Annotated in this window: 104 protein-coding genes, 1 tRNA gene and 2 riboswitches (1 of these 107 cut by a window edge); of the genes, 50 read left to right on the top strand and 55 right to left on the bottom strand. The window is 68.5% G+C overall.

Translation table 11 applies throughout. The annotated features are described in order from the left end of the window. Positions 1–208 carry the 5' portion of an STAS domain-containing protein gene (locus FA740_RS07580; protein ID WP_246053514.1) on the bottom strand. 152 nt of this gene lie to the left of the window's left edge, so the window shows 208 of its 360 coding nt (coding positions 1–208); it begins with the start codon at positions 206–208; the stop codon falls past the left edge of the window. 65 nt (positions 209–273) lie between these two features. On the opposite strand from FA740_RS07580, the gene FA740_RS07575 reads away from it, so the two are divergent. The 4 genes from FA740_RS07575 (at position 274) to FA740_RS07560 (ending at position 4,806) form a co-directional block, all read left to right on the top strand. Continuing rightward, the gene (locus tag FA740_RS07575; protein WP_136856164.1) at positions 274–1,434 is read left to right on the top strand and encodes an acetyl-CoA C-acyltransferase; all 1,161 of its coding nucleotides are present in this window, start codon (positions 274–276) and stop codon (positions 1,432–1,434) included. Positions 1,435–1,615: 181 nt separating this feature from the next. Next, a complete protein-coding gene (locus FA740_RS07570; protein ID WP_169306248.1) occupies positions 1,616–3,025 on the top strand; it encodes a circularly permuted type 2 ATP-grasp protein in 1,410 nt (469 codons plus the stop codon). Between the two features lie 14 nt (positions 3,026–3,039). Continuing rightward, complete coding sequence (locus FA740_RS07565) at positions 3,040–3,996, top strand: alpha-E domain-containing protein (RefSeq protein ID WP_136856163.1); 957 nt, start codon at positions 3,040–3,042, stop codon at positions 3,994–3,996. A gap of 3 nt (positions 3,997–3,999) precedes the next feature. Further along, positions 4,000–4,806 carry a transglutaminase family protein gene (locus FA740_RS07560; protein WP_136856162.1) on the top strand — a complete coding sequence of 269 codons (807 nt, stop codon included), beginning with the start codon at positions 4,000–4,002 and terminating at the stop codon, positions 4,804–4,806. Positions 4,807–4,851: 45 nt separating this feature from the next. Here the strand turns inward: FA740_RS07560 and FA740_RS07555 are convergent, their stop codons facing one another. Further along, the gene (locus FA740_RS07555) at positions 4,852–6,825 is read right to left on the bottom strand and encodes a bifunctional 2',3'-cyclic-nucleotide 2'-phosphodiesterase/3'-nucleotidase (RefSeq protein WP_136856161.1); all 1,974 of its coding nucleotides are present in this window, start codon (positions 6,823–6,825) and stop codon (positions 4,852–4,854) included. Between the two features lie 189 nt (positions 6,826–7,014). Here FA740_RS07555 and FA740_RS07550 point away from each other — a divergent pair, with 189 nt between their 5' ends. Together FA740_RS07550 and FA740_RS07545 are read left to right on the top strand one after the other, a co-directional pair. Then, positions 7,015–7,740: a proteasome-type protease gene (locus FA740_RS07550; RefSeq protein WP_136856160.1), complete on the top strand. Its 726-nt coding sequence runs from the start codon at positions 7,015–7,017 to the stop codon at positions 7,738–7,740. Between the two features lie 101 nt (positions 7,741–7,841). Further along, positions 7,842–10,118 carry an NADP-dependent malic enzyme gene (locus FA740_RS07545; RefSeq protein WP_136856159.1) on the top strand — a complete coding sequence of 759 codons (2,277 nt, stop codon included), beginning with the start codon at positions 7,842–7,844 and terminating at the stop codon, positions 10,116–10,118. Positions 10,119–10,130: 12 nt separating this feature from the next. Here FA740_RS07545 and trhO read toward each other — a convergent pair whose 3' ends face one another. Both trhO and FA740_RS07535 read right to left on the bottom strand, forming a co-directional pair. Continuing rightward, complete coding sequence (gene trhO / locus FA740_RS07540; protein WP_136856158.1) at positions 10,131–11,021, bottom strand: oxygen-dependent tRNA uridine(34) hydroxylase TrhO; 891 nt, start codon at positions 11,019–11,021, stop codon at positions 10,131–10,133. Between the two features lie 39 nt (positions 11,022–11,060). Then, positions 11,061–12,656: an SLC13 family permease gene (locus tag FA740_RS07535; protein ID WP_136856157.1), complete on the bottom strand. Its 1,596-nt coding sequence runs from the start codon at positions 12,654–12,656 to the stop codon at positions 11,061–11,063. A 128-nt stretch (positions 12,657–12,784) separates the two neighbouring features. Between FA740_RS07535 and pncA the strand changes: the two genes are divergently transcribed. From pncA to FA740_RS07520, 3 genes are all read left to right on the top strand, one after another. Then, positions 12,785–13,381, top strand: coding sequence for a bifunctional nicotinamidase/pyrazinamidase (gene pncA, locus FA740_RS07530; RefSeq protein ID WP_136856156.1), 597 nt, complete (start codon positions 12,785–12,787; stop codon positions 13,379–13,381). A 59-nt stretch (positions 13,382–13,440) separates the two neighbouring features. Further along, on the top strand, positions 13,441–14,733 hold the full coding sequence (pncB, locus tag FA740_RS07525; RefSeq protein ID WP_136856155.1) for a nicotinate phosphoribosyltransferase: 1,293 nt from the start codon (positions 13,441–13,443) through the stop codon (positions 14,731–14,733). A gap of 314 nt (positions 14,734–15,047) precedes the next feature. Then, positions 15,048–15,242, top strand: a complete 195-nt coding sequence (locus FA740_RS07520; protein WP_136856154.1) for a hypothetical protein — start codon at positions 15,048–15,050, stop codon at positions 15,240–15,242. Positions 15,243–15,500: 258 nt separating this feature from the next. Here FA740_RS07520 and FA740_RS07515 read toward each other — a convergent pair whose 3' ends face one another. The 6 genes from FA740_RS07515 to FA740_RS07490 form a co-directional block, all read right to left on the bottom strand. After that, positions 15,501–16,937, bottom strand: a complete 1,437-nt coding sequence (locus FA740_RS07515) for an inorganic phosphate transporter (RefSeq protein WP_136856153.1) — start codon at positions 16,935–16,937, stop codon at positions 15,501–15,503. Beyond that, a complete protein-coding gene (locus FA740_RS07510; RefSeq protein ID WP_136856152.1) occupies positions 16,934–17,407 on the bottom strand; it encodes an NUDIX hydrolase in 474 nt (157 codons plus the stop codon). The genes FA740_RS07515 and FA740_RS07510 overlap by 4 nt, the downstream gene beginning before the upstream one ends. After that, entirely contained in the window at positions 17,404–17,826 is a 423-nt protein-coding gene (gene arfB / locus FA740_RS07505) for an alternative ribosome rescue aminoacyl-tRNA hydrolase ArfB (protein ID WP_136856151.1), read from the bottom strand. The genes FA740_RS07510 and arfB overlap by 4 nt, the downstream gene beginning before the upstream one ends. A 72-nt stretch (positions 17,827–17,898) precedes the next feature. Continuing rightward, a complete protein-coding gene (locus tag FA740_RS07500; protein ID WP_136856150.1) occupies positions 17,899–18,753 on the bottom strand; it encodes a carbon-nitrogen hydrolase family protein in 855 nt (284 codons plus the stop codon). Then, positions 18,750–19,334: a GNAT family N-acetyltransferase gene (locus FA740_RS07495; protein WP_136856149.1), complete on the bottom strand. Its 585-nt coding sequence runs from the start codon at positions 19,332–19,334 to the stop codon at positions 18,750–18,752. Before FA740_RS07495 ends, FA740_RS07500 begins: the two co-directional genes overlap by 4 nt. Next, on the bottom strand, positions 19,331–19,732 hold the full coding sequence (locus FA740_RS07490) for a ketosteroid isomerase-related protein (RefSeq protein ID WP_136856148.1): 402 nt from the start codon (positions 19,730–19,732) through the stop codon (positions 19,331–19,333). The genes FA740_RS07495 and FA740_RS07490 overlap by 4 nt, the downstream gene beginning before the upstream one ends. Before the next feature lie 138 nt (positions 19,733–19,870). Here FA740_RS07490 and FA740_RS07485 point away from each other — a divergent pair, with 138 nt between their 5' ends. Further along, the gene (locus tag FA740_RS07485) at positions 19,871–21,253 is read left to right on the top strand and encodes a phosphohexomutase domain-containing protein (RefSeq protein ID WP_136856147.1); all 1,383 of its coding nucleotides are present in this window, start codon (positions 19,871–19,873) and stop codon (positions 21,251–21,253) included. A gap of 30 nt (positions 21,254–21,283) precedes the next feature. Here the strand turns inward: FA740_RS07485 and FA740_RS07480 are convergent, their stop codons facing one another. The 8 genes from FA740_RS07480 to cysQ form a co-directional block, all read right to left on the bottom strand. After that, on the bottom strand, positions 21,284–22,675 hold the full coding sequence (locus FA740_RS07480; RefSeq protein ID WP_136856146.1) for a hypothetical protein: 1,392 nt from the start codon (positions 22,673–22,675) through the stop codon (positions 21,284–21,286). After that, positions 22,672–24,408 (bottom strand): DUF5927 domain-containing protein, encoded by a 1,737-nt coding sequence (locus FA740_RS07475; RefSeq protein WP_136856218.1) that lies wholly within the window; start codon positions 24,406–24,408, stop codon positions 22,672–22,674. The genes FA740_RS07480 and FA740_RS07475 overlap by 4 nt, the downstream gene beginning before the upstream one ends. Positions 24,409–24,413: 5 nt before the next feature. Then, positions 24,414–25,439 carry a glycosyltransferase family 2 protein gene (locus FA740_RS07470; RefSeq protein ID WP_136856145.1) on the bottom strand — a complete coding sequence of 342 codons (1,026 nt, stop codon included), beginning with the start codon at positions 25,437–25,439 and terminating at the stop codon, positions 24,414–24,416. 109 nt (positions 25,440–25,548) lie between these two features. Beyond that, positions 25,549–26,592, bottom strand: coding sequence for a glycosyltransferase family 2 protein (locus tag FA740_RS07465; RefSeq protein WP_246053513.1), 1,044 nt, complete (start codon positions 26,590–26,592; stop codon positions 25,549–25,551). After that, positions 26,556–27,542, bottom strand: a complete 987-nt coding sequence (gene galE / locus FA740_RS07460; protein WP_136856144.1) for a UDP-glucose 4-epimerase GalE — start codon at positions 27,540–27,542, stop codon at positions 26,556–26,558. Before galE ends, FA740_RS07465 begins: the two co-directional genes overlap by 37 nt. 2 nt (positions 27,543–27,544) lie before the next feature. Further along, complete coding sequence (locus FA740_RS07455; RefSeq protein ID WP_136856143.1) at positions 27,545–28,441, bottom strand: UTP--glucose-1-phosphate uridylyltransferase; 897 nt, start codon at positions 28,439–28,441, stop codon at positions 27,545–27,547. A gap of 177 nt (positions 28,442–28,618) precedes the next feature. Beyond that, positions 28,619–29,419 (bottom strand): 3-deoxy-manno-octulosonate cytidylyltransferase, encoded by an 801-nt coding sequence (locus FA740_RS07450; RefSeq protein ID WP_136856142.1) that lies wholly within the window; start codon positions 29,417–29,419, stop codon positions 28,619–28,621. 1 nt (position 29,420) lies between these two features. Further along, entirely contained in the window at positions 29,421–30,218 is a 798-nt protein-coding gene (cysQ, locus tag FA740_RS07445; protein WP_169306247.1) for a 3'(2'),5'-bisphosphate nucleotidase CysQ, read from the bottom strand. Between the two features lie 151 nt (positions 30,219–30,369). Between cysQ and FA740_RS07440 the strand changes: the two genes are divergently transcribed. The 8 genes from FA740_RS07440 to FA740_RS07405 all read left to right on the top strand — a co-directional run bounded on the left by FA740_RS07440 (position 30,370) and on the right by FA740_RS07405 (position 39,285). Continuing rightward, positions 30,370–31,191, top strand: a complete 822-nt coding sequence (locus FA740_RS07440; protein WP_136856141.1) for an ABC transporter permease — start codon at positions 30,370–30,372, stop codon at positions 31,189–31,191. A gap of 190 nt (positions 31,192–31,381) precedes the next feature. Beyond that, positions 31,382–33,298, top strand: a complete 1,917-nt coding sequence (dnaK, locus tag FA740_RS07435) for a molecular chaperone DnaK (protein WP_136856140.1) — start codon at positions 31,382–31,384, stop codon at positions 33,296–33,298. An 84-nt stretch (positions 33,299–33,382) separates the two neighbouring features. Beyond that, complete coding sequence (gene dnaJ, locus FA740_RS07430; protein ID WP_136856139.1) at positions 33,383–34,546, top strand: molecular chaperone DnaJ; 1,164 nt, start codon at positions 33,383–33,385, stop codon at positions 34,544–34,546. Between the two features lie 42 nt (positions 34,547–34,588). Next, entirely contained in the window at positions 34,589–35,359 is a 771-nt protein-coding gene (gene radC / locus FA740_RS07425; protein ID WP_136856138.1) for a RadC family protein, read from the top strand. A 211-nt stretch (positions 35,360–35,570) separates the two neighbouring features. After that, positions 35,571–36,134 (top strand): ubiquinol-cytochrome c reductase iron-sulfur subunit, encoded by a 564-nt coding sequence (gene petA / locus FA740_RS07420; RefSeq protein ID WP_136856137.1) that lies wholly within the window; start codon positions 35,571–35,573, stop codon positions 36,132–36,134. Between the two features lie 11 nt (positions 36,135–36,145). Continuing rightward, complete coding sequence (gene petB, locus FA740_RS07415; RefSeq protein WP_136856136.1) at positions 36,146–37,486, top strand: cytochrome b; 1,341 nt, start codon at positions 36,146–36,148, stop codon at positions 37,484–37,486. Positions 37,487–37,500: 14 nt separating this feature from the next. After that, entirely contained in the window at positions 37,501–38,292 is a 792-nt protein-coding gene (locus FA740_RS07410; protein ID WP_136856135.1) for a cytochrome c1, read from the top strand. 114 nt (positions 38,293–38,406) lie between these two features. Beyond that, positions 38,407–39,285: a ribokinase gene (locus FA740_RS07405; RefSeq protein WP_136856134.1), complete on the top strand. Its 879-nt coding sequence runs from the start codon at positions 38,407–38,409 to the stop codon at positions 39,283–39,285. Here the strand turns inward: FA740_RS07405 and aroC are convergent. Together aroC and mutS are read right to left on the bottom strand one after the other, a co-directional pair. After that, a complete protein-coding gene (aroC, locus tag FA740_RS07400; protein WP_136856133.1) occupies positions 39,273–40,373 on the bottom strand; it encodes a chorismate synthase in 1,101 nt (366 codons plus the stop codon). The two genes, FA740_RS07405 and aroC, sit on opposite strands and share 13 nt — an antisense overlap. Beyond that, entirely contained in the window at positions 40,370–42,991 is a 2,622-nt protein-coding gene (gene mutS / locus FA740_RS07395; RefSeq protein WP_136856132.1) for a DNA mismatch repair protein MutS, read from the bottom strand. The genes aroC and mutS overlap by 4 nt, the downstream gene beginning before the upstream one ends. Positions 42,992–43,049: 58 nt before the next feature. Continuing rightward, a riboswitch (TPP riboswitch) is annotated at positions 43,050–43,148 on the top strand. A 30-nt stretch (positions 43,149–43,178) separates the two neighbouring features. Between mutS and FA740_RS07390 the strand changes: the two genes are divergently transcribed. From FA740_RS07390 to FA740_RS07380, 3 genes are read left to right on the top strand one after another with little or no spacing between them, the layout of a single operon-like run. Continuing rightward, a complete protein-coding gene (locus tag FA740_RS07390; protein ID WP_136856131.1) occupies positions 43,179–44,150 on the top strand; it encodes a thiamine ABC transporter substrate-binding protein in 972 nt (323 codons plus the stop codon). Next, positions 44,129–45,664 (top strand): ABC transporter permease subunit, encoded by a 1,536-nt coding sequence (locus FA740_RS07385; RefSeq protein WP_136856130.1) that lies wholly within the window; start codon positions 44,129–44,131, stop codon positions 45,662–45,664. The genes FA740_RS07390 and FA740_RS07385 overlap by 22 nt, the downstream gene beginning before the upstream one ends. After that, complete coding sequence (locus FA740_RS07380; RefSeq protein WP_136856129.1) at positions 45,654–46,340, top strand: thiamine ABC transporter ATP-binding protein; 687 nt, start codon at positions 45,654–45,656, stop codon at positions 46,338–46,340. Before FA740_RS07385 ends, FA740_RS07380 begins: the two co-directional genes overlap by 11 nt. Here FA740_RS07380 and FA740_RS07375 read toward each other — a convergent pair. The 6 genes from FA740_RS07375 to FA740_RS07350 form a co-directional block, all read right to left on the bottom strand. Further along, positions 46,328–47,089: an ABC transporter ATP-binding protein gene (locus tag FA740_RS07375; protein ID WP_420873137.1), complete on the bottom strand. Its 762-nt coding sequence runs from the start codon at positions 47,087–47,089 to the stop codon at positions 46,328–46,330. The two genes, FA740_RS07380 and FA740_RS07375, sit on opposite strands and share 13 nt — an antisense overlap. Next, entirely contained in the window at positions 47,086–48,150 is a 1,065-nt protein-coding gene (locus tag FA740_RS07370; RefSeq protein ID WP_136856127.1) for a FecCD family ABC transporter permease, read from the bottom strand. The genes FA740_RS07375 and FA740_RS07370 overlap by 4 nt, the downstream gene beginning before the upstream one ends. After that, positions 48,147–49,148 (bottom strand): ABC transporter substrate-binding protein, encoded by a 1,002-nt coding sequence (locus FA740_RS07365; RefSeq protein WP_136856126.1) that lies wholly within the window; start codon positions 49,146–49,148, stop codon positions 48,147–48,149. The genes FA740_RS07370 and FA740_RS07365 overlap by 4 nt, the downstream gene beginning before the upstream one ends. 97 nt (positions 49,149–49,245) lie before the next feature. Continuing rightward, positions 49,246–49,463: riboswitch (cobalamin riboswitch) on the bottom strand. A 27-nt stretch (positions 49,464–49,490) separates the two neighbouring features. Then, entirely contained in the window at positions 49,491–49,595 is a 105-nt protein-coding gene (locus tag FA740_RS07360) for a DUF2474 family protein (protein ID WP_136856125.1), read from the bottom strand. Further along, the gene (gene cydB, locus FA740_RS07355; protein WP_136856124.1) at positions 49,595–50,626 is read right to left on the bottom strand and encodes a cytochrome d ubiquinol oxidase subunit II; all 1,032 of its coding nucleotides are present in this window, start codon (positions 50,624–50,626) and stop codon (positions 49,595–49,597) included. Before cydB ends, FA740_RS07360 begins: the two co-directional genes overlap by 1 nt. Positions 50,627–50,628: 2 nt before the next feature. Further along, complete coding sequence (locus FA740_RS07350) at positions 50,629–52,068, bottom strand: cytochrome ubiquinol oxidase subunit I (RefSeq protein WP_136856123.1); 1,440 nt, start codon at positions 52,066–52,068, stop codon at positions 50,629–50,631. A 281-nt stretch (positions 52,069–52,349) separates the two neighbouring features. Between FA740_RS07350 and FA740_RS07345 the strand changes: the two genes are divergently transcribed. Together FA740_RS07345 and FA740_RS07340 are read left to right on the top strand one after the other, a co-directional pair. Continuing rightward, entirely contained in the window at positions 52,350–52,961 is a 612-nt protein-coding gene (locus FA740_RS07345; RefSeq protein ID WP_136856122.1) for a LysE/ArgO family amino acid transporter, read from the top strand. A 172-nt stretch (positions 52,962–53,133) separates the two neighbouring features. Further along, a complete protein-coding gene (locus tag FA740_RS07340; RefSeq protein WP_136856121.1) occupies positions 53,134–54,156 on the top strand; it encodes a fatty acid desaturase in 1,023 nt (340 codons plus the stop codon). A gap of 3 nt (positions 54,157–54,159) precedes the next feature. On the opposite strand, the gene FA740_RS07335 is transcribed toward FA740_RS07340, so the two are convergent. From FA740_RS07335 to FA740_RS07325, 3 genes are all read right to left on the bottom strand, one after another. Next, complete coding sequence (locus FA740_RS07335; RefSeq protein ID WP_246053512.1) at positions 54,160–54,954, bottom strand: 3'(2'),5'-bisphosphate nucleotidase CysQ; 795 nt, start codon at positions 54,952–54,954, stop codon at positions 54,160–54,162. Then, complete coding sequence (locus FA740_RS07330) at positions 54,941–56,305, bottom strand: TldD/PmbA family protein (RefSeq protein WP_136856120.1); 1,365 nt, start codon at positions 56,303–56,305, stop codon at positions 54,941–54,943. The genes FA740_RS07335 and FA740_RS07330 overlap by 14 nt, the downstream gene beginning before the upstream one ends. A gap of 66 nt (positions 56,306–56,371) precedes the next feature. After that, positions 56,372–57,898, bottom strand: coding sequence for a DUF2125 domain-containing protein (locus FA740_RS07325; protein ID WP_136856119.1), 1,527 nt, complete (start codon positions 57,896–57,898; stop codon positions 56,372–56,374). Positions 57,899–57,973: 75 nt separating this feature from the next. On the opposite strand from FA740_RS07325, the gene FA740_RS07320 reads away from it, so the two are divergent. The 4 genes from FA740_RS07320 (at position 57,974) to FA740_RS07305 (ending at position 60,911) form a co-directional block, all read left to right on the top strand. Beyond that, positions 57,974–58,588: an enoyl-CoA hydratase/isomerase family protein gene (locus FA740_RS07320; protein ID WP_136856118.1), complete on the top strand. Its 615-nt coding sequence runs from the start codon at positions 57,974–57,976 to the stop codon at positions 58,586–58,588. 155 nt (positions 58,589–58,743) lie between these two features. Continuing rightward, the gene (locus FA740_RS07315) at positions 58,744–59,499 is read left to right on the top strand and encodes an amino acid ABC transporter substrate-binding protein (RefSeq protein WP_136856117.1); all 756 of its coding nucleotides are present in this window, start codon (positions 58,744–58,746) and stop codon (positions 59,497–59,499) included. Beyond that, positions 59,500–60,174, top strand: a complete 675-nt coding sequence (locus FA740_RS07310) for an amino acid ABC transporter permease (RefSeq protein WP_136856116.1) — start codon at positions 59,500–59,502, stop codon at positions 60,172–60,174. After that, positions 60,171–60,911, top strand: coding sequence for an amino acid ABC transporter ATP-binding protein (locus FA740_RS07305; protein WP_136856115.1), 741 nt, complete (start codon positions 60,171–60,173; stop codon positions 60,909–60,911). Before FA740_RS07310 ends, FA740_RS07305 begins: the two co-directional genes overlap by 4 nt. On the opposite strand, the gene FA740_RS07300 is transcribed toward FA740_RS07305, so the two are convergent. The 3 genes from FA740_RS07300 to FA740_RS07290 all read right to left on the bottom strand — a co-directional run bounded on the left by FA740_RS07300 (position 60,912) and on the right by FA740_RS07290 (position 63,507). Then, on the bottom strand, positions 60,912–61,334 hold the full coding sequence (locus FA740_RS07300; RefSeq protein ID WP_136856114.1) for a hypothetical protein: 423 nt from the start codon (positions 61,332–61,334) through the stop codon (positions 60,912–60,914). Positions 61,335–61,403: 69 nt separating this feature from the next. Beyond that, positions 61,404–62,816, bottom strand: a complete 1,413-nt coding sequence (locus tag FA740_RS07295; protein ID WP_246053511.1) for an ATP-binding protein — start codon at positions 62,814–62,816, stop codon at positions 61,404–61,406. Further along, the gene (locus FA740_RS07290; RefSeq protein ID WP_136856112.1) at positions 62,803–63,507 is read right to left on the bottom strand and encodes a response regulator transcription factor; all 705 of its coding nucleotides are present in this window, start codon (positions 63,505–63,507) and stop codon (positions 62,803–62,805) included. The genes FA740_RS07295 and FA740_RS07290 overlap by 14 nt, the downstream gene beginning before the upstream one ends. Positions 63,508–63,689: 182 nt before the next feature. Here FA740_RS07290 and FA740_RS07285 point away from each other — a divergent pair, with 182 nt between their 5' ends. The 7 genes from FA740_RS07285 (at position 63,690) to FA740_RS07255 (ending at position 75,226) form a co-directional block, all read left to right on the top strand. Then, positions 63,690–64,931: an ABC transporter substrate-binding protein gene (locus FA740_RS07285; RefSeq protein WP_136856111.1), complete on the top strand. Its 1,242-nt coding sequence runs from the start codon at positions 63,690–63,692 to the stop codon at positions 64,929–64,931. A 65-nt stretch (positions 64,932–64,996) separates the two neighbouring features. Then, the gene (locus FA740_RS07280) at positions 64,997–65,869 is read left to right on the top strand and encodes a carbohydrate ABC transporter permease (protein ID WP_136856110.1); all 873 of its coding nucleotides are present in this window, start codon (positions 64,997–64,999) and stop codon (positions 65,867–65,869) included. After that, the gene (locus tag FA740_RS07275; protein ID WP_136856109.1) at positions 65,859–66,713 is read left to right on the top strand and encodes a carbohydrate ABC transporter permease; all 855 of its coding nucleotides are present in this window, start codon (positions 65,859–65,861) and stop codon (positions 66,711–66,713) included. The genes FA740_RS07280 and FA740_RS07275 overlap by 11 nt, the downstream gene beginning before the upstream one ends. A 3-nt stretch (positions 66,714–66,716) precedes the next feature. After that, on the top strand, positions 66,717–67,823 hold the full coding sequence (locus FA740_RS07270) for an ABC transporter ATP-binding protein (protein WP_136856108.1): 1,107 nt from the start codon (positions 66,717–66,719) through the stop codon (positions 67,821–67,823). A gap of 14 nt (positions 67,824–67,837) precedes the next feature. Continuing rightward, positions 67,838–68,764, top strand: coding sequence for a glucokinase (locus tag FA740_RS07265; RefSeq protein ID WP_136856107.1), 927 nt, complete (start codon positions 67,838–67,840; stop codon positions 68,762–68,764). Positions 68,765–68,870: 106 nt separating this feature from the next. After that, positions 68,871–70,745: an autotransporter assembly complex protein TamA gene (locus tag FA740_RS07260; RefSeq protein WP_136856106.1), complete on the top strand. Its 1,875-nt coding sequence runs from the start codon at positions 68,871–68,873 to the stop codon at positions 70,743–70,745. After that, positions 70,745–75,226 carry a translocation/assembly module TamB domain-containing protein gene (locus FA740_RS07255; protein WP_136856105.1) on the top strand — a complete coding sequence of 1,494 codons (4,482 nt, stop codon included), beginning with the start codon at positions 70,745–70,747 and terminating at the stop codon, positions 75,224–75,226. Before FA740_RS07260 ends, FA740_RS07255 begins: the two co-directional genes overlap by 1 nt. Positions 75,227–75,241: 15 nt before the next feature. Here the strand turns inward: FA740_RS07255 and FA740_RS07250 are convergent, their stop codons facing one another. After that, the gene (locus tag FA740_RS07250) at positions 75,242–76,849 is read right to left on the bottom strand and encodes a PAS-domain containing protein (protein ID WP_246053510.1); all 1,608 of its coding nucleotides are present in this window, start codon (positions 76,847–76,849) and stop codon (positions 75,242–75,244) included. Between the two features lie 57 nt (positions 76,850–76,906). Then, on the bottom strand, positions 76,907–78,244 hold the full coding sequence (locus FA740_RS07245) for an ActS/PrrB/RegB family redox-sensitive histidine kinase (protein WP_246053509.1): 1,338 nt from the start codon (positions 78,242–78,244) through the stop codon (positions 76,907–76,909). Between the two features lie 90 nt (positions 78,245–78,334). Here FA740_RS07245 and FA740_RS07240 point away from each other — a divergent pair, with 90 nt between their 5' ends. The 3 genes from FA740_RS07240 to FA740_RS07230 all read left to right on the top strand — a co-directional run bounded on the left by FA740_RS07240 (position 78,335) and on the right by FA740_RS07230 (position 79,987). After that, positions 78,335–78,964, top strand: coding sequence for an SCO family protein (locus FA740_RS07240; RefSeq protein WP_136856104.1), 630 nt, complete (start codon positions 78,335–78,337; stop codon positions 78,962–78,964). Between the two features lie 76 nt (positions 78,965–79,040). Further along, positions 79,041–79,592: an ActR/PrrA/RegA family redox response regulator transcription factor gene (locus FA740_RS07235; protein ID WP_136856103.1), complete on the top strand. Its 552-nt coding sequence runs from the start codon at positions 79,041–79,043 to the stop codon at positions 79,590–79,592. Between the two features lie 83 nt (positions 79,593–79,675). Beyond that, the gene (locus FA740_RS07230) at positions 79,676–79,987 is read left to right on the top strand and encodes an H-NS histone family protein (protein WP_136856102.1); all 312 of its coding nucleotides are present in this window, start codon (positions 79,676–79,678) and stop codon (positions 79,985–79,987) included. Between the two features lie 66 nt (positions 79,988–80,053). Here FA740_RS07230 and FA740_RS07225 read toward each other — a convergent pair whose 3' ends face one another. From FA740_RS07225 to FA740_RS07215, 3 genes are read right to left on the bottom strand one after another with little or no spacing between them, the layout of a single operon-like run. Further along, positions 80,054–80,662 (bottom strand): HD domain-containing protein, encoded by a 609-nt coding sequence (locus FA740_RS07225; RefSeq protein ID WP_136856101.1) that lies wholly within the window; start codon positions 80,660–80,662, stop codon positions 80,054–80,056. 6 nt (positions 80,663–80,668) lie between these two features. Then, complete coding sequence (secB, locus tag FA740_RS07220; protein WP_136856100.1) at positions 80,669–81,181, bottom strand: protein-export chaperone SecB; 513 nt, start codon at positions 81,179–81,181, stop codon at positions 80,669–80,671. Between the two features lie 57 nt (positions 81,182–81,238). Next, positions 81,239–81,772, bottom strand: coding sequence for an FxsA family protein (locus tag FA740_RS07215; protein WP_136856099.1), 534 nt, complete (start codon positions 81,770–81,772; stop codon positions 81,239–81,241). Between the two features lie 110 nt (positions 81,773–81,882). Between FA740_RS07215 and FA740_RS07210 the strand changes: the two genes are divergently transcribed. Both FA740_RS07210 and FA740_RS07205 read left to right on the top strand, forming a co-directional pair. Beyond that, positions 81,883–82,539 carry a Tim44/TimA family putative adaptor protein gene (locus tag FA740_RS07210; RefSeq protein ID WP_136856098.1) on the top strand — a complete coding sequence of 219 codons (657 nt, stop codon included), beginning with the start codon at positions 81,883–81,885 and terminating at the stop codon, positions 82,537–82,539. Beyond that, positions 82,539–83,147 (top strand): Smr/MutS family protein, encoded by a 609-nt coding sequence (locus FA740_RS07205; protein ID WP_136856097.1) that lies wholly within the window; start codon positions 82,539–82,541, stop codon positions 83,145–83,147. The genes FA740_RS07210 and FA740_RS07205 overlap by 1 nt, the downstream gene beginning before the upstream one ends. Positions 83,148–83,196: 49 nt before the next feature. On the opposite strand, the gene FA740_RS07200 is transcribed toward FA740_RS07205, so the two are convergent. From FA740_RS07200 to hslV, 3 genes are all read right to left on the bottom strand, one after another. Then, positions 83,197–83,376, bottom strand: coding sequence for a PLDc N-terminal domain-containing protein (locus tag FA740_RS07200; protein ID WP_136856096.1), 180 nt, complete (start codon positions 83,374–83,376; stop codon positions 83,197–83,199). 61 nt (positions 83,377–83,437) lie between these two features. After that, entirely contained in the window at positions 83,438–84,745 is a 1,308-nt protein-coding gene (gene hslU / locus FA740_RS07195) for an ATP-dependent protease ATPase subunit HslU (RefSeq protein ID WP_136856095.1), read from the bottom strand. Positions 84,746–84,884: 139 nt separating this feature from the next. After that, positions 84,885–85,439 (bottom strand): ATP-dependent protease subunit HslV, encoded by a 555-nt coding sequence (gene hslV / locus FA740_RS07190; protein ID WP_136856094.1) that lies wholly within the window; start codon positions 85,437–85,439, stop codon positions 84,885–84,887. A gap of 96 nt (positions 85,440–85,535) precedes the next feature. Here hslV and FA740_RS07185 point away from each other — a divergent pair, with 96 nt between their 5' ends. Next, positions 85,536–86,435 (top strand): hypothetical protein, encoded by a 900-nt coding sequence (locus FA740_RS07185; RefSeq protein WP_136856093.1) that lies wholly within the window; start codon positions 85,536–85,538, stop codon positions 86,433–86,435. Positions 86,436–86,468: 33 nt separating this feature from the next. On the opposite strand, the gene trxA is transcribed toward FA740_RS07185, so the two are convergent. The 5 genes from trxA to tsaE form a co-directional block, all read right to left on the bottom strand. Beyond that, positions 86,469–86,789, bottom strand: coding sequence for a thioredoxin (gene trxA / locus FA740_RS07180; protein WP_136856092.1), 321 nt, complete (start codon positions 86,787–86,789; stop codon positions 86,469–86,471). A gap of 82 nt (positions 86,790–86,871) precedes the next feature. Beyond that, complete coding sequence (gene addA, locus FA740_RS07175) at positions 86,872–90,243, bottom strand: double-strand break repair helicase AddA (protein ID WP_246053508.1); 3,372 nt, start codon at positions 90,241–90,243, stop codon at positions 86,872–86,874. Then, positions 90,236–93,178, bottom strand: a complete 2,943-nt coding sequence (gene addB, locus FA740_RS07170) for a double-strand break repair protein AddB (RefSeq protein WP_136856091.1) — start codon at positions 93,176–93,178, stop codon at positions 90,236–90,238. Before addB ends, addA begins: the two co-directional genes overlap by 8 nt. Next, the gene (locus FA740_RS07165) at positions 93,171–93,836 is read right to left on the bottom strand and encodes a nucleotidyltransferase family protein (RefSeq protein ID WP_136856090.1); all 666 of its coding nucleotides are present in this window, start codon (positions 93,834–93,836) and stop codon (positions 93,171–93,173) included. Before FA740_RS07165 ends, addB begins: the two co-directional genes overlap by 8 nt. After that, a complete protein-coding gene (tsaE, locus tag FA740_RS07160; RefSeq protein ID WP_136856089.1) occupies positions 93,824–95,200 on the bottom strand; it encodes a tRNA (adenosine(37)-N6)-threonylcarbamoyltransferase complex ATPase subunit type 1 TsaE in 1,377 nt (458 codons plus the stop codon). The genes FA740_RS07165 and tsaE overlap by 13 nt, the downstream gene beginning before the upstream one ends. A gap of 102 nt (positions 95,201–95,302) precedes the next feature. On the opposite strand from tsaE, the gene FA740_RS07155 reads away from it, so the two are divergent. Further along, positions 95,303–95,899 carry a COG3650 family protein gene (locus tag FA740_RS07155; protein WP_169306245.1) on the top strand — a complete coding sequence of 199 codons (597 nt, stop codon included), beginning with the start codon at positions 95,303–95,305 and terminating at the stop codon, positions 95,897–95,899. Here FA740_RS07155 and dapB read toward each other — a convergent pair. Next, complete coding sequence (gene dapB / locus FA740_RS07150; protein WP_136856087.1) at positions 95,890–96,729, bottom strand: 4-hydroxy-tetrahydrodipicolinate reductase; 840 nt, start codon at positions 96,727–96,729, stop codon at positions 95,890–95,892. The genes FA740_RS07155 and dapB overlap by 10 nt on opposite strands. 73 nt (positions 96,730–96,802) lie before the next feature. Between dapB and rbfA the strand changes: the two genes are divergently transcribed. Genes rbfA through truB form a run of 3 tightly spaced genes read left to right on the top strand, consistent with a single transcriptional unit; the run spans position 96,803 to position 98,918 of the window. After that, positions 96,803–97,225 (top strand): 30S ribosome-binding factor RbfA, encoded by a 423-nt coding sequence (rbfA, locus tag FA740_RS07145; RefSeq protein ID WP_136856086.1) that lies wholly within the window; start codon positions 96,803–96,805, stop codon positions 97,223–97,225. Next, a complete protein-coding gene (locus tag FA740_RS07140) occupies positions 97,215–97,973 on the top strand; it encodes a phosphodiester glycosidase family protein (RefSeq protein WP_136856085.1) in 759 nt (252 codons plus the stop codon). The genes rbfA and FA740_RS07140 overlap by 11 nt, the downstream gene beginning before the upstream one ends. A 51-nt stretch (positions 97,974–98,024) precedes the next feature. Then, positions 98,025–98,918, top strand: a complete 894-nt coding sequence (truB, locus tag FA740_RS07135; RefSeq protein ID WP_136856084.1) for a tRNA pseudouridine(55) synthase TruB — start codon at positions 98,025–98,027, stop codon at positions 98,916–98,918. Positions 98,919–98,970: 52 nt separating this feature from the next. Here the strand turns inward: truB and FA740_RS07130 are convergent, their stop codons facing one another. The 3 genes from FA740_RS07130 to FA740_RS07120 are packed head-to-tail and all read right to left on the bottom strand — an operon-like array spanning position 98,971 to position 101,555. Then, positions 98,971–99,792 carry a C40 family peptidase gene (locus FA740_RS07130; protein WP_136856083.1) on the bottom strand — a complete coding sequence of 274 codons (822 nt, stop codon included), beginning with the start codon at positions 99,790–99,792 and terminating at the stop codon, positions 98,971–98,973. Then, positions 99,792–101,162, bottom strand: a complete 1,371-nt coding sequence (locus FA740_RS07125; RefSeq protein WP_136856082.1) for a leucyl aminopeptidase family protein — start codon at positions 101,160–101,162, stop codon at positions 99,792–99,794. Before FA740_RS07125 ends, FA740_RS07130 begins: the two co-directional genes overlap by 1 nt. Before the next feature lie 57 nt (positions 101,163–101,219). Next, positions 101,220–101,555: a hypothetical protein gene (locus tag FA740_RS07120; protein ID WP_246053507.1), complete on the bottom strand. Its 336-nt coding sequence runs from the start codon at positions 101,553–101,555 to the stop codon at positions 101,220–101,222. A 181-nt stretch (positions 101,556–101,736) separates the two neighbouring features. On the opposite strand from FA740_RS07120, the gene FA740_RS07115 reads away from it, so the two are divergent. After that, positions 101,737–102,384, top strand: coding sequence for a carbonic anhydrase (locus FA740_RS07115; protein ID WP_136856080.1), 648 nt, complete (start codon positions 101,737–101,739; stop codon positions 102,382–102,384). Between the two features lie 186 nt (positions 102,385–102,570). Here the strand turns inward: FA740_RS07115 and FA740_RS07110 are convergent, their stop codons facing one another. The 6 genes from FA740_RS07110 to FA740_RS07085 all read right to left on the bottom strand — a co-directional run bounded on the left by FA740_RS07110 (position 102,571) and on the right by FA740_RS07085 (position 109,315). Further along, the gene (locus FA740_RS07110; RefSeq protein ID WP_136856079.1) at positions 102,571–103,593 is read right to left on the bottom strand and encodes an aspartate-semialdehyde dehydrogenase; all 1,023 of its coding nucleotides are present in this window, start codon (positions 103,591–103,593) and stop codon (positions 102,571–102,573) included. Positions 103,594–103,824: 231 nt separating this feature from the next. Next, entirely contained in the window at positions 103,825–105,786 is a 1,962-nt protein-coding gene (locus FA740_RS07105) for an autotransporter domain-containing protein (RefSeq protein WP_169306244.1), read from the bottom strand. A gap of 80 nt (positions 105,787–105,866) precedes the next feature. Next, positions 105,867–106,484, bottom strand: a complete 618-nt coding sequence (locus FA740_RS07100; RefSeq protein ID WP_136856077.1) for a glycosyltransferase family 29 protein — start codon at positions 106,482–106,484, stop codon at positions 105,867–105,869. Further along, entirely contained in the window at positions 106,481–107,521 is a 1,041-nt protein-coding gene (locus tag FA740_RS07095; protein ID WP_136856076.1) for a glycosyltransferase family 4 protein, read from the bottom strand. The genes FA740_RS07100 and FA740_RS07095 overlap by 4 nt, the downstream gene beginning before the upstream one ends. Further along, positions 107,502–108,701: an MFS transporter gene (locus FA740_RS07090; protein WP_420873138.1), complete on the bottom strand. Its 1,200-nt coding sequence runs from the start codon at positions 108,699–108,701 to the stop codon at positions 107,502–107,504. Before FA740_RS07090 ends, FA740_RS07095 begins: the two co-directional genes overlap by 20 nt. Positions 108,702–108,826: 125 nt before the next feature. Further along, positions 108,827–109,315, bottom strand: coding sequence for a hypothetical protein (locus tag FA740_RS07085; RefSeq protein WP_136856074.1), 489 nt, complete (start codon positions 109,313–109,315; stop codon positions 108,827–108,829). Positions 109,316–109,483: 168 nt separating this feature from the next. Between FA740_RS07085 and leuB the strand changes: the two genes are divergently transcribed. The 5 genes from leuB to FA740_RS07060 all read left to right on the top strand — a co-directional run bounded on the left by leuB (position 109,484) and on the right by FA740_RS07060 (position 113,209). Next, positions 109,484–110,605: a 3-isopropylmalate dehydrogenase gene (leuB, locus tag FA740_RS07080; RefSeq protein ID WP_136856073.1), complete on the top strand. Its 1,122-nt coding sequence runs from the start codon at positions 109,484–109,486 to the stop codon at positions 110,603–110,605. A 6-nt stretch (positions 110,606–110,611) separates the two neighbouring features. After that, complete coding sequence (locus FA740_RS07075; RefSeq protein WP_136856211.1) at positions 110,612–111,565, top strand: DMT family transporter; 954 nt, start codon at positions 110,612–110,614, stop codon at positions 111,563–111,565. Positions 111,566–111,611: 46 nt separating this feature from the next. Next, positions 111,612–111,688, top strand: a tRNA-Pro gene (locus tag FA740_RS07070). Positions 111,689–111,862: 174 nt separating this feature from the next. Beyond that, positions 111,863–112,108 carry a hypothetical protein gene (locus tag FA740_RS07065; RefSeq protein WP_136856072.1) on the top strand — a complete coding sequence of 82 codons (246 nt, stop codon included), beginning with the start codon at positions 111,863–111,865 and terminating at the stop codon, positions 112,106–112,108. Between the two features lie 168 nt (positions 112,109–112,276). Next, a complete protein-coding gene (locus FA740_RS07060; RefSeq protein ID WP_136856071.1) occupies positions 112,277–113,209 on the top strand; it encodes an IS5 family transposase in 933 nt (310 codons plus the stop codon). Positions 113,210–113,263: the final 54 nt, after the last annotated feature.

Genomic DNA, 113,263 nt, shown 5'->3' with positions numbered 1-113,263 from the left:
CCCCCAGCCCCGAACTGTCCATGAAATCCACCGACCCCATGTCCAGATGCACGGGCTTGCGGTTCTTGACCACGATCTCGCGCAGCTTGTCCTTGAACAGGGTCGCAATGGCCGCGTCGATCCGCGATTCCGTCACCTTGATGTTCAGATGGGATTCGGCATCCTCGACGATGAACTGCATGATCAGGCCTTCCTTGCGTTCCTGCACCCTTGACTAGACCCAAAAGGTTACGATCCGGTAAGCGCAGGGCAGGACCGTCAGGGGGGAAGATCATGACAAATCGAAATATCTACGTGCTGGGCGCCGCGCGCACGCCGATGGGCGGGCTGATGGGGGCACTGTCGAGCGTCGCGGCAGCCGATCTGGGCGGCGCGGCGATCGCCGCAGCCCTGGCGCGGGCCGGACAGCCCCAGCCGGACGCGCTGTTCATGGGCTGCGTGCTGCCCGCGGGTCAGGGTCAGGCGCCTGCCCGCCAGGCCGGTTTCGCGGGCGGGCTGGGCCAGGAGGTGCCCGCCACGACGCTGAACAAGATGTGCGGATCGGGGATGCAGGCCGCGATGATGGCTGCCGACATGATCCTGGCGGGCAGCGCCGATCTGGTGGTCGCGGGCGGCATGGAGAGCATGTCTAACGCCCCCTATCTGCTGCCCCGGATGCGGGCGGGCGCGCGGTTGGGCCATGCGCAGGCGCTGGACCACATGTTCCTGGACGGGCTGGAGGACGCCTATGACAAGGGCCGCCTGATGGGCACCCTTGCCGAGGATTGCGCGGCCGAATTCGCGTTCTCGCGTCAGGCGCAGGACGATTATGCCCTGACCAGCCTGACCCGCGCGCAGGAAGCCATCGCCAGCGGCGCCTTTGCCACCGAAATCGCGCCCGTCACCGTGCCCGCGCGCGGCAAGGTCACCATCGTCGAGACCGACGAACAGCCCGGCCTGGCCCGCCCCGACAAGATCCCCCTGCTGAAGCCGGCCTTTCGCCTGGATGGCACGGTGACGGCGGCCAACAGCTCCAGCATCTCGGACGGGGCGGCGGCGCTGGTGCTGGGAACGCGGGCCGAGGGCGCGCTGGCGCGCATCGTGGGCTATGCCAGCCACGCGCAGGCGCCGGGCCAGTTCCCGACCGCCCCCGTCCCGGCCGCCGAAAAGCTGCTGGCGCGGATCGGGTGGGACAAGGACAGCGTAGATCTGTGGGAGGTGAACGAGGCCTTTGCCGTCGTGCCGATGGCCTTCATGGCGCGGATGGGCCTGTCCCATGACCGCGTCAACGTGAATGGCGGCGCCTGCGCCCTGGGCCACCCGATCGGCGCATCGGGGGCGCGCATCATCGTGACGCTGATCCATGCGCTGCAGGCGCGCGGGCTGCGGCGCGGCGTCGCGGCCATCTGCATCGGCGGCGGCGAAGGCACGGCTTTGGCGGTCGAACTGACCTGATCTGCCCAGGAATCGCGCAACCGGCGTGCGGATTGCCCGGGTCGGCGCGGCCCCTGCGGGGCTGATGCGGAACTATTGGGCAACGGCCCCGGTTCTTCTGTGGACATCGTGGAACCGGGCGCGGATCATCAGGATCACAGAACAGCCCGGGCGAACGGTGCGTCAGTACATTGGGGGGATAATGAGTTATTACAACGAGATGTTCGAAGGCGACCGCGTTCGCGACCCCTATGCCCGGCTGCGGGACTGGGTCGAGACCATGCCCGACGATTTCCGCCAGATGAAGCAGGCCGAGGCCGAGGCGCTGTTCCGCCGCATCGGCATCACCTTTGCCGTCTATGGCGAGGGCGGCGATCCGGACCGGCTGATCCCCTTCGACATGATGCCCCGCGTCTTCGAGCAGGCCGAGTGGCGCAAGCTGGAGCGGGGCATCAAACAGCGCGCCCGGGCGCTGAACGCGTTCCTGCGCGACGTCTATGGCCGCGGAGAGATCATCCGCGCGGGCCGCATCCCCGCCCGCCTGGTCTATCAGAACGAGGCCTACGAAAAGTCCGTGGTCGGCGTCGTGCCGCCGCGCGGCATCTATTCCCACATCATCGGCATCGACCTGGTCCGCACCGCCAAGGACGAGTTCTATGTCCTTGAGGACAACTGCCGCACGCCGTCCGGGGTCAGCTATATGCTGGAAAACCGCGAGATCATGATGCGCATGTTCCCGCAGCTGTTCCGCGGCAACCGGATCGAGCCGGTGGACCAATATCCCGACCTTCTGCGCCGCACGCTGGAATCGGTGGCGCCCGCCAAATGCAACGACCGCCCGACCTGCGTGATCCTGACGCCTGGCCATTACAACAGCGCCTATTACGAGCACAGCTTTCTGGCCAACCTGATGGGGGTCGAGCTGGTCGAGGGGCAGGATCTGTTCGTGGATGGCGAATTCTGCTATATGCGGACCACCACGGGCCCCAAACGCGTCGACGTGATCTATCGCCGGATCGACGATCCCTATCTGGACCCGCTATGCTTCCGCCCCGATTCGATGCTGGGCATTCCGGGGCTGATGGACGTCTATCGCTCGGGCGGGGTGTCGATCTGTTCGGCGCCGGGCGCGGGCGTGGCCGATGACAAGGCGATCTATACCTTCGTCCCCGAGATGATCCGGTTCTATCTGGGAGAGGAGCCGATCCTGAACAACGTCCAGACCTGGACGCTGTGGAAGGACGACGATTACCGCTATGTGATGGAGAACCTGGGCGATCTGGTCGTCAAGGAGGTCCACGGATCGGGCGGATACGGCATGCTGGTCGGCCCGAAATCCACCAAGGAGGAGATCGAGGCGTTCCGCGCCAAGATCCAGGCCAATCCGTCGAACTACATCGCCCAGCCTACGCTGGCGCTGTCGACCTGCCCGACCTTCGTCGAGGAGGGCATCGCGCCGCGCCACGTGGACCTGCGCCCCTATTGCCTGTGCGGCGACAGGATCGAGCTGGTGCCGGGGGGCTTGACCCGCGTGGCGCTGCGCGAGGGGTCGCTGGTTGTGAACTCGTCACAGGGCGGGGGTGTCAAGGACACCTGGGTCCTGTCGGAATGAGAGGGGGAACGACCATGCTCAGCCGCACCGCGTCCAACCTGTTCTGGATGGGCCGCCATCTGGAACGCGCCGAAACCGCCGCCCGCCTGCTGGATGTGGGCCAGCGCATCACGCTGCTGCCCAATACCGAGCTGGGGTATCAGAACGAATGGAATTCGCTGCTGCAGGCCTCGGGCAGCTCGGACATGTTTGCCGAGAAATACGGCGCGATCACCCAGGAGAACATCGAGGAGTTCATCTTCTTCGATCGCGCCAACCCCTCATCCGTGGCCAGCTGCCTGGAGAAGGCGCGCGAGGCCGGGCGCATCGTCCGCACCGCACTGACCAGCCAGGTCTGGGACGCGCTGAACGTGTCGTACCAGGAGCTGCGCAAGATCGAGCGCTTGCCCCGCGCCAAGCTGGACACCGCATCCCTGACCGATTTCACCACCAGCCACACCTCGACCGTGCGCGGCGCGATCAACGCGACGCAGCTGCGCAACGACGGCTGGCATTTCATGAACCTGGGATACGGGCTGGAGCGCGCCGACGCGACCGCCCGCCTGCTGGACGTCAAGTATTTCGTCCTGCTGCCGCGCATCGAATTCGTGGGATCGGGGCTGGACACCTATCAGTGGCAGGTGATCCTGCGGGCGCTGTCGGCGCACAGGGCCTATCACTGGGCCTATGGCGGCGACATCACTGCGGGTCAGGTGGCCGATTTCCTGATCCTGAACGGGGAAAGCCCGCGCGCGCTGATCACCTCGCTGTATGAAACCGTGTGGCACCTGGAGGGACTGGCGCGCCGCTATGGTGACGGCGTGCCGACCAGCGCCCGCGACAAGGCGCGCGAGGTGCTGGCCGCCCTGCAGGCCCGCGACATCGAGATGATCTTTGACGAGGGGCTGCACGAATTCCTCAGCTGGTTCATCCAGGAACTGTCCACCATCTCGAACCTGGTCCATCAGGACTACCTGCTGGGAGGCGTCTAGATCATGAAGCTGAAGATCTCTCACGAGACGGTCTATCGTTACGACCAGCCGATCCGGAACCTGGTGCAGAGCCTGCGCCTGACCCCCTCGGTCTTCGAGGGGCAAAAGACCCATGACTGGCAGATCGACGTGTCGGGCGGCATCAAGGGGCCGGGCTTTCGTGACGGCGCGGGCGACTGGATCGAGGGCTGGACCGTGCGCGGCCCGGTCGATCACGTCACCGTCCGCATCAGCGGCCGCATCGACACCCGCGACATGGCGGGCGTGCTGCGCGGCCACCGCGAGATGATCAACCCGCTGACCTATCTGCGCGACAGCCCCGTCACCCAGCCCGACGCGGCGCTGCGCGAACTGGCGGGTTCGGTCACCGAGACCGATCCGCTGGCCTTGGCTCATGGCCTGTCGCTGGCCATTCACGAGCGGATCGCCTTTCGCAACGGCGTGACCCATAACGGCACCACTGCCGCCGAGGCCTTGGCCTTGGGCGAAGGGGTCTGCCAGGATCACACCCATGCCCTGACCGCGCTGGCCCGTCTGCGGGGGATACCTGCACGCTATGTTTCGGGCTATCTGCATTCGACCATCGACGGACAGGCCCATGACGCCGCCCATGCCTGGGCCGAGATCATGGTCGAGGGTCTGGGCTGGGTCGGGTTCGATGCCGCGAACAAATGCTGTCCCGACGACCGCTACGTCCGATTGGGGTCCGGCATCGACGCCAATGACGCCGCCCCGATCCGCGGCGTGGCTATGGGCACGGGCGCCGAGGACATGGACGTCATGGTCCGGGTCGAGGAAATCGCCCAATAGCAAACATCGACGGACCGGAGGGCGCACCCCCCGGTCCGCCGGTCGTTACAGCGTGATGCGATACCGGACAAAGCCGTCGCCCGTCTCTCCGGCGGGCTCCAGCGTCAGGGCGGTCACGGCATCGGCATAGGTCGCGGCACCCGGACCCGTCTCGAACAGCACCGTCGCGCCATCCTGCGGGACAAAGGACCAGTTGCCGTCCGCCGCGGGATCGATTGTGCCCTGTTCGACGATATAGCGCACGATCACGTCGCGGTTGGTGTCGGGCCCCTCAAAGACGATGGTGCTGCCATCCGCCCCCGGAAACGACCCCCCGCCCGAGGCGCGATAGTTGTTCGTGGCCACGATGAACTCGGCCTCCGGGTCGATGGGCTGGCCGTCGATCGCCAGATCCACGATCCGATGCGCATCCGCATCGGCCAGCGCCCCGTCGCCATCGAACCGCGACGGCTGCGACAGATCGATCCGATAGGTCACCCCGTCGATCACGTCGAAATTATAGCTGCGGAAATCCGGGTTCAGCAGCGGCTGATCCGCCTGCCCCGGTTCGATCCGGTTGAAGGCGCCGGCGCTGCGCTCCAGCCAATCCTTGACCTGCGCCCCGGTGATGCGCACGGCGCGGATGGTGTTGGGGTACAGATACAGGTCCGCCACGTTGCGGATCGCGATGTCGCCCGCGGGCACGTCGGTAAAGTAATCGGGGCCGCCCCGGCCGCCCGCCTTGAAGGGGGCTGCGGCAGACAGGATGGGCAGGCCCTCATGCTCGGTTCCCGCCAGCATCTGCGCGATGTACCAGCTTTGCGCGTTCGACACGATCTGGACCGACGGATCATCCGCCACCATCGCAAAATAGCTGTACAGCGGCGCGCTGGTCTGACCCACGGCGCGGCGGACATAGTCCAGCGTCTCCTGATGCGGGGTCGCGGTGGCCTGCTCGATGGCGGCGACGCTCTCGACCAGGGGGCTGACGGTGCCCTCGTCGTCGCGGGCATAGATGGGGCGCGCCTCGACCTGGTGGCTGGCCACGACCCAACCGTCGCCCTGCCGCTGCATCAGCAGATCGACCAGCCCCATATGCGACCCCCAGAACCCCGCCATCACGCCGGGCTTGCCGCCGATGGTGCCTGCGGCCACGTCCACGCCCTCGACCCCCTCGTAATCGGGGCCGGGAAAGACAGCGTGGGAATGGCCGGTCAGGACCACGTCGATGCCGTCGATGCCCGCCAGCGGGATGGCCGCGTTCTCCATCCCCGGCTCGGCGGTCATGCCGCCGATGCCGCTATGGGCCAGCGCGATGACCAGATCGCAGCCCTCAGCGCGCATGAGGGGCACCCAGGCCTGCGCGGCCTCGACGATGTCGCGGGTGGTCACGCGGCCCTCCAGATGGGCGCGGTCCCATTGCATGATGGTGGGCGGCACAAACCCGATGATGCCGATGCGGATCGGATGCGCCTCGCCCGCGCCGTCCACCAGATCGCGTTCCAGGATGGCATAGGGCGGGACCAGGGTGCGGTCCTGATCGGGGGTCGCGCCCGCCTCGGTCACGACATTGGCGCAGACCACCGGATAGCCCGTCCCGGCCAGGCTGGCGCCCAGAAATTCCAGCCCATAGTTGAATTCGTGATTGCCCAGACAGCCGCCGTCGAATCCCAGGGCGTTCATCGCGTCGATGACCGGATGGGTCGCGCCCTCGGGCATGCCGCGCTCATAGGCGATGTAATCGCCCATCGGGTTGCCCTGCAGGAAATCCCCATTGTCCAGCAGCAGGCTGTTGGTGGCCTCGGCGCGCACGCCCTCGACCAGGGCGGCGGTGCGCGACAGGCCGACCGTGTCCTGCGCGCGGTCGGCGTAATAGTCATAGGGCCAGACATGCACATGCAGGTCGGTCGTCTCCATGATACGCAGATGGGCCTGCCCCGCCTCGGCCCGCGCCGAATAGGGGTGCAGCACCGCCAGCGTCAGTCCGGCGGCACCCGAGGACAGGAATCCCCGGCGGGTCAGGGTAAAGGTCTTGGTCATGCGCGTTCATCCCTTGGTGGTGGAATTTGCACGATGTGCGATTTCACCCGCCTTGGCGACCCACAGTTTGATGACGGACCGTCCCCTGTCACCAAACCCGGCAACCGTGAAAACTGTCGGAAACGAGAGATTGCAGCCTCCGCGGCGCAGTCCTAGTCTGCCTGCCGGAACGGAACAGAAAGATTGCCGGTGACCTATTGCGTCGGACTGAAGCTGGATGCGGGCCTTGTGCTGCTGTCGGACACGCGCACCAATGCGGGGCTGGACAACATCTCGTGCTATCGCAAGATGTTCTTCTTCGAGGCGCCGGGCGAACGCATCATCGCGATCATGACCGCCGGATCGCTGTCGGTCACCCAGACCACCATCGCCCGCCTGGAGGAGGCGATCGAGGATGATCTGGCGGATGAGACGACCTCGATCCTCAAGGCGCCGACCATGCTGCGGGTGGCCACGATCATCGGCGACACCCTGTGCCGCACCCGGCGCGAGATCGCCGACCAGTGCCGCGACCTGAAACAGCAGGCCTCCGCCAGCATGATCGTCGCCGGTCAGCGCAAGGGCGGCGACATGCGCCTGTTCCTGATCTATCCCGAGGGCAACTTCATCGAGGCGACCGAGGACACGCCCTTCCTGCAGATCGGAGAGCATAAATACGGCAAGCCGATCCTGGACCGCGTCGTCACCCCCGCCACCAGCCTGTCGGACGCGCAAAAGGCCGTGCTGCTGTCGATGGATTCGACCCTGCGCTCGAACCTGTCGGTCGGCATGCCGCTGGACCTGGCCGTGATCGAGACGGATGCCTGCGCGGTCACCACCCGCCGCCGCATCCTGGACGGCGACCCCGATTTCGCGCGGATGAGCGCCGCCTGGTCCGCCGCCCTGCGCGACAGCTTTGTCAAGGTCACCATCTGAGCGCCCGCCGCGCCCTGATGTTAGCGCAAGCCCCCCGCATGTTCGTTGCCCCAGCAGAATCAACCGGCTAAGCAGGGCCGACGACGCAAGGGGGATCATCCATGACCGACAAGACCAGCCGCACCCGCATCACCCCCGAAGAGGCGCTGGCCTATCACATGGAGCCGCGCCCGGGGAAATACGACATCACCCCGTCCACCCCCATGACCACGCAGCGCGACCTGTCGCTGGCCTATTCGCCCGGCGTCGCGGTGCCGGTGCAGGCCATCGCCGACCGCCCGGAAACCGCCTATGATTACACCACCAAGGGCAACATGGTGGCGGTCATCTCGAACGGGACGGCGATCCTGGGGATGGGCAATCTGGGCGCGCTGGCCTCCAAGCCGGTGATGGAGGGCAAGGCGGTTCTGTTCAAGCGGTTCGCCGACGTGAACGCCATCGACCTGGAGCTGGACACCGAGGACGCCGACGAATTCATCAATGCCGTCAAGCTGATGGGCCCGACCTTCGGGGGCATCAACCTGGAGGATATCAAGGCGCCGGAATGTTTCATCATCGAACAGCGCCTGAAGGAGCTGATGGACATCCCCGTCTTTCACGACGACCAGCACGGCACGGCGGTGATCTGCGCCGCGGGCCTTCTGAACGCGCTGGAGCTGTCGGGCAAGCGGATCGAGGACGTGCGCATCGTGCTGAACGGCGCGGGTGCTGCGGGCATCGCCTGCCTGGAGCTGCTGAAGTCGATGGGCGCGCGGCATGACAACTGCATCATGTGCGACACCAAGGGCGTGATCTATCAGGGCCGCACCGAGGGCATGAACCAGTGGAAATCGGCCCATGCGGTCGTCACCACCGCCCGCACCCTGGAGGAGGCCATGAAGGGCGCCGACGTCTTCCTGGGCGTCAGCGCCAAGGGCGCCGTGACCCAGGACATGGTCGCCAGCATGGCCGACAACCCAGTGATCTTCGCCATGGCGAACCCCGACCCCGAGATCACCCCCGAGGATGCCCACGCCGTCCGCCCCGACGCCATCGTCGCCACGGGCCGCAGCGATTATCCCAACCAGGTGAACAACGTCCTGGGCTTTCCCTACCTGTTCCGCGGCGCGCTGGACATCCACGCCCGCGCCATCAACGACGAGATGAAGATCGCCTGCGCCGAGGCTCTGGCAAAACTGGCGCGCGAGGATGTCCCCGACGAGGTCGCCGTCGCCTATGGCCGCAAGCTGCAATTCGGGCGCGACTATATCATCCCGACGCCCTTCGATCCGCGGCTGATCCACGTGATCCCGCCCGCGGTTGCCAAGGCCGGGATGGACACCGGCGTCGCGCGGCGCCCGATCATCGACATGGACGGCTATGTCCAGACGCTGAAGAACCGCATGGACCCGACGGCGGCGATCCTGCAGGGCCTGCATGCCCGCGCCCGTCAGGCACAGGCCCGGATGATCTTTGCCGAGGGCGACGATCCGCGCGTGCTGCGCGCCGCCGTCGCCTGGCAGCGCACCGGCATGGGCCAGTCCCTGGTCGTGGGCCGCGAGGCCGAGGTCAAGGCAGAGCTGGAAGCCCTGGGCATGGGCGACGCCTTCCGCGAGATCAGCGTCGTGAACGCCGCCAACACCCGGCATTTGGACAGCTATCACGAATTTCTGTACCAGCGCCTGCAACGGAAGGGCGTCGACCGCGAGGACGCGTTCAAGCTGGCCAATCGCGACCGCCACATCTTTGCGGCGCTGATGCTGGCGCATGGGCATGGCGACGGGTTGGTGACCGGGGCCACGCGCAAGAACGCGCCGGTTCTGGCACAGATCGGGCAGGTCTTTGACGTGCGCCCGCAGGACGGGGCGGTAGGCATCACCGCCGTGCTGCACCGGGGGCGCATCGTGCTGATCGGCGACACGCTGGTCCATGAATGGCCCGAGGCCGAGGATCTGGCCGACATCGCCACCCGCGGCGCCGCCGTGGCGCGCGGCCTGGGGCTGGAGCCGCGCGTGGCGTTCCTGTCATTCTCGAACTTCGGCTATCCGGTCAGCGAGCGCGCGACCAAGATGGCGCAGGCGGCGCATGTCCTGGACGAACGCGGCGCCGATTTCGAATATGAGGGCGAGATGACCGTGGACGTCGCGCTGAACATGGACTCGGCCGCGCGCTATCCGTTCAGCCGCCTGACCGCGCCGGCCAATGTGCTGGTGGTGCCGGCGCGGCATTCAGCCTCGATCTCGGTGAAGCTGATGCAGGAGATGGCGGGCGCGACCGTGATCGGCCCGATCCTGACGGGCGTCGCGCGGCCCATCCAGATCTGTTCGACCAATTCGACGGTCAGCGACATCCTGAACATGGCGGCCATCGCCGCGGGCGGGATCGGCGTACGGGGCTGACCCCCGCGCGCCTCAGGCGTTGCGCGAGATCTGGCGCTGCCTTTCGCGGAACCGGGCGCGATCCTCGGGGCCGTATTCCTCGGCGCAGCGGTGGCAGCTGACGCCCTCCTCGTATTCGGGGCGGGCGCGATCCTCGGGGGCCAGGGGGCGGCGGCAGGCATGGCACAGCCCGTGCCGCCCCGGGGCCAGCCCGTGGGTCAGGCTGACGCGCTGGTCAAAGACAAAGCAATCGCCCTGCCAGGCGCTGTCGGCCTCAGGCACCTCCTCCAGGTATTTCAGGATGCCGCCCTGCAGGTGATAGACCTGATCGACGCCCTGAGAGATCAGGTAGTTGGTCGATTTCTCGCAGCGGATGCCGCCGGTGCAGAACATCGCGATGCGCTTGCCCTCGAAACGATGCGCGTTCTCCTGCCACCAGGCCGGAAAGTCGCGAAAGCTGCGGGTGCCGGGGTCGATGGCGCCCTGAAAGGTGCCGATCTGGACCTCGTAATCGTTGCGCGTGTCGATCACCGCCACGTCGGGTGCGGCGATCAGCGCGTTCCAGTCACGCGGCGCCACGTAATGGCCGGTCGTCGTGGCCGGGTCCATGTCGGGCTGGCCCATGGTCACGATCTCGGCCTTCAGGCGGACCTTCATGCGGGCAAAGGGGGGCGCGTCGGCGCCGCTTTCCTTCCAGTCCAGGCCCGCGAAACCGGGCCAGGCGCGGATGTGATCCAGCACCACCAGGATGCCCGCGCGCGGACCCGCGATGGTGCCGTTCACCCCCTCGGGCGCCAACAGCAGCGTGCCGCACAGGCCCTGCGCGCGGCACAGCTCCAGCAGCGGCCCCTGCCGCGCGTCCGGATCGGGCAGGCGGGCAAAGTGATACAGGGCTGCGACGGTGATGGGGGTCTGGGGTGACATGGGCGTGGCCTTATCGCGGCCACGCCCGGTCGCGCAAGATCAGAATACCAGGCCCAGGGCGATGCCGCCCAGCAGATAGGTCACGACCGTGATCAGCAGGATGCCGATGATGTTCAGCACCACGCCGCCCTTGGCCATCTGCGCGATGGTCACGGTGCCGGTGCCAAAGACGATGGCGTTGGGCGGCGTGCCCACCGGCAGCATGAAAGCGCAGGTCGCGGCCAGCGCCGCCGGGATCAGCAGCGTCATCGGATCGGCCCCGATGCCCAGGGCGACGCCGCCCAGGATCGGGATGAAGGTCGCCGCCGTGGCGGTGTTCGAGGTGACCTCGGTCAGGAACAGGATGATCGTGACCACCGCCGCCACCAGCAGGATCGTGGGCAGAGACCCCAGCCCCCTGACCTGCTGGCCGAACCAGCTGTCCAGCCCCGACGACGCCACCGCCGCCGCCAGCGAAAGCCCGCCCCCGAACAGCAGCAGCACGCCCCAGGGCAGGCCCTGTTCGGCATCCTTCCAGTCCAGGACCATCTGGCTGCGCCCGCGCGCGGGCAGCAGGAACATCACCAGCCCCGCACCGATGGCAATGGCCGTGTCGTCCAGATTGCCCAGCCAGGGCGCCGCAGCCTCTACCGCCGGGATAGACACCAGCAGCCCCGGCACCACCCACAGGAAGGCCGCGCCCAGGAACACCATCAGGACCATCCGCTCTCCCTGGCTCAGCGGGCCCAGGTCGCGGACCTGATCCTCGATCATCTGCTGGCCGCCGGGGATCTCGGGCAGGTCGAACCGGTACAGCACCCGCGTCATCAGGAACCAAGCGATGAAGATGAAGATGAACGCCAGCGGCGTGCCCAGCATCATCCATTCCAGAAAGCCGATATTGCGCCCCAGCTCGTCCGCGGCATAGCCCGCGACGATGGCATTGGGCGGGCTGCCCAGCAGCGTGCCCAGCCCCCCCATCGAGGCCGCCCATGCGATCGACAGCACCAGACAGACGCCGAAGGCGCTGATATTGGGGTCGCGCACGACATCCGTGATGGTCGAGCCGCCCTTCAGCGCCTCTTCGGCGGCGGCGCCGTCCTGGCGCGATCCACGCTCGACCACCAGCGACAGGACCGACAGCCCGATGGGCAGCATCATCAGCGTGGTTGCCGTGTTCGACACCCACATGGACAGGAACCCCGTGGCCAGCATCATGCCCAGCACGATCCGCCGCGGCGCCACGCCCACCTTTCGCAGCGTCAGCAGCGCGATGCGCGTGTGCAGGTGCCATTTCTCCATCGCGATGGCGATCAGGAACCCGCCCAGGAACAGGAACACGATCGACGAGGCATAGGGCTGGGTCGCCTGCGCCACGGTGCGTTCGGTCAGGGCGGGGATCAGCACGATGGGCAGCAGCGCCGTGGCCGACAGCGGGATCGCCTCGGTCATCCACCAGACCGCCATCAGCGTGCCGACGGCGGCAACCACCCGCGCGTCGGGCGACAGGCCCTCCTGGCCGCCCAGGGCCCACCAGACGATCAGCGCCATGACCGGACCCAAGGCGCGCAGCCCCCAGATCAGCCGGGCCGACCGGGTCGGCACCTCGTTCTCGTCATAGGCTGCGGGGTGATGCAGATCGTCCTTGATGCCCATCGTGACCTCCCATTCTTGCTCAGTGTAATCGCATCGGGGGCATAGGGCAAAACCTGACCTGCGGCCAGCCTTGACGCCCGCCCGGGCAGGCAGGTTTAAGGAGACATTCCCAACCGGAAGGCCACGCCATGTCCCACGCTCTGATCGTCATCGACATGCAGGTCGATTTCTGCCCCGGTGGGCGGCTGGCCGTGGCGGGGGGCGATCAGATCGTGGCCGCCATCAACGCGATGATGCCGGACGCAGGCGCGGTGATCCTGACGCAGGACTGGCACCCCGCCGATCATGCCAGCTTTGCCGACAACCATGCGGGCGCTGCGCCCTTTTCGGTCACGCAGATGCCCTATGGCCCGCAGGTGCTGTGGCCCGCGCATTGCGTCATCGGCACGCCGGGCGCGCAGTTCCACCCCGATCTGGACGTCGACCGGGCCGATCTGATCCTGCGCAAGGGGTTCCGGGCCGGCATCGACAGCTATTCCGCCTTCTTCGAGAATGACCGCACCACCGCAACGGGCCTTGCGGGCGCCCTGCGCGACCGGGGCATCACCGACCTGACCTTTGTCGGTCTGGCCCTGGATTTCTGCGTCGCCTGGAGCGCGATGGACGCCGCCCGTCTGGGGTTCCGCGCCCGCGTGGCCGAGGCGGCCTGCCGCGCCATCGACCTGGACGGCAGCCTGGCTGCCGCGCGCGATGCGATGACCCGCGCGGGCGTCACCATGGCCTGAGGGTTGCGCCCCCGGCAGGTTCCGGGCACGAAGGGCGAAATAGTCAAGGATCAGCGGTCATGGCCGACATCGCCACGCGCGTCTACAATCACAAATGGAAGATCGACCCGATCGTCCGGTCGCTGATCGACACCGATTTTTACAAGCTGCTGATGTGCCAGTCGGTGTTCCGCAACAGCCCGGACACCACCGTCACCTTCAGCCTGATCAACCGCAGCAAGGATGTCCGCCTGGCCGACTTGGTCGACGAGGGAGAGCTGCGTGAACAGCTAGACCACGTCCGGTCGCTGTCCCTGACCCGCGGAGAAAGCACCTGGCTGCGCGGCAACACCTTCTATGGCAAGCGGCAGATGTTCCGCCCCGATTTCATGGAGTTCCTGGAGGGGCTGCGCCTGCCCGCCTATCACCTGGACAAGCGCGATGGCCAGTACGAGCTGACCTTTGAGGGGCCTTGGCCCCAGGTCATGCTGTGGGAGATTCCCGCCCTGTCGATCCTGATGGAGCTGCGGTCCCGCGCGGTCCTCAAGGATATGGGCCGGTTCGAGCTGCAGGTGCTGTACGCGCGCGCCATGACGCGGCTGTGGGAAAAGATCCAGGCCATGCGCGCCCTGCCCGACCTGCGCATCGCCGATTTCGGCACGCGCCGGCGCCACAGCTTCCTGTGGCAGGACTGGGCCGTGCAGGCCATGATCGAGGGCTTGGGCGACCGCTTCACCGGCACCTCGAACTGCCTGATCGCGCAGCGCCGCGACATCGAGGCGATCGGCACCAACGCTCACGAGCTGCCCATGGTCCGCGCGGCCCTGGCGGAGGGTGACGCCGCCCTGCGCCAGGCCCCCTATGACGTGCTGGCCGACTGGCACGAGGAGCATGACGGCAACCTGCGCATCATCCTGCCCGACACCTACGGCACCGAAGGCTTTCTGTCGGGCGCGCCCGACTGGCTGGCGGGCTGGACCGGCATCCGCATCGACAGCGGCGACCCGGCCACGGGGGCCGAGACCGCGATCCGCTGGTGGCAGTCGCGCGGCGAGGACCCGCGGGGCAAGCTGATCATCTTTTCCGACGGACTGGACGCGGACAAGATCCTGGCCCTGCACCGGCAGTTCCATGGCCGGGTCAAGGTCAGCTTTGGCTGGGGCACGCTGTTGACCAACGATTTCCGCGGGCTGGTGCCGGGCGATGGGCTGGCGCCCTTCAGCCTGGTCTGCAAGGCGGTGGCCGCCGATGGGCGCCCGACGGTCAAGCTGTCCGACAACCCCTCCAAGGCGACCGGCCCCGCAGCCGAGATCGACCGCTACAAGCGCATCTTCGGCGTGGGAACCCAGCAGGTCTTGGCGGTGACGGTCTGAGGGATCACCCATCCCCGACCACCGCGTGACTTAGGCGGCCGGTGCGTTCCGCCGCAGCGGGTGGCACCGCACCGCCGGGCGTTCAGGCGACGGGAGATCATCTGGATACGACAGCGCCGAATGTCATGTGTCGATTATCTTCGGCTCATGAACCATGTTGATTTCATCAAAAGCAACGGATTGGGGTGATGCAACGCACCGCGGGGCCATGAAGCAGCGCCCGCAAACAACGCTCGTCGCGCTGGAGCGATAACGGAGTCTTCGCCCGGATCGTGATGGGTTTCCCTGCCAAGGGCACAGATCGGAAAACGGTGATGATCGACGCGACCTATGTGAAGGCCTACCGCACGGCTCGCAGCCTGCACGCCAAAAAAGGGCTTCGTGAGCACCAAATCGCACACCGTGACCGATGCGAAAGGTCGACCGACCGATGCCACATAACCGGCGGGCAGGTGAGCCGCTCCGTTGGCGTGACGGCACTCTTGAACAGTCTGCCCAAGTCCGAATGACCTGTGGCCGATTGTGGATAGAACGCTGACTGGCTGCGAGGCGCGTGGGAAGAGGGAGGGTAATGGCCAGCACCTTTGATCGTCAGTCCAACAAACATCCCGTGAGATACCACTGATGCCGGTACAGGATCGAGATCATGTTCGGCAGGCTGGATGCAAGCCGACCTATCCCAGCCGCTACGGCAGAGGCGCGGAGGCCTGTCCTTCACCCTCGCATCAGCGGCGGCAGCAACCCTTGGCGTTGACCAAGCCCCGGTGCTAGCGACCCGCCACCCGCAAGACCAGCATGCAGGCCAGCGCGCCCAAGGCGCCGGTCACGGGCAACGTCACCAGCCAGGCGGCGGTGATGGTCACGACGTGGCTGCGCCGCACCAGGATGCGGCGGCGCGTTTCGTCCGCGGGCAGGGCCTCGGCCCGGCTGCCGGGACGGCGGTCCAGCCATTCGCGCGCAAAGCCCACGCCAAAGACCCCGCCCACCGCCACATGCGTGGTCGAGACCGGCAGCCCCATCCCTGACGCCGCCAGCACCGTCACCGCCGTCGCCAGCGACACGCAAAAGGCGCGCCCCGCGTTCAGCCGCGTGATGCCGCTGCCGACCATGTGCACCAGGCGGCGCCCGAACAGCAGCGTGCCCGTGGCGATGGCCAGCCCGCCGCAGACCAGCACCAGCACCGGCACCAAGCCGATCTGCGCGCTCAGTCCCTGCCCGCTCAGGATCACTGACAGCGGTCCGGCGATGTTGCCCACGTCATTGGCGCCATGGGCGAATCCCAGGATCACCACCGCCATCAGCAGCGCGGGGCGCAGCAGCGGCTTGATCCCCGGCTTGCGCGGATGGGCGGCCAGTTCCCGGCGGACGGCGCGGCGGGTCAGCAGATGCCCGGCCAGGGCGGGCAGAACCGCCGCCCCGACGATCACCGACAGCCCCAGCTGCCGGTTTACCAGCAGCAGCACATAGGCCGAAAACAACCCCACCATCAGCCCCACCAGCGGCGGCAGCCAGCGCAGGGCGGCGGCGGCGCGGTCCGGCGCCTTGACCACCTTGATGCGCAGCAGGATCAGCAGCGCCCCCGCCAGCCCCCCCGACACCACCGGCGTCGCCACCCAGACCGAGGCGATCATCGCCAGCGTCCCCCAGGCGACCGCAGACAGCCCAAAGGCCACCGCCCCCGCCCCGGCGATGCCGCCGACGATGGAATGCGAAGTGCTGACCGGCAGGCCGATGCCCGTGGCCATCGTGATCCAGATGGCCGCCGCGACAAGGGCCGCGACCATCACCAAAGGCGCACGTGGATCACCGGCCACCGGGGCCAGCTGCACGATACCGGCGGCCAGCCGGGCCGACACGGCCCCGCCCGCCAGCACCGCCCCCGCCACCCCCGCCAGCGCGACCAGCGCCAGCCCGGGCAAGAGGCCGATCGCCCCCGCCCCGACCGCCGGCCCCAGAGAGTTCGCGACGTCGTTCGCCCCGATCGCCATGCCCAGCCAAGCCGCCACCACCAGCCCCGCCCCGATCGCCAGCACCCCCGGCGCGGCGCCCGACACGGCCATCGCCACCAGCAGCCCCCCCACCAGCGCCAGCACCAGCAGCCCCAGCCGCCAGACCGGACGAAAGGCGTGCATCTGCGCCACCTCGGCATGCCCGATGCGACCCAGATCCTTGTCCAGGACACGGTATCCGGGGCTGTGGGTCATGGCGGGGGTGCGGCCTGCGCGCTGTCGGCGGTCTGCAGCGACAAAAGGATGCGCTTCAACCCCGGCTCGACCACGCGGCGGGCGGCGTCGGCGGGCGTGAACCAGCGTCGCTGCCGCTGGCGGCTTTCGGGAAACTCGTCGTCCAGCCGGTCCACCGACAGCAGAAAGACCCGCATCTCGACCGGGACGGCATAGCCCTGATCCTGACGTTTCTCATACAGGAACCGGCCCAGCTCGGCGGGGTGGATGCGGCCGCGGACGCCGGCCTCCTCCCAGGCCTCCTGGGCGGCGGCGCCATACAGGGTCCGCCCCTCCATCGGCCAGCCCTTGGGGATCACCCAGCGCCCGGTATCGCGGCTGGTGATCAACAGCACCTGCCCCGTGGCCGCGTCGTGACAGACCGCGCCCACCTGCATCATCACCGGCCGCCGGCCCAGCAGCATGTCCAGCGCACGGCGCCACATGATCATTCGTCACCCTCCACCCGGCCGCGCAGCGATTTCACCTCGCCACGGACGGTCTTGGCCTTGAGGCGGCGGCGCTGGCTGCCCAGCGTTGGGCGGGTGGCGATGCGCCTTTTGGGCGCGGCAAGGGCCTGGCGGATCAGCTCGGCCAGGCGGTCGCGGGCCAGTTCGCGGTTGCGCGCCTGGCTGCGGGTTTCCTGCGACAGGATCAGGATCGCACCATCCTGCGTCCAGCGCCGCCCGGCCAGCCGTTGCAGGCGACGCTTGACCGCGTCGCTGAGGGCGGGGGATCGTGCCGCTTCGAACCGCAATTCCACCGCCGTCTCCACCTTGTTCACGTTCTGACCCCCCGGTCCCTGAGACCGGGTGAAATGTTCGGAAAGCTCCCATTCCTGGATGGCTATGGTGTCGGTGACATGCAGCATGCCCCAAGATATGGCGGGTTCCGCAGCCAGTTAAAGCGCAAAGCGGTTAATTCGCGGTAAATCCCGACAGGATCACCGGATCAGGCGGCTGCGATCCTGTTCGGGCCAATGCGCAAAGGGCAGAACGGCACCCTCGGCCCGGCTGGTCCGCACCCGAGACAGGTCGATCTGCGCCCGCACCCAGCCCGGCGCATCCATCGACCCTTCGGCGATGATCCCGGTTTCGGGCCAGAACCCGTCGGGCGGGCCATAGATCGCGGCGCGGCCCCGGTTCTCGTCCAGCGCGGGCATCCAGTCGCAGGGGCCGACGGTGGGCGCCTGCACGACGACGCATTGGCTCTCCAGTGCGCGGGCCATGGCGCCGATGCGCACGCGGGTGAATCCGGCGACCGTGTCGGTGCAGCTGGGCACCAGCAGGATCTCGGCCCCGGCCTCGGCCAGGATGCGCCCCAGCAGGGGGAATTCGCTGTCATAACAGATCAGCACGCCGATCCGACCAAAAGCGGTGTCGAAGACGCGCAGGCCGGGCGCGCCGGTCACGTCCCAGTCCTCGCGCTCGAACCGGGTCATGATCTGCTTGTCCTGATGGCCGATCACCCCATCGGGGCCATACAGCACCGCGCGGTTGACGGGCCGCGCGCCGTCAAAGACCGGCCCCGACGCGCCCAGGATGTGACAGCCGTGCCGCGTGGCCAGATCGGCATGCAGCGCCTGGACGGCCGGCCAGTGGCGGGCGACCTCGTGCAGGCTGGCCTCCAGATCGCCGGCCACCGCCGCGCCGCCCAGCGAGGCCAGCTCCATCGCGCCGTATTCGGGAAAGACCAGCAGATCGGCCTGCGCCTCGGCGACCCATCGGGTCAGCTTGTCGGTATAGGTGTCGAAGCTGTCGAACCAGTCGATCGGATAGGCGGCGGCGGCGATCTTCACAGCGGTTTCATCCAGAATTGCAGGGTCTTGTCGGTCTCAGTGGGTTCGCCCAGATCCTTCCACGCGAATTGCGCGGTCACGCCGGGCAGAGGCGCATAGCCCCGCTTGTGCCAGAACCCGTCCAACGGATGATAGTCGGCGGGCCGCATCGGATGATCGACGGGCCGGATCACGCTGCAAAAGGCCGACCAGCGCGCCCCCAGGGCACGGGCGTGATCCTCGCGCGCATCGAAAAAGGCGTGCCCCAGCCCGTGGCCGCGATAGGCCCGCAGCAGCACCGATTCGGCGCAGTAGAAGATGTCGGACAGGGGCTCGGGGCGGCCGGCAAAGGCCGCGCCGAAATCGGCGGCATGATCAGACATGGGCGCGCCAGTCGCGGCCCCCACGATCCGGTCGCCATCCATCGCGGCCACGACCACGGCGCCGGGCGACTGATAGGCGCGCAGGTAATCGCGTTCGTAATCGGCATCGCCGTCATACAGATACGGCCAGTCGCGGAACACGTCGATGCGCAGCCGCGCCACATCGGGCAGCGCATCGGCCAGCGCATCGCCGGTCAGGACGCGGACCGTGGCGCTCATGCGCCGACCTGCGCCATCCAGTCGGCTAGGTTGTAATAGGTCGTGACCCGCGCGATGCGCCCGTCGCGGATGGTGAAGAATGCGCCCGCGGGCAGGCGATAGGTCTGGCCATTGGCCTCGGGCAGGCCGGGATCGGTCTTAAGATAGGTACCGTTCACCACGAATTCCGCCGCCGCACGGTCGCCCGCCTCATTGGCCATGATGACCATGTCGGTCAGGTTCTCGCGATAGCTTTCGGTCATGTGGGCGTTGAATTCGGCAAAGAGCGCGCGGCCCGTGCGGATCTTGCCTTCGTTCACGTGGTGTTCGACGTCATCATGCAGCAGCGCCAGCATGTCGTCGGTGCGCCCCGCGTTGAAGGCGTCGTAATAGGCGGCGATCAGGGCCTTGGCATCCATCGGTCTCTCCTTGCTGGTGGGCGGAATCTAGCGCGGCGGGGGCGTGCCGTCACCTCGTCCCAAGGTGCCATGCCGCCCGAACCTTGAAAATCGCCCCGAACCTGTTAGCGCTGATGCAAACCGGAACCGGAGGACGACATGAACACCCCCCTTGGCAGGCGCGAGATCACCTGCTTCAAAGCCTATGACGTGCGTGGAGAGCTGGGCAAGAACCTGGACGCGGACGTGGCCTATCGCATCGGCCGCGCCTTTGCGCAGGCGCGCGGCGCGAAACGCGTGGTCGTGGGCCGCGACAGCCGCGCCAGCAGCCCGGAGCTAGCCGCCGCCCTGATCGAGGGGCTGACCGATGGCGGCGCCGACGTACTGGACCTGGGCCTGGCCGGCACCGAGGAGGTCTATTTCCACACCGGCAACCAAGGCACCGATGGCGGGATCGAGGTCACGGCATCGCACAACCCGATCAACTACAACGGCATGAAGATCGTGGGCCACGGCTCGGCCCCCCTGGACCCAGCGACCGAGCTGCCGCCCATTGTCGATTTGGCGACCAGCGGCGATTTCGCCCCGGCGACCAAGGGCAAAGTCACCGATTTCAGCCATGCCCGCGCGGAATACGCGTCCCGCATGGCCGATTTCGTCGACGTGGCCGCCCTGCGCCCGATGAAGATCGTTGTGAATGCCGGCAACGGCACCGCCGGCCCGACCTTTGACGCCATCGACGAGGAGCTTAAGCGTCGCGGCGCGCCGCTGACCTTCGTGCGCATGCATCACGACGTGGACAGCAGCTTCCCGAACGGCATCCCCAACCCCCTGCTGGACGAAAACCAGCCCCCCACCGTCGCCCGCATGATCGAGGAGAAGGCCGATCTGGGCGTGGCCTGGGACGGCGATTTCGACCGCTGCTTCTTCTTTGACGAGAACGGGCGTTTCATCCCCGGCGAATATATCGTCGGCCTGCTGGGCGCGGCGTTCCTGGAAAAGTCGCCCGGAGAGAAGATCGTGCATGACCCTCGCGTCATCATGAACACCCGCGCCATGATCCAGGAGGCCGGCGGAGAGGCCGTGGTGTCGAAGACCGGCCACGCCTTCATCAAGCGCAAGATGCGCGATGTCAGCGCGATCTATGGCGGAGAGATGTCGGCGCATCACTATTTCCGCGACTTCTATTACTGCGACAGCGGCATGATCCCGTGGCTGCTGATGATCGAGCTGCTGTCGCGCAAGGGCATGACGCTGGCGGAAATGCTGGAGGAGCGGATGCGGCTGTATCCGTCCTCTGGTGAGACGAACTATACCATCGCCGACCCCGACGCGGCCATCGCGCGCCTGATCGCGACCTATGAGCCGCAGGCCGACAGCCGCGACGATCTGGACGGGGTGTCGCTGAATTTCGGCACGTGGCGGTTCAACCTGCGCAAGTCGAACACCGAGCCGGTGGTGCGCCTGAACGTCGAATCCGACGGCGACGCGGCGTTGGTGGCACAAAAGCAGGCCGAATTGGCGGCCCTGCTCAAGGCGTGACGGGGTGGCGGGCCGAAAGGCCCGCCCGCCTCAATCCGAGAACCCGAACGCGATGTAATCGCGCAGATAGGCCTGCCGCGCGGCCTGCAACAGTGGCTTTTCGCGCAGGAAATCGGGCATGGGCTGGGTCTTCAGCCCGTCCACGAGCGGGTCGTCGATGCCTGCGGTGCGGGCCAGGGCGGACAGATCCTCGGCCAGGCGATCCTCGCGGATCAGCATGTCGGGGGTCGCCACCCGGCTGAAACCCGCGATGACCTCGGACTGGCTGGCCCATCCGGCATGGGTGGGCAGAGTCGTCTGGCCATTCAGGTTCCGCTTCAGGAACCCCAGGAACTGCGCGAACAGATCGACCTGATCCTGCTGGGACAGCCCCGCCAGCGCCGCATCCGGCGGCAGCGCCACGCGATGCACGTCGCGCATCAGCTGGCGCAGCTCTGGTGCGCCCTCCTGCAGCAGCTGCCGGAATGCGGTCCAGGCCCGGTGCAGCGGATGGCGCAGCACCGCAAAGCTGCGATGGCCCGGACGCTGGCGTTTCCACTGGCGCAGGCTGGTCTGGGTGAAATCGCCCGTGACCTGCCCCAGCCCCGCCATCCAGTCGCGCACAGCCCCCCCCGGACCGCAGCGCACCGGCATGAAGATCAGCCCGGCCCCCGCATCCGTGGCGGTAAAGCTGGGCACCGAGGGGCCGCGGCGCGGCTCGAAATTGGGGATGCGGCGCAGCATGAAGGGGTCGACCTGCGCCAGATCGGCCTGCATCTGGTCGAAATTGCCGACCTTTTCGGCCAGTTCACGCGGGTTCTGGGGGACCTGGTCGCTGGCGGGTTCCACCCGGGGAATGTCGGTGCGGCCCAGCCAGTGGACCAGCCCGGTCATCACATCGGCATCGCGCAGATCCTCATAGCCCAGCCAGAAGGCCGTCTGGCCCGTCACCTGCAGCCGGTGCATCACCCGCAGCTGGAACCGCTCCACGGCGGCGATCATGTCGCGGAATTCCGGGCCGTCATAAGTGATGGTCGCGGGAATCGGGGTCTCGGTCTCGTTCAGCTTCCACTGATTCGTCTGCCGGGCAAGCTGGGTCGAGACATAGCTGTCCAGCGGATTGCGGGTCAGCACGATCTTGGCGCATTCCGGGTCGTGCATGATCGCGTCAAAGACCCGCGGGTCGTGGTCGTGGAAATAGCGGAACCCCGGCAGGTGGCCCGGTCTGTCGAACAGTTTGTTCAGCAGGACCATCGGGTCCGCCTCGCGCTGGTCGCGGGTGATGCCCTGCAATTCGTCCTTGTCGGGCCAGCCCATCATGTAGGGGTTGAACGCCTCGCCAAAGCAGGTGACGCCGCGCAGGGCATTCAGCGTCGCCTCCAACAGGTTGGACCCGGTGCGCATTTCGGCAAAGATGACGAAGCGGCGGAAGGGGCGGGTCATTCGGCGGCGATCCTTTCGGGCAGAGTGATGTCGGCGGTGGGCAGAGCGTCCCCCGCCAGGTGCGGGCGCAGGCCGGAATTCTTCAACCGCCGCACCAGATCTGCAAGCCCTTCCAGGTCGCGCATTCGGGGCATGTCACCCGGCGGCCCGTCCCGCAGCGGCAAATGCTGCAGCGATTGCAGCAACATCTCCTGCGGGCGGGCCAGGAAATCGGTCAGTTCGTGGACATGGACGCGGGCCTTGACCCAGACCGAATTCAGCACGTCCATCTGCGCGATCTCGGCGCGCTGCAGCAGCGCGGTGACGCGGCGGATGTCGTCGAAGGGCATGTCCGATTCCAGCAGGGGCAGCATCCAGGCCCCGGTGACGACATGGATATGGGCGTTCGGGTCGGTGGCGATGAACCAGTTCAGCCGCTGATTGTCGCGCGGGCTGAACTGGAACACCTGCATGCGGGTCGTGATGCGGATCAGCGCTGTCAGGAACCCGTGCGGGTCGCGGTCGCGGATCAGCGTGTTGGACGAGATGGCCCCTGGCCCGATCTCGGGGCGGCCGGCGAATTCGACCATCTCGGGGCCCAGCAGGTGGCCGTGGACATCGGCATCCAGAAGGCCCGCCAGCCAGTCCTCGAATTCGGGGAAGATGTCGGAAAAGCCCTGGAACACCGAATAGGGGGCCGAGGTCTTGCCGTTTTCGGCGTCCTTGCGCGGGAACCGGCTCTGCATATAGAGGCCCGGCCGCCCCAGCAGGCGGCGCCGCACCGTGCGGTTGATCAACCGCTCGATCCGTTGGGGCTGGGGCGGGGACAGGTCGGGCTGGGGGCCGGGTGGGCGCGGGAAATGCGCCAGCAGCTCGGTCGCCTGCGGCCAGACCTTGCGCGCCACGAAACAGCGCGATTCCTCCAGCATCAGGGCATGGTCGTCATACAGCTGATAGGGCCTGCCATTGTGGTCGAACTTGGCCAGGGTCAGGGAATGGCTCTCGATCCGGATGGCGTGGCGACGCGCCAGGGTCTGGAAATAGCTTTCGTCGGGAATCCAGGTCAGCCGGAAAAAACGGTCGAACTCGACCCGGCGGGGGTCCTCCAGTATGGCGCGCAGGGTGGCGGTGGTCAGGCACCACCATTGCGACCCCAGATGCGGCGACAGCCCCTTGGGCAGGCGGCGGCGGATGCCCAGGCCGCGCTGCAGGGCCGTCAGCCGGTCGAACAGCCAGCGCTGCTTGCGCCAGTCCAGCGGATAGAACAGGGTAAAGCGTTCCTCGTTCAGGCCGCCCACGGTCCAGCCGACATCCAGGGCATTGACGCTTTCGATGTGATCGCAGGCCGGGTCCAGCGCCAGGAACGCCGCCAGATCGCGCACCGGCCTGAGCGGCAGGCACGACCCCGAGGCCAGATAGACATGGGTCACCTCGGGGAACCGCTCCAGCAGCATCTGGGCCGCGTCCTGCGTGGCGCGCACCAGGCTAAAGCGGCCCCAGTCGCAGGTGTGGCGGCGCGAAAAGACGATGCCGGGCAGGTCCGACAGCGCGTCCCGCATCCGCGCCACCGACCGGGCCGAGGCCTTGGCATCGACATGGATCGCCACGCGGGCGCCCCCCTCGACCCAGATGCGGGCCATCCGGGCGGCCACGTCCAGCCGCGCATGGCACAACAGCACCACGCCCAGCTGGACCGCGCCCGCCGCGCAAACCGGCCATGTGCCGCCCAATCCGAGGCGGGATTTCGCCACCATCCCCGTCACGCCCAGTTCCCCCGAGAGATCAGCCCCAGATCCTCCAGCTGGCGCCAATCGGCATATTCGCGCGATTCGCTGCACCACAGGTCCGTGCCGCGCCGCAACCCCGCGTGATAGGCCTGATACTCCTTGCTGTTGGCGTAATGCTGGCGGCGGTCCAGCTCCTCCGCGGACTTGTCGGCAAAGGTGGACAGGAACTTGGCATGCAGCAGGCAGCCCGACGCCATCTCTCCGCCGCTTTCGTCATAGACCATGTTCAGATGGCGCGGCAGCAGCATGTGGGTGGAACTGACATAGGCATAGCGCCAGTGCCACTTGACCAGCGGCGTCTTGTTCAGGGCCGGGCCTGCCAGGGGTTCGGCGGTAAAGAACTTGCGCGTGCGCGGCCCGCCCTGGATCCAAAGGTTGCCGTAATAGGCGTTCTTGCTGATGCTGTAATTCGCCGGATCGAACCAGCGGGCGATCTGGAACGGGTCCGTGCCCTCCTCATAGGGTTGGTCCTCGATATTGCCGCGCGGATACATGTCCAGCAGCATCGCGGGAAAGCTGCGCCGCCCGGACGCGTCCAGCCAATCGGTCAGCGCCTCCAGCGGGCGCGAATCGCTATGCGGATAGATCAGGAATTCGTCCGGGTCGATCGTCAGGCACCAATGCCCGTGCCCGTATTTCATCAGCAGCCGGTTGATCCAGTCCATGCCGAACCGCGACCGCCTGTAGCCCGCATTGGTCCACCACAGCGACACGTCCGGCTGTTCGGCCAGATAGTTGCCGCTGCCATCGTCGCTGTCGTTGTTGACGAACAGGAAATGGTCGACGCCCAGCTTGCGATAATAATCCAGAAAATACGGCAGGCGCACACGCTCGTTGCGCAGGGTCACGAAGGCCAAGATATCGCCCTTGCGGATCTGATCAGTTCGGTTCATTATTGATTTCAGGGCATGGCGCCGGTTCCAGGCGCGCACGACGAGATACTGCCGTTCCGCACGGCAACGCAGGCGGCCCGGGAAGGGAACGTCACCGATTCGCATAATGGCGTCCTAGCTGGGATAGGGTCAGGTAACTGCGCATCATAAGATAGCAATGTTCACCCGATCCCGACTTGGCAAGCGGTTCCAGACGGTTTGGTTACAGAACCCTTTAACCTGTACCCATCAGTCCCAGGTCGACCATCTGCCGCCAGCCCTGCCAGCGTTGCGATTCCGGGCCACGCAGCACCGGTCCCGCCGCCACTGCACGATGAAAATCGGTATAGGCCGACGGGTCGGAGAAATGCTGGCGGCGGTGCAGCTCCTCGTTGGACTTCGCCACAATATCGGGCAGGAACTTGCCATGCAGCAGCACCCCCGACAGGCGCGGATCGCCCGGCCCGTCATAGATCAGGTTCAGCCGCGGCGGCAGCACGGAATGGGTCGAATTGACATAGACCGGCCGCCCCGACCAGCGCATCAGCGGCAGCTTGTTCATGGTCGGTGCGCGGCGCGGATTATCCGCAAAGAATACCCGGTCCCGCACCCCGCCCTGCACCCAAAGGTTGCGGCGCGGCATCATCCGCTGCGCGCGCCAGGGACCGGGGTCGAACCAGGGCAGACGCGCCGTCAGGGGCGCGCCTTCGGGGGCATCCGCCGTGCCAAGCGGCCCGGAGGGATACAGGTCCAGCATCACCGCGCCCAGCCCCGGCTGGCCGATCCGGTCCAGATGCGCCACCAGATCCGGCAGCGACCGCGTGTCGTTATGGGGATAGACCAGCAGTTCGTCGGCATCGACCGTCAGGCACCAATGCCCCCGCCCAAAGCGCCACAGCAGCGCCCCCGCCCAGTCCAGCCCGAACCGCGCCGCGCGATAGCTGTCGGGGCAATGCCACAGCGACACGTCCGGCTGTTCCGCCAGATAGCGGTCCGAGCCGTCGGTGCTGGCATTGTCGACCATCAGGAAATGCGCGACGCCAAGCTGGCGGTAATGGTCCAGGAAACCGGGCAGATGCGCGATCTCGTTGCGCAGGGTCGTCACCGCCAGCACGTCGCCCGGGCGGATCGCGCCATGGCGTTCCGCCACCGGCTGCAGCGCCCGGCGCGCCCGCAAGGCGCGCCAGATCAGTTCGCGACGCTTCCAGCGCAGGCGATAGGCCTGCCACGCCGCGCGCGGGGTCACCGCTTGTAATCGCCCGTCTGGTGCCAGCGCCACGCATCCGCGATCATCTGCGGCATGGTCGAGCGGTCGGGCGACCAGCCCAGCTCGGCCTTGGCGCGGGTGCTGCCGCAGACCAGCTTGACCGCGTCACCGCCCCGGCGCGGGCCGTCCAGCATCGGCACCTCGCGGTTGGTGATGGCGCGCGTGGCATCGACCACATCGCGGACCGAGAATCCGTCGCCGGTGCCCAGGCAGAACACCCGGCTGCCCTTGTCTGCGCGCAGCCATTCCAGGCCCTTCACATGCGCGTCGACCAAGTCCATCACATGGACATAGTCGCGGATGCAGGTGCCGTCCGGGGTCGGATAGTCGGTGCCGTGGATGGTCAGCGCCGCGCGCTTGCCGTCCACCGCGTCCAGGATCAGCGGGATCAGATGGGTCTCGGGGCGGTGGAATTCGCCCACCTCTCCGTCAGGATCGGCACCCGCCACGTTGAAATAGCGGAAGATCACCGACCGCAGCCCGTGCGAGGCCCCGAAATCGGCCAGCATATCCTCGATCGCGCGCTTGGATGCGCCATAGGCGTTCAGCGGCGCCTGCGGCGTGTCCTCGTCCAGCACCTCGCCGTCGCGGTCGCCGTAGGTCGCGCAGGTCGAGCTGAAGACGAAATCCAGGCACCCCGCGGCAATGGCAGCCTCGATCAGGTTCAGCGACCCCGCGACATTGTTGCGCCAGTAGCGGCCCGGTTCGGCCATCGCCTCGCCCACCTGGGACAGGGCCGCGAAATGCAGCACCGCCACGGGCCGGTGTTGGGCAAAGGTCGCATCCAGGGCTGCACGGTCCATCAGGTCGGCTTCGACCACCGGACCGAAGCGCACGGCATCGCGCCAGCCGGTCGAGAAATTGTCCAGCGTGACGGGAACGAACCCTGCCGCCGCCAGCGCCTTGCAGGCGTGCGAGCCGATATAGCCCGCCCCGCCCGTTACCAGAACCTTGTCCGCCATGCTTATTCGGCAGCCCGGCGCATGGACATCACCTGATGCAGGTATTCGGCGAATTCGTCCTTCAGCTCGTCACGCTCCAGGCCAAAGGCCACGGTCGCCTGCAGGAAGCCCGCCTTGGAGCCGCAGTCGAAGCGCTGGCCGCGGAAGCGCAGGCCGAACACGTCGCGACCCGCCTGGATTTCCTCGGCGATGGCGTCGGTCAGCTGGATCTCGCCGCCGGCGCCCTGCTTGAGCTTGTTGAGGTTCTTCATGACCGTCGGTGCCAGGATATAGCGACCGATCACCGCCAGGTTCGACGGCTGCGTGCCGGTGGCGGGTTTCTCGACCATGCCCTTGGCGCGCACGATGGCGCCCATGTCCTCGGCCACGTCCAGAACGCCGTAAGCCTTGGCCTTTTCCGGGGCGACCTCCATCGTGGCGACCATGCTGCCGCCGGTCTCGCCATAGGCCTCGATCATCTGCTGCAGGCAGGGCGGCTCACCCTGGATGACGTCATCGGTCAGCACCACGGCAAAGGGCTCGTCATCCGACAGCAGGCGACGGGCGCACCAGACCGCATGGCCCAGGCCCAGGGCCTTGTGCTGGCGGATATAGGCGATGGCGCCCGAATCCATGTTGGTGGCGCGCAGGATCTCCAGCAGGTCGGTCTTGCCGGCCTTCTTCAGGCTGGATTCCAGCTCGTGGGCGTGATCGAAGTAATCCTCCAGCGAACCCTTGCCGCGCGAAGTGACAAAGATGAATTCCTTGATCCCGGCGGCGCGGGCCTCGTCGATGGCGTATTGGATCAGCGGCTTGTCGACCAGCGACAGCATCTCCTTGGGGATGCTTTTCGTGGTGGGAAGAAAGCGTGTCCCCAGACCTGCGACGGGAAAAATGGCTTTCGTAACCTTGCGACCCATGACGGATACCTCTGATGGTTCGGCGGGATCGGCCCCACCCTGAATGACGTTGATGCCTTGCCGGGCAGAGACGGTGAGTTCAATGGGCAGATTATTCCGTAGGCAGCTTGCCGCCAAGCGTTTGCACCAAAATAGACAAATATTTCATAATTTCGCCGCCCGGCAGGGCAAACCGGCTCAGGCGATGCCCATATCCTGCATCATCTGCTCCAGCCGGGTAACATCCTCGGGGTTGTTCAGTTCCCAGAACTGGCGGCCGCGTGCCTCGACCTCGACGCACAGCACCGGCCGACCGCGCTCCAGGAAGCGCAGCTGCTCCAGGCCCTCCAGCCGCTCCAGCGTGCCTTCGGGCCAGGTGGGGTATTCCGCCAGGGCGTCGGGGCGATAGGCATAGACGCCCACATGGTGAAAGACCGGGCTGGGCCCGTCGGGGGCCACGTCGCCCGGCACGAAGGGCACGACCTCCTTGGAGAAATAGAGCGCCCGCCCGTCATGACCGAACACCGCCGTCGTCCCGCCGACGCGGCCCGCGTGGCGATCCGCGATCAGGTCGGCGCGCATCGCCCCCGTGCAGCGCAGCACCGGCGTCGCCACCCCGGCCTGCGCATCGCGGCGCAGGCCCGCCACCAGATCCTCCACGAACCAGGCGGGCGTCAGCGGCGCGTCGCCCTGCAGGTTCACCACGATCTCGGGGGTCAGGCCAAGGGTGGCCACCGCCTCGGCGCAGCGTTCGGTGCCGTTGCGGCAATCGGGGCTGGTCATCGCGACATCGCCGCCAAAGGCCAGCGCGTGGTCGCGGATGCGGTCGTCATCGGTGGCCACGATCACCCGGTCGATGCCGCCGACCGCCATGGCCGCGTCCCAGCTGCGCCGGATCAGGCTGCGCGCCTGACCGCCCGCGCCGCGCAGCTCGACCAGCGGCTTGCCCGGATAGCGGGTCGAGGCGAAGCGGGCGGGAATGACGATGACGACCGACATCTCAGGCCTTCACCAGCAGGACGCCCGGGGCGTAGGCGATGAAGAACGGGTTCTCGAATCCCGGCTTGCCATAGGCCAGGGGGGTGTGGTCGTCGAAGCGCACCACCTGACCGCCCGCGCCGCGCAGCACCGCGTCGCCCGCCGCCGTGTCCCATTCCATCGTGCGGCCCAGCCGCGGATAGAGGTCGGCCTCTCCGGTCGCGACCAGGCAGAATTTCAGCGAGCTGCCCGCGCTGGTCATGTCGCGCATGCCGTATTGCGCGATATAGGCGTCGGTCGCCGCGTCGCGATGCGATTTCGACGCCACGACCATCAGGCCGCGATTGTCGGGCGTGGCATTGACGCCGATGGGCTGGGTCGCGCCGGGCTGGTCGCCGAAGGGACCCGTCTCCTCGACCGAGCGGCCGTCGGCAGTGGTATAGAACAGCCGCCCCTTGGCGGGGGCATAGACCACGCCGCGCACCGGCACGCCGTCCTGGACATAGGCGATGTTGACGGTGAAATCGCCGCGCCGCTGCACGAATTCCTTGGTTCCGTCCAGCGGATCGACGATCAGGAAGGTCCGCAGGCTCTGACCGTGGGTGTCGGCCTGCTCCTCGGTGACCAGGGGGGTGTCGGGAAAGGCCGCGCGCAGGCCCTCCGCAATGATCGCATCCGCGGCCTCGTCGGCTGCGGTGACAGGCGAATCATCGGACTTGGCACGGGTATCGAAATCGTCCGACCGATAGATCTCCATGATCCTCTCTCCGGCCAGCAGGGCCAGGCGCCGCATTTCGGTGGTCAGTCGGTCGAATTGCATTCACTTTCCTTTCCCTGCGCGGGGCCGTCGGCCGCTGCCGGATTGTGCGAAGGTCCGGTCCCCCTTATGATCGCAGGCGGGTCCGTCGGCAAGCATGCGACCACGGTCCGGACAGGCCGGACCCACCGCCCTCATCGACGGAGCACGACCCTTGTTCAAGCAGCGCCAGAACCGGAACATGTTTCAGGCCGCGTTCACCACGCTGGCGCTGATCTATCACCAGACGGTCTACAACCTGCGCACGGAACACCGCAACGCGGTGGTGGGCCTGCTGCTGACCATGGTGCAAAGCGCGCTGTTCGTGGTGGTGTTCCTGGCCATGTACGCGCTGATCGGGCTGAAAACCTCTCCGATCCGGGGGGATTTCCTGCTCTATATCATGTCGGGCATCTTCATCTTCATGCTGCATGTGCAGACGGTGGCGGCCGTCGCAGGCAGCCATTCGATCTCGTCGGGGATCATCAAGCACGAACCGCTGAACGCGGCGGTGCTGATCTCGGGGGCGGCGCTGTCGGTGCTCTATCGCCAGACGATCGGCTGCATCGTCATCCTGTCGATCTATCACCTGGGGTTCCAAGAGATCACGATCTACGACCCCCTGGGGGCGGGGGCTCTGTTCCTGCTGGCCTGGTTTTCGGGATGCTGCGTGGGGCTGGTGTTCCTGGGCATCCGGCCCTGGTCGCCGCAGGCCTGCAAAGTGCTGACGACGCTGTATCAGCGGATCAACATGTTCGCCTCGGGCAAGTTCTTCGTGGCCAACACGTTGCCCGGCTTCATCCTGCCCTGGTTCGCGTGGAACCCGCTGTTCCACCTGATCGACCAGGAGCGCGGGTTCCTGTTCATCAACTATTCGCCGCATCGGACCAGCCTGCTTTATCCGCTGTGGTTCTCGATCGCGGCGCTGATGATCGGGTTGCTGATCAACTTCACCACCCGCAAGTACGAATCCATCAGTTGGAGCGCGACCCAGTAGAAATCGCCGCATTTGCAGGCCCCTTCGGCCCATTTTGGGGCCTGGCGGTGCTTGCGGGGCCGAATTGCATCCCTATATACACCCCCGAAGCGGTTCGGAGGTTCCGGGCCGTTCACGCAAGGGATCGGGCCTCGGGGGCCACAACGGACCCGAAGTCCACGATATCGCCGCAAGAGAAGGTTATATTCACATGTCCAAAGTCATCGGCATCGACCTCGGCACCACCAACAGCTGCGTGGCCATCATGGACGGCAGCCAGCCCAAGGTCATCGAGAACAGCGAAGGCGCGCGCACGACGCCCTCGATCGTCGGCTTCAAGGACGGCGAACGTCTGGTCGGCCAGCCGGCCAAGCGCCAGGCCGTGACCAACCCCACCAACACCGTCTTTGCCGTGAAACGCCTGATCGGGCGCCGCATGGGCGACGAGGCCGTGGAAAAGGACCGCAAGATGGTCCCCTTCACCATCGCGGATGGCGGCAATGGCGACGCTTGGGTCGAGGTGCAGGGTGAGAAATACTCCCCCGCGCAGGTCAGTGCGATGATCCTTCAGAAGATGAAGGAGACCGCCGAAAGCTATCTGGGCGAGACCGTGACCCAGGCCGTGATCACCGTTCCGGCCTATTTCAACGACGCTCAGCGTCAGGCGACCAAGGATGCGGGCAAGATCGCCGGCCTCGAGGTCCTGCGCATCATCAACGAGCCGACCGCGGCCGCACTGGCCTATGGTCTGGACAAGAAGGAAACCAAGACGATCGCGGTCTATGACCTCGGCGGCGGGACCTTCGACATCACCATCCTGGAAATCGACGACGGGTTGTTCGAGGTGAAGTCCACGAACGGCGACACCTTCCTGGGTGGCGAAGATTTCGACATGCGGATCGTGAACTATCTGGCTGACGAGTTCAAAAAAGAGCACGGCGTCGATCTGTCCAAGGACAAGATGGCCCTGCAGCGCCTGAAGGAAGCCGCTGAAAAGGCCAAGATCGAGCTGTCCAGCAGCAGCCAGACCGAGATCAACCAGCCGTTCATCTCGATGGACAAGAACTCGGGCACGCCGCTGCACCTGGTCGTCAAGCTGACGCGCGCCAAGCTGGAAAGCCTGGTCGCGGACCTGATCAAGCGCACCATGAAGCCCGTCCAGGACGCGCTCAAGGATGCCGGCTGCTCCAAGTCCGACATCGACGAGGTCGTTCTGGTCGGGGGCATGACCCGCATGCCCAAGGTCGTGGCCGAGGTCACCGACTTCTTCGGCAAGGAGCCCCACAAGGGCGTGAACCCCGACGAGGTCGTGGCCCTGGGCGCCGCCATTCAGGCCGGCGTGCTGCAGGGTGACGTCAAGGACGTCGTGCTGCTGGACGTGACGCCCCTGTCCCTGGGCATCGAGACCCTGGGAGGCGTCTTCACCCGCCTGATCGACCGCAACACCACCATCCCGACCAAGAAATCGCAGATCTTCTCGACCGCCGAGGACAACCAGGGCGCCGTGACCATCCGCGTCTTCCAGGGCGAGCGGGAAATGGCGGCGGACAATAAGATGCTGGGCCAGTTCAACCTGGAGCACATCCCGCCCGCGCCGCGCGGCATGCCCCAGATCGAGGTGACCTTCGACATTGACGCCAACGGCATCGTGTCGGTGGCGGCCAAGGACAAGGGCACCGGCAAGGAGCAGACCATCACCATCGCGGCCTCGGGCGGTCTGACCGATGAGGATATCGAGCGGATGGTCAAGGACGCCGAGGCGAACGCCGAGGGCGACAAGACCCGCCGCGAGCTGGTCGAGGCCAAGAACCAGGCCGAAAGCCTGATCCACTCGACCAACAAGTCGCTGGCCGAGCATGGCGACAAGGTGGACGCCTCGACCGTCGAGGCGATCGAGCTGGCCATCGGCGCGCTGGAGGAATCGCTGAAATCCGAAGAGCCGGGCAAGATCCGCTCGGGCATCCAGAACGTGATGGACGCGTCCATGCGTCTGGGTGAGGCGATCTACAAGAACCAGCAGAGCGCCGAAGAGGCCGATCCGTCGGACCGTGACGCCCCGCGTGATGTCGACGACGACATCGTGGACGCCGATTTCGAAGATCTGGGCGACGACAAGAAGCGCGGCTGATCGGGGCCGCATCCCCTGACCGGGCCGGTCCGCCATCTGCTGCGGGCCGGCCTGTTTCATGGGGACAGCTGAACAGGACGACACATGAGCAAGCGTTGTTACTACGAAGTGCTCGGGGTCACGCGCGGGGCCTCGACCGACGAGATCAAGAAGGCCTATCGGATCAAGGCCAAGGAACTGCACCCTGACCGCAATCAGGACGATGCGACCGCCGAGGCCCGCTTCAAGGAAGCGAACGAGGCCTATGACTGCCTCAAGGACGAACAGAAAAAGGCGGCCTATGACCGCTTTGGCCATGCGGCCTTCGAGGGTGGCATGGGCGGCGGCGGCGGTGGACGCGGCCAGCATCCCGGCGATTTCGGCGCGGCCTTTGCCGATGTGTTCGAGGATCTGTTCGGCGACATGATGGGCCGTCGCGGTGGCGGTGGCGGCGGCCGGGCCCGCGCACAGCGCGGCCAGGACCTGCGCTACAACCTGCGCGTCACGCTGGAGGAGGCCTATCGCGGCGTCCAGAAACCGATTACGGTCCGCGGCTCGGTCGCCTGCGGCGAATGCGCGGGCACCGGGGCCGAGGGCGCGTCCCAGCCCGCCGCCTGCCCGACCTGCGCGGGCATGGGCAAGGTCCGCGCCCAACAGGGCTTTTTCACGGTCGAGCGCACCTGCCCCACCTGCGGCGGCGCGGGCCAGATCGTCAAGAACCCCTGCAAGGCCTGCCACGGCGCCGGGCGCCAGGAACGCGATCGGGCGCTGTCCGTGAACATTCCCGCGGGCGTCGAGACCGGCACCCGCATCCGTCTGGCCGGAGAGGGCGAGGCGGGGATGCGCGGCGGCCCGACCGGCGATCTTTACATCTTCATCGAGGTGGCCGAGCACGCGATCTTTCTGCGCGACGGCAAGATGCTGGCCTGCCAGGTGCCGGTCAGCATGGCCACGGCCGCCCTGGGCGGCGAGGTCGAGGTGCCGACGATCGACGGCGGGCGGGCCCGCGTCAAGGTTGCCGCCGGCAGCCAGACCGGCCGGCAGATGCGCCTGCGCGGCAAGGGCATGCCGCCTTTGCGCCACGGCCCCGGCGCGCAGGGCGATTTCGGCGACATGCTGATCGAACTGACCGTCGAGACGCCGGTCAACCTGACCCCGCGCCAGCGCGAGTTGCTGCGCGAGTTCGAGGCCGAAAAGGCCGATAACAGCCCGCAATCGGACGGCTTCTTCGACAAGGTCAAAAGCTTTTGGGATGGGATGACCCGGTAACGGGTTAACCCTTCCTTTACCGGTTCGGGCCATGATCGACGCATGGACCCGAATCGTGCCTTTCGCGAAATGCCCCTGCCGCTGTTCGCCCCGGCGGCCGATGATGTGGCCGCGGAACCGGCGAACGCGCCGGGAAAGGCGCCCTCCTATCTGGCCGATCACCGGGCGCGGCTGCGCGACCGGTTCATGCAGGGCGGGGCCGCCGCCATGCCCGATTACGAGCTGCTGGAGCTGGTGCTGTTCCGCGCCATCCCGCGCCAGGACGTCAAGCCGCTGGCCCGCCTGCTGATCGAGACCTTTGGCGATTTCAACCGCGTGGTCACGGCTGCGCCCACACGCCTGCTGGCCGTGGCCGGCGTCGGCCCTGCCGTCGTGACCGAGCTGAAGATCGTCGAGGCCGCGGCCCAACGCATGGCCCGCGCCCGCATCATGCACCGCCCGGTCCTGTCCAGCTGGCAATCGCTGCTGGATTATTGCCACACCGCCATGGCGCATCGCGAGATCGAGCAGTTCCGTGTGCTGTATCTGGACCGCAAGAACGTCCTGATCGCGGATGAGGAACAGTCGCGCGGCACCGTGGATCACGTCCCCGTCTATCCGCGCGAGATCATCCGCCGCGCGCTGGAGCTGAACGCCTCGGCGCTGATCCTGGTGCACAACCACCCCTCGGGCGATCCCACGCCCTCGGACAGCGACATCGCCATGACGACGCGCATCAGTCAGGCCGCCGACAGCATGGGAATCACCATCCACGACCATCTGATCATCGGCAAGTCGCGCGAACTCAGCTTTCGCTCGGAAGGGTTGCTGTGAGCGGAGCCTGCAACCGCGACACCCTGCCGCAGTGATGGCGCAAACGCGCGCTGCAATTGTGTCCGACGGGTCGAATTGCATCGGCATGCGACGGCTTATCATCTGGACTGACGAGGAATTGAGGGCTAGAACCGCCCCGCGAAGGCTGCGTTCGGACGCGGCCCGGAATGTCGTATCGGCCTGACTTTCGGCCCGAATTGGAGTATGACCCGTGTCCCACGCAGATGACCACGTAGGCACCCGGAGGGATTTCCTCTATTATGCCACGGCGGGCGCAGGCACGGTGGCCGCCGGTGCCGCCGCCTGGACCCTTGTGAATCAGATGAACCCGTCGGCGGATGTGCAGGCGCTTGCCTCGATCCAGGTCGATGTCAGCGGCATCGCGCCCGGTTCGCAGATCACCGTGCTGTTCCTGGGCAAGCCCGTGTTCATCCGCCGCCGCACCCCCGAGGAGATCGAGGCCGGCCGCGCGGTCGACCTGAACGATCTGCCCGACCGCAACGCGCAGAACCCCAACCTGGACGACAACGCCCCGGCGACCGACCAGAACCGCGCCCTGGACGACACGGGCGAGTGGCTGGTCCAGATCGGCGTCTGCACCCATCTGGGCTGCGTGCCCATCGGTGACGGCGCGGGCGATTTCGGCGGCTGGTTCTGCCCCTGCCACGGCAGCCACTATGACACCGCCGGCCGCATCCGCCGCGGGCCCGCGCCCGAGAACATGCACATTCCGCTGGCGTCGTTCGTGAACGACACCACCATCCAGCTGGGTTAAGGAGGGTTATCATGGCCGGAATACCGCACGACCATTACGAGCCCAAGACGGGCTTCGAGAATTGGCTGCACCGTCGACTGCCCGTCGCGGGGCTGCTCTACGACACGCTGATGATCCCCACGCCCAAGAACCTGAACTGGATGTGGATCTGGGGCATCGTCCTGGTCTTTTGTCTGCTTCTGCAGATCATCACCGGCGTCGTGCTGGTGATGCACTATACCCCGCATGTCGACATGGCCTTTGCCAGCGTCGAACACATCATGCGCAACGTGAATGGCGGGCATATGCTGCGCTATATCCACATGAACGGCGCGTCGCTGTTCTTCGTGGCGGTCTATCTGCACATCTTCCGCGGCCTCTATTACGGCAGCTACAAGGCCCCGCGCGAGGTCACCTGGATCATCGGCATGCTGATCTACATCCTGATGATGGCAACCGCCTTCATGGGATATGTGCTGCCCTGGGGTCAGATGTCCTTCTGGGGCGCGACCGTGATCACCGGCCTCTTTGGCGCCATCCCCGGCGTGGGCGAAACGCTGCAGACCTGGCTGCTGGGCGGACCGGCGGTCGGCAACGCGACGCTGAACCGCTTCTTCTCGTTGCATTACCTGCTGCCCTTCATCATCGCGGGCCTGGTGATCGTGCATGTGTGGGCCTTCCACTCGACGGGCAACAACAACCCGACGGGCATCGAGGTGCGCCGCACCAGCAAGGAAGAGGCCGAAAAGGACACCCTGCCCTTCTGGCCCTATTTCGTCATCAAGGACCTGTTCGCGCTGGCGCTGATCCTGGCGATCTTCTTTGCGATCGTGGGCTTCATGCCCAATTATCTGGGCCACCCGGACAACTATATCGAGGCGAACGCCCTGGCGACGCCCGCGCATATCGTGCCGGAATGGTACTTCCTGCCCTTCTACGCGATCCTGCGCGCCTTCGACGCCGAGGTCTGGCTGGTCCAGCTGGTGCAGTTCGCAACCTTCGGCATCGTGGACGCCAAGTTCTTCGGCGTGCTGGCGATGTTCGGTGCGATCGTCGTGATGGGTCTGGCCCCCTGGCTGGACACCAGCCGCGTGCGCTCGGGCCGCTATCGTCCGCAGTTCAAGTGGTGGTTCTGGCTGTTGGCCGCGGACTTCATGATCCTGATGTGGGTGGGCGCCATGCCGGCCGAAGGGATCTATCCCTATATCGCGCTGGCGGCCTCAGCCTATTGGTTCGCCTACTTCCTGGTGATCCTGCCCCTGCTGGGCGTGATCGAAAAGCCCGAGCCGATGCCGGCCACCATCGAGGAAGACTTCAACGCACATTACGCGCCCAAGGTTGGTGGAACCAGCCTGACGCAGCCGGCCGAGTGAGAGGACCCAGGATCATGCTGAAAGCATTTGCGATCGCCGCCGTCACGGCTCTTGGCCTGTCCGGCCCGGCGATGGCCGCAGGCGAGGCTGGGCATATCGAGGACGTTCCCTTCTCCTTCGAGGGTCCGTTCGGCTCGTTCGACCAGTTCCAGCTGCAGCGCGGGCTGCAGGTCTATACCGAGGTCTGCTCGGCCTGCCACGGGCTGCAATATGTCGCCATCCGCACCCTGTCGGATGACGGCGGCCCCGGCCTGCCCGAGGATCAGGTCCGTGCCTATGCGGCGGACCTGCTGCCGGTCTGGGACGAGGCCCTGGGCGAGGAACGTCCGCGCACCGTCACCGACCATTTCCCGACCATCCGGGGCGATGGCATGGGTCCCGACCTGTCGCTGATGGCCAAGGCGCGGGCGGGTTTCCACGGTCCCTACGGCACCGGCATCAACCAGTTGGTGCGCGGCATGGGCGGCCCGGAATACATCCACGCCCTGCTGACCGGCTATACCGGTGAGGACCAGGAACAGGCCGGAACGCTGCTGCACGGCAACTCCGCCTTCCCGGGCGGCTGGATCAGCATGGCGGCCCCACTGTCGGACGACCGAGTCACCTACGAGGACGGCACCCCCGCGACCGTTGATCAGATGTCGCTGGACGTGTCGGCCTTCCTGATGTGGACCGCCGAGCCCAAGATGATGGACCGCAAGGCCGTGGGCCTGGTCGCGGTGCTGTTCCTGCTGCTGCTGACCGTTCTGCTCTATCTGGTCAACAAGCGTCTGTGGGCACCCCACAAGGGCAAGCTGCCCGCCTGATCCGCTCTGGACAGCCCGACATGACAGGACGCGCCCCGCAACGGGCGCGTCTTTTCATATCTGGACAAGGCCCGGCCCGCCCGGTCACATGACCCACCAATCGCGGAGGCAGTCATGGCAATCTGGAACCTGGGCTCGATCAACATCGACCACGTCTATCGGCTGGACAGCCTGCCCCGTCCCGGAGAGACGCTGGCCTCGCGCGGCTATGCCGAGGGGCTGGGCGGCAAGGGCGCGAACCAGTCGGTCGCCGCCGCCCGTGCAGGCGCCACCACGCATCACCTGGGCGCGATGGGCCCGGGTGACGATTGGGTGCGCGACCGCCTGGCACAGGCGGGGGTCGACATGGGCCAGGTCGCGCGCCTGGACGATCAGGCCACCGGGCATGCGATCATCCTGCTGGATGCCGACGCGGAGAACGCCATCGTCATCCATCCCGGCGCGAACCGCGCCATAGACGAGGCCGCGCTGACGGACGCCCTTTCCGCGCTGTCCCCGTCCGACACGCTGCTGATCCAGAACGAGACGAACGGCCAGGTCGCCGCCGCCCAGGCCGCGCAGGCCCGGGGCGCGCGGGTGATCTATTCCGCGGCCCCCTTCGATCTGGAGGCGGTGCGCGCGGTCCTGCCCCATGTCTCGATCCTGGCGATGAACGAGGGCGAGGCGCAGCAGCTGTTCGCGGGTATTCCCGGCGATCTGCCGGTCCAGGGCCTGCTGATCACGCGGGGCGCCCACGGTGCCGAATATCGCGACCTGGCCACGGGCCAGGTCCACAGCCAGTCCTCGTTCCGGGTCACGCCCGTGGACACGACCGGCGCGGGCGACACCTTTGCGGGCTATTTCGCCGCTGCGCTGGACGGCGGCGCGGACGTCCCCGCCGCCCTGCGGCTGGCCTCGGGCGCGGCGGCGGTGAAGGTGACGCGGGCCGGGGCGGGCGACGCCATCCCCACCCGCGCCGAGGTCGACGCGTTCCTTGCCGATCAGCCGATCTGACCGCGCACGCCCCCGGTCTGCGCCCGGTCCATCAGCAGGTGGTCCAGGATCACGCAGGCGGCCATCGCCTCGGCCACGGGCACGGCGCGAATGCCGACGCAGGGGTCGTGACGGCCCTTGGTGATGACCTCGACCTCCTCCCCGCGCGAATTGATCGAGCGGCGAGGTGTCGTGATCGAGCTGGTCGGCTTGATCGCGAAGCGCACCACGATGTCCTGCCCGGTCGAGATGCCGCCCAGGATGCCGCCCGCATGATTCGACAGAAAGTCCGGCCCGTCCGGCCCCATGCGGATCTCGTCCGCGTTGTCGACGCCGGTCAGCGCGGCGGAGGCCATGCCCTCGCCGATCTCGACCGCCTTGACGGCGTTGATCGACATCATCGCGGCGGCCAGATCGGTGTCCAGCTTCGCATAGACCGGCGCGCCCAGACCGGGCGGACAGCCCTGAACACAGACCTCGATCGCCGCGCCGACGCTGTTCTGATCCTTGCGGATGCCGTCCAGATAATCGGACCAGGCCTGAACCGCGCCCGCATCGGGCAGAAAGAACGGGTTGTCGTTCACGACCGACAGGTCCATCCGCGCGCGGTCCAGATGCAGCGCCCCCATCTGCACCATGTAACCGGTGATCTTCAGCTGGGGCACCAATGCGGCCAGCACCGCCTGTGCCACGGCCCCCGCCGCGACCCGCGCCGCGGTTTCGCGCGCGGACGACCGGCCCCCGCCGCGATAATCGCGGACCCCGTATTTCAGGTGATAGGTGATGTCGGCGTGACCCGGGCGAAAGCTGGTGGCGATATCGCCGTAATCCTTGGACCGCTGGTCGGTATTCTCGATCATCAGCTGGATCGCGGTGCCGGTGGTGACCCCCTCGAACACGCCCGACAGGATGCGCACCTGATCGGGTTCGCGCCGCTGCGTGGTGTGTTTGCTGGTGCCGGGACGGCGGCGATCCATGAAGCCCTGGATGTAGGCTTCCGTCAGCGGCACGCCGGGGGGCACGCCGTCCACGGTCGCGCCCAAAGCGGGACCGTGGCTTTCACCCCAGGTGGTGAACCGGAACTCGCGGCCGAAGGTGTTGTAGCTCATGGGCGCGTCTCCTCGGACAGGGCTTTCAATTCATAGATCAGTTCCAGCGCCTCGCGCGGGCTGAGCGTGTCGGGATGCACCGCGCGCAGACGGTCGTCCAGCGGGCGGGCCTTGGGCGGGGGCGGCGGGGCGGCGCGGAACAGCGGCAGGTCGTCGATCAGCGCGACGGGCCGCGCGGCCTGCCGTTCGCCCGATTCCAGCGCGTCCAGAACGGCGCGGGCGCGGTCCACGACCGACGTGGGCAGACCCGCCAGCTTGGCCACCTGCACGCCATAGGACCGATCCGCCGCGCCCTTGCGGACCTCGTGCAGAAAGATCACCTCGCCCTGCCATTCGCGGACGGTGACGGTGGCATTCTCGACCCCGTCCAGCTTGGCCGACAGGGCGGTCATCTCATGGTAATGCGTCGCGAACAGCGCGCGACAGCGGTTCATGCCGTGCAGATGCTCCATCACCGCCCAGGCAATGGACAGCCCGTCCCAGGTCGATGTGCCGCGCCCGATCTCGTCCAGGATCACCAGCGCGCGGTCATCGGCCTGATTGAGGATCGCGGCCGTCTCGACCATCTCGACCATGAAGGTCGACCGGCCCCGCGCCAGATCGTCGGCGGCGCCCACGCGGCTGAACAGCTGGCTGACCAGCCCAATATGGGCATCGCGCGCGGGCACGAAGGCCCCTGCCTGCGCCAGCACCGCAATCAGCGCGTTCTGCCGCAGAAATGTCGACTTGCCCGCCATGTTCGGCCCGGTCAGCAGCCAGATGGCCGGCGTCGCCCCCGTGGTCAGGTCGCAATCATTGGCGACAAAGCTCTGCGCCTTGCGCCGCAGCGCGCGTTCCACCACCGGGTGCCGCCCGCCCGTGATCACAAAGGCGCGGCTGTCATCCACGCGGGGCCGGACCCAGCCCTCGCCCGTGGCCAGGTCCGCGAAGGCTCCGGCCAGATCGATCTCGGCCAGCGCGCGGGCGGCCTGTCCGACCTGGGCCGCGTAATCCAGCACGGCGCGGCGCAGGCGGTCAAAGACCCCGCGCTCGATCTCCAGCGCGCGGTCGCGGGCGTTCAGGATGCGGGTCTCCAGCTCCGACAGCTCCACCGTGGTGAACCGGATCTGGTTCGCGGTCGTCTGGCGATGGATGAAGGTCTGGTTCAGCGGCGCGGCCATCATGCGTTCGGCATGGGTGGTCGTCGTTTCGATGAAATAGCCCAGCACGTTGTTATGCTTGATCTTCAGGCTGGGCACGCCCGCCAGTGCGGCGTAATCGGCCTGCATCCCGGCGATGACGCCCCGCCCCTCGTCGCGCAACCGGCGGGTCTGGTCCAGATCGGCGTCATGCCCCTCGGCTACGAAACCGCCATCCCGCGCCAGCAGCGGCGGCTCGGCCACCAGCGCGTCATCCAGAACCGCCACCAGCGCCTCATGGCCCACCAGATCGCCCGCCGCATCGCGCAGCACCGGTGCTGCGTCACCCGGCAGCCGCGCGGCAATCGCCGCCCCCTGCGCCAGCCCGGCGCGAATCGCGGCCAGATCGCGCGGCCCGCCCCGGTCCAGCGCCAGCCGCGACAGCGCCCGGTCCATGTCCGGCACCCGCGCCAGCGCGCCGCGCAGATCGGCCAACAGCCGCGCATCCGCAGCCAGCGCCGCCACCGCATCATGCCGGGCCGCGATCAGCGCCAGATCGCGCGACGGCGCGCTGATCCGACGCTCCAGCAGGCGCGCGCCGGGGGCAGTCACGGTGCGGTCGATCGCGGCCAGCAGCGACCCTTCGCGCCCGCCGGACAGGGCCTGCGTCAGCTCTAGATTGCGCCTTGTGGCCGCGTCGATCTGCATCGCGCCGCCCGCGCGTTCGCGCATGGGCGGGCGCAGCAGGGGCAGCTTGCCCTTTTGCGTCATGTCCAGATAGTCGACGATGGCGCCCATCGCCGACAGCTCGGCCCGGGTAAAGGTGCCGAACCCGTCCAGCGTCTCGACCCCGTACAACGCGCACAGCCGCCGCGCGCCGGCGTTGCTGTCGAATGCGGACGCATGCAGGTCGGTCAGCGCCGCGCCCGCATCCGCGACCAGCTCTTCAAGGCCCGTGTCGCAGGCCAACACCTCGCGCGGGGCCAGCCGCGCCAGTTCGGGCGCCAGACGCGGCAGCGCGCAGTCCATGACCGAGAACGCGCCGGTCGAAATATCGACCCAAGCCAGCGCCCCTTCGTCGCGGATCACCGCAAAGGCCGCCAGATAATTGTGGCGCCGCGCCTCCAGCAGCGATTCCTCGGTCAGGGTGCCGGGGGTGACCAGGCGGACCACGTCGCGGGCCACGACCGATTTCGACCCGCGCTTCTTGGCCTCGGCGGGGTCCTCCATCTGTTCGGCGATGGCCACCCGGAACCCCTTGCGGATCAGAGTCAGCAGATAGCCCTCGGCCGCGTGGACCGGCACGCCGCACATCGGGATGGGCTCCCCCAGATGAGTGCCGCGTTTCGTCAGCGCGATGTCCAGTGCGGCGGCCGCGGCCACCGCGTCGTCAAAGAACATCTCGTAGAAATCGCCCATGCGATAGAACAGCAGCGCGCCGGGATTGGCCTCCCGGATCGCCAGGTATTGCGCCATCATCGGCGTGGGCTGATCAGACATGTCCTTGGTCATGGGCGGTTTCTATCCGCTTGCGCGGACGCGCGAAACCTCTACATTCGGGGCAACCTCGGGGTGCCCTGTCGGGCTGAGACGCGCATGCGGACCCGTTGAACCTGATCCGGGTCAAACCGGCGGAGGGAAGGTGCGGCACACCCTTCTTTCGTGATCCCTGAAAGGAAGGCCGCCGATGAAATCCATCCTGATTCCCGCCCTGCTGCTGGCCACCCCCGTGATCGCGCAGGACCGCGTCCTGACCGTCTATGCCGGCGACAGCGTCACCAGCGAATGGGGCCCCGGCCCCGCCATCGAACAGGGGTTCGAGGCGATCTGCGATTGCGACCTGCAATTCGTGACCGGCGACGTGCTGCCCCGCGTGATGATGGAGGGGGCGGGCACCCAGGCCGACATCGTCTTTGGCCTGAACACCGACATGACCGCGCGCGCCCGCGCATCGGGCCTGTTCGCACCGCACGGGCAGGACACGTCCGACCTGTCGCTGCCCATCGCGTGGGAGGATGAGATCTTCCTGCCTTACAACTGGGGTGAGACGGCCTTTGTCTATGACAGCACCCGGCTGGAGAACCCGCCCGCCAGCTTTGCCGAGCTGCTGGAGGCCGAGGATATCCGCATCGTCATCCAGGACCCGCGCAGTTCCGTGTCGGGTCTGGCGATGCTGCTCTGGGTCAAGTCGGTCTATGGCGATCAGGCGGGCGAGGCCTGGGCCAAGCTGGCCCCCAAGGTGCTGACCGTCACCCGCGGCTGGTCGGAATCCTATGGCCTGTTCACGGATGGAGAGGCGGATATGGTGCTGTCCTACACCACCTCCCCCGCCTATCACATCGCCGCCGAGGAGGACGACACCAAGCGCGCCGCGATCTTCCCCGAGGGGCATTACTTCATGGCCGAACTGGTGGCCCAGGTGGCCGGCACCGACCAGCCCGAACTGGCCCAGCAGTTCATGGACTGGGTGCTGACCCCCGATTTCCAGGCGACGATCCCGCTGGCCAACTGGTCCCTGCCCGCCAAACTGCCGCAGGATGACTGGCCGCAGGTGATGCGCGACCTGCCGCGCCCCGACACCACGCTGTTCCTCTCCGAAGACGAGGCCGAGGCCCTCCGCGCCCCCGCCCTGGACGAATGGCAGCGGGCCTTCCGCTGAGCATCGGCCACGCCATCGCGGGGGCGCTGGCAGCCCTGATCCTGGGCACGCTGGCGGCGGTGGCCTGGGTGGCGGGCGGGCTGTCGGGCCTGACCGAATGGGACCTGCGCGCCGTCTGGTTCACGCTGTGGCAGGCGGCGCTGTCCGCAACCCTGTCGGCGGCGCTGGCCGTGCCGGTCGCCCGTGCGCTGGCGCGGCGGCGGTTCCGGGGGCGCGGGCTGCTGGTCACGCTGCTGGGCGCGCCCTTCATCCTGCCGGTGATCGTGGCGGTGCTGGGCCTGATCGCGATCTTTGGCCGCAACGGCGCGCTGAACGGCGCGCTGGAGGCCGTGGGTCTGCCCGCCATCGGCATCTATGGCTGGCAGGGGGTGATCCTGGCGCATGTGTTCTTCAACCTGCCGCTGTCGGTGCGGCTGATCCTGCAGGGCTGGCAGGCGATCCCGGCGGAACGCTTCCGGCTGGCCGCCAGCCTTGATTTCGCGCCCCGCGACATCGCCCGCCATCTGGAACGCCCGATGCTGCGCGGCGTGCTGCCGGGCGTCTGGCTGGCGGTGTTCCTGGTCTGCCTGACCTCGTTCACGGTGGCGCTGGCCTTGGGCGGGGGGCCGCGGGCGACCACGGTCGAGCTGGCGATCTATCAGGCATTCCGGTTCGATTTCGATCTGGGGCGGGCGGCGGCCCTGGGGCTGGTGCAGATCGCGATCTGCGTGGGCGCGGCCCTGCTGGCGGCGCGCATCGCAATTCCGGCGGGCTTTGGCGCGGGGCTGGACGCGGTGGGCGGACCGCCCGCGCCCGGCGGCTGGCGGCGGCTGGCGGATGCGGCGGTGATCGCGGCGGCGGCGGCGTTCCTGCTGGCGCCACTGATCTCGGTCACGCTGGCCGGGCTGCCGCGCCTGACCACCCTGCCGCCCGAGGTCTGGCAGGCCACCCGGCGGTCGGTACTGATGGCGGTGACCTCGGCTCTGCTGGCGTCGGGGGCGGCGCTGGCGCTGGCTCTGACCATCGCGCGCGGTGGGGCGCGGTGGGTCGAGGGGGCGGGCATGCTGCCGCTGATCGCCTCTCCGCTGGTGCTGGGGACGGGGCTGTTCATCCTGCTGCGCGGGACGGTCACGCCGCAGCAGATGGCCCTGCCGGTCACCGCGCTGATCAACGCGGCCATGGCGCTGCCCTTCGCGCTGCGCGCACTAATCCCGGCGGCGCGCACGCTGCAGGACGATTACGGCAGGCTGGCCGCCTCGCTGGACCTGCGGGGCTGGGCGCGGCTGCGGCTGCTGGTGCTGCCGCGCCTGGCGCGACCCCTGGGCTTTGGCGCTGGGCTGGCGGCGGCGCTGGCGATGGGCGATCTGGGTGTGATCACCTTGTTCGCGGGCGATAATCCGACGCTGCCGCTGATGCTGTATCAGCTGATGAACGGCTATCGGATGGCGGATGCGGCGGCCTGCGCGCTGCTGCTGATGGCGATCAGCCTGGCCCTGTTCTGGGCCTTTGACAGGGGAGGCCGCCATGGCGCTTGAATTCCGCGACATCCTTCTGCGTCAGGATGATTTCACCCTAACCGCCGACCTGACCGTTCCCGCGGGCAGGCATGCCGTCATCGGTGCCTCCGGCTCCGGCAAATCGACCCTGCTGGCGCTGGTGGCGGGGTTTCTGGCCCCGACCCAAGGACGCCTGCTGTGGGAGGGGCAGGACATCACCGCGATGCCGCCTGGAAAACGCCCCGTCTCGATCCTGTTTCAGCACAACAATTTGTTTCCGCATCTGAGCGTGAAACAAAATATAGGGATGGGCCTGCGCCCGGACCTGCGGCTGAACCGCGCGCAGCAGGCCCGCGTGGCCCAGGTGCTGGACCAGGTCGGCCTGTCCTGCCTGGGCGCGCGCCGCCCCGATGCCCTGTCAGGTGGCCAGCAAAGCCGCGTGGCGCTGGCTCGCGTGCTGCTGCGGGCACGCCCCCTGCTGCTGCTGGACGAACCCTTCGCGGCGCTTGGCCCGGCGCTCAAGGCCGAGATGCTGGCCCTGTTGGCGCAGATCGCCGCCGACACCACCGTGCTGATGGTCACCCATGACCCCGCCGATGCCCGCGCCTTTGCCCCCGACACCCTGCTGGTCGAGGGGGGGCGCGTCCACCCGCCGCGCCCGACCGGGCCGCTGCTGGACGATCCGCCGCCGGGGCTGCGGGCCTATCTGGGCTGAAACCGCAGGATCGCGCTGCCGTCATCGGGGTCGGTCAGCCGCTGCGCCCGCACGCCGAAGACGTCGCACAGCAGCGCATCGTCCAGAACCTGCGCGGGCGGGCCAAGCGCCACCAGCCGCCCCGCCTGCATCACCGCCAGCCGGTCACAGCGCATCGCTTGGTTCAGATCGTGCAGCGCCATCACCACGGTCAGCGGCAGGCGCGCCACCAGATCCAGCACCTGCAGCTGGTGGCGGATGTCCAGATGGTTCGTCGGCTCGTCCAGCATCAGGATGCGGGGGGTCTGGGCCAGCGCGCGGGCGATATGGACGCGCTGGCGCTCTCCCCCCGACAGCGAGGCCCAATCGCGGGCCTCGAACCCAGCCATGTCCAGCAGGGACAGGGCGTGGGTGACATGCGCCTCGTCCTGGGGGGACCAGGGGGCGCGCGCGTCCAGCCAGGGGGTGCGGCCCAGCTCGACCGCGTCGCGGACGGTCAGGCGCTGTGCCGTCTCCGAGAATTGCGCGACAAAGGCCAGGCGGCGCGCCACCCCGCGCGGCCCCAGGGCCGCCAGCGGTTGCCCCTCCAGCGTGACCTGTCCCTGATCGGGGCGCAGCAGCCCGGCCAGCAGCCGCATCAATGTCGATTTGCCCGACCCGTTCGGGCCGATCAGGCCCAGGACCTCGCCCTCCTGCACCGCCAGGGTGACGCCGTCCACGATGCGCGCACCGCCGCGGCGCAGGGTCAGATCCTGGCCCGACAGCATCACGACGCCCCCCGGTGGCGGATCAGGATCACCGCAAAGATCGGCGCGCCGACCAGCGCGGTCACCACCCCGATGGGCAGCACCTGCCCCGGGATCAGCACCCGCGACAGGATGTCGGCCCCGATCAGGAAGACCGCCCCGATCAGCGCCGATGCCGGCACCAGCCGCCCGTGCCGCACGCCGACCAGCAGCCGCGCGGCATGGGGCACCACCAGGCCCACGAAGCCGATGGCCCCGGTGATCGACACCATCACGGCGGCCGCCATCGCCGCGGCCCCGATCAGCACCACCTGAACCCGCCGCACCGGCACCCCCAGAGAGGCCGCCGATTCCGCGCCAAAGGCGAATGCGTCCAGACTGCGCGCATGGGCCGCCACCACGATCAGTGCGATCAGCGCGGCGGGAACGGCCAGATGCACATCGGGCCAGCGCACCCCCGACAGATTGCCCAGCAGCCAGAACATCAGCCCGCGCGCCTGTTCCGCGCTGGCCGATTTCGCGATCACGAAGGAGGTCAGCGCGTTGAACAGCTGCGACCCGGCGATGCCCGCCAGCACGATCTGTCCCGCGCCGCGCGCGCCCGGCCCGCCGCCCGACAGCCGCGCCAGCCCCGCGACCAGCGCGAAGGCGGTCAGCGCGCCCATCAGCGCGCCGCCCGACATGGCGACCATGCCGCCGCCCAAGCCCGCCACCGTCACCAGCACCGCCCCGGTCGAGGCGCCAGCCGAAATGCCCAGCAGCCAGGGGTCCGCCAGCGCGTTGCGCAGCAGCGATTGCAGGACCAGCCCGCAGATCGCCAGCCCCGCCCCGCAGGCCCCCGCAACCAGCGTGCGCGGCAGGCGATAGGACCAGATGATCCCCGCCTCGATCGCGTCCAGCGCGTGATCGGCGCCCCACAGGCGGTTGGCCAGAACCTGCAGGACGGTCGTCACGGAAATCGGGGTTTCCCCGATGCAGATCCCGGCCAGCAGGGCCGCGGTCAGCACCGCCGTGACCCAGGCCGCCTGCCGGGCGGCACGTAGCCCCTGGCGGGTCAGGGGCGCGCTGGCCGCGGCCACGCTCATCGCGGCAGGTCCGCCATGGCGTCGGTCAGCGCCTCCAGCCCGTCGATCATGCGGATGCCGGCATGCATCGCCTCGGCGTCCAGGATGACGATGCGGCCTTCGCGCACGGCGGTCATCTGGCTGGTCACGGGGTCGCGGGCCAGGAAGTCCAGCTTGGCCTGGTGGTCATCGGCGGGAAAGCGGCGGCGGTCCATCCGCGCGATCACGATGACGGACGGATCGGCGCGGGCGATGCTTTCCCAGCCCACGGTCGGCCATTCCTCGTCCGAGGTCACGACATTGCGCAGGCCCAGGGCGCGCAGCATCCAGGCCGGGATGCCCCGCCCGCCCGCGACATAGGGATCGACCTCCAGATGCGCCGACGAGAACCACACCACAGCCGAGGCATCGGGCAGGTCCAGCGCCTGCGCGCGATCGACCGCCGCAGCCTCTCGCGCGCGCAGGTCCGCGACCACGGCGTCGCCCCGATCGGACAGGTCCATGATGGCCGCGATCTCGTCGATGCTTTGATACAGGGTGGCGATGTCGAAATCGGCCAGGCGGGTGCCGTCGGCGCCGACGGTGTTGTTCTTGTCCGCGCAATCGGTCGGCATGACATAGGCGGGGATGCCCAGATCGGCGAACTGGTCGCGCGTGCCCACCACGCCCTGCGCGCCGATCATCCAGTCGAACATCGTCGGCACGAAACCGGGGCGCTTGTTCACCACGGCCTCAAATCCGGGCATGTTGTCGGCGATGCGCTCGACCCCCGCATCGGCCTCGGCAAAGGCGGGCAGAACCGCGTTGAACCATAGCGCGGTGCCCGCCATGCGGTCCTGCGCCTGCAGGGCATAGAGGATCTCGGTCGTGGATTGCCCGATGGAGACCACGTTGTCGGGCGGGCCGTCAAAGGTCAGCGGCCAGCCGCAATTGTCCAGGGTCAGCGGGTATTGGGTCGGCGCGGCCTGCGCCATCAGGGGGGCCAGCAGCAGGGCTGTGACCGGAATAAGCCGTGTCATCCGTCTTCCTTCCCGAAGAACGGGGGCAGGGGCCGGAAAACCGCGCGCAAGGACCCGGGGGCCACGACATCGCACGTCCCCCAAGGCACCCCGCCCGGTTGAAGTGTCGATGATGGCAGGTCTCCTGACTGGCGGATCGCGGGCTGTTCCGGCCTTCCCGCCCCCCGAGGGGACAGTGGCATCGTCGGAACGCCTAGCCGCTTACAGTTGCGGGGGCAGTCGCGGGTTCGGCGCCTGATGGCTACACCTCACCGCGTTCCCTTTTCATCCGGCAGGAACCTTGGCCCGCCGGAAACCATCGCCGCCTGAATGGCGCGCCGGCGGCCGGGCGTCAAGCGCGGATCAGACGATCCACAGCCGGATCAGAAAGGCCACCGTGCCGATGACCGCGACGCTGGCCAGCCACAACCCCACGAACCAGCCCAGCTTGCGCAGGGGTGCGGGCATCAGTGATACCCCTCGTTCGGGTCGATCTTGCCGCGGAACACCCAATAGGAATAGGCCGTATAGGCCAGGATCACCGGGATCAGCACCGAGGCGCCGACCAGCATGAAGATCTGGCTGTTCTCGGGGGCGGCGGCCTCCCAGATGGTGACCTGAACGGGGACGATATAGGGGAACATCGAGAATCCCAGCCCCGCAAAGCCCAGGATGAACATGCCCAGGGCGAACAAAAACGGCCAGTAGTCGTGGTGATTGACCATCAGCGTGCGGAACATGCCAAAGGCCAGGGCCAGCACCGCCGCCCCGACGCCCGCCGCCAGGATGATGTTCCAACCCCCGAACCAGCGGCTGTAATAGCCGTCCTGCAGGAACGGCGTCCACAGGCTGACCACGCCCATGAACACGACCGTCGCGACGCCCAGGACCCAGGCCCGCTTGCGCATCCGGTCCTGCAGCGGGCCTTCGGTCTTCATCACCAGCCAGGTCGCGCCCAGCAGGGCATAGCCGACCATGACCGCGACGCCCACCATCAGCGTGAAGGGCGTCAGCCAGTCCCACCAGCCGCCCGAATACTGTCGCGCGGCCTTGTCGATGTCGATGCCCTGCAGCAGCCCGCCCAGAGTGATCCCCTGCGCCAGCGCCGCCATCGCCGATCCCCCGATGAAGGCCACGTCCCAGACCTTTCGCCAGCGCGTCGTCCGCCAGCGGAATTCGAACGCGACCCCGCGAAAGATCAGCGCCAGCAGCATCGCCATGATCGGCGCGTAAAGCGCGGGCAGGATCAGCGCATAGGCCAGCGGAAAGGCCGCGAACAGCCCGCCCCCGCCCAGCACCAGCCAGGTCTCGTTGCCGTCCCAGACCGGCGCGACCGAGTTCATCATGACGTCGCGGTCATGGCCTTCGGGTTCGACCGCGAACAGCATGCCCAACCCCAGGTCGAACCCGTCCAGCACCACATAGACCAGCACCGCAAAGGCGATGATGAAGGCCCAGATGACGGTCAGATCCAGCGAAACGCCTTCGGCAATGGGCATGGTCACTCTCCGGGTTGGATGCGGCGGGTCGGGTGCTGCTGGGCGGGCGTGGTGCCCGCCGTGCGGATCGGGCTGTCCAGGTCGTCCTTCAGGCGCGGCTCGTTGCTGCTGGGTGCGCGGTTCATCAGACGCAGGATATAGTATGTGCCCGCCCCAAAGACCGCAAAATAAACGACGATAAAGGCGATCAGCGAGGCCCCCACCGCCGCCGCATCCAGCGGTGCGGCACTGTCGGCGGTGCGCAGATAGCCATAGACGGTGAAAGGTTGGCGCCCGACCTCGGTCGTGACCCAGCCCGCCAGCACGGCGATCAGGCCCGATGGCGCCATGGCCAGCGCCGCGCGGTGCAGCATCGGGCTGTCATGCAGCACGCCCCGCCAGCGCGCCCAGAGCGACCAGACCCCGATGCCCAGCATCGCGAACCCCAGGGCCACCATGATGCGGAACGACCAGAAGACGATGGCAACGGGGGGCTGATCCTCGCGCGGGATGGTGTCCAGGCCCGCCAGCGGCGCGTTCAGGTCGTGCTTGAGGATCAGCGAGGACAGCTTGGGGATGCCGATGGCATAATCCAGGCGCTGCTCCTTCTGGTTGGGGATGCCGAACAGATACAGGGGCGCTCCCGCCTCGTGGCTTTCGAAATGGCCCTCAATGGCCATGACCTTGGCGGGCTGATGTTCCAGCGTGTTGATGCCGTGGAAATCGCCCAGCACGATCTGGACCGGGGCAAAGATCGCGGCCATCCACATCGCCATGCTGAACATGGTGCGCGTGGCCGGGCTGACGCGGTCGCGGCGATGCCTGTGGCGCAGCAGGTGCAGCGCCGCGACGCCCCCCACGATGAAGGCCGTGGTCAGATAGGCCGCCGTGACCGTGTGCATCAGGCGATAGGGAAAGGACGGGTTGAAGATGACCTGCCAGAAATCGGTGGGCAGGAACTGGCCGGTGGCGGCGTCGATCTCGAACCCGGCCGGGGTGTGCATCCAGCTGTTCACCGACAGGATCCAGAAGGCCGAAAAGGCCGTGCCCAGGGCCACCGCCGCGCAGGCCACCATGTGCAGCGTCGGCCCCACGCGCTCTCGGCCGAACAGCATGATGCCCAGGAACCCCGCCTCCAGGAAAAACGCCGACAGCACCTCATAGGCCATCGGTCCGCCGATGACCGGTCCCGCCTTGTCGGAAAAGACCGACCAGTTGGTGCCGAACTGATAGGACATCACGATGCCCGACACGACGCCCATCGCAAAGGCCAGGGCAAAGATCTTGACCCAGTATCGGAACAGATCCAGATACTTGCTGTCCTTGGTCCACAGCCACAGCCCGTTCAGCACTGCCAGAAAGCTGGCCAGTCCGATGGTGAAGGCGGGAAACAGGAAGTGGAAGCTGACCGTGAAGGCGAACTGAATGCGGGCCAGCAGGATCGCGTCGGCATTGTCGAACATCGGGTGCCTTTCACGGCAAAGGCACGCGCCGGGGGCGTGGCCGGTTCGGGACGGGCGTTCCGGGTCCGGGCGACCCGCGACCTTGCGCCGTGGCCCGCACCCCTGAACATGGTCGAATTGTGCGCCCGCCCCCCCCACACATGCAAGAGCGTTGATGTCACGCCCCCCTGCGCTGTGGCCGATCTGCCCACCGGCCTGCCTTCCCGCGCCACCCCCCGGCCCCGACGGTTTGCCTCATCCGGCCCGGCGCGCTAGGGCGGGGCATCGCAGCGGAGAGCCCCATGACCGTCTTTCTGACCGGCCTGATGACCGGACTTGGCCTGATCCTGGCGATCGGGGCGCAGAACGCCTTTGTCCTGCGCCAGGGGCTGCGCGGGCAGCATGTGCTGGCGGTGTGCCTGACCTGCGCGATCTCGGATGCGGTGCTGATCGCGGCGGGGGTGGCGGGGGCCGGGGTGCTGATGGCGCGGATGCCTTGGCTGGACCCGGTGATGCGGTTGGCGGGGGCGGCCTTCCTGATCTGGTACGGGGCGCGCAGCCTGCGCGCGGCCCTGACCGCGCAGGACGCGCTGCAGGCCGCGCCGGGCGGGTCGCAGGGGCTGGGGCGGGTGCTGCTGGCCTGTCTGGCCATCACCTGGCTGAACCCGCATGTCTATCTGGACACGGTGGTGCTGCTGGGCGCCATCTCGACCCAGTTTCCGGGGCGCGAGGTGGCCTTTGCCGCGGGCGCCATGACCGGGTCGCTTCTGTTCTTTTTCAGCCTGGGTTATGGCGCGGCATGGCTGCGGCCGGTCTTTGCCCGCCCGGCGGCGTGGCGACGGCTGGAGCTGGCGGTGGCGCTGGTCATGTGGGCCATCGCCCTGCGGTTGCTGTGGCCGTGGATCGCCGGCTGACGGGGGCAAAACCCCGTGACTGCGGCATCATATCTGTTGAAAACCCGGGCCAACGGCCTTAACTGCAACCGCACCCACAAGGCCGTTGGCGCCGTGGTGCCGCACCGGCCCCGCACGACCCGCCGGCTTCCGACAGGCGCCGGCACGGCTGGACGCAGAACGACAGGCCTTGATGCTCGACCAACCTCTATCCCCCCGCAGCGCCCGCGAATGGCTGACCACGCTGGCGCGCTATCGTGACCCCTCGACCCCGCGCAGCCTGTTCGAGCTGGCCGTGACGCTGCTGCCGCTTATCGCGGTCTGGGCGCTGGCCTGGGCCGCGCTGTCGGTCAGCCCGTGGCTTGCGCTGATTCTGGCGGCGGCAAACGGGCTGTTCCTGGTGCGCATCTTCATCATCCAGCATGATTGCGGGCACGGATCGTTCCTCAAGAACCGCCGCGCGCAGGACTGGGTCGGGCGCAGCCTGGGCGTGCTGACCCTGACGCCCTATGCGGTGTGGAAACGCACCCACGCGATCCATCACGCCTATCACGGCAATCTGGACCAGCGTGGAATCGGCGACGTGATGACGCTGACCATCGACGAATACCGGGCGCGCAGCGGGTTCGGGCGGTTCATGTACCGGCTGTACCGTCATCCGATGGTGCTGTTCGTGCTGGGCCCCAGCTATCTGTTCATCCTGCAGAACCGCCTGCCCCTGGGCCTGATGGGCCAGCGGCAGTACTGGATGTCGGCGATGGGCACCAATGCCGCCATCGCGGTGCTGGTCGCGCTAATCGTGTGGGCGGGGGGCTGGCTGCCAGTGCTGCTGGTGTTCCTGCCGACCGTGGTGGTGGCCGCGACCATCGGCGTCTGGCTGTTCTATGTCCAGCACCAGTTCGAGGAGACGCACTGGTCGCGCGCCGAGGATTGGCAGATCCACGATGCGGCGCTGGAGGGCAGCTCTCACTATGTGCTGCCGCAGCCGCTGCGCTGGCTGACGGGCAATATCGGCATCCACCACGTCCACCACCTGTATTCGCGCATCCCCTTTTACCGCTTGGGCGAGGTCATCCGCGACCACCGCGAGCTGGCCGAGGCACAGCGCCTGACCATCCGCGAAAGCCTGTCGGCGGTGCGCCTGCACCTGTGGGACGACCCCCAGGGCAAGCTGATCTCCTTTGCCGAGGCCCGCGCCCGCTACGGCATCGCCTGAGGGTCAGGCCAGCGCCGCCAGCAGCTGTCCGTGCAGCCGTTGGCCCGCTACGATCAGGCCGTCCACCTGCGCGCGCGTGCTGTTGAACCGCATCGGCTGGCCGCGCCGGTCGGTCACCCGCGCGCCCGCGCGTTCCGCGATCAAGGCGCCCGCCGCGATATCCCATTCCCAGGCCGCGCGCAGCGACAGGGCGGCGTCGAACCGCCCCTCGGCCGCCAGGCACAGGCGCCAGGCCAGCGACGACCGGAACTCGCGCCGAAACCCCGGCATGCCGTCCCGCCAGTCGGGCGAATCGGCGATGGCGCGATAGGTCAGGACGCGGGCGCCCTCGACCCCCACATCGGTGGGGGCGATGGGCTGGCCGTTCAGCGTGGCCGGTCCGTCCGCATGGGCGGCATAGGTCAGGTCGGGCACCGGCAGATGCACCACCGCCGCGACGATGCGCCCGTCGCGGGCGACGGCCAGCGAATGGGCGAACCCCTCCTGCCCGTCGATGAAGGCGCGGGTGCCGTCGATCGGGTCGATGATAAAGCAGTGCTGCGCATCCTGGCGCGACGGATCGGCCTCGGATTCCTCGGACAGCCAACCATAGGCGGGGCGCGCGCCCATCAGATGCGCCTGCAGGGCGTCGTTCACGGCCAGATCGGCCTCGGTCACGGGGCCCGCGTTGTCGGCCTTGTCCCAGACCTGCGGATCGCGCCGCCAGTATCGCAGCGCGATCTGACCCGCCCCCCGCGCCGCGGCGGTCAGCAGGTCCAGATCGGCCTGCGCGCCCTGCAACGACTCAGGCCCCTGCAACGGTCATGCCCTGGACCAGCAGGCTGGGCACCTCCTGGCCGCGCCAGGGCAGGGCGTCATCCGCCGCGATCAGCGTCATCAGCATCTGGCGCAGATTGCCCGCGATGGTGCATTCGTTGACCGGCCAGGCGATCCGCCCGTCCTGCACCCAGAACCCCGCCGCGCCGCGCGAATAATCGCCCGTCGTCCCGTTGATCGAGGCGCCCAGCATCGAGGTCACCACCAGCCCCGTCCCCATCCGCGCGATCAGGTCGTCACGGCTGTCGGTGCCGGGCGTCAGGATGACGTTGCTGTGGCCCGGCTGCGGGCTGGAGGCCAGGCCGCGCGACGCCGATGCGGTGCTGTCCATGCCCAGCTTGCGCGCGGTGGCCAGGTCCAGCGTCCAGCCCTGCAGGACGCCATCGGCCACGATCAGGCGGCGGCGCGTGGCCAGCCCCTCGGCATCGAAGGGCCGCGACGAGGGATAGCGGGGCCGCAGCGGGTCCTCGACCAGATCCATGCCGGGGGGCAGGACCGGTTCGCCCAGATCGCGGCGCAGCCAGCTGGCGCCCCGCGCGATGGCGCTGCCGTTCACCGCCGCCAGCAGATGCCCGATCAGCGAGGCCGACACGCGCCGGTCGAACAGGATCGGAAAGGCCCCGGTCGGCGGCTTTTTCGCACCGGCCCGCGCCAGGGTGCGTTCCGCGGCCAGCAGGCCGATCTCCTCAGGGGTGGGCAGGTCGGCGGCATGGACCCGCGATTCACCGGCATAGTCGCGTTCCATCCGCAGGCCTTCGCCGGTGATGGCCACGACCGACTGCGCATGGGTGGTGCGACCGTAGCCGCCCGAAAACCCGTTCGTCGCCGCCAGCCACATCCGCCGATGGCCATAGGCGGCATTCGCGGCCTCGACCTGGGTGATACCTTGGACGGACAGGGCGGCGGCCTCGGCGCGCAAAGCCATGTCCTGCAGATGCGCGGGGTCCGGCTCGGGCGCGTCCTCGGTGATGTCCAGACCGTGCGCGTCGCGGGCCTGCGCCAGCTGGGACGGATCGGCCAGGCCCAGATGGTCGTCCACCGGGGCCTCGCGCGCCATGGCGACGGCGCGCGCGGCCATCTGGGCGATGGCCTGATCGCCGTGATCGGAGGAGGAGACCGCCGCCTGCCGCCCGCCGATCAGCACGCGCAGGCCGATCTCGATCCCCTCGGCGCGTTCGGCCTGTTCCAGACCGCGCGCGCGCACGTCGATGCTGACCGAGCGACCGTCCACCGCCAGCGCGTCGGCCTGATCGGCCCCGGCCCGGCGGGCGGCGTCGATCAGCGCCTCGGCCAGACGTTTCAGGCGGAGGGGGTCGTCGGTGGCAGCGGTCATGGGGCTCTCTTGCGGCAAGGGAAGGGGCCGGGACGCATGCCCCGGCCCGATGTCAGGCGTCGGAGGTCACTGGATCTGCTGGCCGTTGGCAAAGATCGACCCGCCCTCGCGGAACTCGATCTCGGTCTGCAGCTGGTCCTCGGCACCGTCGACGGGGCGGGCGAACATGGCCATCATCATGCGCGGGCCCATCAGCTGTTCGGCCGGGACGACGCCCATGGCGACCAGGCGGTCCAGGAAGGTGTTCACCCCCGAGAAGGTCCCCGACAGCGTGCCGATGGGCTGGGTCGGGTCCTCGCCAAAGGTCAGCTCGCCCGACACATCGGCCTCGGCCCCCACCGCCGACATCGAAAAGTCGCGGATCGACAGGCTGCGCGGCAGGAAGGGCATCTCGCCCTCGGCCGGGACGGCGGCGTCAGGGTCCATGAAGTTGCGGGTCAGCACCGCCAGCCCCTCAAGGTCGATGGACAGGCGGGCGGGGTCGCGGGGCAGGGTCGCCTCGGGGTCCATCGCCTGCCAGATCGCATCATCCAGCGTCAGCCCGTCCAGCAGATAGGTCAGCGCAAAGGGCTGCTCCGCCTCGGACGCCACGACCGGCATGGCCAGGCGGAACCGGTTCTCGGCCGCCGCATAGGCGATGGGGAAGGGCATGTCGGACGAGGTCAGGTTGACCGCCATGTCGGTCAGGCCGCCCTCATAGGACAGACCCTCGGCGCTCATGGACACGGCCAGGGTGCCGCTTGCGGCCTCGAAGCTGCCGCTGGTCTCCTGGTCGGGGCCGTCGGCGCGCAGCGCACTGGCGCTGAAGGTGCCCGTCGTGGCGCCCATCCCCAAGGTGCCCTGACCCGCGAACCCGGCCTGCAGGGCCTGGGTCGGCTGGCTGCCGAAATTGACCTCTCCGGCGGGGGTGGTGCCGTCGCCGCTCATGGTCAGGTCGTTGATGGTGAAGGTCGCGGCGAAATCGTCGGTGGCCTCCGACCCTTCGGGGGCGTCCAGCGCGGGGCCGCTGGCAGTCAGCGACATCTCCATGCTGTCGGCGCGACCCTCATAGGTCTGCGCGCCGCTGCCATCGGCGGCCCGCGTCATGGTCTGCACGCCCTCGACCCCGGTCAGGGTCGCGGTCAGCGGCGCGTCGTTCTCGCTCTCCAGGGCGCGGCCGGACAGGGCCATGGTCGGCATGACAAAGCTGTGGCGCATCTCGTCGGGGGTGCCCGACGAGATCGTCTCGTTGCCCGGCGCGTCCAGGGTCATGTCAAAGCCGATCGGCTCTCCCTCGGGGCCCTCGTCGCGCATGACGATCGTCATCTGGCCGTCGATCACCGACCGGACCGTGCCGTCGCCCACCGGGGTCAGCGCGATCTGGGGCATGGTGAACGTGAACTCGGCCGCCTCGGCCTCGTCCGAGCTGAGCGTCACGTCGGTCAGGGTCAGGGCGTCGCCTGCGGCGTCCTCGGACCCGACCTGGACCTGATAGCCCATCTGCTCATAGATGTCGCGCAGGTTCTGCCAGACCTCTGCGGGGGTGACATCGGCCAGGGCGGGGCCAGCGGCCAGGATCAGCGCGAGGGCCGAGGTTGCAAGGGGGCGGTTCATGGCGGATACCTTTCGCAAACCTGAAATTGGCGGGATTTCTGACACAGTGCCGCCGAAAGGGAAAGGGAACAAGTCGTGATCCACAGCCAGCACCGGGACGGCCTGTCCCTGTTGACCATCGACCGCCCCGACAAGGCGAACGCCCTGACCGCCGCGATGCTGCGCGACCTGCGCGCGGGTGTCGATGCGGCCCGGGACAGCGGCGCGCGGGCGCTGATCCTGACCGGCACGGGGCGGATCTTTTCCGCAGGCGCCGATCTGGACGAGGCCCGCGCGGGCCTGGCCACCGCCCCCGAATGGCAGGATCTGTCCGGCGCGCTGGCCGCCCTGCCCTGCCTGACCATCGCGGCGCTGAACGGCACGCTGGCGGGGGGCGCCTTCGGCATGGCGCTGGCTTGCGACATCCGCCTGGCGGTGCCAGAGGCGCGGTTCTTCTATCCGGTGATGCGGCTTGGCTTTCTGCCGCAGCCGGGCGATCCGGGGCGGCTGGTGGCGCTGGTGGGACCGGCGCGGGCGCGGATGATCCTGATGGGCGGCGCCCGGATCGAGGCGCCCGAGGCGCTGGCCTGGGGCCTGGTCGACCGCCTGCACCCCGCGCCGGACCTGGCCGATGCCGCCCGCGCGCTGGCCACCGATGCGCTGGCCGCCGACGCTGCCCATGTCGCCGCGATCAAGGCGATGACGCGCTGAGCGGTCGGAACAACATTCGCGGCGGGCCGTTTGGGCAGACGGCCTGTCCTTCGCGATGCGGGGCCGCGCCGATGATTGTCCTTTTCTGCCGCCACAGCCTTGCGGACCGGGCGCGCCGATCGCAGGTAAGGCCCAAGAACCAAAGGAGTTTTCCGATGCGCACCCCCATCGTCGCCGCCATCCTGGCGCTGACCACCGCCCTGCCCGCCACCGCCGACACGATCCGGGTGGGCATGTCCGGCGGCTATTTTCCCTTTACCTTCACCCGCGCGGACACGCTGCAGGGCTTTGAGGTCGATTTCCTGAACGCCATCGCCGAGGAGACGGGCGATGAGGTCGAATTCGTCACCATGTCCTTTTCGGGCCTGATCGGCGCGCTGGAATCGAACCGCATCGACACCATCGCCAACCAGATCACCATCACCCCCGAACGCGAGGCGGCCTTTGCCTTCACCCAGCCCTATGTCTATGACGGCGCGCAGATCGTGACCCGCGAAGGCAACGCGGCCGACATCACCGGCCCCGAAAGCCTGGACGGCAAGACGGTCGCGGTGAACCTGGGGTCGAATTTCGAACAGCTGCTGCGCGAACTGCCCAATGCGGATCAGATCGACATCCGCACCTATGAAAGCAACATCGAACAGGACACCGCCCTGGGCCGGGTCGATGCGTTCGTGATGGACCGCGTGTCATCCGCGCAGGTGATCGCGCAGAGCCCGCTGCCGCTGGAGCTGGCCGGAGAGCCCTTCTCGGAGATCCGCAATGCCCTGCCCTTCCGCAATGACGAGGCGGGCCAAGCGCTGCGCGACCGCGTGGACGCCGCCATCACCACGCTGAAGGAGAACGGCACCCTGGCCGAGATATCCCAGAAATGGCTGGAGGCCGACGTCACGCAGCCCGTGGCCGAGTAAATGCGCCCCCTGGACACCGCCTATATGTGGGAGCTGGTCCCGGTCATCGCGGGCTATGTGCCGCTGACGCTGTTCATGGCGGTCATCGCCATGATCGCGGCGCTGGCGCTGGCGGCGGCGCTGGCCATCGTGCGGGTGCTGCGCGTGCCGGTGCTGGACCGCATCGTGGCGGTGTTCATCAGCTTTTTCCGGGGCACGCCCCTGCTGGTGCAGCTGTTCCTGTTCTATTTCGGCCTGCCGCAGGTGGTGCCCGCCATGACCGGCATCGACGGGGTGACGGCGGCGATCATCGGCCTGACGCTGCATTTCTCGGCCTATATGGCAGAGAGCATCCGCGGCGCCATCCTGGGCGTCGATCGCAGCCAGTGGGAGGCCGCCCAGTCCATCGGCATGACCCAGGGCCAGCTGCTGCGCCGGATCATCCTGCCCCAAGCCGCGCGGACGGCGGCGCCGACGCTGATGAACTATTTCATCGACATGATCAAAAGCACCTCGCTGGCCTTCACCCTGGGCGTGACCGAGATGATGGGCGCCGCACAGAAGGAGGCCGCCGGCAGCTTTCTGTATCTGGAGGCGTTCCTGGTGGTCGCGCTGTTCTACTGGGTCATCGTCGAAACCCTGTCGGTCGGCCAGCGCCGGCTGGAATCCAGCCTTGGAAAGGCGGTCGCCCGATGAGCTGTCAGATCGAGATCACCGGACTGGTCAAGCGGTTCGGCACCAATACGGTGCTGAACGGCATCGACCTGTGCCTGGAGCCGGGCGAACGCGTGGCGATCATCGGCCCCTCGGGCACCGGAAAATCGACGCTGCTGCGTTGCCTGAACTGGCTGGACCAGCCCGATCAGGGCCAGATCCGCATGGGCGACGTGACGGTGGATGCTGCCCGTGCCAGCCGCGCCGACATTCTGGCGCTGCGGCGGCGGACGGGGTTCGTGTTCCAGAACTATGCCCTGTTCGCCAACAAGACCGCGCGCGCCAACATCACCGAAGGGCTGACCACGGTGCGCGGCTGGTCCGCTGATCGCGCCCGCGCGCGGGCCGATGACATCCTGGCGCAGATCGGGCTGGCGGATCGCGGCGACAGCTATCCCGCCGCCATGTCGGGCGGGCAACAGCAGCGCGTGGGGATCGGGCGCGCGATGGCGCTGGACGCCGATCTGATGCTGTTCGACGAGCCGACCAGCGCGCTGGACCCCGAATGGGTGGGCGAGGTTCTGGACCTAATCCGCCGCATCGCGGACGGGCGCCAGACCATGCTGATCGTCACCCACGAGATGCAGTTCGCCCGCGAGATCGCCGACCGGATCGTGTTCATGGAGGGGGGGCGCATCGTCGAACAGGGGCCGCCCGAACAGCTGTTCGGACGGGCGCAGGACGACCGCACGCGGGCCTTCCTGCGGCGGGTGGGCTGATTACAGCCCGGCCACGGTGTAATAGGCCTGCGTGCTGCGGTCGTCGCTGAAGCCGATGCCGCTGGCGATGATGCAGCTGGTCTCATCGGCGCGCGGGGCGACCAGCGTCCAGGTGCCCAGCTGGTCCGACCCCCACAGCTCGGTGCCTTGGGCGCCGGCGGTCTCGACGGGGTGTTCGTCGAAATCATGGCGCAGGGTGGCCGCGATTTCCGCGTCGGACGCGCAATAGGGCTGATCGTCGATGGCCAGTTCGGACACCGGCAGGGTGTGGATGTCCTCCAGCAGGGTGGCGGGGGCGATGCCCTGCATCGCGCTCCAACCCTGGACGGGCTGGGCGGGGCTGGCGGACAAAGCGGGCGTGACGTTCAGCAGCGCCACCGCGCCGGCAAAGCCAAGGCGAATGATGGGATCTGCGCGGGTCATGATGATAGCCTTTCTTGCGAATTCATCAGGAAAACGCGGATTTTGCCATCAGGGTTCCCGGACGCTGCGTCACGCCCACCGCCGCGCCAGGGTCAGACGCGCCTCCAGCCCCGGGGAGGCGCGGTGGAATTCCAGCCGCCCGCCATGCTGCGCCGCGATGGTCGAGACGATCGCCAGGCCCAGTCCCACACCGCTGGCGGTGCCCGCATTCTCTCCGCGCTGAAAGGCACCGGTCAGGCGGGCGACGTCCTCCTCGGTCAGGACCGATCCGCGGTCGGTGACGCCGATCCAGGCCTCGTCCGCGCTGCCGCCGGTGACGACCACGGCCTCGCGCCCGTATTTCAGCGCATTGTCGATCAGATTGGACAGCGCGCGGCGCAGCGCGGTGGGCTGGCCGCGCATCAGCAGCGCGTGGCTGTCCAGCGTCGGGCGGCTGGCCGTGCGGGAAAACAGCGTGCCCGCGCGGGCCGGGGGCGGCTGCGACTGGCGCAGCGTCACGGGCAGGCCCACGTCCTGATAATCGGCCACCACCGCCTCGGCCAGCGAAGTCAGGGATAGCTGGCGGAACGGCTCGGCCCCGATCTCGGCGCGGGTATAGGTCAGCACGCCGTCGATCATGGTGGTCATCTCGTCGATGTCCCGCTCCAGCCGCTCGCGCAGGGAGGCGTCCTCGATCATGGCGCTGCGCAGGCGCAGGCGGGTGGCGGGGGTGCCCAGATCATGGCTGACCCCCGACAGGACCAGGGCGCGATTCTCCAGCGCGGCGCGGTCCTGGGCGACATAGGCGTTCACGGCCTGCGCGGTCTGGCGCAGCTCCTCGACGCCGCCGACGGGCAGGGCGGCGGTGCGGGCGCGGTGATCGCCCAGGGCGCGCGCGAAGGCCACGAAGGCGCCCGACACTTCGGCCACCCAACCCAGCAGCAGCGCCAACGCCCCCACCGCCAGCGCCCCGGCCAGCAGGCGCCGGTCGGGCGGCGCCGCGTCGCAGCCCCAGACCGCCGCGCCGTCGATGCGCATCCACGGCCCCGTGTCGCGCTGGATGAACAGGCGCGGATCGCTGCAGAACCGCGCCATTGCCCGCGTGACCGAGGCCAGCCCCGCCGCCTGGCTGCCGCCGCCCACCGATTGCACCGCCGCCGCCGGATAGGTCAGGTCGGGCGACTGGATGCGCACCGACAGCCGCGCGCCCTGCGTGAGGTCCGGGCGGCCGCCGCCGGTCAGGGTGATCACCGTCTGCCGCCAGCCCGGCGGCAGGTCCGGTTCGGCGCGCAGCTGGGTCAGCGACAGGCCCTGGGGCAGGGCGCTGCCCGATTCCAGGCTGTCGGCCAGGGCAAGGCCCGCGACATAGGCCCCGTCCAGATGCGCCCGCCAGGCCGCGTCGCTGGCGGTCCACAGCCAGACCGACCCGCCCCCCGCCAGCATCGCCAGCACCACCCACAGGCTGGCCACCACCCGCAGCGACAGGCGGTCAGTCAGCGTCACGCGCCACCTCGGACGACAGCACATAGCCCAGGCCCCGTTCGGTGCGGATCAGGGCGGGGTCGGTCTTCTGCCGCAACCGTCCGACCAGCACGTCGATGGCGCGCCCTTCGGCGGCATCGTCATCGTCCAGGGCGGCGGCGATCTCGTCCCGGGTCAGGGGGATCAGCGGGTTGGCCAGGAACACCCGCAGCAGCGCGGTCTCGCGCGCGGACAGGCTGACCTGCCAGCCGCCGGGCGCGGTCACCTCGTCGCGGCGCGCGTCGTATCGCCAGCCCGCAAAGCGCAGCACGCTGTCGCGCCGCCTGTGCGACAGGCTGGGCGCGCGGTTCGCCCGGCGCAGCACCGCCCGGATGCGGGCCAGCAGCAGGTCGGGGTTGAACGGCTTGGCGATGTAGTCGTCGGCCCCGACCTCGTAGCCGGCCATGCGCTGATGGTCGGCGGACAGGGCGCTGACCATGATGATGGGCACGTCCTGCGCCTCGCGGATCTCGGCGCAGATCTGCACGCCGTCGTCATCGCCCAGGGACACGTCCAGCAGGATCAGGTCCACCCGGCCCCCGCGCAGCGCGGCCAGCGCGGTCGCGCGGCTGTCGGCGCAGGTCACGTGCAGGCCGTTGCGCTGCAGATAGGCGGCCAGCATGGCGGCCATGTCGGCATCATCCTCGACCAGCAGAAGGCGGTGCAGGCTCATGATCGGTCCTCCGGTTCGGTGGTCTAGCACCGCCTGCGGGGGTTTCGTAACAGTTTGTAACATAACGCCGCGAAATCTGCCTGGCGCATGGCGGCTCTGCGTTGCGGGCATGGCTGGCGCTCAGGCATGATGGCGGAACACGCGGATCAGCGAATCCGCGCGGGAAAGATCTGGGAGGATCCATGAACCTGAAATCCGTTCTGGCGGCATCGACCGCCGTGATGATGGCTGCGCCCGCGATGGCCAACCCCACCGCCGAGGTGATGCATTGGTGGACCTCGGGCGGCGAGGCCCGTTCGGTCGCCGTCCTGCAGGAGCAGTTCGCAGCCGAAGGCGGCACCTGGACCGACATGCCCGTGGCCGGCGGCGGCGGCGACGCCGCGATGACCGCGCTGCGCGCCCGCGTCCTGTCCGGCAACGCCCCCACCGCCGTCCAGCTGAAAGGCCCCGCGATCCAGGAATGGTTCGAGGAGACCGGCCTGGCCGATATCGGCACTGTTGCCGAGGAGAATGGCTGGGACGCCGTCCTGCCCGAGCAGATCGCCGCCCACATGAAGTGCGATGACCAGTGGTGCGCCGCACCCGTGAACGTCCACCGCGTCAACTGGATCTGGGGCAACAAGCAGATCCTGGACGAGCATGGCATCGAGATGCCGACCACCTGGGACGAATTCAACGCCGCCGCCGAAAAGCTGCAGGCCGCGGGCGTGACGCCGCTGGCCCATGGCGGCCAGAACTGGCAGGACGCGACCATCTTCGAGACGGTCGTCCTGGGCCTGGGCGGACCGGAATTCTACAGCCAAGCGCTGGTCGATCTGGACACCGAGGCGCTGACCTCGGACACGATGCGCCAGGTGTTCGACCAGATGCGGACCATCCGCGGCTATGTCGACGACAACTTCTCGGGTCGCGACTGGAACCTGGCCACGGCCATGGTCATGAACGACGAGGCCGCCTTCCAGATCATGGGTGACTGGGCCAAGGGCGAATTCCTGGCCGCGGGCAAAGAGCCGGGCGTCGATTTCGTCTGCGCGCCGACCCCGGGCGAAGGGTTCCTGTATAACGTCGACAGCTTTGCCTTCTTTGAGCTGGACGGCGAGGACAAGCAGCAGGGCCAGGCCCTTCTGGCCAGCCTGATCATGGGGCCGGAATTCCAGCACACGTTCAACCTGAACAAGGGCTCGATCCCGGCACGCACCGACGTCTCGCTGGACGATTTCGACGATTGCGCGAAACAGTCGAATGCCGACATGACCGCGGATGCGGCCAGCGGTTCGCTGCTGCCCAGCTATGCGCATGGCATGGCGCTGCGCGGTGCGCCGGCCGGCGCGATCACCGACGTGGTGACCGCGCATTTCAACAGCGACATGTCGTCGGATGACGCCGTGCAGCAACTGGCCGACGCCGTCGCCAACGCGATGTGATCACGGCCTGACGACCCCGCGCCCCTTGCCGGGCGCGGGGTCTTTCTTTGGGGGTTTACCGAAAAATGGAATGGCTTGAACGCAACGTGCCCAAGGTCGTCTTGGCGCCGTCCTTCGTGGCGATCCTGGTCTTCGTCTACGGCTTCATCGCCTGGACGGCCTGGATCAGCTTTACCCGATCGCGCCTGATGCCGCGCTACGAACTGGACGGCATCACGCAATACGAGCGCCTGTTCGCAGCCCCCCGGTGGGACGTGGCGATGAACAACCTGTTCATCTTTGGCGGTCTGTTCATCGTGATCTCGATGGTGATCGGCCTGGCCCTGGCCATCTTCCTGGACCAGAAGATCCGCGCCGAGGGCGTGCTGCGCACCATCTATCTGTATCCCATGGCCCTGTCGCTGATCGTGACCGGCACCGCTTGGAAATGGATCCTGAACCCGGGCCTGGGCATCCAGGCCGCCGTCCGGGGCTGGGGCTGGGAAAGCTTCACCTTCGACTGGCTGATCCGCCCCGACATGGCGATCTACACGATCGTGCTGGCCGCCGTCTGGCAGGCCTCGGGGTTCGTCATGGCGCTGTTCCTGGCCGGTCTGCGTTCGGTCGACACGGAAATCATCCGCGCGGCCCAGGTCGACGGCATCCCCACGCACCGCATCTATTCCGCGATCATCATCCCGACGATGGCGCCGATCTTCCTGTCGGCCTTCATCGTGCTGGCGCACCTGGCCATCAAGGCGTTCGACCTGGTCATCGCGCTGACCGGCGGCGGCCCCGGCTATGCCACCGACCTGCCCGCGACCTACATGTATGCCATGGCCTTCTCGCGCGGCGATCTGGGGCAGGCGGCGTCCAGCGCCATGATCATGATGATGGTCATCTTTGCCATCGTCGTCCCCTATCTCTACAGTGAATTGAGGCCGCGCCGTGACCAGTAACACCGCCTTGCGTTGGGGCCTGTACGGCATCCTGATCCTGTTCGCCCTGTTCTATCTGATGCCGCTGTTCGTCATGCTGACGACCTCGCTGAAAAGCCTGGAGGAGATCCGCACCGGCAGCCTGCTGTCCCTGCCGCGAGAGATCACATTCGCCCCCTGGGCCGAGGCCTGGTCGACCGCCTGCGCCGGCACCCAGTGCGAGGGGCTGCGCCCGTTCTTCTGGAACTCGGTGCTGATGGCGGTGCCTGCGGTGATGATCTCGACCATCATCGGGGCGCTGAACGGCTATGTCTTTGCCCAGTGGAAATTCCGCGGCGCCAACCTGTTCTTTGCCGCGATCCTGTTCGGCTGCTTCATCCCGTTCCAGGTGGTGCTGCTGCCGATGGCGCAGATGCTGGGCCTGATGGGGCTGGCCGGCACGATTCCGGGACTGATCTTCGTCCACGTGATCTATGGCCTGGGCTTCACCACGCTGTTCTTCCGCAACTACTATGTCACCATTCCGCAGGAACTGGTGCGCGCGGCCAAGGTCGACGGGGCGGGCTTCTTCCGCATCTTCTGGTCGATCTTCCTGCCGATCTCCTTGCCGATCATCACCGTGTCGGTGATCTGGCAGTTCACGCAGATCTGGAACGACTTCCTGTTCGGCGTGTCGTTCAGCGGGGCCGGGTCGCAGCCCGTGACCGTCGCGCTGAACAACATCGTCAACTCCACCACCGGCGTCAAAGCCTACAACGTGGACATGGCCGCGGCGATCATCGCCGCCCTGCCCACGCTGCTGGTCTATGTCGTCGCCGGCAAATATTTCATCCGCGGCCTGACCGCCGGCAGCGTCAAGGGATAAGCCATGCCCATTCTGGAAATCGACCACCTGCAGAAAGCCTATGGCGACACCCATATTCTGCACGACATCAACATCAGCATCGACGAGGGCGACTTTCTGGTCCTGGTCGGCCCGTCGGGATGCGGCAAGTCCACGCTGCTGAACTGCATCGCCGGGCTGGAGCCGATCACCGGCGGCGACATCCAGATCGCCGGGCGCAACGTCACGGGTGTCAGCCCCAAGGACCGCGACATCGCGATGGTGTTCCAGTCCTACGCCCTCTATCCGACGATGACGGTCGCCAAGAACATCACCTTCGGCATGAAGGTGCGCGGCGTGGACAAGGCCACGCAGGAACGCAAGCTGGCCGAGGTGTCGCGCCAGCTGCAGATCGAGCCGCTGCTGAACCGCAAGCCGGGCCAGCTGTCGGGTGGCCAGCGCCAGCGTGTCGCCATGGGCCGCGCCCTGGTCCGCGACCCCAAGCTGTTCCTGTTCGACGAGCCGCTGTCCAACCTGGACGCCAAACTGCGCGTGTCCATGCGGACCGAGATCAAGAAGCTGCATCAGGATCTGAACGCGTCGATCGTCTATGTCACCCATGACCAGATCGAGGCGATGACGCTGGCCACCAAGATCGTCGTGATGAAGGGTGGCGTGATCCAGCAGATCGGCACGCCGGCGGAAATCTACAACCGCCCCGCCAACATGTTCGTGGCCGATTTCATGGGCAGCCCGGCGATGAACCTGATCCCGGCCCGCGTGCGCGTGGAAGACGGCCAGACCCGCATCGAGATCGAACGCGACGGCGACGCGCCGCTGGTCATCACCGACCCCGTGGCCCGCGACCTGCCCGCGGATATCGTGCTGGGCGTGCGCCCCGAGGATATCCACGAGGCCACCGGCAACGCCCATCTGCCCGGCACCGCCCATGGCGCGGGCGGCGACGTGATGATCGAGATCGTCGAACCGGCGGGCGCCGACACCTTCGCCGTCACCCATCTGGGCGGCAAGGCGGTCACCGCGCGCCTGCGCGCCGAAAGCGCGATCCGGGCGCGTCAGCCCTTTCCGCTGGCATTCGACCTCTCGAAAGTGTCGTATTTCTCGCCTAAGGACGGTGAACGACTGAACTGAGAAGGGTGACGGCAATGGCGATGCTTCTGGGCGATGTGGGCGGAACCAATGCGCGGCTGGCGATCGCGCGCAACGGCTCCATCGACGCGGGCACGGTCACGCGCTTCAAGGGCGACGACTTTGCCAGCTTTGACGACGTGGTGCGCCAGTTCATGGCGGAACAACACCAGCCCAACATCTCGTCCATGTGCATCGCCGTGGCCGGTCCGGTCAGTGGTGGCCGGGCCAGCCTGACCAACCGCGCCTGGTCCTTTGACGAGGACAACCTGGCGCGGCTGACCGATGCCGACCAGGTGCGACTGATCAACGACCTGTCGGCCCTGGGCTATTCCACGCCCGCGCTGTCGGGCGATCAGCTGAAGACGCTGCGCGCGGCCCCGCAGGGTCGCGCCCGCAACGGCCAGGCGCTGGTCGTGGGCTTGGGCACCGGCTTCAACGTCTGCGCGGTGCGGGTGCTGCCCGGCGGCGCGATCACCGTTCTTGAGGCCGAGGAGGGGCACACCCACCTGCCCGCCAACATCATGGCCCGCCTGCAGGACCGCGTGGGCGCCGACGCCGCCGCCGGGTTCTTTTCCACAGAAGAGACCTTTGCCGGGCGCGGGTTGTCGCGCCTGCACGCCGCCCTGACCGGCACCGACCCCCTGCGCGGCGAGGCGATCGCCGCCGCGATGGAGGCCGGCGATCCGGCCGCCACCGCGACCTATGACCTGTTCGCGGAGCTGGTCGGCCTTTTGTGCCGCGAGCTGTCGCTGCGCTTCATGCCGCTGGAGGGGCTGTTTCTGGCCGGCAGCGTGGGCCGCAGCATCGCAGATCGCATGCCCCTGTTCGAACCCGCCTTTCTGGCCGAGGCGCATATGCGTCACATCCCTGAAAACACCCCCGTTTTCCTGATCCGCGATGACATGGCCGCGCTGCAGGGGTGCCTTGCGGCGCTTGGCTAGGTTCCGCCTGTCGCGCAAAGGTTAACCCCCCTGCGGCCAAAGATTGCTGGCTAAATCGGGCCGATCCTGTTTGAATTGCCGCAACCAAAAAGACGGGGCGGGCAGGATGCGGGCATATCTCGGGGCGATCTTGATGGCCGGAACGGCGCTGTCCGGCATGGTGCTGTCGGGCACGGGCGCCGCGCTGGCGCAAAGCTCGTCGCCGTTCTCGGGGCTGTTCGGACGCGGCAGCCAGGCCGAGGGGCCGGTGGCCCTGGACGTGCAGGTCGCGGGCGGCGACGAAGCGCTGACCCGCCAGATCCGCCAGGCGCTGCTGCTGACCGGCGCGCTGGCCGAGGATCGCACCACCGGCCAGGACATGCTGGCCGCCGCGCGCGGCGATTACGCCCGCATCCTGGGTCTGCTCTATGACGAAGGCTATTACAACGGCGTCGTGACCATCACCCTGGACGGGGTCGAGGCGGCCGAGGTCGCGCCCCTGGATGCCCCCGCCCAGGTGGCCCGCGTGCTGGTCGCCGTCGATCCCGGTCCGGTCTTTCGGTTCTCGCGGGCGCAGATCGCGCCGGTGGCGCCCGGCTCGGATATCTCGGACGCCTATGCCGTCGGCGCGGTCGCAGGCACGGGCGTCATGCGCCGCGCGGCCATCGCGGGCGTGGATGGCTGGCGCGCGGTCGGTCACGCCAAGGCCGATATCGGCGACCAGCAGATCGTGGCCGATCATGACGCCAGCCAGGTCGACAGCCGCATCGCCCTGACCCCCGGCCCGCGCGTCAGCTTTGGCCGCATGTCGGTCAGCGGCAACCAGCGCCTGAACGAACGCCGCCTGCGCAAGATCGCCGGTTTCCCCGAGGGCGAGCGGTTCGACCCCGAGGAGCTGGAGACCGTCCGCCAGCGCCTGCGCCGCAGCGGCGTGTTTTCCGCCATCACCCTGCAGGAGGCCGATGACATCGGCCCCGGCGACACGTTGGACGTGGATCTGACCGTGGTCGAACAGGCCCCCCGGCGCATCGGCGCGGGGGCCGAGATCTCGACCGTGGACGGGGCGCTGGTCTCGGCCTACTGGATGCACCGCAACCTGCTGGGCGGGGGCGAACGCCTGCGCATCGACGGGCGCATCAAGGATATCGGGTCCGAAACCAGCGACCGCGACGATGAACTGACCATCCGCCTGGACCGTCCCGCGACCATCACCGCCGACACCACCGCCTATACCGAGCTGGAGGTCGCGCAGATGCGCGAGGAGGATTACGACGAGGACAGCGCCACCCTGGGCTTTGGCCTGACGCATATCTTCAGCGACCGCCTGACGGCGGATGCGGCGCTGGAATACCAGTATTCGCGCGTCTTCGACGCCAATGGCCGCACCGATTTCAAGGTCGTGGCCCTGCCGATGGACGTCATCTGGGACCGCCGCGACCAGCCCAACAACGCCCGGCGCGGGTTCTACCTGTCGGCCGAGGTCACGCCCTTTGCGGGCCAGGGCGATACCAGCTCGGGCCTGCGCGCCTTGGGCGAGGGGCGGGTGTTCCGGTCCTTTGGCGCCGACGACCGCTTTACCCTGGCGGGCCGCGCGCGGGCGGGGTCGGTCTTCGGCAGCGCGCTGGAGACGACGCCGCGCAACTATCTGTTCTATTCCGGCGGCGGCGGCACCGTGCGCGGACACCCCTATCAATCCCTGGGGGTTGAACAGATCCGGGGCCCGGACGGCCCGATCAAGACCGGCGGCCTGTCGGTCGCCAGCGCCACCGCCGAATTCCGGTTCCAGCTGCGCGAGCGCATCGGGCTGGTGGCATTCGCCGATTACGGCCAGGTCTGGACCCAGGACGGGTTCGGCGGCGACAGCGGCGATCATGCCGGCGCGGGGGTCGGCATCCGCTATGACACGCCCATCGGGCCGCTGCGCTTTGACGTGGCGGGCCCCGTCAGCGGCGATACCGGCAGTGGCGTGCAACTTTACCTTGGACTGGGACAGGCATTCTGATGCGGACCTTCTGGATCACCCTTATCGCAGCCCTGTTCCCGCTGGCCGTGATGGCCCAAAGCGTCGCGGAGCTTAGCGCCCAGGTCGATGACGACCGCGGCTTTCTGACCGGCCTTCTGGAACGCAACCTGTCCGGCGAGGGTCGCCAGGTCGTGATCGAAGGGTTCCAGGGCGCCCTGTCGTCGCGCGCGACCTTCACCGAATTGCGCATCTCGGATGAGGACGGGGCCTATCTGACCCTGCGCGACGGCGCGATCCAGTGGAACCGCAGCGCCCTGCTGCGCCGCCGCATCGAGATCGCCGAGCTGTCCGCCGCCGAGATCCTGCTGCCCCGCCTGCCCGCCCCGGAGGAATCGGCGGTCCAGGCCGAGGCGCCGGTCTTTGCCCTGCCCGAACTGCCCGTGGCGCTGACCATCGAACAGATCCGCGCCGACCGCGTCATGCTGGGAGAGCCGGTGATCGGGGTCGAGGCCGCGCTGCGCATCGCGGGCGGCCTGTCGCTGGAGGGTGGCGAGGGCGAGGCCCAGCTGACCATCGACCGCCTGGACGGCCCGCGCGGCCAGTTCGTGCTGGACGCCGCCTATTCCAACACCACCGAGGCGCTGCGCCTTAACCTGGGCCTGGACGAGGCCGCGGACGGCCTGCTGGCCAACCTGGTGAACCTGTACGAAAGGCCTGCCCTGACCGCCCAGATCAGCGGCGAGGGTCAGATCCGCGATTTCACCGCCGATATCCGCCTGGCCACCGACGGCCAGCCGCGCATCACGGGCCAGGTCGGCGCCAATGGCAGCACCGGCCCGGACGGATCGCCCGGCACCGCGTTCCGGTTCCAGCTGGGCGGCGACGTGGCCTCGCTGCTGCGCCCGCAGGACAGGGCGTTCTTCGGCCAGGACACCCAGCTGCTGGCCGAGGGCTGGCGCGCCGAGACCGGCCGCCTTGAAATCCCGCGCCTGGACATCCGCACCGAGGCGCTGCGCGTCGAGGGGTCGCTGGCCACCAACGACCTCTCCGCCCCGCAGCGGGCGCGGCTGCTGGTCACGCTTGGCCGCGATGCGGGGGCCACCCAGGTGCCCGTGGCCCTGCCCTTTGCGGGCAATGGCGCGACGGTGGAATCAGGCAGCCTGACCTTTGCCTATGACGCGGCGCGCAGCGACGGCTGGCGGCTGGACGGCGGCATCGGCGCGCTGAGCCTGGACGGGGTCGCGCTTGGCGCGCTGGATCTGGCCGGGCGCGGACAGATCTTTCTGGACGAGGGCGCGCTGTCCGAGGTGATCGGCGCCATCGACTTTGCCGCGCGCGATCTGGCCTTTGACGACCCGAACCTGGCCCAGGCCGTGGGCCCCCAGATCGAGGGGCGCACCGGCTTCAACTTTACCCCCGGCAATGCGCTGGACGTGACGAACATGCGCGTGCGCGGCGGCGATTACGGGCTGGACGGCAACTTCCTGGTGTCGGGCCTCAGCAGCGGCATCACGCTGTCGGTGGACGTGGACACGCGCTACACTGACCTCTCGCGCCTGTCGGGCGTGGCGGGGCGGCCGCTGACGGGGGCGGCGGATGCCTCGGTCCAGGGGTATTACATCCTGCTGACCCGCGCCTTTGACATCGACGCGCGCGTGAATGGCCGCGACATCGCGGTCAACCAGCCGCAGCTGGACCGCATGCTGGGCGGCGATTCCACCATCCTGCTGGAGGCCCGCCGCGACGAACGCGGCCTGGAGATCGAGGATTTCCGCCTGGACGCCAACCGCCTGACCGCCACCGCACAGGGGCGCATCGACACGGCCTCCAGCGACCTGCGCGCGCAGATCACGATGGAGTCGCTGGCCGATGCCGGCGCCGACCTGTCCGGCGCCCTGCAGGCCGAGGCGACCGTGACCGGTCCCCGCGACCGGCGCCGCCTGTCGGTGAACGGCCAGACCCAGGACCTGCGCATCGGCCTGCAGGCGCTGGACAATGCGCTAAGCGGTCAGACCGATCTAATGGCCAATGCGGTGCAGACCGATGAGGGGTTTCAGCTGGAGGATTTCCGCCTGTCCAACCCGCAGCTGAGCGCCGAGGCGCAGGGCAGCTTCATCCAGGGTGCGCTGGACGCGGTGGCGCAGGTGGCGGTGGTGGATCTGTCTTCCATCCGCCCCGACTGGTCCGGCCGCTTCCAGGCCAACGCCACGTTGCGTGAGGAGGATGGCGCCCGGCTGATCGACGTGACCGGCAGCGGCCAGGACCTGTCCCTGGGTGCGACGGGGGCCGCGGGCGCGCTGACCGGCACGACGCAGCTGGCGCTGCGGGCGTCGGAGCGCGACGGCGTGGTGACCATCACCGATGGCCGCCTGACGAATGATCAGATGCGGGCCGTGGTGCAGGGCATCTATGGCCCCGGCGTGACCGACCTGACCGGCGATGTGGACGTGGCTTCGCTGGCGCCCTTCGGGGCGGGCTGGCGCGGCAGCCTGCAGGCGCAGGGCAGCTTTGCCGAGGCGGGCGACGGCATCCGCCGCCTGGCCGTAACCGGCACCGGGCGCGACCTGTCCTTTGGCCAGGCGCAGGTGGACGGGGCCCTGGCCGGCGAGACGCGCCTGTCGGTCACCGGCACCGAACAGGGCGGCATCTTTACCATCGACACCGCGCGGGTGGAGAACCCGCGCCTGTCGGCCGATGCGACCGGGCAGGTCGGCGCGGGGGCGACCGATGTGGCCGCCACGATCAGCGCCGGCGATCTGCGGTTCCTGGGCAACGGCATCGGCGGCGCCGTCCAGGCGCAGGCCCGGCTGACCGATGACGGCACCACCCGCCGGATCGAGACGACCGGCACCGCCAGCGGCCTGTCCCTGGGCCAGCCCCGCATCGACCCGGTGCTGGGCGGGCAGACGGCCTTCGACCTGGCGGCCAGCCAGGGGCCGCAGGGCCTGTCGGTCCAGCGGCTGTCGGTCACCAACCCGCAGCTGCGGGTGACGGCGGACGGCGCGCCCGCGACCGGCATCACGCTGGACGCGCGCCTGTCCGATCTGGCGCTGCTGGTGCCCGAATTCCCGGGCGCCGTCGCGGTCAGCGGCACGGTGCGCGAACAGGGGCCGTCCTTCGCGGTGGATTTGCGCGCCACCGCCCCGGGCAGCACCGACCTGCGCATCGCGGGCACGGCGGCGCGGGACGGATCGACCAGCGATCTGGCCATCACCGGCAGCGCGGATTCGGCGCTGGCCAACACGACCCTGCGCACGCGCAGCGTCTCGGGGCCGCTGGCGATCAATCTGCGGATGCAGGGGCCGCCCTCGGTCCAGGCGTTGTCGGGGACGGTGCGGCTGCAGAACGGCCAGCTGGCCGATCCGGGCCTGGGCCTGCGGCTGGAGGGGATCGACGTGACCGCCGCGTTCCAGTCGGGGCGGCTGCAAGTCGACGGCGGCGCCAATGTGGCGGCGGGCGGGCGGCTGACCCTGTCGGGTCCGGTCGATCTGGTCAGCGGCGAGATCGACATCGGCGTGGTGCTGGCGCAGGTCGTGCTGCGCGACCCGAACCTCTATCAGACGACGCTGGATGGCAACGTCCGCATCAGCGGATCGGGCGCGACCGGACAGCTGATTTCGGGGCGCATCGATCTGGACGAGACCGAGATCCGCATCCCCTCGACCGGCCTGGGCGGGGCGCGGGCCATTCCCGACATCACCCATGTCGGCGGTCAGCGCCCGCCGGTCCGTGCCACACGCGCCCGCGCGGGGTTGGAGGGCTATCCCAGCCAGGCGGCGCGCGATGCCGGTCTGTCCGGCCCCCCGGCGACGCCCCCCGCCAATCCGCCGCGGCTGGATCTGGTGATCAACGCGCCCAACCGGGTGTTCATCCGCGGTCGCGGCGTCGATGCCGAACTGGGTGGCGGGTTCCGCGTGCAGGGCACGCCGCGCGACGCCATCCCCATCGGCAACCTGGAACTGATCCGCGGCCGGGTCGATCTGCTGGGCAACCGCTTCACCCTGACCGAGGGCCTAGTCGAGCTGCAGGGCAGCCTGATCCCGGTCATCCGCCTGGTCGCCGAGACCGAGCGGGACAGCATCACGACCCGGATCATCATCGACGGAGAGGTGCGCGACCCGCAGATCACCTTCGAATCCTCGCCCGAGCTGCCGCAGGAGGAAGTGCTGTCCCAGCTGCTGTTCGGACGCGGTCTGGACAGCATCAGCCCCCTGCAGGCGGCGCAGCTGGCCAATGCCATCGCGGTGCTGGCCGGTCGTGGCGGCGACGGGATCATCAGCAACCTGCGCGAAAGCGCGGGCCTGGACGACCTGGACCTGACCACCGATGACGAAGGCAATATCGAGCTGCGCGCCGGGCGCTATCTGTCCGAGAACGTCTATACCGACGTCTCCGTCGGAGAGAGCGGGCGGTCGTCGATCAACTTGAACCTGGATATCACGCGGTCGCTGCGGGCGCGCGGGTCGGTGGGCAGCGACGGCGGCAGTTCCCTGGGTGTATTCTTCGAGCGCGATTACTGAGGGCAGTGCGCGCGGTCAGTCCGCGCCCATCGCATTGGGCAGCATCCGCAGCGCCGCCAGCTCGTCCGGCGGAGAGATGGCCTGGACCGAGGTCATCGGCTGACCCGAGGCCATGCGGAACCGCAGCATCTGGCGCCCGCCCGACAGCGCCGTGACCGTCCAGCCCAGCAGCTGTCCCTGCGGCCCGGCCATGGCACCGGCATGCGGCGCCGGGTCGGGCGCCTGCAGTGCCTCGCGCAGCGCGGTAAAGCCGGGGCCATGCGGCGCCGCCACCTCCCATGTGGTCAGCGCATCGGCCAGCGTTGCGGGCGCGGCACCCCACAGCCGACGATAGGCATTGTTGGACAGGACCAGTTGCCCGGTCGCGGCAAAGACCGCCAGCGCGTCGTCCAGCCCGTCCAGCACATGCGCGCCCAGCAGCAGCTCGGCCCGGAACTTGCGGGTCAGGGACATTTCGGTGGTGATGTTCTCGAACAGGAAGGCCACGGCGCCATCGGGATGGGGGCGGCCCGTCACGCGATAGGTCTGGCCGCCGGGCAGGGACCAGGTCTCGACATGGTGGCCGGTCGCGGCGGCGCTTTCCAGATTGGCCATGTGCTGGCGCCAGCTGCGATAGTCCTTGGGCTCGGGGACCATGCGCTGTTCGCGCAGCTGATCCAGGAAATCGAACAACGACGGGCGCGCGGTCAGGAACCCGATGGGCAGGTTCGTCAGGTCGATCAGGGCCGGGTTGAACAGCTGCAGGTTGCGGCGCTGGTCAAAGATCGCCAGGCCGATGGGCAGGTCGGCGAATGTCTTGGTCAGGGTCTGGACGAAATCGCGCAGGCTTCGTTCGGCCCGCACCGCCGCATCGGCGGGCAGGGCGAACATCATCACCTGATCGCCCATGGCGTGGCTGTGGCAGTCGTACCAGGACACGACCCCCTGATCCTCCAGCGCTGCGCGGCGGGCCGAGACGCCCAGCCCCGGCTTGGGCGCGTCCAGCAGGCGCGGCAGCGGCCATCCAAGCGCCCCCTCGGCCCGCGCCTCGGCCCGGCGCAGATAGGCGGCATTGGCCCAGGTCACCCGGTCCTGCGCATCCAGCCGCCAGACCAGCATCGGCGTCTGGTCCAGCGCGCCGCGCAGCAGGTCCAGCTCCTCCTCCATGGCCTGGAGCGACATCGAATCGACCACGATCCCGGCATGTTCGGCGCCCGGGTCGGTCAGCGTCAGGCGCCACAGACGGTCGCCCAGATCCTCGGCCACAAGGCGCAGGGTCGCGCTGCCCTGGCCCTGCTGGCCCACCAATTCGACCCGGCCCAAGCGCGACAGCAGCGCCAGCCGGTCGGGCGCGTCGGGAAAGCGCGGCCCGATCCAGCGCATCAGCCGCATCCAGTCGTCGTCGGGCGCGCCGATCCGGTCCAGCAGGCCCCGCGCGGGCGGGGTCGCATCGACCAGCTGCGGGCCGCGGAACAGGAACACCATCGGCTGGACCTGACCGTCCAGCGCATGGCCCGGACGCGACGACCGCCCCTGCCCCGGCTGGCGCCGGTCCCAGAGCCGGATCACCGCCACCGCCAGCAGAACCGAGGCCGTCCCGCACAGGACCGCCATCGCCACCAAGCCCGCACCCTGAATGTCCACCGCCGATGTCCCCTTTCAGTTCCACCGGAGCATAGACCGAACCTGCTTAACAAGGTGTTAAGACAGCCCTGTTCCAAAGGTGGGGTTATGCGCCAGGGCCATACGGTCCTGCGCGCGGATACGGTCCAGCGGCCAGCGCACCGACACCATCGCCCCCGGCCCGCCATTGGCAAAGGTCAGCCGCGCGCCCGACCGCTCCAGCAGCGTCTTGGCGATGAACAGGCCCAGGCCCATCCCCTCATAGCTGCCGCGCTGCGCCTCGGCGCGCCGGGTCAGATAGGGGTCGCCGATCCGCGACAGCAGATGCGGCGGATAGCCCGGCCCGTCGTCGCGCACCGTCACGACCAGCGTGCCCTGGGTGACCTGGGTCTCGATCACCACGCGGCTTTCGGCGAAATCGACGGCGTTCTGGATCAGGTTGCGCAGCGCATGGATGATGGCCGGGTCGCGGTGGATCACCGGGCCCTCGGCATGGATCTCGATCAAGGGGCCGCGATCGGCATGGGGGCTGGCGGCGTCCTCCAGCACGGCGCGAAGGGGGGCCGCGCGCATGTGCAGGTCGTCCTTGCCCGCGCGCCCCATGCTGCGCAGGATCGCGGCGCAGCGGTCGGCGCTGTCGCGCAGTGCGATGGCGTCGGCATGCAGGTCGGGGCGGTCGCGCAATTCGTCCGCCAGCTCTCCGGCGATCAGCTTGATGGTGGCCAGGGGGGTGCCCATCTCATGCGCGGCGGCCGCGACGACGCCGCCCAGATGCTGCAGCCGCTGTTCGCGCGACAGGGCCATCTGGGTCGCGAACAGCGCGCCCGAGGTATCGGACAGTTCGGCCGTGACGCGATGGGCATAGCCCGCAAAGAACACCACCCCGATGACCAGCGCGACCCAATGGCCCAGGGCCAGGATCGGCTCCATCCGCAGGATCTCTCCGTCGGGGGCGCGCAGGGGCACGCCGAAGACCGCCGCGACCGAGATCAGCGCCACCGTCGCCAGCCCCAAGGCCAGCACCTGCCGCCCGTTCAGCGAGGCCGCCGCGATGGTCACCGGCGCCAGCACCAAGAGCGCAAAGGGATTGGCCATCCCCCCCGTCAGCGCCATCAGCGTCGAGATCTGCACCAGGTCAAAGGACAGCTGCCGCACCGCGCGTCCGGGCGAGGTCCGCTTGGGCGGGCGCAGGAACAGCCACAGGTTCATGGTGATCGAGGCCGCGATCAGCAGGATGATCGGCGTCTTCAGAAAGCCGATACCCATCATCCAGGCCACGATCACGGCGGCCATCTGCCCGCCGATCGCGAACCAGCGCAGCAGCACCAGCGTGCGCATGCGGATCGGTTCGGCCTTGGGTGTGTCCATCGGCCCGGCCATCGCGGCCAGACCGTCGGGGGCGTAGGATGTGGACATCGGCGGCCCCTGCTGCGACATTGCCCAACCTTGATACCCGCCCCGCCATGCGCGATCAATGCGGGCATTTGACACGCGAAGGAGCCGCCCATGACCGACCGGAAAATCCTGATGATCGGGACGGCCGCCGCCATCGGCATCCTGGCGGGCGGCGCGCTGTATCTGACCATGCGGCCGGGGGGCGACCCGTTCGCGCAATGCAGCAGCAGCGCGGTGGCCGGCGGCATGGGCGCCTTTGGCACCGATTTTACCCTGACGCGCGACGACGGCCAGCGGGTGACCGACGCGCAGGTCTTTGACAAGCCGACGCTGCTTTATTTCGGCTATACCTTCTGCCCCGATGTCTGCCCGCTGGACGCCGCCCGCAATGCCGATGCCGAGGCGCTGCTGGTCGAGGATGGCAAGGATGTGCAGACCGTTTTCATCACCGTCGATCCACGCCGCGACACGCCCGAGATTCTGGCAGATTACACGGCGCTGTTTTCCGACCGGATGATCGGGCTGACCGGCACCGATGAGGAGATTGCCGCCGTCAATCGCGGCTGGCGCAATTACTACAAGGCCCATGACGAGGAGGACCAGGAATATTATCTGGTCGATCACATGACCAATACCTATCTGGTCATGCCGGGTGGGCAGACGGTCGAATTCTTTTCGCGCGAAACGCCGTCCGAACAGATTGCCGAAACCGTCGCCTGTTATGTGGACGCCTCTGCCTAAGGCAGTTTGTCGCATGGGGTTTGATTTTCCGCGCGCGGCTGCACATTTGCACCAGATATAGCCAAAAGGGCATCAGATGGATCAGTTGAACGCACAAATCGGCCCGGACGCCTCGCTGCTGCTGGTCGATGACGACGAGATCTTCGTCACCCGTCTGGCGCGGGCCATGGAAAAGCGTGGGTTTCAGACCGAAACTTCGCTGACGGTGGCGGGCGCGATGCGCCTGATCGAAAAGCGGGCGCCAGCCTATGCCGTGGTCGATCTGCGGCTGGAGGACGGCAACGGGCTGGACGTGGTCGAGGCCCTGCGCGACAAGCGCGCCGATGCCCGCATCATCGTCCTGACCGGTTATGGCGCGATCGCCACCGCGGTCGCCGCGGTCAAGATGGGCGCCACGGATTATCTGGCAAAACCCGCCGATGCGAATGACGTGACCTCGGCATTGCTGTCCAGCGGAGAATTGCTGCCCCCGCCGCCGGAAAACCCGATGTCGGCCGATCGGGTCCGGTGGGAACATATTCAACGCCTTTATGAACAATGCGAGCGGAATGTCAGTGAAACGGCCCGCAGATTACATATGCACCGTCGCACGCTGCAGCGTATTCTTGCCAAACGCGGACCGCGTTGAATACCGATATATGTGTTGAATCCGGTTTCGATTATGTTATGGAATAAAGGAATGATATTCCCGATAACAAAAGCCGGAAAAACATGACTATTGATTTCGACAAGATGTCCCTCAAGGAAATGCGCGATATGCGGACCAAGCTGGATCGCGCCATCAATTCCTATGAGGATCGCAAGCGCCGCGAGGCCATGACCGCGATCGAGGAGGCCGCGCGCGAACACGGCTTCAACCTGGCCGAACTGACCGGGGCCAAACCGCGCAAGACAGGGACTGTCGCGCCGAAATATGCCAATCCGCAAGACCCGACGATGACCTGGACCGGACGCGGCCGCAAACCGCGGTGGGTTCAGGAAAGCCTGGACGGCGGCAAGACGCTGGACGATCTGGCGATCTGACGCCTGCGCGGGATGTCCGGCCCCTGAGGTCGCGACATCCCGCATTCCGAATACAGACGTGCCCCGTCAGGCGGGGCCGTCGATCAGCCCCATCAACATCGCAAAACGCTCCAGATAGGCGGCGCGCGTCTCGGCCGGGGGCCGCAGCGTGATCGCCAGATCGGGCAGCAGCTGCGCCTCGGGGACGGGAAACAGGCGCACGGCTTCGCCTGCGGCAAAGCCTGCGATGGTCACCGCCTCCAGCCGCGCCGAGACGCGGTCGGCGGCCTTGATCCGCCGCTTGATCGCCACGGGCAGCGTCGCGGGCAGACCAAAGCGGCGGTGGATGGCCGAGGCCAGGCGTTCATCCATCGCGCCATATTCCCGCCCAAGCGCCGCCTTGACCGGCGAGATCATGTCCCCGATCACATATTCCGGCGCATCATGCAGCAGGGCTGCCAGCCGCCAGCGCGGCTCGCAGCCCGGGTTCAGCCGGTCAAAGATCTGCTCGACCAGCAGGGAATGCTCGGCCACCGAATAGGGCCAGTCCCCGTGGGTCTGGCCGTTCCAGCGCGCGACGAAGGCCAGCCCGTGGGCGATGTCCCCGATCTCGATATCCATCGGGGTCGGGTCCAGCAGGTCCAGCCTGCGGCCCGACAGCATCCGCTGCCAGGCGCGCGGGGGTCGCGGTGGCATGGCGCCTTACGACAGCTTCTGGTCGGCGGGGACGGTCTGGGCGGCTTGGGCGCGGCGCGCCAGCTCCTGACGATACAGCGCCACGAAATCGACCGGGTCCATGTTGAAAGCGGGGAATCCGCCATCGCGCGTCATGTCCGAGATGATGCGGCGCACATAGGGGAACAGCATCCGCGGGCATTCGATCATCAGGAACGGGTGCAGCTGATCCTGCGGCACGCCGTCGATCTGGAACACCCCGCCGTAGTCCAGCTCGGCCAGGAACAGCGTCGCGCCATCGGCCTTGTTGGTCGAGGTGACGCGGTATTTCGTGATCACCTCATACTGGGTCTCGGTGCCGCGCTTGCGGGCGTCCAGGCTGACCTGAACGGTGATCTCGGGCTGGACCTCGCCCTGGGGGGCGCCCTTCTGGGCCACGGCGTTCTCAAAGGACAGGTCGCGGATGAACTGTGCCAGGATCTGCATCCGCGGCTGCGGGGCTGCGGCTTGGGCGCCGTTCTGCGGGGTATCTTCGGCCATGGTCCTACCTTTGTGATGCGGGTCTGGGCGGTGTTGTAGCAGGCCGCCCGCCGGCCCTCAATGCCGGGTCCAGCCCGATCCGCCGGTTCGCCGCGGGGGCTGGTCGTCGCCCAGCTCGGGCGGCAGGTCGACCGGGGCGCGGGGGTCGTCGGCCACGACATACTCTCCGTCGATCACGCCCTGATCATAGGGCGGGCGGTGCGGATCGCGACGCATGGTCGCAGCGTGCATGCCCGCGCGCCCCGCAACCACCCGACGCGCGATTCGCCGCATCAGCAGCCGCCGCACCCCCGGAATCAGCAGCAGCAGCCCAAGCGCGTCGGAAAAGAACCCCGGCACCACCAGCAGCAGGCCCGCCGCGATGATCATCGCGCCATGCGCCATCGGCTGCGAGGGATCGCGCATCTCGCTCAGGCTGCGCTGGATTTCCCGGCCTGCCTGCGCGCCTTGGCTGCGCATCAGCGCGACGCCGGCCACCGCCGACAACAGCACCAGCGCCAGCGTCGACCACAGGCCGATCAGGCCCCCGACCTGGATGAACAGCGCGATCTCGATGATCGGCACCACCAGAAACATGGCGATCAGCCGCATGTGAATTCCCCTTCCTGCCGGCGCGAAAACTGGACTTGCGCCCGGGCACTCCCTACATAATGCACAGACCGCCCGATACCAACGACCCGTTTGACCCAGAGGTTGCCTGCATGTCCAACCCGCTTCTTCAGCTGATCGTCCTTGCCGGGATTGCGATCTTTCTGATCCTCCGGCTGAAAAACGTGCTGGGGACACGCGACGGATTCGAGCCGCCGCAGGTGGACCAACCCGTGGCCACCCATCCCCGCTTTGAGGTCATCGACGGATCGGCCGAGGAGGTCGATCACGACATCCTGGACCATACCGAGGCCGGCAGCGCCGCAGCCACCGCCCTGGCCGCCATGAAGCGGGCCGAGCCGTCCTTTGGCCTGCGCGATTTCCTGGGCGGTGCGCGCCAGGCCTATGAGATGATCCTGATGGCCTTCGAGCGGGGCGATCTGTCCGAGGTGCGCCCCTTCCTGTCGGACCCCGTGGCCGAGGCGTTCCAGTCGGTGATCGACCAGCGCGTCGCCAACGGCCAGACGGTCGAGGCGACCTATCTGGGCACTCGCGACACCAGCCTGGCCGCCGCCGAATTCGACCCCGCGACCGGCATGGCCGAGATCTCGGTCCGCTTCGTGGGCGAACTGATCGCCGCGACCCGCGACGCCGACGGCACCGTCATCGAGGGCGACCCCAAGGCCCCGCGCAAGCAGAAGGACACCTGGACCTTCGCCCGCCCGATGGGTCAGGACGACCCGAACTGGCAGCTTGTCGCGACCGGCTGATGCCACGGCGCCGGGGCCTGACGCCCGAAGACCGGGACCTGTGGTCCCGCGTCGCCCGAACCGCAGAACCGCTGGACCCAAAGCGAAAGGGACAGGCCGCCGATCTGGCGGCCTTTGCCGATTCGCGCCCCCCGCCATCGGCCCCTGCGCCCGCACCGGCCCCCGCCACCCTGCCGCATTTCCGCATCGGACAGGCGGCAGCCCCCGCGCATCCGGTGGTCGCCCGCCCCTCGACCATGGCCGAGCGTCTGGCTCAAGGCAGCCTGCGCATGGATGCCCGCACCCACCGCAAGATGAGCCAGGGCAAGCTGCGCCCCGAGGCGCGTCTGGACCTGCACGGCCTGACCCTGGCGGCCGCCCAGCCAGAGCTGCTGCATTTCATCCTGTCCTGCCACGCATCGGGCCTGCGGCTGGTGCTGGTGATCACGGGCAAGGGGCGGGGCGATCACGGCCCCCTGCCCACCCGTCCCGGCGCGTTGCGCCATCAGGTGCCTTACTGGCTGCACAGCCCGCCCTTGGCGGCGGTGGTCCAGCAAGTGACGGCGGCGCATTACCGCCATGGCGGCGACGGCGCCTATTACGTCTATCTGCGCCGCCCTGCCGGATAGAAAAAACGCGCCCCGATGGGACGCGTTCGTGATGCCGATTGGGCGGTGCCTACAGGCGGACGTTCGACTTGGGTCCGGCGAAATACCAGATGATCAGGCCCAGAACCGGCAGGATCACGATCAGCAGAATCCACAGGATCTTGGCCTTGGTGCTGACATTGGTGTTGATGATCTGCGCGATGGCCCAGACATCCAGTACAAAGATGATAACGCTGAAAAGCCAACCCATGTGATCCGTCCCCTGTGGTGTTCAGCCAGCAAACACCCCTGCCCGGCCGGAGGTTCCCGCCCTACAGCACATAGCGCGACAGATCGGTCGACCGCGACAGATCGCCCAGATGGCGTTCCACGAAATCGGCATCCACGCTGACCGATTGGCCGCTGCGGTCTGGCGCGGTGAAGGACAGCTCCTCGAACACGCGCTCGATCACGGTGTACAGCCGCCGCGCGCCGATATTCTCGACCGAGGCGTTGACCTCGGCCGCGATCCGCGCCAGCGCCGCGATGCCGTTTTCGGTGAAATCGACGGTCACGCCCTCGGTCAGCATCAGCGCGGTGTACTGGCGCGTCAGGGCGTTGTCGGTCTCGGTCAGGATGCGGATGAAATCCTCCTCCGTCAGGGCGCGCAGCTCGACCCGGATGGGCAGGCGGCCCTGCAGCTCGGGCAGCAGGTCGGACGGTTTCGCCACATGGAACGCGCCCGAGGCGATGAACAGAATGTGGTCCGTCTTGACCGCGCCGTATTTCGTGCTGACCGTCGTGCCCTCGATCAGCGGCAGCAGGTCGCGCTGGACCCCCTCGCGGCTGACATCGCCGCCACGGGCCTCGGCACGGGCGCAGACCTTGTCGATCTCGTCGATGAAGACGATGCCGTTCTGCTGCACGGCCTCCAGCGCGGTGGCCTTGACCGCGTCGTCGTCCAGCAGCTTGTCCGCCTCCTCGGCGATCAGCAGCTCATAGCTTTCCGACACGGTGACCTTGCGGCGCACCTTGCGGCCGCCGAACGCCTTCATCAGCCCCGACAGATCCATCATGCCGCCCAGGGGCTGGCCCGGCTGGCCGGGCATCTCCATCCCGCCAAGCGGGTTCGAGTTGTCCTGCACCTCCAGCTCGATCACCGTGTCATCCAGCTCTCCGCGCTTCAGCTTGTCGCGGAACATCTGACGGGTGCCGTCGCGGGCATCCTTGCCGGCCAGCGCCTCGACGACCCGCTCCTCGGCGGCCTTGTGGGCGCGGGCCTTGACGGCCTCGCGCATCCGCTCGCGCGTGTCGATCATCGCGGCATCGGCCAGATCGCGGATGATCTGCTCGACGTCGCGACCGACATAGCCCACCTCGGTGAATTTGGTCGCCTCGACCTTGATGAAGGGCGCGTTGGCCAGCTTGGCCAGACGGCGGCTGATCTCGGTCTTGCCGACGCCGGTCGGCCCGATCATCAGGATGTTCTTGGGATAGACCTCGTCGCGCAGGTCGTCGCCCAGCTGCTTGCGTCGCCAGCGGTTGCGCAGGGCCACGGCCACGGCGCGCTTGGCGTCGTTCTGGCCGATGATGAACCGGTCCAGCTCGGACACGATCTCGCGGGGGGTCAGGTCACTCATAGGCTTGTCTCCCATCGAAGGCCCGGCGCAGCGCACCGCTCGCCCTTCTTCTTCACAAAAATATCCTCAGGGGTCAGCCAGAGGTTCGCCACCGGTTCAAGAACCGCTGGCTGACGGGGGCAGAATGCCCCCGGCTTTGCTATCCGATGGCCTCGACCGTCAGACGCCCGTTCGTATAGACACAGATGTCGGCCGCGATCGCCATCGCCTTGCGGGCGATCGCCTCGGCATCTAGATCGCTTTCCAGCAACCCCCGCGCCGCGGCCAGTGCGAAATTGCCGCCCGACCCGATGGCCGCCACGTCATGCTCAGGCTCCAGCACGTCGCCCGCACCCGTCACGACCAGCAGGTCCACACCGTCGGTGACGATCAGCATCGCCTCCAGGTTGCGCAGATACTTGTCCATGCGCCAGTCCTTGGCCAGATCCACGCAGGCGCGTTGCAGCTGGCCGGGTGCGGCCTCCAGCTTCTTCTCCAGCCGCTCCAGCAGGGTAAAGGCGTCGGCGGTCGATCCGGCAAAGCCCACGACCACGTCGCGCCCGCCGGGGGTCAGGCGGCGCACCTTGCGGGCGCTGCCCTTCATCACGGTCTGGCCGACGCTGACCTGTCCATCGCCGGCCACGACCACCTTGCCGCCCCGGCGCACCGCCAGGATCGTAGTGCCGTGCCAGCCGGGAAACCTGTCATCCGCCATCGCCTGCTCCTTCGCTGTTGTTGCCCGGCAGATATGGACGCCCTGCCCGGCTTGCAACCCGTTGAAAACCGCCCCGCCCACCCCTAGCGTCGCGCCATGAGCGATCTGCTGCTGACCGTCTATCTGCATCCGCCCATCCTGCACACCGCACGGGCGGGCAAGCTGGGCATCCTGAACCGCATCCGGTCGCTGCTGGAGCCGCGCGGCTGGCGCATCGACATCCGCCCGTCCGGGGACCAAGCCCGCGCGCTGGCACCCACCCTGCCCGGCCATGCCCTGTTCAACATGGAGCGTCCGACCCATGACCGCGCCCTGACCTTTCGCCTTGCCTATCACTATCCCTATTGGCGGCTGGAGCGTCTGGCCGAACGCTGGCGCTGGCCCATCGCGCAGACCCCCTTCGACCCCGCCCGGATCGAAGGCGACGCCGCCCAGACCTTTGCCCGCCGCCTGCGCGCCCGCGTGCTGCCGGGGCCGGACCCGGTGCGCGGCGATCACATCCTGATCCCGCTGCAGGGCCATATCCGCCGCCAGCGCAGCTTTCAGTCGGCCAGTCCGGTCCAGATGATCCGCGCCGCCGCCCGCACCGGCCGCCCCTGCATCGCCACCCTGCACCCCAAGGAGGTCTATGACGATGCCGACCGCACGGCCCTGGACCGCCTGGCGCGCGATCATCCGAACCTGACCATCGGCGGCGACACCGCGGCGCGCCTGCGCGATTGCGCCTTTGTCGTGACGCAGAACAGCGGCGTGGGCTTTGACGGGCTGATCCTGGGCAAGCCGGTGGTGCTGTTCGGCCTGTCGGATTACCACCACGTCACGCTGGATGCCGGGCGGCTCGGGGCGGAACGCGCGCTGACGATGGCCCCCGACCATACGCCGCCCACCGCAAAATTCCTGGATTGGTTCCTGCGCCGCACCAGCCTGGACATGATGGCGCCCGATGCCGACGACCGCCTGCTGGCGGCCATGAAAAAAGGCGGCTGGCCCGTCTGAGGGGCCGCCGCCTTTCCTGTCATCGCCAAGCGATCAGACGGATTCGTCGATCCAGCTTTTCAGTGCGGCCTTGGGGGCGGCGCCCATGCGGTTCGACACGACCTCTCCGCCCTTGAACATGAACAGCGCGGGGATGCCGCGCACGCCCAGGGCGGCGGCCTGTTCGGGGTTCTCATCGACGTTGATCTTCACGATCTTGACGCGGCCTGCGTATTCGTCGGACAGCTCTTCCAAGGCGGGGCCGATCTGCTTGCAGGGGCCGCACCATTCGGCCCAGAAATCGACGATCACGGGGGTGTCGGCCTGACGCACTTCGGCGTCGAATTCAGCGTCGTTCACATGCACGGTGGCCATGGTCTGGCTCCTTCGGGGGGATGGGCCGGCGGAACCGGCAGGACGGGTTATATCCAACAGGTATGGGCGGCAGGGGGTCTGGTCAAGGGGCCGGGGCCTGCCGGATCAGCCCCGCCATCACCCGATCCAGCAGCGGATCGGGCAGATCGGTCAGGCTGCGCGTGGCCGTCCACAGCACCGCCATGCGGATCGGACGGTCCGGCCAGATGCCCCGCAGCGCCGCGCGATAGGCCGCCATCTGGCGCAGGATGCCCTCCGGCACGGCCTCCGGCGTGGCGGGCACATCGGCATTGGTCTTGTAATCGACCGCCGTGATCAGCGCATCGGTGACCACCAGCCGGTCGATCACCCCGTTCAGCACCCCCAGCCCCGCGATGGGCGCGGTCAGCGCGACCTCGGACAGGATCTGCGCATCGGCGCCGGGCTGCAGCACCTGGGTCAGGGCAGGGGCCGACAGGACCGCGCGGGCCTCGTCCAGCAGATCGGCCAGATCGGGCGCGTCGGGCAGGCCGCCCTCGGCCCCCGACAGGATCGCACGGGCGATGCCCGGCCAGTCGGCGGCGGGATGGGCGGGCAGATGCTCCAGCAGCAGATGCAGGCGCGTGCCGCGCAGCATGGCGGCGTCGCGGTCGCCCTCGGACGCGGCGGCCAGCACCTTGGCGCCGCCCAAGCCGCTGGCGGTGACGGGGGCCGTGAAATCCGGCGCGGGCGGGGGCAGGCGCAGCGCCCAATCGGGCGCGGCCACCGGCGCCGCCGCGACCGGGGCAGGGCGATCGGCCTGCCCCGGCCAGTCGCCCCAGGACAGGCGCAGCCCGGTGCCGATGCCCTCGATCTCCAGATCGTGGCGGGTCAGGGCGGCGCGGCCCGCGCCCTCGGCGACCATCGCGTGCCAGCTGTCCAGCCCCGCGCCCGTCTCTCCGGCCGCCGCCACGATCAGCCAGCTTTCCGCCCGCGTCATGGCGACATACAGCAGGCGCCGCCGCTCCTTTTCCTGCCGCCGCTGCCATTCGGCCACGGCCATCGCGACCGCGTCGCAGCGTTCGGGCGCGGCGCCGCGCCAGACCGGCATGTCGTCCAGGCGCACCAGAGGCTGGCGGTTGTTGGGGCGGCGCATCTGCGTTTCGGGCAGGATCACGATGGGGCTTTCCAACCCCTTGGAGCCATGCACCGTCATCACCCGGATCAGCCCGCCCGCACCGCCGGGCAGCTGGCGTTTGACCTCGACCTCGTCCTGGGCCAGCCAGACCAGAAAGCCGGTCAGGGACGGGGTCTCCACCTGCTCATAGGCCAGGGCCTGGGACATCAGCTCATCGATGCCGTCCACCGCCTCGGGGCCAAGCCGGGCCAGCAGGGCGGCGCGGCCCCCGTGGCGGGTCAGCAGCCGCGCGATCAGGTCGTGCGGGCGCAGGTAATCGGCATTGTCGGCCAGATCGGACAGCACCTCGTAGGCCGGGCGATGCGCCGATTCGCGCAGCCGCGTCCACAGGTATTCCCGCCGCCCCCGCCCGGCCGCTAGGCGGTACAGGTCATCCTCGGACAGCCCGAACAGCGGCGACCGCAGGGCGGCGGCCAGCGACAGGTCATCCTCGGGCGTGGCCAGGACCGACAGGGTGGCGATGATGTCGCGCACGGCCAGCTCTCCGGCCAGGCGCAGGCGGTCGGCCCCGGCGACCGGCAGGCCCGCCGATTTCAGCTCCGCGATCAGCGCCGCGAACAGTGCGCCGCGCCGCTGCACCAGAATCTGGATGTCGCCCGCATGGACCGGGCGCGGCTGGCCCGATTTCGCATCCAGAATGGGCGTGCCCAGCATGGCGCGGATCTGGGTCGCGACATGGCGCGCCAGCTGGGTGTCCGCGTCGTTTTCGGACGGCGCATCGACGGGCTGCGTCCAGTCCTCGGGGTCGGTCCTGTCGGGTTTGGGCAAGGCGGGCCAGATGTCGACGCGGCCGGGCAGGGCGTCCTTGAACGCCACATGGCGGGGCGGATCGCCCAGGCCCTGCGCGGCCTCTCCCTGAAACACCGCATCGACCAGCGCCAGCACCGCGGGCGAAGACCGAAAGCTGTGGGCCAGCCCGCGTTGCTGCATGGGCGCCTGCGCGGCGTCGAAATCGGCGGCGAACCGGTCGCGCATCGCCTCGAACACGGTGATGTCGGCGCCTTGGAACGAATAGATCGACTGTTTCGGATCGCCCACCACGAACAGGGTGCGGGGCCGGTCATGCGCGCCTGCGCCGCTGGTGAATTCGTCGGTCAGGCGGCGGATCACCCGCCACTGACCGGGGCTGGTATCCTGTGCCTCGTCGACAAGGATATGGTCGATGCCGCCGTCCAGCCGCCACAGCACCCATTGCGCCATGCTGGATTCCTCCAGCAATTCGGCGGTGCGGCCGATCAGGTCGTCGAAATCCAGCCAGCCCTGCGCCGCCTTGGCCGCGTTCATCCGCACGGCAAAGGCATGCCCGAACCGGTGCAGCGCCAGCGTGCGCTCCGCCGCGGCCAGGGCCAGCGCCTGCGGGCGGGCCAGCTCCACCCGCTCCATCAGGGCGTCCAGATCGTCCATGAAGGGGGCGCAGGGGCCGGTGCGCAGGTCCTTGGTCGGCAGAGCACCGATCTTGGCGCCAAAGGGCACCTTGGCGCTGCCGCCGAACAGAAGGCAGCCGAACAGGCGGGACAGGTCGTCCATGCCAGGGTCGCGCCAGCGGACCTGCGCCAGCGCCTCGGCCAGCTTGGCATCGGTGGATTTGCCCGCGCGCAGCACCGGGATCAACGCATCGGCCAGATCGGCATCCGTCCCGGTGAAGACCTGCGACAAGAGCCCGTCCTGGGTCAGGCCCGGGGCCACGTCCAGCGCTGCCCAGATCGCCGCCGGGTCGGGGGCGTCGGCATAATCGGCCAGCGACAGCCCGGCCAGGAACCCGTCCAGATCGTCGCCCCCCTGCAGGCGGGTCAGATCGGTGATGGCGGGGTGGGATTCCTCGGCCATCTCCTCGATGATCTCGGCGCGCATGGCACGCGCGCTGCGGTCGTCCAGCTCCGCAAAGCCCATCGGCACCCCTGCCTCCAGCGGAAAGCGGCGCAGGACGGCGGCGCAAAAGCTGTGGATGGTCTGGACCTTGAGGCCGCCCGGCGTCTCAATCGCGCGGGCGAACAGGCGGCGTGCGGCGGGCAGGTCGGGGTCGCCCCCCTCGCCCAGCTGCGCCAGTTCGGACCGCAGGTCGGGTTCCGACAGCATCGCCCACCGCCCCAGACGGGCCAGCAGGCGGTTCTGCATCTCGGTCGCGGCGGCCTTGGTGTAGGTCAGACACAGGATGCGTTCCGGCGGCGTCCCCGCCAGCAGCAGCCGCGCCACCCGGTCGGTCAGCACCCGCGTCTTGCCCGACCCCGCATTGGCCGTCAGCCAGGTCGAGCGCAGCGGGTCCGCCGCCAGCGTCTGGTTCAGCGTCGCCTCATCCATGATCGCCGACCTTTCGCGGAACCGCCACATCGGTCAGCGCCCATTCGCCATAGCGCGCCAGATGGTCGTAATCGCCCGCATAGGACGTGCTTTGCGGGGCGCGCATGGCGGTGAACCCGGCCTCGCCGTCGACATAGGATCGCAGCAGGCGGATGAAGCCGTCCCAGGTCTCTCCCTCGATCTGGTCGCTGTGCTCGCGCAGGTGGGTCCGGCCCTCTCCGCCCAGCTGGATATAGCGCAGGCCCGCGACATCGACGGGGCCAAGCGCGTCGAACCCGCCGCGGCGCGCCATCGCGGCCTCAAGCATCAGCTGCTTGTCGAAATGGCGCAGCTGGGCGTCGGTGGGGGGCGTGCCGGATTTGTAGTCATAGACCACGACCCGGTTGTCGGTCAGCAGGTCGATGCGGTCGGGCTTGGCGGTCAGGGTGACGCCCATGCCGGGCAGGGCGACCTTGCCGCGATTCTCGACCACCATCGGCGTGCCTTCGGCCAGGCGGGCCAGCTCATCGGTGACGATGCGGTCGGCGATCCGCGCGATGCGCGCCTGCCAAAAGGCGCGGGCGGCGGGCCAGGGCACCTCATCGGCCAGCACCTGATCGGTCAGCGCCAGGAACCGCGCCTTGAGGACCTCGGGCGGGGTGTCGGGGGTGGGGCGGCTGTTCAGCAGCGCCTCGACGATGGCATGCAGGGTCTGGCCGCGCAGCGAGGCGTCGGGCTGCGGCCGCAGGGGCGGCAGCGGGCGCAGGCCCAGCACGCGTTTGGCATAGACCGCATAGGGGTCGCGGATCAGCAGCGACACATCCGTCACCGGCAGGTCCGGGAACAGCGGCGCAGGCGGGATGGGCGAGGGGCGCCGTGCGGGCGCGACCGGCGCGGGCGGGCGGGCCACCGCCTCGGCCAGGGCCAGCCATTCCGCGCCGCGCGCCCGCATCGCGGCCAGCGCCTGCGGGCCGCCCCGGTCGGGCAGGCCGCCCATCAGGTTCAGCATCCGGTTCAGCCAGCGCGAGGGGATCGTCTCGGCCTCGGCATCGCGTTTCGCGCGGGTCAGGATGACGCGTTCAGCGGCGATGCCCTGCTGAAAGTCATGCGCGGCCAGCCCGATCTGGCGTTCGGGCAGCGGCAGGCCCGCCGCCGCGCGCATCTGGCGCGACAGCCACGGGTCGGGGGACAGAGGCTGCGGCCAGCCACCCTCGTTCAGGCCCGACAGGATGACCGTGCCGTGGGCATACAGCCGCGCCTCTCGCGGGCCGCGGATGCGCAGGCAGTGATGGCCGGCCACATCCTCGCGCACGGCCTTGGCCTGCAATTCGGTGACCAGCAGGGCGCTGAAATCGCCGGGGCCGATATCGGGGCCAAGACCCGCATGTTCCGCCAGGTGGTTCAGCACGGCGCGCGCCATCTGGCCCGCCTTGTCCTGCCACAGGCGCGACTGGTCGACATCGCCCGCAGGACCCGCCGCCAGAGCCTGCGCCAGCCCCATCAGGTCCGACAGCCGGTCGGGCAGGGGGCGCGGCCCCCGGTCGCGGGCCAGGGCGGTGATGCGCACCAGCATCGCGGCCAGCCATTCGGCCCAGATCTTGCGCGTCTCGTCGCCCTTGGTGGCCCAATCGGCCAGCGTGTCCGCATCGGGAAAGGCCGGGCCGTTGCGGCGCAGCTGCAACTCCAGCTCTCGGGTCTCGCGCAGCATCTGGTTGCGGCCGATGGCGGTCGATCCGGTCGCGGTCAGCGGATGTTTCAGCAGGATCAGCAGCCGGTCGATGGTCAGCGGCTGGCCGAACAGCGCCGCCACCTGGCGCAGGAACAGGCCCGGCGCGGTCAGGGGCAGGGGTCGGCCCGCGCTGTCATCGGGCCGGATGTGCCAGCGGTCCAGCGCCGCCGTCACGCGGCGGATCAGCCCGCTATCAGCGGCGATCAGCGTGATCAGGTCGCCCCGTTCGGCGGCGTCGCGCATGATCAGGGCGATGGTCTCGGCCTCCTGGCCGGGCTGGTCGGCCTCGATCAGGGTCAGATCGGCGGTGGCCGCGACCAGATCGGGCAGGGCGGGGCCTTCGGCGATCCACTGGTCGGTGACGGGCGCGGGGCGCAGCGCCAGCGACACCAGCCGGTTGCGCGCGGCGGACGGCGGCTGCGCCTGCGTCCAGCGCCGGGGATAGCCCGCCGCGGCGATCAGCGGCGCGAACCGCGCCTGCGGGTGGTCGTCGGCGCGCTCCAGCCCGTCCCAGACCGGGGGCGGCTGGTCGAAATCAAAGCCGGGCAGGACGACCGCGCCGTTGGGCAGCGCCGCCACCGCCTGCATGTAGAGGCGCGTGGCCCCGTGCGAGCCGGTCGAACCCGCAACGATCACCGGCCCCGGCGGCAGGCCGATGCCCTGGGGCCAATCGCGGGCGGCGGCCTCGGATGCGGCGCGCTGGCGGGCGGGGCGGTCCTGGGACGGATCGCCCAGGTGGAACTGCGCGGCGATGCGCAGAAACGCCAGCGCGTTCTGCCAGTGCCGCGCATGATCGCCGGTGTCGATCGCCTCAAGGTCGGACAGGTCGCGGCCTTCGGTCTGCATCTCGACCATCAGCTGGGACAGGGACTGCGCCAGCACCGGGATCGAATGCCCCGCCCCCAGATCGGGGCGCAGCGCCAGCATCTGCGCGATCAGGCGGGCCAGCTGCAGCCGCCGCGCCAAGGGCGGGACCGGCGGGTCGGGCATGACCAGCGGCCCCGGATCGACCCCCGTGATCGAGCGGATCTGCGGCAGCAGCAACGGCCCGGCCCGGTCAAACGCCCGGCGCAGCGCGCCCATCGTCGTCGCGGCATTGGTCAGGATGGTGACGCGGGCCAGCGCCTCGGACGGCTGGTCGGACATACGCTCCAACAGCCCCTGGACAAAGCAGTCCGCGAAATCGAGGCCCGGCGGCAGGGCATAGAGGCCCTGCATCTCAGCCATCCAGCAGCGCCTCGGCCAGGGGGATCGCGGCCGGATAGCCCACGTCGCACCAGCCCCCCGGATGGACCATGCCATAGGCGCGACCATCCGCGATCATCAGGTCCCACAGGCGGTTCAGCGAAAAGACCCGGTCCGGGATGTCCGCCAACCGGTCGGTGCGGATGATCTGCGCGCCCGCATAGACGTGATCGCCCTGCCGCGTCAGGCGGCCCTCGGTCAGGCTGAAATCGCCCGCGCCCTGCCGCCCCGTGGCGCGATCCAGCGGCACCAGCGCCAGCAGCGCGTCCATCCGGTCGTCCCAACCCGCAGCCAGCGCCGACAGCACGTTCGGCCCCGTCCAGACCACGTCGGGGTTCAGCGTCATCACCGGTCCCCGCCCCAGCAGAGGCAGCGCCTGACGCAACCCGCCGCCGGTGTCCAGGATCAGGCCCGGTTCCGGGCTGATGGCCACGTCCTGCCCCTCTAGGTGCCGCTCGATCTGGGCGCCCAAGTAATGGGTGTTGACCACGATGGGCGCGGCCCCCGCGTCGCGGCCCAGATCCAGCGCGCGGTCCAGCAGGCTGCGGCCCGCGACCTGGACCAGCGGCTTGGGCCGGTCGTTCGTCAGCGGGCGCATCCGCGTGCCCAGACCGGCGGCAAAGATCATCAGGGGCGGCATGGCGCGATCCTTTCCCGCAGGGCGGCGTCGGGTGCCGGCACGCCCGACAGCGCGTCGCGCAGGGGCGCCAGCGCCGGATGGGTCAGATTGCGCTGCAGATGCGCCCAGACCCGCGGCATGAAGGCCAGATAGCGCGGCTTGCCGTCCCGCACCGCCAGCCGCACGAACACGCCCAGGATGCGCAGCGCCCGCTGTGCCCCGATCAGCGCATAGGCGGCGCGGAACGCGGCCTCCTCCGCGCCGGTCGCGGCCAGATAGCGGGCGATCTGGGCCTGCTCCACGGCGGGGTCCACGTCACGGCGGGCATCCTGCAGGCTTGAGACCAGATCATAGGCCGGATGGGCCGCGACCGCGTCCTGATAGTCCAGCAGGCCCAGGGGGGCGTCACCGCGCCAGACCAGATTCTCGGCATGGAAATCGCGCAGGCTGATCGCCGGGGGCTGGTCGCGGCACAGCGCGTCATGCAGGTCGGCGATCAGCGCGGGCAGGCCGGGCAGGTCGGCCCCCGGATAATAGTCGGTGAACAGCACCGCCAGATCGCCCATCGCCGGGCCGTCCAGGGGCGCGACGAAACCGGGGACCGGCAGGCGGTGCAGCGCCACCAGCAGATCGGTGATGCGGTCGTGGATCTGCTGCGCCAGATCGGGCCTGTCGGCCAGCACGCGGGCGACCAGATCGTCGCCCAGATCCTCCAGCAGCAGGAACCCCTGCGCAACATCGCGCGCCAGCACGGCGGGCGCACCGAAACCGTGGCCGCGCAGCCAGTCGGTCATCGCCAGGAACGGCGCGACGGACCCCGATGGATCGTCCATCAGCACCCCCACCCCCGGCAGGCGGTAATACCGCCGGGCCGAGGCGTCGCCCGCCAGCGGCAGCACCCGCGCATCACCATGCCCCGCCGCCACGACGAATGCGGCCCGCGCGGCCAGACGGTCGGCGCCGGGGAAATCCATCGCGATCAGGCGCAGGTCCGGATCGGGCTGGGGCAGCAGCGCGATGGTCCGCGCGCCGGGCGGCACCACGTCCAGCCGGTCAGGCCATTCGATCAGGCAGATCGCGTCATCCATCGCCTCGTCCAGGCCCAGCTCGGTCAGTTCGGACGGGTCGGTCAGGCGATAGAGGTCGGCGTGCCAGATCTGCGTGCCCATCGGGTCGTCATAGGTCTGGACCAGGGTAAAGGTCGGGCTGGGCACGTCCTCGGCCAGATCGCCCTGACGGGCGCGGATGAAGGCGCGGGCGAAATGCGTCTTGCCCGCGCCCACAGGGCCGTCCAGCAACAGGGTCGCAGGCGGCGACAGGTCGGCGGCCAGCATCCGTGCCAGGGCGGCGGTCAGGGTCTCGGTGGCGATCAGGCGCGTGCTCATGGGGCGGTTCTAGCCGGTCGGCGCGCCGGGGGGAACAGGGCGCGAAACCGTGTGATGCGGCGCGGCCCCCGCTGCGCTAGGCTGACCCCAAAAGGAGGCCCCATGATCCGCACCGCCCTTGTCCTGATGCTGTCGGCCACCCCGGCGATGGCCACGCAGGAATACATCCTGCCCACCCTGTTCGACGTGGCCCGCGTGGCCCCGGACGACGTGCTGAACATCCGCGCCGATCCGAACGCCAGCGCCCCCATCATCGGCACGCTGGCCCCCGACGCCACCCGCATCGAGGTGGTCCAGGAACGCCAGGGCTGGGCGCGCGTCAACACAGGCGAGGGGTCGGGCTGGGTCTCGGCCCGCTATCTGGATTACCGCGTCGATGTCTGGGAGGAGGACCGCCTGCCCGACGGGTTCCAGTGCTTTGGCACCGAGCCGTTCTGGGGTGCCGCGCCACAGGACGGCGCCCTGGTGCTGACCGGCCCCGATATGGAGGACGACATCCGCCCCATTCAGGCGGTCCTGTCCACCGGGGTGTTCCGCGACCCGACCCGCGCCGTGGTGGCCGAGGGGGTGACCCTGATGGCCACCCCGCAGGAATGCAATGACGGGATGTCGGACCGCCTGTTCGGGCTGCGCGCGCAGGTGGTGATCCACGGCGACAGCCCGCGGATGCTGTCGGGCTGCTGCTCTGTTCAGCCCTGAAGGCCCAGCACGTCCATCATGTCGTATTCGCCGGGGCCCTTGTCCTGGCCCCAGACCGCGGCGCGCAACGCGCCGCGCGCAAAGATCGCGCGGTCGGTCGCCAGATGGCGCAGCACGATGCGCTCGCCCTCGGCGGCAAAGATCACATCATGTTCGCCCACCACGTCGCCACCCCGGATCGCGGCGAACCCGATGCTGCCGGGCGCGCGGGCGCCGGTGATGCCCTCGCGGGCGGGCACGCGCAGGTCGTCCAGTGTGGCGCCCCGCCCCTCGGCCGCGGCCTGGCCCAGCATCAGCGCGGTGCCGGACGGCGCGTCGACCTTGTGGCGGTGATGGCTTTCGACGACCTCGATGTCCCATTCGGTGCCCAGGGCGGCCGCGACCTTGCGGGTCAGGCCGACCAGCAGGTTCACGCCCAGGCTCATGTTGCCGGCGCGGATGATCGGCGCATGGCGCGCGGCGGCGGCCAGCGCGTCCAGATGCCGCTGCTCCAGCCCGGTGGTGCCGATGACATGAACCGCGCGCGCCTGCGCGGTCAGTTCGGCAAAGGCAACGGTCGCATCAGGGCTGGTGAAATCGATCACCGCCTGCGCCTGCGCGATGGCACCGACCGCATCGTCGCTGACCGTGACGCCCACGGGTGCGGCCCCCATCGCCGTGCCGATATCCTGCCCGATCCAGTCGTGGCCGGGCCGGTCCAGCGCGCCCACCAGCCGCAGATCGGCGCTGTCCAGGATCAGCCGGATCAGCATCTGCCCCATGCGCCCCGACGCGCCGGTCACCACAACGCCCGGCAATTGCGGCTGATCGGTGTTCTGCAAATCGCTCATGGTCCACCCCTGTTGGCTTTGGTCGCGTGATACAAGGTTGCGGCGCGGCCCGCGACCCCCTACATCGGGGCGCATGGCACAGAACCGCAATTCCCAGGGTCAAGGCTCCAAGGCGCAGCGCCAGCTGCGCGTGGGCGAACTGATCCGCCGCACCCTGTCCGACGTGCTTGCGCGGGCGGATGTGCATGACCCCGACCTGAACCGCCACTCGATCACCGTGGCCGAGGTCTCGATGTCGACCGACCTCAAGGTGGCGACGGCCTTCGTGCTGCCCCTGGGCGGTCGCGACGCGCCCGAGGCGCTGCTGGCCCTGCGCCGCAACACGCCCGAGCTGCGCCACCTGGTCGCCAAGGCCATGACGCTGAAATACGCGCCCGAGCTGCGGTTCCAGCTGGACGAGACCTTCGACCGCATGGACGACACCCGCCGCCTGTTCGAGGACGAGCGCGTCCGCCGCGACGTCGAGGCGCCTGACCGCGAAGACGATGACGCCTGATCTGCCGCGCCTGGCGGCGGTGGCCGCGGGCATGCTGGTCGCGACGCTGCTGCCCGCGGGCGCGGCGCAATGCGAACGGGTGGATCATGACGGCCAGGGCTATGTCCTGTGTGCCGTCGAGGCCGCGCAGGAACCCGCGCTGCGGCTGTTCCAGGACGGCGCGGATGGCGCGCCGCTGCGCACATTCGCCAATGTGCGCCGGACGCTTGGTCCGGACGAGACGCTGTCCTTCGCCATGAACGCGGGCATGTTCCATGCCGATTACCGGCCCGTGGGCCTGCTGGTCGTGGACGGGGTCGAGCTGTCGCCCATCGTCACCGGGGCCAGCCGCGACAATTTCGGGATGCTGCCCAACGGGGTCTTTTGCACCGGCGGCGCGCAGCCCTTTCAGGTGATCGAATCGCGGGCCTTCGCCGAGGCGCGGCCCGATTGCCGGCTGGCCAGCCAGTCGGGGCCGATGCTGGTCATCGACGGCGACCTGCACCCCCGGTTCCTGGTCGACAGCGACAGCCGCTATATCCGCAACGGCGTGGGCGTGGCGCCCGACGGGCAGACGGCGTGGTTCGCCATCTCGAACCGGCCGGTGACGTTTCACGAATTCGGGCGGTTCTTTCGCGACGGGTTGGGCGTGCGCGATGCGCTGTATTTCGACGGCTCGATCTCCAGGCTCTATGCGCCATCGGTGCGGCGGGCGGATTTCGGGCGCAGCATGGGGCCGATCATCGGCCTGGTCGAGCAGGACGGTTGACCCGTGCGGGCCGCGGGTCTATCCCCCGGCCCTTGTTTTGCAGGAGTTACCATGGCGCGCAAGAAGGGCCGGGACATCAACGGCTGGCTGATCGTGGACAAGCCCGCGGGGGTCAATTCGACCGCCGTGGTGGCCAAGGTGCGGTGGGCGCTGGACGCGAAAAAGGCGGGCCATGCCGGCACGCTGGACCCCGACGCAACCGGCGTGCTGGCCATCGCCCTGGGCGAGGCGACCAAGACCGTGCCGATCGTCACGGATGCGCTGAAATGCTATGATTTCGTGGTGAACTGGGGGTCGGAGACGACGACCGACGACGCCTCGGGCACCGTGGTGCGGACCGCCGATGCGCGCCCCTCTGCCGCGCAGATCGAGGCCGCGCTGGCGGGGTTCACCGGCGACATCATGCAGGTCCCGCCCGCCTTTTCCGCCGTCATGGTCGAGGGCGAGCGCGCCTATGATCTGGCCCGCGAGGGCGTCGAGATGGAGCTGGCGGCGCGCCCGCTCTGGGTGGACAGCCTGACCCTGCTGGAGGCCGGGCATGACACCGCGCGGCTGGAGATGGTCTGCGGCAAGGGCGGTTATGTGCGCTCCATCGCGCGCGATCTGGGTCGCGTGCTGGGCTGTCTGGGCCATGTCGCGCATCTGCGCCGCACCTGGTCGGGGCCGTTCGAGGCCGAGCATGGCGTGGCCTTCGACCGCGTGGACCGCGAGGCGCAGGACTGGCTGGAGACGCAGATCCTGCCGCTGGAGACCGGGCTGGCCGATCTGCCGATGCTGCGCGCGACCGTCGAGGGCGGCATCCGCATCCGCAACGGCAATCCCGGCGAGGTGACGGGCGGCGCCGAATGGGGCGAGCTGGTCTGGGTTCAGGACGCCAAGGGGCCGGTCTGCATCGGCCGTTATCAGGGCGGGATGGTTCAGCCGGACCGGGTGTTCAACCTGTAAGCCGGGCTGGGGGGCGCTGCCCCCGTCCCTGCGGGACTCCCCCGGGATATTGTCATGAAGAAGAAGGGGGGCGGCGCGCGCCCTGGAACGGGCCTTGGCCCGCGGCGTCGATGCGGGACAGGGCATGGGCGATGGGCTCCTGCGTGACGCTCATGGTCCAGGCGGTCGCGTGGATCATCATGTCGGCGGACAGGGCCATGGCGACATGGCCGGGCCAGAACAGCAGGTCGCCGCGGTCGATGGTGTCGGTGGGGGGAAAGGCCTCGCGCTGCAGGTCGCTGTCGCCGGGGCAGGCGATGTCGCAGGCGGTCAGCGCGGCCTGGACCAGGCCCGAGCAGTCGATGCCCGACCGGCTGTTGCCGCCCCACAGATAGGGTGTGCCGGCCAGGCTTTCGGCCACGGCGACCGGGTCGCGGGCGGGCTGGTCGCCGATATGTTGCACGGGGACATGGCCGCCAGTGGCGAGGGCGGCAAAGCCGTCGCGGACCCCGGTCACCGACAGGCGGGCGCCCAGGGAGAGGGACATCCGCTCGGGGCGCTTCATGTCGGGTTCCAGATAGACATGGGTGGCGGGGGCCGTCACCCGATGCGTGACGGGGGGGAGGTCACGGGTCAGCGCGGTGTCGGGCAGCCAGCCGCAATAGCCGTCCAGGGCGGCCTGCACAAAGCTCATCCCGTCGCGGCGGTCGATCACGGTCAGATCGGCCCCGAACAGCACCTGCCGGTCGCGGCGGCCGTCGGGCGCGGTCAGCAGGTCCGCCAGCGGGATGGCCAGGCGCGCGGGTTCGCCCGGGGTCCAGGCCGGTCGGTCCAGCAGGCCGCGCAGGCTCTCCAGCGCCACGCGGTCGGTGGCGGGGGTCAGGCGGCGGTCCATCAGCGCGCCAGAATCTGCGGCAGCGCGGCCATGAGGGCGCGCGCGGCCTGTCCGACGCCGCCCTTGGGGCGGCCGGGGGCGGCGGAGGGCTGCCAGCCATAGATGTCGAAATGCGCATAGCGGCCCGCGCCCTCCGCGAAGCGGCGCAGGAACAGGGCGGCGGTGATCGAACCCGCCATGCCGCCCGAGGGAGCGTTGTCCAGATCGGCGATGGCCGGTTCGATCTGCGGCTCATAGGCCTCCCAGAAGGGCATGCGCCAGACCGGGTCGCCCACCGCCATGCCCGCCGCCTGGATGGCCGCAGCCGTCGCATCGTCGTCGCAATAAAACGGCGGCAGGTCGGGGCCAAGCGCCACCCGCGCGGCGCCGGTCAGGGTGGCCAGGGTGATCATCAGGTCGGGGTTTTCCTCGGCCGCGTAGGTCATGGCGTCGGCCAGGACCAACCGCCCCTCGGCATCGGTGTTGTTGACCTCGACCGTCAGGCCCTTGCGCGAGGGCAGCACGTCGCCGGGGCGGAAGGCGTTGCCCGCGACGCTGTTCTCCACCGCCGGGATCAGCACGCGCAGGCGCAGGCCGGATGCCGCCCCGCTGCGCGCCAGCATCTTCAGCAGGCCAAGCGCGGTCGCCGCCCCGCCCATGTCCTTCTTCATCAGCCCCATCGACGCGCCGGGTTTCAGGTTCAGGCCGCCGGTGTCAAAGCAGACCCCCTTGCCCACGATGGTCAGCATCGGCCCCGCATCGCCCAAGCGGATGTCGATCAGCCGCGGTTCGCTGGCCGAGGCGCGGCCCACCGCATGGATCAACGGAAAGTTCTGCTTGAGCAGCTGGCCGCCGCAGATCACCTCGACCCGCGCGCCGATGTCGTTGGCCAGGGCGCGGGCGGCGGCCTCCAGCTTGTCGGGGCCAAGGTCGCTGGCGGGGGTGTTGATCAGGTCTCGGGTCAGGAACTCGCCCCCGGCGATGGCCAGCAGGCGGTCGGCATCGACGCCCTGGGGGCAGACCAGGCGCGGGCCCTGCACGGGCGCGCCCTTGTAGCGGGTGAAGCGGTACTGACCCAGCAGCCAGCCCAGGGCCAGCTGATCGGGGTCCAGCCCGTCGGGCAGGGCGGCCAGATGCCAGTCGCCCACCGGCAGCGAGGCCGCGCGGGCCAGCGCAAAGCGATCGCGCCCGGCCTGCGCGCGGTCACCCAGGCCCATGATCGCACCGCGCAGCCCGCCTTGTGCATCGGGCAGCAGGCAGATCTGCCCGGTCTTGCCCGTGAAACCGCTGGCCTGGGGCCAGCTGCCCGCGTCATCGGGCAGAGGGTCGCCGGACCAGACCAGCCATAGCGGCAGGGTGGTGTCGGAGGCGGGCGCGAATTCCGGGGTCATGGGCAGGTCCTTGGCAGTTGCCGGGCCAGCCTACAGGACCGGGCGCCGCCTGCAACCTCAGCCCAGGGCGGTCCGGTCCCAGATCGCCGTCAGCGAGCGGTTGCCCACCCGCAACAGCCGCGCCCGGATCGCCGCCAGCGCCGCCATGTCGCCGCGTTCCGCCGTGCTGCCCAGGTCCATCGCCACACCCGCCAGCGACAGCAGACCGATCTGCCAGGCCAGCCGCGACATGCGTTCGGCCTGCGCCACCGCCTGCCCCATGTCGCCCGCCTGCAGCGCCTCATCCACCGTCGTCAGGGCGGCCGCCAGCTGTTCCAGTGCCAGCCCGATGACGTGCTGGGCCGCCGTCTCGCCCAGCTCGGTCACGATCTCTGCCACGCGACGGCTGTCCACGCGGACCACCTCTGATACAGCCAAAGCCGATATTTGTGCCATCCGCACCTCCGAAGGGATCTGTCCCCGCACGGGCCGACCATGGCGCCTGTCGGTGAAGAAACCCTTGAGCGGGACCGCATAAAAGGCTCGAATTTGTCTCAACTCCGGCCTATCACGCTGGCAGAAAGCGAGGTGCCAGATGCACAACCTGTCTCCGTTGCCGCAATATCTGATCAAGCGCTATCACGGCTGGAAGGCGACGTCCTACACCGAGAACGCCGCCTGGTTCCGCCGCCTGGCCACCGAGGGCCAGCGTCCGCGCGCGATGGTGATTTCCTGCTGTGACAGCCGGGTTCACGTCACCAGCATCTTCGGTGCCGATTCGGGAGAGTTCTTCATCCACCGCAACATCGCCAACCTGGTACCCGCCTATGCCCCCGACGGGTTGCAGCACGGCACCTCGGCCGCGGTGGAATATGCGGTGGCGGCGCTCAGGGTGGCGCATCTGATCGTGGTCGGCCACACCAATTGCGGCGGCGTGCAGGGCTGTCACGCGATGTGTTCGGGCGCCGCCCCCGAGCTGGAGGAAAAGACCAGCTTTGTCGGTCGTTGGATGGACATCCTGCGCCCGGGATACGACCGGGTGAAGGACCTGCCCGCCGAGGATCAGGTCAGCGCGCTGGAACGCGAGGCCGTGCTGGTGTCGCTGGAGAACCTGCTGACCTTCCCCTTTGTCCGCTCGGCCGTCGAGGCCGGAGAGATGTCGCTGCACGGGCTGGTCCATGACATCAGCCAGGGCACGCTGCTGCAGGCAGAGGATGGCGGCCGGCGGTGGGTGTCAATCTGACCCGTCAGGGGTCGGGCCGTCAGCGGATCACCCGGGCCGGACAGACCGCGGTGATGCCCCTGGCCTGCGTGTCGATGCGGTCCCGCACGGCGGCATGATCGGAAACGGCGCAAAGACGGGCGCCGACAGCATGAGGGCGGCGATGGCCCTTGCCACGCCGCCCCCCGCAATCTGGTCTGACGCGGATCAGCCCTTTTTCAGCACCCGGTTGCCCAGCAGTTCCGCGATCTGGACCGCGTTCAGAGCCGCGCCCTTGCGCAAGTTGTCGCTGACGCACCACAGGTTCAGGCCGTTTTCCACCGTGCCGTCCTGGCGGATGCGGCTGATGAAGGTCGCGTAATCGCCCACGCATTCGACGGGGGTGATGTAGCCGCCGGGCTCGCGCTTGTCGATGACCATGACGCCGGGCGCCTCGCGCAGGATGTCGCGGGCCTCGTCCTCGTCCAGGAAGTCCTCGAACTCGATGTTGATCGATTCCGAATGGCCGACAAAGACCGGGACGCGGACGCAGGTCGCGGTGACCTTGATCGACGTGTCCATGATCTTCTTGGTCTCGACGACCATCTTCCATTCTTCCTTGGTCGAGCCGTCTTCCATGAAGACGTCGATCTGCGGGATCACGTTGAAGGCGATCTGCTTCTGGAACTTGTTGGGGGCCTTTTCCTGACCCGGCACGTACATGCCCTTGGTCTGGTCCCACAGCTCGTCCATGCCATCCTTGCCGGCGCCGCTAACCGATTGATAGGTCGAGACAACCACGCGCTTGATCCGGGCGCGGTCATGCAGCGGCTTCAGCGCCACGACCATCTGCGCGGTCGAGCAGTTGGGGTTGGCGATGATGTTCTTTTTCGCATAGCCGTGGATCGCCTCGGGGTTCACCTCGGGGACGATCAGCGGCACGTCGGGGTCGTAGCGATAGAGCGAGGAGTTGTCGATCACCACGCAGCCCGCGGCCGCGGCCTTGGGGGCGTGGATCTTGGTCGCGTCCGATCCGATGGCGAACAGGGCGATGTCCCAGCCGGTCCAGTCGAACTGCTCGATATCCTTGATCTTCAAAGTCTTGTCGCCAAAGCTGACCTCGGTGCCCTGGCTGCGGCGCGAGGCCAGCACGGCGATCTCGTCCACGGGGAACTGGCGTTCCTCCAGGATGTTCAGCATTTCGCGGCCCACATTGCCCGTGGCGCCGGCGACGACGACTTTGTAACCCATTTCGGGGGGACTCCTTTTTCTGCGGTCCGGGGCGTCTAGCGCAAAAACGCACGCAACGCCAGCGCGCGTTGCAATCCGGCACGGCGCAACACGCCCGGCACGGCGGTGCGGTCCCAGCCAGCGGGGCCTGGTAAAACCGCCCGCACCGGGGATGCACGCCCGATGCACCGGGCGTGCACAGGGTGTACACCGCTTGCGCGCGCAGCAATGCCCGCGCGCGCAACGGTTGCCTCAGAAGCGCAGACCCAGGCCCGCGCCGACCGTCGCCTGAGAGCCCGCATCATGGCCGATGCGGCTGTCCAGCGTCACCCAGGCATCGGCCTGGTCCGACAGCGCCGTGCTGGCCGAAAGGCCCAGCCGGACAAAGTTGCGGTCCTGCCCGTCCAGCGTCACCTGACGGTCGGTGCCGGACGCATCGGTCACGCGGATGCGCGAGGGTGCGCCTTCGGCCAGGTCATGGACCAGCGCGCCTTGCGCGGACAGCGCGACGGGGCGCCCCGCCAGGTCCAGATCGGTGCCGACGCGGCCGCCCAGCTGGACCTCCAGGCTTTCGATGGCCTGGCCCGCATAGGTGACGGCGCGACGGTCGCCCGAGCCTTCGGAAAAGCCGCCGATCCGGGTGCGGCTGTAGTCCAGCCCCACGACGGGGCCGTATGTCACGCCCGTGGCGGTGGCATAGTCGCGCCCCGCCTGGACCCGCGCGCCCAGGGTATAGGCATTGGTCGACCAGTCGAAATCGCGCGCGACGATGGTCGCCCCCAGCCCCGAGCGCAGCACGAAGTCGCGCGTGCCCTCCAGGTCGGACTTGCCCCAGCTGACCGCACCCACGACCCAGTCGTCGTTCATCGTATAAGCCGCGTCCAGCGACAGCTGATAGGCAGTCGATTCCAGATCATCGCCGCTGCGCAGGTCGTCGCCCGTGCGCGCATAGGCCAGCTGGCCGCCCAGCGACAGGCCGGGCGCCGCCTGATAGGCCACCCCCACCCGCGCCATCAGCGCCGCCCCGCCATCGCGGCCAAAGGTGGCGCTGCTGTCCGGCGTGGCCAGCCCCTGCACCGCGATGGAGGGCGTGATCTGCCCGATGGCGCCGTCGGCCCCCAGACGGTCGCGGGTCGCGCGCAGCGACAGCGCCGCCAGGTCGGCCTGCTGACGGGTGGCCAGATCGGCGATCTGCGCCGCCGACAGGGCCGCATCCTGCGACGAGGCGATCAGGTCGGCGCCGGTCTCCTCGACCAGCAGGCGGGTCAGGATGCGGGCATAGTCGCGCATGCGCTGTTCGAACCGCTCAGGCCCCAGGGCGGCCAGCAGGAACTCCCAGTTGTCCTCGACCGGGTCGTGCCAGGTCGCGCCGCCGGGGATCGCGGGGTTGTCGGTCTGGGTATAGCCGTCCAGATCGCCCAGATCCCAGTTGGTCGATTCCAGCCACAGGATCGGGATGCCGTAACCCTCGAACACGGCGGCGTCCGAACAGCAGCCGGTGTTGATCGGATAGTCCGGGTTGCGGCCCGGATTGCTGCGCAGGTCGATGCCCATATCGCGGGCGATGTCCTGCGCGCGGGACCACAGCGACAAAAGCGCCGGGTCGTCCAGATATTCGGTCCCGGCATGGGCATACATGAAATCGCCGGTGATCAGGCTGTCGATGTTGATCATGCCGGCCATGTCGTCGCGACGCTCGCCCAGTGTCTGGACGTAATGGGCGGCGCCCTGCAGGCCGACCTCCTCGGCGCCGAAGGCCACGAATTCCAGGCCCAGATCGGTGTCCAGCCCGGACATATGGCCGGCCAGTTCGGTCAGCACCCCCGCGCCCGAGGCGTTGTCATCCACCCCCTGCAGGTCGGGCGAGGTGCCCGCCGTGTCGAAATGCGCGCCCACGACCAGAAAGCGGCCATCCGCCCCCGGCATCGACACGACGAGGTTCTGCGACGGGCCAAGCGTCGCCCCCGTGCGGCGGTTGGTGGCGATGAAATCCTGCCGCGTGACGGCATTGCCGCCAAAGGACAGCCGCCCGCGCATGTATTCGGCCGCGTTGAAAAAGGTCGTGCCGCTGTCCGGGGTGCCGGTGAAGCGGCCCGGATAATCCAGCGCCAGGCTGCGCATGGTGTCATAGCCATAGGCGCCGAAATCCTGTGCCAGCGCCGGGGTGGCGCAGATCAGCGCCGTTGAGGCCAGGGCGGCCTTGAGGGTGGTCATGGGTTTCTCCCTGTCTGCTTGGTGCCCCGTTCTGGGGAAGCGGACAGGATTGCACAGCATGCAGGCCGCGCAAGGGCTGTCTAGCGGATCAGCGTCAGACGGTGGTCGCGCTGCAACAGATCGGCCACCCAGGCGGCCTCGGCTGCGAAATCATGCGGCACATCGGCGGCCGCGCGCCGCCCCGACAGCGACAGGCTGGCGAAGAAGTCGAAGCCATACAGCGTCAGGCTGGCCAGGTCGCTGCGCAGCAGCAGGTCGATCATCATGGCGCCGGTCGTGGGCGGCGCGCCCAGCCTGCCCGCCAGCAGGTCGATATCGGCCAGCGGGTGCAGGTAGAATCCGTCGCTGGAGGCGCTGGCCCAGTCCAGCCGCTTGCGCTTGGGCGACATCCACAGGATTCGGCCCGGCGCCAGCCGCGCGCGGTCCGCGTCGGGCAGGCGCGTGGCCAGCGCCAGCCAGTCGGTGCGCGTGCCGTGGCTGGCGGCGTCGGGCATCGGCGCGCGGTTGATGCGGATGACGCGGTCGGCGGCGTCGATCTGCGCCCCATGCGCCTGGTCGGCCAGCGCGCGGGCATTGCCGATCAGCGCGACATGCTGCCCGCTGAGGTCGGCCAGCAGCGCGGATTGCGGCACGGACAGCGCCGCCAAGGGCGCGTCGCGGCGCAGCAGGCGCGCGGTAGCAAAGGCCAGGCGGTTCACAGAAGCGACCGATAGACGGCGGTGATGGCCTGCGCCTCGGCCTCGATCGCGTGGTTGGCCGCGACATGGGCGCGGGCGGCCTGACCGGCGGCGGCCCGGCCCGCATCGTCGTCCAGCCAGCGGGCCAAAGCGGCGGTCAGGGCGGGGGCGTCGTCCTTGGGGACCAGACTGCCGGTCTGGCCGTCGCGGATCAGCGCCTCGTATGCGCCGACGCGGGCGGCGACGGTGGGGACGGCGCAGGCGGCGGCCTCCAGCGGCGTCAGGCCGAAGCCCTCCCACCGGGCGGGGGCGGCGAACAGGTCGAGGGCCTGGTAATGCGCGATCACCTGCTCCCACGGCAGCTCGCCCAGGAAACGGATGCGGTGTTCCAGCCCGACGGCCTTGATGCGCGCCTGGAGGTCGTCGGCAAAGGCGCGGTTGTCGGGGGTGATGCGGCCGGTAAAGACGATCTGGGCGCGCGGGCGGGTGGGCAGCAGGTCCAGCCCCGCCTGCACCAGCAGATCGACGCCCTTCTGCGCGCGGATGCGGCCAAAGCAGCCGATCAGCACCGCGTCGGGGTCCAGGCCCAGCCGCGCGCGCAGGGCGGCGCGGTCGGGGGCGGGGTGGAACACGTCGGTGTCCACGCCGTGCAGGATGACGGTCGCGGGACGCTCCAGATAGCTGGCGGCCTGGGGCGAGGTCGCGATCAGCGCGTCCTGTTGCCGGATCAGCCAGCGGGTAAAGCCGGTGTGCTTGCGTTGCGCGGCGGAGGTGAACAGCAGGCGGTATCTGCGGCGCAGCAGGCGGCGCAGGATCAGGCCCAGCGCCATTTCCGTGTTGCGGCGCGCGTGCCAGACGCGCCAGCGGTCGCGGGGCAGGGTCGCCGCGCGCCATAGCGGGATGTGGGGGATGTCGGCGGGCAGGCCGGGGCCGGTCGCGCGGATGTCGATCATTCGCGCCTGCACCGGGATCAGCCGGACCACCGTCGCCGTGACGCCCGACAGGCGGCGTTTCAGGTTCGGTGCGACGATCAGCGGATCAGTCTGGGTCGGGGGCATGGGCGGGTGCCTCGGGCGTCAGGAAATACAGCAGGAACCCGATCGCCAAGGGGATCAGGAAGAACAGCCACAGCATAGCGAAGGCCTGCGCCGGAGGGTAGGCGCCCTGCGCCGCCGCATAGACCGGCCGCGAGGCGAATTGCATCACCCCCACCCCGCCTATCGACATCATGTTGAGGAAGGTCATGCCCCGCCCCACAAGATGCGGTGGCAGAAACCCCCGCCCATGCGCCATCAGCAGCGGATAGGCCGAGCCGAAGAAACCCAGCACCACCAGCAGCACCGTCACCACCGCCAGCGGCAGCGTGGGTTGCAGCACCATCACCCCCATCACCGCGATCATCACCGCCGAAAAGATCATCACCGCGCGCCGCGCCCCTCCGGCCAGCCGCGCGGCGGGCCCGACCGCAAAGCTGCCCGCGACCATCGCCAGCCCCATGGCCAGCGTCACGCGGCCGATCTGGGTGGCGTCGGCGCCATGCACCTCGGTCAGCCAGGGGGCGGCCCACAGGCCGCGGATCGCCGCCGTCACCGCATAGTTCACCCCGAACAGCGGCAGGATGAACCACAGCCCGCGCAGGCGCAGGATCTGGCCGATGGACCCCTGCGGATGGCCCGCGCCCAGCCGCGCCGGGTCGCGCACCGCCGCCAGGACCAGCGTCGCCACCCCCAGCGTCACCACCGCCAGCCCCCAGAGCGTCTGGCGCCAGCCCGCGGCCTCGATCACCCAGACCAGCGGCGATGCGCCCAGGATGTTGCCCAGAGAGCCGAAGCCCACCAGCATCCCCGCCAGCGCGCCAAAGGCCGCCTGAGGATATTCGCGCGCAAAGATGTAATACGGCCCCATCAGCGCCGGCGAACAGCCGATGCCCAGCAGCGTCATGGCGACATGCAGGTGCCAGGGCGCGGTGGCCAGCGCAAAGACCACCGCCCCCCCGGCCCCGCCCAGACCCATCAGCCAGGCCACCGTGCGGCGCGGCCCGAACCGGTCCAGGGCCGCGCCCACCGGCAGCTGCATGGCGGCAAAAGCGATGAACCACAGCCCCGAGGACAGGGCCAGATCGCCCGGCCCGGCCCCCACCTGATCCTGCAGCACCGGCGCCAGCACCGCCAGAAACGCCCGATAGAATTGCGACAGCATATAGGCCAGCACCAGGCTGACCAATCCGGCCTTCAGCATCACGACGACCCTCCGTTCCCCGGCGGCACGCTGGGGCAAGCGCGCGGAATCTGCAAGATGTGCAAATCACCGGCGGCCCCGGCGTCGCGCCGGGGCATCACCGTCAGGGGGATATCGGGCAGGGGTTACTGTGCGGGGGCGTCCGTTCCGGTGTCGGCATCGGCTGCGGCCTCTGCGGCGGCGGCCTCGGCCAGGCCCGGCGTCACGGGCTGGGTGCTGCCGCCCATGCCCTCCAGCCGGGCGATCATCTCGGGGACCTGCGGGCCCAGGCGGTCGCAGGCATCGGCCTCGGACATCACGGAAAAGGCGGGGCGGACATAGTCGCGGTCATAGCTGACCGGGTCCAGGCCAAGCCGTTCGGTCAGCGCATCGGTGGTGCCGGCCATCAGCTGGAATTCCGGGCCGCTGACATCATGTTCGGGGCATTCGGCGGTGATCACGGTCATCTGCGCCAGATCGTGCGCCAGCGCCTGCGCCGCGTCATCGGACAGGCCGGACACGTCCGGCAGCGGCACGACCACCCGGTCGCCCGGCACCCCGTCCGAGGTCTGCGCCAGGGCAGGTTGCGTCAATGCCGTCGCGGCGGCGATCATCAGGGCAGTCCAACGGGTCATCACGGTCCTCGTGCGCAGTCACGGTCGGCGGACAGGGTCGGCCAGCGCGCCGCAGGGTGCAACCCAAACTGTCGTGAGCGGGGGCGGGAATCTTGACCGCGCGTCAGGCGGGGTCTAACCCGGACCGGCAGCCCGCCCTGTCCCCGGCGGGCACCTGAAGGAGGGATCATGTCCGACCGCTATTCGCTTCTCATCCTGCCCGGCGACGGGATCGGCCCCGAGGTCATGGCCGAGGTGGTCAAGGTCATCGACTGGTTCCAGGCGAACCGCGGCATGGCGTTCGACGTGACCCACGATCTGGTGGGCGGCGCGGCCTATGACGCGCATGGCGTGCCGCTGGCGGATGCGACCATGGCGCGGGCGCAGGCGGTGGACGCGGTCCTGCTGGGCGCGGTGGGCGGCCCAAAATACGACGTGCTGGATTTCAGCGTCAAACCCGAACGCGGGTTGCTGCGCCTGCGCAAGGAGATGGACCTGTTCGCCAACCTGCGCCCGGCGCAGTGTTTCGACGCGCTGGCCGATTTCAGCAGCCTGAAACGTGAGGTCGTGGCCGGCCTGGACATCCTGATCGTGCGCGAGCTGACCTCGGGCGTCTATTTCGGCGAACCGCGCGGCATCCATTCCGACGACAACAACCCCGAGAACGAGGGTGGCCGCGTCGGCATCAACACCCAGCGTTACACCAGCGGAGAGATCCGCCGCGTGGCCCGCGCCGCCTTCGAGCTGGCCCGCGCGCGCGGCAACAAGGTCTGTTCGATGGAAAAGGCCAATGTGATGGAATCGGGCATCCTGTGGCGCGAGGAGGTCACCTGGGTGCATCAGAACGAATACCCGGATGTGGAGCTGTCGCACATGTATGCGGACAATGGCGCGATGCAGCTGGTGCGCGCGCCGCGTCAGTTCGACGTGATCGTGACCGACAACCTGTTCGGGGACATCCTGTCTGATGCGGCGGCGATGCTAACCGGGTCGCTGGGGATGCTGCCTTCGGCCAGCTTGGGCGCGGTGATGCCCAACGGTCGCCCCAAGGCGCTGTACGAGCCCGTCCACGGATCGGCCCCCGACATCGCGGGGAAGGCGCTGGCCAACCCCATCGCCTGCATCCTGTCCTTCGCGATGGCGCTCCGCTATTCGTTCGGCGAAGGTGCCGCGGCCGATCAGCTGGAGGCCGCGGTCGAGCGCGTCCTGGCCGATGGCGTCCGCACCGCCGACCTGATGGGCCCCGAAGGCGGCACTCCGGTCAGCACGTCGCAGATGGGCGACGCGATCATCGCCGCGCTGGAGGCCTGATTGGCGCTGACCGGCAACGTCAAAGGCGCGCTGCTGCAGCTGGCGGCGATGGGCCTCTATGCCACGCATGACGTGATCATCAAGACCCTGGGCGCGTCCTATCCGGCGTTGCAGATCCTGTTCTTCGCCTCGCTGCTGTCCTTTCCGCTGGTCAGCATCGTGCTGATGCGCGACCCCCAGCCGGGCACGCTGCGCCCCAACAACCCCGGCTGGGTGATCCTGCGCACGCTGTGCGCGGTGGTGGCGGGGGCGGCGGGGTTCTATGCCTTTTCGACCCTGCCGCTGACGCAGGTCTATGCGATCCTGTTCACGACGCCCCTGCTGATCACCATCCTGTCGATCCCGCTGCTGGGGGAAAAGGTCGGGCTGCACCGGTGGGCGGCGGTGGTCGTGGGCCTGTCGGGCGTGCTGATCGTGCTGCGCCCCGGCGGGCAGGAGCTGCAGCTGGGCCATGCCGCCGCGATGGCGGGTGCGGTCGCCAGCGCCATGGCCGCGGTCATCATCCGCCGCCTTGGCCGGGCCGAACGGCCCATGGTGCTGATGATGTGGCCGATGCTGGGCAACTTCTTCGCGACCGGCGCGGCCCTGTCGATCAGCTATGAGCCGATGGAGCTGATCCACCTGGCGATGACCGGCATCATCGCGGCCCTGGGCCTGATGGGCGGGTTCCTGGTCATCATGGCCTATCGCGCCGGAGAGGCCGCGATCGTGGCGCCGATGCAGTATTCGCAGATCCTCTGGGCGACCGCCTATGGCTGGTTCCTGTTCGGAGAGGGGGTCGACCCCGCGACCCTGCTGGGTGCGGGGGTGATCATCGGGTCCGGCATCTACATCGTCTGGCGCGAAAGCCGCGGCGGCGTCAGCGCGAACCGCCCCGCCACCAGCGCCCGCCTGCGCACGGAAACCGTGACAGCGCCCAAATCCACGATCCTGCAAAGATTGTGGCCCCCCCGCAGCTGAGGGCTTGCATTCGGACAGGCGGCGCGCTAACTGCCCGTCCTACGGTCGGAGCGTAGCGCAGCCTGGTAGCGCACCTGCTTCGGGAGCAGGGGGTCGGAGGTTCGAATCCTCTCGCTCCGACCATTTTCCCGATGTTGTGGATTGCCACTGAAGTCTTCCTCAAGTGGCCACTACTCTTCCTTTGCGGCAGCAAGGCTGACGTAAGGCTCGAAGAGTTTTCGCTCGCGCCTCCAACCGGAGGTTCTATCGAGGACAGCCGTCAGCTAATGTCGCCGCACCAATCGTGGGGCCAGTAGCATGGGAAGAAACGATCAGAAGCCTGAAAACACGAAGGCACAGCACGAGCAGCCGCTGGCAAAGCGCATCGCTGCCTTACAGGAAAGGGCAAGACCGCGCGGCAGCGAGCAAACGCTCACATCGGCCGAGCTGAAGGCGTTCATGGATGATCAATGGGGCGAAGGTGAGGACGAGGATCGCTTACCCAAATCGCCTATCAGGTCACCCGCTTACAATTTCGGCCGATTGGAGCCGTTCGAGGCCTGAGGGATGCCGTAGTGCACCTGCCCCGAATCGGACGTCGGCGCTTGGTGCAGCGGAATCGAGGTGGCACAGTCTACTATGCTGGACGGAGTTGCCAATCGTTAGGCGTTGTTGCAGAACTCTGACCTTCGAGGATTCACATTTGTGAATCTATGCGGTTAGACGGTCCGCATGAGCAAGCCATCACCCGCCCGCTATCGCACGACGAACTGGTCTAGCTACACAGCCTCGCTTCGCAAGCGCGGGTCGCTGCTGATCTGGCTGGACAAGGACCTGTCCTGGCTTGCGCCGTTTGATGGCAAGCCCGGTCGCCCTGCCGTGTTCTCTGATGCAGCGATCCAGTTCTGCTTGACCATCAAGGTCCTGTTCAAGCTGCCGCTCCGGCAAACCACCGGGATGGTCGCCAGCCTGCTGAAGATGGCGGACCTAGATTGGACCGTACCGGATTACACGACCTTGTGCCGGAGGCAAAAGACGCTCGCCGTCCAAATCCCGTATCGGCGCGTCGACGGCCCGCTGAACCTGCTGGTGGACAGCACCGGGATCAAGTTCGTCGGCGACGGCGAATGGCAGGCCCGTAAGCACGGCGTTCAGGGTCGGCGCCAGTGGCGCAAGGTCCATCTGGCCATGGATACGGCCACTTCGGACATCCGGGCAGTAGAGTTCACTCCCAGTAGCGACGGCGACAGTCCGGTCTTGCCGGAACTGCTCGGTCAGATCCCCGAGGACGAAGAGGTCGGCACGGTGACCGCTGATGGCGCTTATGACACCCGCCGCTGCCACAACGCTATCATCGACCGGCAGGCCATCGCTATCATCCCCATCCGCAAGAACGGCCGGCCCTGGAAAGAGGATTGCCCGGCAGCGACTGCCAGAAACGAGACCCTCCGCGCCACACGGCACTACGGCCGGGCATTCTGGAAGCGCTGGACAGGATACCACGTCCGAAGCCGGATCGAGGCGAAGATGCGGTGCCTCAAGGCCTTTGGCGAACGCATCAACGCAAAAGACCCGGACCGCCAAACCGCCGAAATCCAAATCCGCATCGCACTCATGAACCGCTTCTCGGCCATCGGAACGGCCGAGATAGTCCGCGTGGACTGATGACAACGGGGAAAGGGGGCATCACGTCTCACGCGTGAGTTACGCAACAACGCC

Origin of the sequence: Paracoccus hibiscisoli (assembly GCF_005048265.1) — a bacterium.
GTDB lineage: Bacteria > Pseudomonadota > Alphaproteobacteria > Rhodobacterales > Rhodobacteraceae > Paracoccus > Paracoccus hibiscisoli.
Note: the sequence above shows the minus strand (reverse complement) of the source record. Positions and strands in the feature narration are given on the sequence as shown.

Coding starts and splice junctions, on each gene's coding strand:
- FA740_RS07235 (WP_136856103.1), top strand. CDS start 79,041: ATGGATCAGTTGAACGCACAAATCGGCCCGGACGCCTCGCTGCTGCTG.
- pncA (WP_136856156.1), top strand. CDS start 12,785: ATGTCCCACGCTCTGATCGTCATCGACATGCAGGTCGATTTCTGCCCC.
- FA740_RS07510 (WP_136856152.1), bottom strand. CDS start 17,407: ATGATCATGTGGCGCCGTGCGCTGGACATGCTGCTGGGCCGGCGGCCG.
- hslV (WP_136856094.1), bottom strand. CDS start 85,439: ATGGCGGATGACAGGTTTCCCGGCTGGCACGGCACTACGATCCTGGCG.
- FA740_RS07290 (WP_136856112.1), bottom strand. CDS start 63,507: ATGAGCCTGCACCGCCTTCTGCTGGTCGAGGATGATGCCGACATGGCC.
- FA740_RS07490 (WP_136856148.1), bottom strand. CDS start 19,732: ATGGATGCCAAGGCCCTGATCGCCGCCTATTACGACGCCTTCAACGCG.
- hslU (WP_136856095.1), bottom strand. CDS start 84,745: ATGAGTGACCTGACCCCCCGCGAGATCGTGTCCGAGCTGGACCGGTTC.
- FA740_RS07090 (WP_420873138.1), bottom strand. CDS start 108,701: ATGCTGAAGGCCGGATTGGTCAGCCTGGTGCTGGCCTATATGCTGTCG.
- FA740_RS07115 (WP_136856080.1), top strand. CDS start 101,737: ATGCACAACCTGTCTCCGTTGCCGCAATATCTGATCAAGCGCTATCAC.
- FA740_RS07105 (WP_169306244.1), bottom strand. CDS start 105,786: ATGACCACCCTCAAGGCCGCCCTGGCCTCAACGGCGCTGATCTGCGCC.
- FA740_RS07485 (WP_136856147.1), top strand. CDS start 19,871: ATGAACACCCCCCTTGGCAGGCGCGAGATCACCTGCTTCAAAGCCTAT.
- galE (WP_136856144.1), bottom strand. CDS start 27,542: ATGGCGGACAAGGTTCTGGTAACGGGCGGGGCGGGCTATATCGGCTCG.
- trhO (WP_136856158.1), bottom strand. CDS start 11,021: ATGTCACCCCAGACCCCCATCACCGTCGCAGCCCTGTATCACTTTGCC.
- FA740_RS07310 (WP_136856116.1), top strand. CDS start 59,500: ATGCGCCCCCTGGACACCGCCTATATGTGGGAGCTGGTCCCGGTCATC.
- FA740_RS07345 (WP_136856122.1), top strand. CDS start 52,350: ATGACCGTCTTTCTGACCGGCCTGATGACCGGACTTGGCCTGATCCTG.
- FA740_RS07325 (WP_136856119.1), bottom strand. CDS start 57,898: ATGAACCGCCCCCTTGCAACCTCGGCCCTCGCGCTGATCCTGGCCGCT.
- addA (WP_246053508.1), bottom strand. CDS start 90,243: ATGGATGAGGCGACGCTGAACCAGACGCTGGCGGCGGACCCGCTGCGC.
- dapB (WP_136856087.1), bottom strand. CDS start 96,729: ATGAGCGATTTGCAGAACACCGATCAGCCGCAATTGCCGGGCGTTGTG.
- FA740_RS07255 (WP_136856105.1), top strand. CDS start 70,745: ATGCGGACCTTCTGGATCACCCTTATCGCAGCCCTGTTCCCGCTGGCC.
- FA740_RS07570 (WP_169306248.1), top strand. CDS start 1,616: ATGAGTTATTACAACGAGATGTTCGAAGGCGACCGCGTTCGCGACCCC.
- FA740_RS07560 (WP_136856162.1), top strand. CDS start 4,000: ATGAAGCTGAAGATCTCTCACGAGACGGTCTATCGTTACGACCAGCCG.
- FA740_RS07575 (WP_136856164.1), top strand. CDS start 274: ATGACAAATCGAAATATCTACGTGCTGGGCGCCGCGCGCACGCCGATG.
- FA740_RS07185 (WP_136856093.1), top strand. CDS start 85,536: ATGAGCGATCTGCTGCTGACCGTCTATCTGCATCCGCCCATCCTGCAC.
- FA740_RS07480 (WP_136856146.1), bottom strand. CDS start 22,675: ATGACCCGCCCCTTCCGCCGCTTCGTCATCTTTGCCGAAATGCGCACC.
- pncB (WP_136856155.1), top strand. CDS start 13,441: ATGGCCGACATCGCCACGCGCGTCTACAATCACAAATGGAAGATCGAC.
- FA740_RS07495 (WP_136856149.1), bottom strand. CDS start 19,334: ATGAGCGCCACGGTCCGCGTCCTGACCGGCGATGCGCTGGCCGATGCG.
- FA740_RS07125 (WP_136856082.1), bottom strand. CDS start 101,162: ATGACCCCGGAATTCGCGCCCGCCTCCGACACCACCCTGCCGCTATGG.
- FA740_RS07215 (WP_136856099.1), bottom strand. CDS start 81,772: ATGCGGCTGATCGCCATGTTTCTGGTGGTGCCGATCATCGAGATCGCG.
- addB (WP_136856091.1), bottom strand. CDS start 93,178: ATGGCTGAGATGCAGGGCCTCTATGCCCTGCCGCCGGGCCTCGATTTC.
- FA740_RS07260 (WP_136856106.1), top strand. CDS start 68,871: ATGCGGGCATATCTCGGGGCGATCTTGATGGCCGGAACGGCGCTGTCC.
- FA740_RS07200 (WP_136856096.1), bottom strand. CDS start 83,376: ATGGGTTGGCTTTTCAGCGTTATCATCTTTGTACTGGATGTCTGGGCC.
- FA740_RS07225 (WP_136856101.1), bottom strand. CDS start 80,662: ATGCCACCGCGACCCCCGCGCGCCTGGCAGCGGATGCTGTCGGGCCGC.
- cydB (WP_136856124.1), bottom strand. CDS start 50,626: ATGCCCATTGCCGAAGGCGTTTCGCTGGATCTGACCGTCATCTGGGCC.
- trxA (WP_136856092.1), bottom strand. CDS start 86,789: ATGGCCACCGTGCATGTGAACGACGCTGAATTCGACGCCGAAGTGCGT.
- FA740_RS07520 (WP_136856154.1), top strand. CDS start 15,048: ATGATCGACGCGACCTATGTGAAGGCCTACCGCACGGCTCGCAGCCTG.
- FA740_RS07140 (WP_136856085.1), top strand. CDS start 97,215: ATGACGCCTGATCTGCCGCGCCTGGCGGCGGTGGCCGCGGGCATGCTG.
- FA740_RS07470 (WP_136856145.1), bottom strand. CDS start 25,439: ATGCGAATCGGTGACGTTCCCTTCCCGGGCCGCCTGCGTTGCCGTGCG.
- FA740_RS07285 (WP_136856111.1), top strand. CDS start 63,690: ATGAACCTGAAATCCGTTCTGGCGGCATCGACCGCCGTGATGATGGCT.
- tsaE (WP_136856089.1), bottom strand. CDS start 95,200: ATGAGCACGCGCCTGATCGCCACCGAGACCCTGACCGCCGCCCTGGCA.
- mutS (WP_136856132.1), bottom strand. CDS start 42,991: ATGTCTGATCAGCCCACGCCGATGATGGCGCAATACCTGGCGATCCGG.
- FA740_RS07360 (WP_136856125.1), bottom strand. CDS start 49,595: ATGCCCGCACCCCTGCGCAAGCTGGGCTGGTTCGTGGGGTTGTGGCTG.
- FA740_RS07270 (WP_136856108.1), top strand. CDS start 66,717: ATGCCCATTCTGGAAATCGACCACCTGCAGAAAGCCTATGGCGACACC.
- FA740_RS07155 (WP_169306245.1), top strand. CDS start 95,303: ATGATCCGCACCGCCCTTGTCCTGATGCTGTCGGCCACCCCGGCGATG.
- FA740_RS07410 (WP_136856135.1), top strand. CDS start 37,501: ATGCTGAAAGCATTTGCGATCGCCGCCGTCACGGCTCTTGGCCTGTCC.
- FA740_RS07555 (WP_136856161.1), bottom strand. CDS start 6,825: ATGACCAAGACCTTTACCCTGACCCGCCGGGGATTCCTGTCCTCGGGT.
- FA740_RS07060 (WP_136856071.1), top strand. CDS start 112,277: ATGAGCAAGCCATCACCCGCCCGCTATCGCACGACGAACTGGTCTAGC.
- aroC (WP_136856133.1), bottom strand. CDS start 40,373: ATGAGCTACAACACCTTCGGCCGCGAGTTCCGGTTCACCACCTGGGGT.
- FA740_RS07330 (WP_136856120.1), bottom strand. CDS start 56,305: ATGACCGCTGCCACCGACGACCCCCTCCGCCTGAAACGTCTGGCCGAG.
- rbfA (WP_136856086.1), top strand. CDS start 96,803: ATGGCACAGAACCGCAATTCCCAGGGTCAAGGCTCCAAGGCGCAGCGC.
- FA740_RS07450 (WP_136856142.1), bottom strand. CDS start 29,419: ATGTCGGTCGTCATCGTCATTCCCGCCCGCTTCGCCTCGACCCGCTAT.
- FA740_RS07565 (WP_136856163.1), top strand. CDS start 3,040: ATGCTCAGCCGCACCGCGTCCAACCTGTTCTGGATGGGCCGCCATCTG.
- FA740_RS07205 (WP_136856097.1), top strand. CDS start 82,539: ATGCCACGGCGCCGGGGCCTGACGCCCGAAGACCGGGACCTGTGGTCC.
- FA740_RS07305 (WP_136856115.1), top strand. CDS start 60,171: ATGAGCTGTCAGATCGAGATCACCGGACTGGTCAAGCGGTTCGGCACC.
- FA740_RS07515 (WP_136856153.1), bottom strand. CDS start 16,937: ATGACCCACAGCCCCGGATACCGTGTCCTGGACAAGGATCTGGGTCGC.
- FA740_RS07315 (WP_136856117.1), top strand. CDS start 58,744: ATGCGCACCCCCATCGTCGCCGCCATCCTGGCGCTGACCACCGCCCTG.
- FA740_RS07130 (WP_136856083.1), bottom strand. CDS start 99,792: ATGGACCGCCGCCTGACCCCCGCCACCGACCGCGTGGCGCTGGAGAGC.
- FA740_RS07455 (WP_136856143.1), bottom strand. CDS start 28,441: ATGGGTCGCAAGGTTACGAAAGCCATTTTTCCCGTCGCAGGTCTGGGG.
- secB (WP_136856100.1), bottom strand. CDS start 81,181: ATGGCCGAAGATACCCCGCAGAACGGCGCCCAAGCCGCAGCCCCGCAG.
- FA740_RS07380 (WP_136856129.1), top strand. CDS start 45,654: ATGGCGCTTGAATTCCGCGACATCCTTCTGCGTCAGGATGATTTCACC.
- FA740_RS07385 (WP_136856130.1), top strand. CDS start 44,129: ATGGCAGCGGGCCTTCCGCTGAGCATCGGCCACGCCATCGCGGGGGCG.
- FA740_RS07210 (WP_136856098.1), top strand. CDS start 81,883: ATGTCCAACCCGCTTCTTCAGCTGATCGTCCTTGCCGGGATTGCGATC.
- FA740_RS07370 (WP_136856127.1), bottom strand. CDS start 48,150: ATGAGCGTGGCCGCGGCCAGCGCGCCCCTGACCCGCCAGGGGCTACGT.
- FA740_RS07405 (WP_136856134.1), top strand. CDS start 38,407: ATGGCAATCTGGAACCTGGGCTCGATCAACATCGACCACGTCTATCGG.
- dnaK (WP_136856140.1), top strand. CDS start 31,382: ATGTCCAAAGTCATCGGCATCGACCTCGGCACCACCAACAGCTGCGTG.
- arfB (WP_136856151.1), bottom strand. CDS start 17,826: ATGCTGCATGTCACCGACACCATAGCCATCCAGGAATGGGAGCTTTCC.
- FA740_RS07350 (WP_136856123.1), bottom strand. CDS start 52,068: ATGTTCGACAATGCCGACGCGATCCTGCTGGCCCGCATTCAGTTCGCC.
- cysQ (WP_169306247.1), bottom strand. CDS start 30,218: ATGCAATTCGACCGACTGACCACCGAAATGCGGCGCCTGGCCCTGCTG.
- FA740_RS07230 (WP_136856102.1), top strand. CDS start 79,676: ATGACTATTGATTTCGACAAGATGTCCCTCAAGGAAATGCGCGATATG.
- FA740_RS07475 (WP_136856218.1), bottom strand. CDS start 24,408: ATGGTGGCGAAATCCCGCCTCGGATTGGGCGGCACATGGCCGGTTTGC.
- FA740_RS07365 (WP_136856126.1), bottom strand. CDS start 49,148: ATGACACGGCTTATTCCGGTCACAGCCCTGCTGCTGGCCCCCCTGATG.
- FA740_RS07240 (WP_136856104.1), top strand. CDS start 78,335: ATGACCGACCGGAAAATCCTGATGATCGGGACGGCCGCCGCCATCGGC.
- FA740_RS07245 (WP_246053509.1), bottom strand. CDS start 78,244: ATGTCCACATCCTACGCCCCCGACGGTCTGGCCGCGATGGCCGGGCCG.
- FA740_RS07095 (WP_136856076.1), bottom strand. CDS start 107,521: ATGCCCCCGACCCAGACTGATCCGCTGATCGTCGCACCGAACCTGAAA.
- FA740_RS07545 (WP_136856159.1), top strand. CDS start 7,842: ATGACCGACAAGACCAGCCGCACCCGCATCACCCCCGAAGAGGCGCTG.
- FA740_RS07390 (WP_136856131.1), top strand. CDS start 43,179: ATGAAATCCATCCTGATTCCCGCCCTGCTGCTGGCCACCCCCGTGATC.
- FA740_RS07110 (WP_136856079.1), bottom strand. CDS start 103,593: ATGGGTTACAAAGTCGTCGTCGCCGGCGCCACGGGCAATGTGGGCCGC.
- FA740_RS07085 (WP_136856074.1), bottom strand. CDS start 109,315: ATGACCCGTTGGACTGCCCTGATGATCGCCGCCGCGACGGCATTGACG.
- FA740_RS07340 (WP_136856121.1), top strand. CDS start 53,134: ATGCTCGACCAACCTCTATCCCCCCGCAGCGCCCGCGAATGGCTGACC.
- petB (WP_136856136.1), top strand. CDS start 36,146: ATGGCCGGAATACCGCACGACCATTACGAGCCCAAGACGGGCTTCGAG.
- FA740_RS07165 (WP_136856090.1), bottom strand. CDS start 93,836: ATGCCGCCCCTGATGATCTTTGCCGCCGGTCTGGGCACGCGGATGCGC.
- FA740_RS07265 (WP_136856107.1), top strand. CDS start 67,838: ATGGCGATGCTTCTGGGCGATGTGGGCGGAACCAATGCGCGGCTGGCG.
- FA740_RS07280 (WP_136856110.1), top strand. CDS start 64,997: ATGGAATGGCTTGAACGCAACGTGCCCAAGGTCGTCTTGGCGCCGTCC.
- leuB (WP_136856073.1), top strand. CDS start 109,484: ATGTCCGACCGCTATTCGCTTCTCATCCTGCCCGGCGACGGGATCGGC.
- FA740_RS07065 (WP_136856072.1), top strand. CDS start 111,863: ATGGGAAGAAACGATCAGAAGCCTGAAAACACGAAGGCACAGCACGAG.
- truB (WP_136856084.1), top strand. CDS start 98,025: ATGGCGCGCAAGAAGGGCCGGGACATCAACGGCTGGCTGATCGTGGAC.
- dnaJ (WP_136856139.1), top strand. CDS start 33,383: ATGAGCAAGCGTTGTTACTACGAAGTGCTCGGGGTCACGCGCGGGGCC.
- radC (WP_136856138.1), top strand. CDS start 34,589: ATGGACCCGAATCGTGCCTTTCGCGAAATGCCCCTGCCGCTGTTCGCC.
- FA740_RS07535 (WP_136856157.1), bottom strand. CDS start 12,656: ATGGGCATCAAGGACGATCTGCATCACCCCGCAGCCTATGACGAGAAC.
- FA740_RS07300 (WP_136856114.1), bottom strand. CDS start 61,334: ATGACCCGCGCAGATCCCATCATTCGCCTTGGCTTTGCCGGCGCGGTG.